Below are 113,801 nucleotides of genomic sequence, written 5' to 3' on the forward strand. Positions count from 1 at the left end.
GTCGTCGACGAATTTTCTCTTCCGGAACACCATGTACTGGCTGCGCTTTGGGCTCCTCTCGGCATGGAGGGTTTGACCGTCCAAATGATGCTTGGAAACGGCATGGGATATAATTGGAAAGGCTTGTACGACGTCGGCCTGATGGAGGCGCACAAAGACTGGCGTTCCCGCGCCGATGAATTGTCCACCACCCTGAGGATCGCCATGATCGTTGGGCGCTATGCCCAAAAGAACTACTTCGGGACTTATTACGCAAAGGGTCAGAACATCGTTCGTCGGTTGACGCGGAAATATGACGAAGCCTTTGCCAAGTACGATGTCATATTGACACCCACGGTGGTCATGAAAGCAACGCGCTTGCCCGGCCCGGACGCCGACGTTTCCGAAATTGCGGCAAGAGCCTGGGAAATGCTAGGGGCCACATCGCAGTATGATTTGACAGGGCATCCAGCGCTTTCCCTGCCATATGGATACTCTGACGGTTTGCCCATCGGTGTTTCAATAGCATCCGCCGCGTACCGAGAGGATCTGATCTATCAGGTTGCCGCGGTTCTGGAGGCCGACTGACAAGCCGCCACGACCTCAAACCTTCGCGCTGTGCCGTTCCGACCTTCGCGGCTGATTTTAAATCTTTGACATCGGTAGCTTGAAACAAGCTGCCTGTCCAAAAGGAGTGCCAACATGAAGGATAAACTGTGCGTTATCACCGGCGTAGGTGACGGGACCGGGGCATCCGTTGCCCGGCGGTTCGCATGGGACGGATACCGCGTCGTTTTGCTGGCCCGGAATACTCAGCGATTGTCAGAGTTGGAAAAAGAATTGCCAGATGCGCGGTCCTTTGCATTCGACCTCGAAGATCTCGACCAACTCGTCAGGGTGTGTCGCCAGATCAAGGATGAGATGGGCACACCCGACGTGATTGTCCACAACGCGGTACGGGCCACCTTTAAGTCGTTCATGGAGGCCGACCCAGAGGAGCTGGAGCGAAACTTTAGGGTCAACACGACAAGTCTGCTGTACTTAGCGCGTGAACTGACCCCGGCCATGGTAGAACGCGGCAGCGGCTCTATCATCGTAACGGGCAACACTGCCGCATTGCGTGGTGTTCCAAACTTCGCGCTTTTTGCGCCGACAAAAGCCGCGCAAAGAATATTCGCACAGTCGCTTGCGCGTGAGCTGGGCCCAAAGGGCATCCACGTGGCCTATGTTGTGATAGATGCAGCCATTGATACACCGTGGACGCGTATCCCCTTTAATCCCGATGAACCCGAAGAATTTTTCAGCAAGCCGGACGCTATCGCGGAAGAGGTGTTCCACACCGCTCATCAATACCGATCCACATGGTCATTCGATGTAGAACTGCGGCCATTTGGGGAGAAATGGTAGATCTGTCGCAAAGGGCGTAAACGAAGAACCAGTCGGAAGCAAAACCTGTCGGTTTTTGTGCCGAAATACTTCGCCCGTCGAAAGACGGGATTGCCAGGTTGATTTTGGAGTGCAGAAGGCTGATGTCGCAAGGTTCACTACATAACGCGCGCGCTCTTAACGGGAAACTCCGCAAGCTGCATTGTTGTGCGTCTCAAAGCCTTAGCCCATCTCGTCATCCGTCAGGTTGCCAATTATTAAATGATAGCCAACGCCTTTGGTTAACAACAAACGAGACCGGCCTGGGGCGGCCGACACGTGGCATTTGGACGAAGTGGTCATCCCGATCAACGGTCGGAAATGCTGGCTCTGGCGGGCCGTGGATGCGAACGGAGATACTCTTGATATCCTCGTCAAACCTCGGAGGAATACAAAGGCAGCCCGGCGCTTTCTGAAGCGGTTGATTTCACAATTCGGTAAACTCCGTGTTGTGATCACCCCCTCTCGGGGTATTGCTGCGCAATGCCTGCCGGGCAAGGAACCTTTGCGCTTTCTTTCGTCGCGTTTAGCGCTGGTGACGCGGACCTCGGGCAGTCTGTTCTTACGCGCACGGCGCATTCCGCACTTTCAGAACGTAACGCGGTGCAGCTTGTTAATACAGTCTATTCTTATATCGTATACAGGGCCGAGCAACCGTGAAAGCCGCATAAAACCAATAGGTTTAGGTAATCCGACGCCTCCGGTGTCCTTGTTGGCGTAGATGACCGATCTGTTGCGCTTCTTTCCTGTTCAGGCATCGCGCGGCGAACCCCACCGCGACTAAGCGGATTTGACTGTTCAAGTTACAGGTTGTAACCCGACAAGCGAGGTGAAAAGCAAGGACAAGACCCGAAGATGCAGGTTGCTATCCACGCAGGCGCGGCTTTTACCGACGAAGGGCGTGTGCTAAGCTCGCTGAAGAAAAACTCTGCTACCCTCTCTGCAACGGGGGTCAAGTTTTTCGGCTGGCGTCGTTATAACAGAATCTTCAAGCCCGCTTTCGACAAGATTGAGGCCGAGGCTGTCCATTTAACCTCATATCAAAACCTCAAAGCCATTCTTCCAACCGGACCAGACACCCGGCGCGCGATCTTTTGCAGCGGAAAGTTTGCGGGCGATCCGGCCGATGCTTTGAAGGACGGGCAGTTGTACCCGCAAGCTGGTCGTAGGATGGCACTGCTGGAACAGGTATATAGCGACCATCAGGTTGAGCTGCTGATGGGGCTCAGAAATCCAGGAAGCTTGGTTCCGAAACTTCTGATGTCCCTCACTGAAGAGGCGCGCGAAGACATCGTTCGGAACACCGACCTAAGCTGCCTTAGCTGGATTGGTATGATCGAGGATATCCGGGACCTTGCACCCAGCGTTCAGATTACCTTGTGGAGCGATGAAGACACCCCCTTTATTTGGGGGGATGTCATACGTGCGCTCAGCAATCTGGACGAAGACGTCGTTCTGGCAGACGAATATGAGCTTTTGACAAGCTTGCTGGATGATACTGGCCGCGAAAAGGTTCTGGAACTGACCGGTCGGGATACGCAATTGGGCAAGTCAGACCTTAATGACATGCTGGCACAGATCTTCGAAGATCACGCACAGCCTGAGAAGGTTGAGGAAGAACTGGACATGCCCGGCTGGAGTACCGAGATAGTCGAAGCATTTTCGGAACTCTACGAACAAGACCTTGAACGTCTGAGCACGATGCCCGGCGTACGTGTCTTGAGGCCCTGACGAACCCGGCGATGCCCGGCCAGACCGAATGTGTCAAGCGGACTGACCCTGGCTTGAACGCCAAACGATCCTTGCGCTTGCGGACACCGCCGCAAAGGGCTGTACTGGTCTGAAACCGGAACACTGGAAAGAAAGAGACCCTCTGTTTGCGCTCAAGCCCGAACCTTCCACCGCTCTTGTCCCTTCGCGCTTTTTCAGCGGTGGCGCGGCTGCTTAGTTTTCGAAAGGCAGCAGATGAGCTGCTGATTTCACAAAGTACAGTCAGCCATCACATCCGGCAGCTAGAAAACACGCTTGGGACACCGCTGTTCGTACGACATGCACGCAGCGTTTCTCTAACACCGGAAGGGGAACGCTATCTCAGTCATATTGACGCTGCCTTCCGGACCATCACAGATGCAACAGCAGAGCTTCGGGCCCAGGTTGGACTGCAAACGCTGCGCGTGACGGCGCTTCCGTCCTTTTGCTCATTGTGGCTCGTGTCGCGTCTTTCTTCTTTTTCAGAAGCGCATCCAGAGATCGAAATCGAGCTTGATCCATCACTTGAAAATGTCAGCTTTACGCGGGACGAGGCCGATCTGGGTATAAGATATGGAACCGGCCCGTGGACCGGAGTTGATGCCACGCTTCTGCATGTTGAAAAGATTGCACCCGTTGCGCATGCCGCAAGAACCACGTCGCTCGGAGATCTGTCCGACGAACAGCTTCTACTCAGCCTCAAAAAACACGAATGGCAAGTCTGGGCGAAATCGCAAGGCGTGACGCTGGCCGGTGCGAAACGCATGCCGCTGACTGATTACAACGTAGTCGTCCAGGCCGCGATTGACGGATCAGGTGTGGCAATCGGTCGTCAGTTGCTTGTTGATCCGCTTGTGCGCGCAGGTCGACTAAACTGGCTTGCAGACCCCAAGATTGTGGACCAACGCCTTGGCTATTGGCTGGTCAGCGCCAAGGGACGCGCCTTTACCCCAGCGATGTCGGTGTTTGCCGATTGGTTGACCGGGGCTTTTGCAGAGATCAAAACCTGAAGCGTCAGCACTCAGCCATCTAAAAAATAGATTACTCGCGCGCCTTTTTCGAATTGGTAAGGCATCAAGCGCCACATTACGTCCCCCATGTAGCGGAAAGGAGAACGCCCAACTGGCGTCTCGTGAAACTGCGCGCCCGTTGGAAAGGTTACACCGTTTTGCCTGCCGGGAGGCGGGCTTCCTCAACTCAGAACTCAAATTCTGTATGCACATTGGAAGGATGCCGGGATGAGCCCGTTCGAGCCACTCGCCTACAAGAGTAACTTCACACGCCGCAAAATGCTGCAGTTGACCGTCGTCGCAGGCGCGCTTGGCGCGGGCCTGCGGCCAATTCAAAGTTTTGGAGACTCCAATATGACCACAATAACCCCCGCCGTACCGTCTGACGCCACTTTTGACGGCACCTGGCCCTTTCCTGCAAACTACACGGACGCACCCGGCTATCCCGCCCACTATATTGACGTTGGTGAGGGACCCGAGACTTTGCTGTTACTGCATGGCGAACCCACGTGGAGCTATCTGTTCCGGCATCAAATCGCTGAATGGTCGCGCCATCATCGGGTCATTGCTGTCGACCATATGGGTTTTGGCAAAAGCGCCACGCCAAAGGACCGAACCTATTGGTTGCAGGATCATGTCGACAATCTGGAGGCGGTCGCCCTTGCCCTCGACCTCCGAGATGTGACGCTTGTGATGCATGACTTTGGCGGCCCGACCGGCATGGGGTTTGCGGTTCGCCATCCCGACAGGGTCAAGCAGATTGTTTCGGTCAACGGACCAACACCACTGGGTCAACCAGACCTGATTGACCGGCTCGTCGCGAATGCGGGTGATGCGCCGTGGTTTCAATGGATTCTCAAAGCACATGACAACGGGACTCTTGAGCCGCTGTTGGGCCAGTTGGATTACACCATCCTCTCAACTTTGAAACTGAACGGCTTTGAAGATCCCTCAATCGTGACGGACGCCTGGCTAGACGCCTACCGCGCACCTTTTCCGACACCGGCCGAGGCTGCCGGAGCTATCGGGTGGGCCAAGGGGTTTGCGGCCGGGGCGCACAAATTCGAAGAACCCGATGCGGCAACCCGGAACGCGATCAGCGCAAAACCCGCGCTTGCGCTTTGGGGTGAAAAAGACCAGACGCTTCATGCCAAGCATTTTCTTCCGCTGTTCGAGGCCGCATTCCCGAACGGCAAAATTCACCGCCTTCCCGAAGCAGGCCACTACAGCCCAGAGGACGCCCCGCAAGACGTGACCAACCACGTTCTGTCCTTCCTAGGGTAAACCTGATCCGCGGCTGCTCAGCCCAGCCTGAGCGGCCGCATAAAAAGGCTTTCGATGGGCAAAGCGGGCTTTGGGAAAAAATGCTCCCAGCCCGGCAAGACAAACCTTTTGGCATAGCTGTTGCTAATTCATGCCAAGGGCTTCTTTGTACATCTCGATAACGGCTTCTTGCTCTGCAATATCGTCTTTGTCTCGTTTTCTCAGAGAAATGATGCTGCGCAGGGCCTTCACGTCATAGCCCCGAGATTTACTTTCGGAATACACTTCCTTTATTTGATCGGCGATATCTTTTTTCTCTAGCTCCAAACGCTCAATGCGCTCAACAAATTGGCGAAGCTCACCAGCGGTGACTTTGTAGTTTGCTTCTGCGTCTTCGGTCATGCTCATCTTGCTGTTCCTGATTCTGGCCTGTTGTGGTGAAGGAATACCTGCTGCACGTCATGTATTCCGCTTGGTTCATGTTCCTTAAGAACAAAAGTCCTACTGGGTTTCAGTAGGGCTTCGGGCATCCCCTGGTTTCAATGCTGCAACAGCGGGTACCACGCCGGATACAATGCCACTGCCTAGGCCGCAAGCATCCAATCCTACCGCACTTGTGAATAAGTGGGCGATCCGCTAAGCGCAGACGGAAATGATACGCAAATGTGGGGAACCATGTTCGAAGTCATCACCTGGGGCGGTGCCGCCCTGTCACTCGCCGGGCTGCTGGGCCTCGTTTGGTGTATCCTGCGTGTGATGAAAGCGCGCAGATCCGGTTTGTCAGACGACGAACTGCGCGCAGTTGTTCAAGGTGTTCTGCCGTGGAACTTGGCGGCTCTTTTTCTTTCCGTGATCGGCCTGATGGTGGTGATCGTCGGAATATCCTTGGGCTAACAAGCTGTAATCAGACCGGCAGGTTGTCGAAACGCGCTTCCATTGCGTCTTCGCACAATGCCGCGTCCAGCCGACGCAAGCGCGACGGCACATGCACCCCTTGCTGGCGCATTCTTTCGATCACCTTTGTGACACTCGGCTGCAAAGCGATGCGCGTGTCGAGGCTTGCTCCGTTCAGCTTTTTCTCAAGCTGTTCGGCTTCGGAATACAAATTTACTGCTGACATAACATCCTCCCAATAACGTTATCGTACCCGGAAAGTGGTAACTGTTTTACGACTTGGTTACCGTAGGTCAATTGCGCGCGGAATCCCGCCGGTCACACGCGTAATCAAAGCACCCAGATACAGATTGTTCAAAATTTACTCGAAATGCGCGCGCCTTGCTTTGACCGGCATCAAACTGCGTAGTGTTGATCGCAACAGAATCTGCAACTAATACTTGATTAGATGGCGGCTGCTGAGGACCACATGACACCGAAAGTGAAGCCTTTTTTTGATCCAGACACGTTTACGGTTTCTTACATCGTGCAAGAACCCGAGGGGCTAGGTTGCGCAATTATCGACAGCGTTCTGGATTTCGACCACGCCTCTGGTCGCACCAGCACAGGATCAGCGGATCAGATAGTGGACTATGTTCAGGCGAATTGCCTGCGGGTGGAATGGATACTCGAAAGCCATGTCCACGCCGACCACCTGTCTGCAGCCCCTTATCTACAGCAGGAACTGGGTGGAAAAATCGGGATCGGTGATCAGATCGTGACTGTTCAGGAAACCTTTGGAAAAGTCTTTAACGAAGGCACCGAGTTCCAGCGCGATGGCAGCCAGTTCGACGCACTGTTTCGCGAGGGTGACAGCTTTCACGTTGGTCAGATGCGCGGCGACGTTCTGCACACCCCTGGCCATACACCCGCCTGTCTGACTTACGTCATCGGTGATGCCGCTTTTGTCGGTGACACCTTGTTCATGCCCGATTTTGGTACCGCGCGCTGTGACTTTCCGGGCGGGTCATCCGCAACGCTGTTCAACTCGATCCAGAAAATATTATCCTTACCGGATCAGACACGTATCTTTGTCGGCCACGACTACAAGGCACCGGGGCGCGATGAGTACGCGTGGGAAACTACGGTAGGAGAGCAGAAGGCCTTGAACGTTCATATCGGACAAGGTCGCTCGATCGAAGAATTCGTGGAAATGCGCGACGCGCGCGACGCCACATTGCCAATGCCACGCCTGATCCTGCCCTCGTTGCAGGTCAATATGCGTGCGGGCCAAATGCCGCCAGCGGATGAAAAAGGCAACGTGTTCCTCAAGGTGCCTTTGAACAAACTCTGAAACGCTGGCTGCGATCTTACAAAGGAAGAAGAATGCAAACTGAATGGATTTTAGGCCTTGGCGGAGGCCTTCTGATTGGGCTGGGCGCTGCAATCTACCTGCTGGGCAATGGGCGCATTATGGGGGCAAGCGGCATTCTGGGTGGTCTGATCGACGGCAGCGACCGCTCGCTTGAAAGGCTTGGTTTTTTGGCCGGTCTTATCGGCATGCCCTTGTTGCTGCGTCCTCTGATCTCGCCCGCGACTGAGACTCATCTGACCGGGAATATCACAATCGTGATCGTCGCGGGCCTGCTGGTGGGGCTGGGAACACGCATCGCCAATGGATGTACGTCGGGGCACGGTGTCTGTGGCATTTCCCGGCTCTCTTTCCGTGGGATTGCCGCCACTCTCGTCTATATCGCTGCCGGAGTCGTAACAGTCGCCCTGCTGCGCCATGTCTGGGGGCTGATCTGATGCGCATTTTGATTTCGATTCTGGCCGGGTCCCTGTTTGGCACAGGTTTGCTGATCTCAGGCATGACGGACACGACAAAAGTGTTGGGTTGGTTGGATGTTTTTGGCAACTGGGACCCAACGCTTGCCTTTGTAATGGGCGGCGCAATCATTCCAATGCTGTTTGCATGGCGATTGACGACAAACCGTCAACCTCTGACCGGCGGTCATTTTCCACCGAAAAGCGCGCCTGAGATGAATCGCCGCCTGATCCTGGGGTCAACCCTGTTTGGAATGGGCTGGGGTCTGGCAGGGTTGTGCCCCGGCCCGGCACTGGCATCGCTCAGCTATGGCGGAATCGGCGGTGTGATCTTTCTGATCTCTATGATTGCAGGAATGGTTGCGGCCCCATCGGTTGGCGCCCAACTGGACAGATCAGCGAACCCGGCCTAAGCAATACTCATGGAGATTCGCCCAATTACACCCCGCTATGCTGTCTCGCCGCAAATCACGGTCGAGGACGTTCCAGCAATCGCCGAAGCCGGCTTTGTAAAAGTAATCTGCAACCGCCCCAATATCGAGGTTCCGGCGAGTCTGCAGTCGGACGTAATCGGAGAAGCGGTACGCGCGGCTGGTATGGAGTACGAAGTTCTTGAGCTGACTCACCAGACGATGACACCCGAGAATGTAGCCCTGCAACGCGAAATGGCCGAAAACTGTGATGGACCAGTTTTGGCCTATTGTGCCTCGGGCACGCGGTGTTCCGTGGTGTGGGCGTTGGGTCAGCGCGACCAGATGAGCACGGATGACATCCTGCGCGCTACCACCAAGGCGGGTTATGCGCTTGAAAACCTGCGACCGATCCTTGATCAGAATCGCGCCGGTACGGATTGATTTAGCTGTGACTGCCCGGCTCGGTTTCTGATGTAGCCAGCTCTGCAAACTGCGCAGGATCAACAAGCAGTTCATCTGACTCGGCAAAGTTCAGGTCAGGTTCAATGTCTTTCATCACAGGTGGATCGAACAGGGCGGGCACCTGCGCAACCTCAGTCTGCATGGGTATCTCGGGTTCGTTGTGCGGCACCATAGACGAAGGTGAATCTGAAAACTCCTCATTCTCGGATTGCGACAGCGACGCTACGTTCACGTATTCGTTCAGGCGCACCGCACGCATTCCACTGCATTGTCCCAAACGTCCAATTGCAGTGCGCGTGCGGTCGATTGTCAGCACTTCGGCATGATCCAGCCTTGATCCTGTCAACGGCAGGACATCACCAACCACAAGGTCGGACAATGTCGCCAGTGGAAGTGACATACGGCAGATCACTGTATTGAGTTCAGCCCGTAATACTCCCGACGCCTGTTCAAGTTTGGGGCCGTTGTCCTCTGGCAGGTCTGGGTCGTTTTCCTCGTCAGGGCGCTCCGGCAATAAGATCGAGACACGCCCCTGCCGTAGTCCACCGCCCAGCTCAATGGTCAATTCAAACGCTCGATATACGTCTTCGACCATCGCCAAGGTCAACGTACGCAGATCAGAAAAGCGCGCAGCAAATTCATAACCGGTTAGAATGGATTGATCCGCCGATGCATCCACAAGTTCCACCGCCCGCGAAAAAACGTCTTCGATCAATGGGGCCACCATTGCCCCGTCCGTATGCGTAAACACGCGGGGCGCAGGATCGTCAGCCAACATCTCTCCAAAGGTTTGCACTTGTACAATGGCCGCAACGACACCAAGCTCCATGCAGACTGATGCTGCCTTACCGTTGCGATCCACAAATCGTAGCAACAGCCAGTCTTCCCCGATTCCATCCGTTAGCGCATCTGTTGATCGACTGGACTGCTTTGCCCCGATTACAGCCAACGGCAGTTGCAGCCGGTCGCTGGCCGCGCGGGCAAAGGCCAATCGCAGCGCGCGCAAGATTGAACGCGGCTTTTCTTCCTGCTCTTCCCGCCCTACCGAAAGCTTGCGCGCCAAAGCTGCGCTAACCGTTTGCATCATGCCCGAATCCGCTGTGTATTGCTGCGTCTGGCCTTCGGTCTAACCCAGCTCTGGTTAAGAATAACTTTACATCTGTGTCACTGAGCGGCCTGCTGATACGCCAATGGCAACCTCACACGGAATGCTGCACCGCCCTGCCCGGGTAGATACATGATCTCACCGCCCAGACGCTGCATGATCTCGCGGCAAATCGCCAGCCCCAGCCCGGCGCCGCCTGCCTTATCTCCTCCCACGCGGGCAAATTTCTCAAATACCACCGACCGCGCCCCGGGCGGGATACCGCTGCCGTTGTCAACAAAATCAATCACCACATGGCCGCCCACATCATGAGCTGAAATCGTAAGCTCTGGCTCATCTGCGTCACAGTATTTCAGGGCATTCGAGATCAGGTTGATGAACACCTGCCCCAGCCGGTCCAGATCGGTTTGCAGCGGGATACGCTCGGCTGCCTTTGTTCGACGAACTGTCAGGGTTTTACTAGTTCCAGCAAGCGTGCTGGAAACCGCCCGATCCAAGACAGAACGCAGCGTATCATCACCAACATTCAGACTGACGCGACCGCTTTCCAGAACGCTCAGGTCCAGCAGATCGTCCAGCAGCCGGGTCAGGCGCAAAGCCTCATCGTGGATGATCGCGGCATAGCGTGTCTGCTCTTCGTGGCTCAGCTCGTCAGTATCGCGCATAATCTCGGAAAAGGCTCGGATCGAGGTCATGGGTGTACGCAGCTCGTGGCTGACCTGACTTAGGAAACTGTCCTTTTGTTCCGAGATTTGCGTCAGTTTGGCATTGGCCTCGCGCAATTGGCGCGCGGTACGGGTAAGTTCGGCAGACTTTGCTTCAAGCTGACCGGAATACTCCAGCAACTGTGCGGACTCGTCAGCCACGGCCAACAAATCCTCGACCGACACGGACGAGCCGCCAACGATCTGACCAATCATCGCATGCGCGGTCGCAGCCCCGACGGACCCGCTAAGCTCGCGCTCCAAGCGTTCGAGAAAGGCCGGCGTAGGCTCGGGCAGACTAGCCCTGCCACCTTGCTTTTCGGCTTCGGCCTGAAAGAACTCGTGCGCGGGGCCTGCGCCCAGAATACGCTGAGTCATGATCATCAGATCCTCGCTCTGCGCCACCGAACCGGTCCAGCCACGCGGAGCGACGGAATGATCAAAGACGTTGACGAATTGTGCGGCCTGCAAACGCTCTAACGGGCTGGGGAAGCTCAACAAAGAGGCTACGCAAAACGCGATTGTATTCAGTGAAAGGGACCACATGACCGTGTGCACCATCGGATCCATCCCTTCGATGCCGAACAATGCCTGTGGACGCAACCAGCTCAAGCCAAATGGGCCGTTGTGGAGAACAGACTCGGGCATCAACACGCCGCCCATCCCCGGCAGCAGCAGAGTGTAGATCCAAAGCAAGAACCCGACCGTCAAACCCGCAAGCGCGCCGGTGCGTGTCGCCCCGCGCCAGAACAATCCACCAACCAAGGCTGGCAGTATCTGCGCGATGCCGGCGAACGCTATCAGTCCTATCGACGCCAACGCCGCGCCGCCACCGGACAAACGATAGTAGAAAAATCCCAGCGCCATGATCACGGCAATCGATATGCGCCGTGCAAGCAAAACGATATGTCGGACATCACCAGATACGGACCCCGACCCTCCCTGCGTGCTCAGCCATATGGGCATGACCACATGGTTCGAAACCATCGTCGACAGCGCCATCGCCGTCACAATGACCATCGACGTGGCCGAAGAGAATCCGCCAATGAATGACAGCATCGCCAGCCAGTCATTGCCTTGCGACAAAGGTACCGTCAGCACAAACAAATCCGGGTTCGAGCCTTCGGGCATAATGTCCAGACCGACAACGGCAATCGGCACCACGAAAAGACTGATAAGCAGCAGATACAGGGGAAAGGCCCAGGCAGCCGTCCTCAGGTGTCCTTCATCCGTGTTTTCGACCACCATTACCTGGAACATGCGAGGAAGGCAGACAAAGGCCGCTGCGGATAGAAAGATGAAGGTTGTCCAGCGTCCCGTGTCGACATTCCAGTGCCCGATCTCAGAGGCATCGATGCGGTCCATCATCGGACCAACGCCCCCCGCGACACCCCAGACAACAAAAGCGCCAACGGCAAGCAGGGCAAACAGCTTGACTACGGACTCTAGTGCGATAGCCGTCACGACCCCGTGGTGACGCTCATTCGCATCCAGGTTTCGGGTGCCAAAGAGGATCGCAAAAACGGCCAGCCCAGCCGCAACCCAGAATACACTTGAGCCTTCGCGGTATAGGCCCGAAGGGTCGGCGTCGGCGAATATTGAAAACGACAAAGTAATGGATTGAAGCTGCAGCGCGATATAGGGCGTTCCGCCCAGTACCGCCAGAATGGTCACGCAGATCGCCAGCGTGTTGGATTTGCCATAGCGCGAGGAAATCAGGTCAGCGATAGACGTCACCCGATGGCTGCGCCCGACCCGCACCAGTTTTCGAAGCCCCCACCACCAGCTTATCATCACCAGCGTTGGGCCGAGGTAGATCGTCACGAATTCCAGCCCTGACCGCGCGGCATTGCCCACGGCACCATAAAACGTCCACGCCGTGCAATAGATCGAAAGGGACAGCGTATAGATCAGCGAAGACCGAAGCCATGCCCCCTTACCGGCTGCTGCCAACCTGTCTGCGGCAAAGGCCACACCGAACAGCAGCACGACATACCCTAGGCAAACCAGGATCAGAACGTTCAGCGTGGCCATTGGTCCGACCCGGGTTTGGATTCGTCTTGCGCCGACATCCGACGAGCCGCAAACCCAAAAACAAGGCTGGCGACGATCAGACCAACCCAGCAGGCAAAGATGTAAAACATGGCAGAAGACAGCGGCACCGCTTGCTGGCGGCTCGGACCATCCGGCCAAAGCAAAGGAACAGCGAGTAGCGCCGCCCCCAGAAAGGGCAGGAGCCGCGCCGCATCCGTCAACCGGCGGCGGCGATAGCTTTGCCGCTCAAGAAACAGCGAAGGCCGCGCACCTGAGGGCGGTCGGTCTTCGTGCGTGCTCATGACTGTGTCGCCTGTGCATGCAGATCGCGTACAGCCGTCAGCATCTCGGTATTGGAAAAAGGTTTGGTCATAAAGCGGCTGACGCCCGCATTTTCGGCCATCTCGCGGTCGCGGGTCTGGCCACGCGCCGTCAGCATGAGAACTGGCAATCCCTGCATGTCCTCCAACTCACGCAGGTCGCGCAGAATCTCCATCCCGCTTTTTCCCGGCAGCATCACATCCAAAATAACAAGGTCCGGGCTTGCCACCCGGATAACCTGCAACGCATCCGCGCCTTCTGCATGGGTTTCCACCTGCCACCCTTCGCGTGTCAGCAGGAACCGAATAGCCTCGGCGATGTTGGGTTCATCCTCAATTAACAGAACCTTACGGCTCATGACTGTCTGTCCTCCCCGTGACAGGCCGTTGAATGGACGACCCATCCACGTCAGCTTACGCGCGATGTCGGGAAACTGTCAAAAACCTTCGCTCAGAATCGACGGCTCACGCCGGGACGAACAATTCTCGTGGGGGCAGACCCTGCAACTGGGACCTACGCGCGCGACGGCCTGCGCATCCTGCGCGACATCCTCAACCGAGCGCACTAGCATCACCGAACGATAAACCGGAGCCTGATCAAATTTGGATCCCGGTTGCGGCCAGGCGTAGGCGTAGCAATCGAAGACAGCCGCTGCCCGCCCAAGCTGAGCGACGCGTTGACGGATCGGAACCAATGGCCTGTTCAGCGCCTGAAACAACGGCCACAAGGGGCAGGCTTCGCCAAACCGCGGCATGGCGAATCCGGGAACCGATTTGCTGAACAGAATACTTCCGGATGCGTCACACACGACCAAACCGGTTGGGCGGCCCAGATACCCGTCCGGTAAGGTCGCAAGCCGACGCAGAACCGTTGCAACATCCACCGAAAACCGGGATGCCAGTTGCAGCGGATCAAGCGGAGCCTCCGCCAAAGCGGCCTGCACATCCTTCAATGGCATCGCCCTTGCGTCTGCGGCATAAATAGCAAGGAAGTCCTGCGTCAGAGATTTCGCCGCTGCCGAGTCCAGTTCGGACAGGTCGACGTCTGTCGCTGCTCCACCGTGCTCCATATCGTTGAAATGGTGGTTGTTGGCGTCAAAAAACGCCTCGACGTCTTCCTGCGGGACACCGCGGTGATCCCCATCAGAATCGCTGTTGTCCAGATAAGTGACCAGAGATTTCGAGCTGTCCGCCAGACGTTCTGCATCCTGATGCAGGTTTTTGTGAAATCTGTCCCGCCACTGCGGCTCGATCTCTTGTGTGTCAGCCAGAATCGCAGCGGTTGAGCGAATCGCAGCAGCGGTCGACAAAACCTCATGCATGGATGCGGCCAGATGCGGATCATGCGTCAGACGGTCAGACAGCGTTTCAACCGTACGCTCAAGGGACACGACCCGGCGGTGCATTTGCGCCAGAACGCCCGCCCATCCGGGAAAACGGCCGGCGAATTCCTCTAATCCGTCCAACTCTGCCTTCTGCCCGACGGAATCCGCCGCAGCCTCGCGCAGCGCCGAGATCAAAGTCGCCTCGATTCCCCGCGTCAGCACCGAAGGTTCCACCGTTAACGCCGATGCGATATCGACCAACAGTTTGCCACCAATCCGTCGGCGATTGTGTTCGATAAGGTTCAGGTATGAGGCTGAAATCCCAACCTGCCGCGCCAGCTCGGCCTGCCGCAGACCCGCGATCTGCCGCCTTTCCCGTATACGGCTGCCTGTCAGAGTATCGCGCATGCTCTCGCCCCTCCCTTAGCGAAACCATCCGTTAAGATCATCCCGTAATTTTCAGAACTCTTGTTGTATTTGTATTATTTAATTACTTATTTTCATAGTGCATTTACAGGCTTAACAAACCAAAACAGGACTCCGCACCACAACCCAGGCCAGAATCTGCGCACCACCCCTTCTATTTTCGATGAATTACTTGCACGATAGCACGATGAGCGATCCCGCCTTTGAATATGCCCCAATCGGATTGGTCGAACTGGAAAACCGGGTCATCCGGCGGTGCAATTTACAGTTCGCCCGCACCTTTGGCGGTGAAGCCGCAGACTATCGCAACATGCCGCTGCTGCACCTTTACCCATCTGTCGCTGATTGGGAGCGTATTGGTGCCCGTAGTCTGCAAGTGATGCGTGATACCGGATACTACACGGACGAAAGGGTCATGCGGCGGCGCAATGGTGGTTTGTTTTGGTGCCGCGCGCGTGGGCGCTCACTAACGCCCGATGATCCGTTCCGCCATGGAATCTGGAGCTTTTCCGACATTTCCGAGGAACGTCCGCTGGTTGAACTGACCGCCCGCGAACGCGAGGTCGCCATCCTGTCCTGCCGTGGACTGTCGGCAAAAGAAATCGGGGCAGAGTTAGAGTTGAGTTATCGCACGATCGAAGCTTACCGAGCGCGCCTGCTGGAGAAATTCGGCGCCCGCAAACTGCCCGAACTGGTGGCGAAACTTTCGGGTATGCCGCTTTAACCCCTTTTGCCTTGCGAGAACCTGAAAAAACCGGCTTCTCACAAGGCCAGACTGCGCTTTTCATGACCGGGCGCTTGGCTTATAACGCTGCGTAATCAGACCAAAGCCCGCAGGAACAGACGGGCCAAAGGGGAACCGTCGAGGACACTCATGACAGACACCAAACACGAAGCGGATGTGGCATTCATCAAGGCACTGGCGGAATTGCTGCGCGAAAACGACCTGACGGAATTGCAGGTCAAACGTGAATATGGCGAAGAAGACAGCCTGAACGTACGCGTCAGCCGATTGACCCAGGCCGCTGCTGCTCCGGTTCAGGTCGCCGTTCCGACCGCCGCACCTGCCGCACCCACTGGCGCCCCTGCTCCTGCCCCTGCCGACGCGCCCGCCGCCGTTGAAGACCCGGCAAACCATCCCGGCGCGGTGACGTCACCCATGGTTGGTACCGTTTACATGCAACCCGAACCGGGCGCGCCCGCGTTCATCTCGGTCGGCGCATCTGTGTCCGAAGGCGACACGCTGTTGATCGTCGAAGCGATGAAGACCATGAACCACATCCACGCGCCCAAGGCGGGCACAATCAAACGCATTCTGGTCGGAGACGGCGATGCAGTGGAGTTCGGCTCCCCTCTGGTCATCATCGAGTAAGGCGGGCCCATGTTCGACAAGATCCTGATTGCCAACCGAGGCGAGATCGCCCTGCGCGTCATCCGCGCCGCGCGCGAGATGGGGATTAAGACGGTCGCCGTCCACTCCACCGCCGACAGCGACGCAATGCATGTGCGCATGGCAGACGAATCGGTGTGTATCGGCCCGGCCCCCAGCCCGCAAAGCTATCTTTCCGTACCCGCGATCATCTCGGCCTGTGAAATCACCGGCGCGCAGGCGATCCATCCGGGCTATGGCTTCCTGTCAGAGAATGCCGAGTTCGTGCAGATCGTCGAAGATCACGACATCACCTTCATCGGCCCTACCGCGGAACACATCCGCGTCATGGGTGACAAGATCACCGCCAAGGACACGATGAAGGAACTGGGTGTTCCTTGCGTTCCCGGGTCTGACGGCGGCGTGCCTGATCTGGAAGCTGCAAAAAAGATCGGTGAAGAGTTCGGCTATCCCGTCATCATCAAGGCCACTGCCGGCGGTGGTGGACGTGGTATGAAAGTCGCCCGCAGCGCCAATGAGATGGAAAGCGCCTTCCTGACCGCACGCGCCGAAGGCAAAGCCGCCTTTGGCAATGACGAGGTTTACATCGAGAAATACCTGACCACGCCGCGCCATATCGAGATTCAGGTCTTTGGCGACGGGAAGGGCAACGCGGTGCATCTGGGTGAGCGCGACTGTTCGCTGCAACGCCGCCACCAAAAAGTATTCGAAGAAGCCCCCGGCCCCTGCATCACCCCCGAAGAACGCGCGAAGATCGGCAAGATTTGTGCCGATGCCGTAGCAAAAATCAACTATATCGGTGCGGGTACAATCGAGTTCCTGTATGAAAACGGCGAGTTTTATTTCATCGAAATGAACACGCGCCTGCAGGTGGAACACCCTGTAACCGAAGGCATTTTTGGCGTCGATCTGGTGCGCGAGCAAATCCTTGTCGCCGCCGGGGAAGAGATGTCGTTCAGCCAAGACGATCTGGAGATCAACGGCCACGCAATCGAGGTTCGGATCAACGCAGAGAAACTGCCGAACTTCTCCCCCTGTCCTGGCAAGATCACGGCTTACCATGCGCCCGGCGGCCTTGGGGTACGGATGGATTCGGCGCTGTATGACGGGTACTCGATCCCGCCCTACTACGATTCGCTGATCGCCAAGTTGATTGTTCAGGGCCGCGACAGGGCCGAGGCACTGGCACGGCTGGAACGCGCGCTGGGTGAACTGATCGTCGATGGCATTGACACCACAGTACCTCTGTTTCACGCCCTGTTGCAGGATCCCGACATTCACAGCGGTGACTACAACATTCACTGGTTGGAGCACTGGCTTGAGGAAAATATGGCCCAGTAACATACCGGGGGCGAAGGACACCAATCCTTCGCCCCTTGAGCATTCCAGATGAGCCTTTCCCCGGACCTTTTACTGCACGGCTATTCCATCGGTATCTTCCCGATGGCCGAGCACCGCAACGCGGCCGAGCTTTTCTGGGTTGACCCCAAGTTTCGCGGCGTCTTTCCCTTGGATGGCTTTCACGTTTCCCGCAGTCTGGCGCGTCGCATTCGAAAATGCGGGTTCTCGGTAACGATCAACCAGGACTTCGCCGGAGTGGTCGATGGCTGTGCCGACCGTTCTGATACCTGGATCAATGCTGAACTGCGTGACCTATACCTGAAAATCCATCACTCAGGTCAGGCGCACTCGCTAGAGATTTGGGAGGGCGACCAATTGGTTGGCGGCGTTTTCGGCGTCACGCTGGGGGCAGCCTTTTTCGGCGAGAGCATGTTTTCCCACCGGAAGGATGCGTCAAAGATCGCATTGGCTTATCTGGTGGATCGTCTGCGTCAAACCGGTTTTCGATTGTTCGATACTCAGTTCCTCACGGCGCACTTGGCGTCCCTTGGCGCGATCGAAATTCCGCGCTCGCAATACCGAAAGGAACTGGAAGAGGCGATTAACGCCAGCGCTGATTTCACGGTGCCACTGGCTCAATCAGCCGAGGGCGTTATACAACGTATGACCCAGACATCGTAACGGGCGTGATCCAGCGCGTTCAATGCCGGAGAGGTCGCGATCATCCACCCGTCAAACAGCTGATCCGACTTTCCTTTTTCCCATATCGTCAGATAGGCAAAGGCATCACCCGTCGGGTTTTCCGGCGGATAGCGACAGTCACCCAAAGCGACGTCCAGTCCAAAAACCTCTCCGCTTTGACCGCTTTGCATTTCGACATCCACGGTCTGGCCGCTGACCTTGTCCAGCCCTCGCAGAATCGCCCCGGGGCCGGACTGGACCTTTTGTTGTGCTGAAACAGTCGTCGCGGCCAACAGTGCAGCGCCAAAGGCAAAGTGTTTCATTCGCTGCTGTCCCCGGCCACGAATTTGACCAAGAGCGATATAAGGCTAACCGCGCCTTGTGTATCCGTAACCTGATCACCGGGTTCAAAGAAAAACGGCGAACCACCGGGCATTACTTCGACAAAATTGCCACCGAGCAACCCTTCGGACGAGATTACAATGGCGCTATCGTCAGGCACCAGTATGCCATCCCGGATCGTGAACGTCGTGTCCGCGCGGTAAGTGTCAGGGTTCAGGTCTACCCCTGTCACCGTACCGATCTTGACACCGGCAAGCCGTACATCCGTACCAACGCTCACCCCTTCGAGTGAGCGAAACGAAGCCTCCAACTGGTAGCCCGTGGCGCTCTGCGACAGTCCGGTGGACTGGCTGGCATACACGCCAAACGCAACGGCAGAGGCCAATACGGCCCCACCGACCAATACTTCGGTTAAATTGTAAGTCGACATTGCTCGCCTCGTTTATTCCGGGCTCCAGGCCTCATAGTCTGTGCGTTCGACCGGGTCTTTGCGGCGCAGAGATCCGGCAGGCGTATAGGCCATCGCAGTGCCTGTCAGGTTTTCCTGATGCGGCTTTTCCCAGGTCTTGTGCTTTAGCGGCTTATCGGTCGGCGGCTCATCCCACGTCCGGTGCAACCAGCCATGCCAATCAGGATCGATCCGGCTGGCCTCGGCCTCGCCGTTGAAAATCACCCAGCGTTTGCTGTCGTCGGCGTTGCGATAAAAGACGTTGCCCTCATTGTCCTCGCCGACTTTTTGGCCTTTACGCGCAGTGTAGATTTGCGTGCCCAGAGTGGCCCCATTCCACCAGGTCACGGCCCGCAATAATGTGTTCAAGATACCCATCGGCTGCCTCCGGCATTTCTATCACCGCAGATATGGACCAAAGGCACGCCAAGGTCCAGTGTCGCTAGGACCGCACTCACTATTATGGCAACGCAGCAGTCACTTCGATCTCAATACGGTCTTTAGGAGTAATTAAGTTGCATTCTGTCACAGTAGCGGCCGGGGGATTCGCGCCGAATGTTTTAACCAGTAGCGGCCAACACAGTTCAAACTCGCTCATGTCCGGAAGGTAATAGTTCACCCTGACAACGTCAGCGAAACTTGCGCCAGCCTCGGCCAACGCTTTACCAATCGCATCAAGCGCTGACTGGCACTGACCAACGATGTCTTCCGGAATATCGTCACCCTGCGCGCAAGTTCCGGCCACAAAAATGAACCCGTTTGCAACAACCGCACGGCAATAGCCGACTTTGGCCTCATACTCTCCGCCCGAAGATATGCGTTTGATCGTCATGTTGACCTCACATGAAAAAGGCGCGGTCTTTGCCGCGCCATCTCTGATTTACCGTTAAGGACTTATCCCGCCGAGGCCGACTCCGCTGCATCCGCGTAAATGATCAACGGCTGCTTGTCGGACGACACTGCCTCTTCGTTGACCACAACTTCGGTCACATTCTTCATGCCAGGCAGTTCGAACATCGTATCCAACAGGATGTCTTCGAGGATCGAGCGTAGGCCACGCGCTCCGGTTTTGCGTTCGATGGCCTTCTTGGCGATCGACTTCAACGCATCATCCGTGAAGGCCAGCTCAACATCTTCCAACTCAAACAACCGCTGGTATTGCTTGACCAAGGCGTTTTTGGGCTTAGTCAGGATCGTGACAAGCGCATCTTCGTCCAAATCTTCAAGCGTTGCCAACACCGGCAGACGACCGACGAATTCAGGGATCAATCCGAATTTCAACAGGTCTTCAGGCTCCAGATCCTGGAAGATCTCGCCTACGCCGCGTTCGTCATTGTCACGCACATCAGCACCAAATCCCATTGCCGAGCCTTTGCCACGCTGCGCGATAATTTTGTCAAGCCCAGCAAACGCTCCTCCACAGATGAACAGGATGTTCGTGGTGTCCACTTGCAGAAATTCTTGCTGCGGATGCTTACGCCCACCTTGCGGCGGTACGCTGGCCACGGTGCCCTCCATCAGCTTAAGCAGCGCCTGTTGCACACCCTCACCTGACACATCGCGCGTGATCGAAGGGTTTTCAGACTTGCGCGTGATCTTGTCGACCTCGTCGATATAGACGATACCGCGCTGCGCGCGCTCAACATTGTATTCGCTGGCCTGCAAAAGTTTGAGAATGATGTTCTCAACATCCTCACCCACATAGCCGGCTTCTGTCAGCGTCGTCGCGTCCGCCATGGTGAACGGAACATCCAAAATCCGCGCCAGCGTTTGTGCCAGCAGGGTCTTGCCGCACCCCGTCGGGCCGATCAGCAGGATGTTGGATTTTGCCAACTCGATATCGCTGCCCGCTTTCTGAGCATGATTGAGGCGCTTGTAATGGTTGTGAACCGCAACCGACAGAACGCGCTTGGCAGTGGCCTGACCGATTACGTAATCGTCCAAAACCTCGCATATGTCTTTTGGCGTCGGAACACCATCCGAGGATTTCAGTCCGCTGGCCTTGGTTTCCTCGCGGATGATATCCATGCAAAGTTCGACGCATTCATCGCAGATAAACACGGTCGGTCCGGCAATCAGCTTGCGCACCTCATGCTGGCTCTTGCCGCAGAAGCTACAGTAGAGCGTGTTCTTGCCGTCACCGCCTGAATTCGTCGCCATGTTCTACCTTTCGGGCTTCTTCCCTGCGGCCGTCATCCGGCCGCGCTTATTGTCTTATGGTGCAGCTTAGGCCAGCACCGAGACGGCTACAATCTCAAAATGTTACCCGCGCTACCGACGCGCGGGTGTGAGTTCAGGAGTCCTCGCCGTCCATTTTGGCGCGATTTTCGACAATCTCGTCGATATGACCCCAATCTTTCGCCTCTTCCGGGCTCATGAAATTGTCGCGATCCAGCGCCTTTTCAACCGCCTTTTTGGTCTGCCCCGTGTGACGTACATAAATGTCGTAAAGGCGATCTTTCAGTTTCTGCGTCTCGGCCGCATGGATCATGATATCGCTGGCCTGACCCTGATATCCGCCGCTGGGCTGATGAACCATGATCCGGCTGTTAGGCAGAGAAAACCGCATCCCCTTCTCGCCACCGGCCAGCAGAACGGACCCCATCGAAGCCGCCTGACCGATAACCAATGTCGAACATTTCGGCTTGATGTACTGCATTGTGTCGTAGATCGACAAACCGCTGGTTACAACACCACCGGGCGAGTTGATGTAGATCGAGATTTCCTTGCTGGGGTTTTCCGCCTCAAGATGCAAAAGCTGAGCGACCACCAGATGGCTCATCCCGTCGTGGATCGGACCATTGATGAAAATGATCCGCTCTTTCAAAAGGCGCGAGAAAATGTCGTATGCGCGTTCGCCCCGGCTGGTCTGTTCGACCACCATGGGGACGAGCGTATTCATGTAGGTGTCAACTGGATCGAACATTATGAACCTGCCTGTTTGCTATGGATTGGGACACTACCCAAAAAAACGTTACCCGAGTCTTAGTGTCGCCATCGGGGGGCTGCAAGGGGGCCACGATACTTCATCCACTACCGCGGCGATACGACAGCAAAACAGGCGTTGGCGAGGACCCGGGTGAAAAGAGTTAATCACATATTAACACCTTCACATCACACCATTTTGATCCGTGCATGTAGAAATGCACAGCCAGACTATATAGCTAGGGTTCTATTCAAAAGCTCCGAAACCACTCACAAACTACCCCGCTCCTGGGGCAAACAAGGAAATAACCAATGGCCCTTACCCAAGTATCGCAGGATGCAACGCCCGAAGCTTTCGACAAGATGGTCTCCCACGCCGCCCACGCGGCAAATTTCCTGAAGGCCATCAGCCACGAGGGCCGGTTGATGATCCTGTGCCATCTGGTGTCGGGTGAAAAATCCGTAACCGAATTGGAAGAGCTGTTGTCAGCCCGACAGGCCGCCGTGTCGCAGCAACTGTCACGTTTGCGGCTTGAGGGGCTTGTTGTACCGCGACGGGAGGGCAAGGCAATTTACTATCGCCTTGCAGATGACCGCCCGCGCCGCTTGCTTGCACTCGTCTATGACCTATTCAATGGCGAGGAATAGCGCGCCTGTCATCTCTTGCGGCGCATTCTACTCGTTTTCTGCCAAATAACAGTTCCGTACCCGGTGTTTGTGCGACTTGCCGGGTTCAACAGAGGCTGCGCCGTATGGTCTGGTTCCACGCTGGGAAACCTGTTACGCAGCATTCGACTGACACAAATGGAGACACCGATGATCCGTGCGATTCTGTTGGGGCTTGCCTTGTTTACCCTTACCGCCTGCGAAACGGCAAAAGGCGCTGGCAAAGATATTGAGAAAGCTGGCGACGCGATCCAGAATGCGGCCACGGACGTTCAGCAAAGCCTGTAGACCGCACCCTACAATCTGTGACTCTATGGGCCCCGCGCCCAAGATGTAGTTGAAATCGACACCGATACACTGTAAGTACAGTCGTACAGGTGCATAGACGCGGCATTGCATTTCTGACACGTCGACGGGGTTCTTGTGGCATCACAAGAACCCCGTTCCCTTGTATAACAAGGGATAGAGTGGTGCCCTGCTTGTTCTTCTAAGACGCGTAAAGGAAAAGGCGTCAGGTGCGCAGACGCGGTCCATGCATGTATCCTTGCGGACACTCCTGACGCCTTAGTGGATCGGTACGTCCGGGGGACGTTCCGAACCGGTTGCCTCAGCCCCGGAAAGGGCCGAAACCGCTGCTTAGCACCAAGCGGCGCTTCACAGCACGCGCCGGCCGTCTGAGAAGATGACCACCTGATCCGAAGGTAACTCCGACCCAGCCAATCACCCACCGGTAAGTCCCTGCTGTGAAAGGAAAAGTCCTAGAACTCTCTTTCACCGCTGCGACCCCCTGGCCTTTGCGCTCCGCTCAAGTTCCTGAGAACCGTTGCGATGGAATGACTGTTGCATTGGTCTGAGTGTCCGACAAGAAAATAGCACTGCAGCATGAAAATTTGACGGGGATAAGATGTTGATATCCGGCTGGAGAGCTTTGTGGATAACCCGGGAAATCTTGCTGCAGTGCAGCTTTACTGGTGGATAAGTCAATTTAGCCGAAAACTCCCAATTTTCGCGTGCTTTCTGCAGGTGCGAAGGTCATTGAGTGGCTAGAGCAGTAAAATCGGAGGCATTCTTAGAGCCTCAAGCCCCATTTCCCTCGAATCACATTGCCAGAGACCGTCATCAATGGCGCGTTGAGCAAGCGGGGCAAGATCGGACGGCGTTTCAGCAAGACAACACACAGCCGAGTTAAGGTGTCCGTTGATGAGAAGCGCTCCGACCCGGTCGGGATTACCTATTACGCGCCGCGACCTGCCGCAGCCAGTACCCCTACAGACCGGACGGGCCGGAAACGCTTCGGTTCACCTGTCGGACGGGCCGGTTCTGTAGGACAACCCGATCCGCAGGCTACGTGAAACCTGTGACTACGAGATTGGGGTGGCTTGGGGAGACTGCAAGTTACGTAAGGGAAACTTCATGAATGGCCCATTGGGTTGTTAGGTGGGTTGGTTGTTTTAGGGGAGGCAAACCTTTGGTTTGACGGAGGTGTTTCATGCCTGAGACATGCTTTCAGCATGACGCGGTCCGGGACTGCTGCTGAGAAGATTGAAATTCCTCAGTGTTTAAAAGGACATGGCAAACTGAAAAAAAATGCAGGGCTAGCCCTTAGCTATCTCCATTGGCTTTTCGTAAAATTTCTGCGCGAACTTTAAATCTGGACCCTTCAATCCCATGGCAACAGGTCCTTTGATGAACTTGATACCATGGTTAGCGATCTGACCTGTGCGTTCGCAACGACTAAACTTCGGCTTCAGCTCACGTAGGTATCGCTGTTCCGTCAATTTCAGTTTGTTATTCTCGGAACAAAAAGCTTTGTGAAGTGAATAAGCTATGCAATCCGCTATAGCCAAAAGAGGTTCGTCTTCCTTTGATCTTGCATCTATTACATTTGGCAATAAGTGCAAAAGCTTAGCTGCTCTCGGATCAATTGGCTTTTCACCAATTTTGTTCAGATATCGATACAACCGAGCATAATCATGGCCGCGTTTTTTCTCGAATACAATTGCGACGTCAGAAGCCGCCCAATTTTGTAACCCTATGTAGTGACCGACTAGCTCAAACAGATACTGAGCGCATTTATTGTAGAAGTCTTGAGCTTGATCCTCCCCAGCGATCAATGTCTTGTAGGAGCCCAAAGTAGATTTTTTCGAGACTACTCCAAAGTTCAAAACTCGCAGTTTAGAGATTTCGCGTGCAAAATAGCTCACTTGCGCGTGGTTCATGTTCGCGCAGTGAAGCTCTGAAACGTCCAGAAAATTTCGGATATTGAAAATGAGTCTACGATAGTCGTCCATGTATGAAGTTGGGACGAGCGCTGCACCCATAGTCAAATACGAAGACGCACCGAATGGCGTCTCGTGCGTCATTACTCGATCTAAGCCTTGATCGCCGCTTTCATCGATAAGCAGCGTATACTTTTTGGGCATTAGCGTATCCACCAAATCAATGGTGAATACCTTATCAATCAACTATCCATTTTCAACGCAGAGATGAAAGCTTCCTGCGGGATATCAACCTTTCCAAACTGACGCATCTTCTTTTTACCCGCCTTCTGCTTGTCCAGCAGTTTACGTTTCCGTGTGGCGTCGCCTCCGTAGCATTTGGCGGTCACGTCCTTGCGCAGGGCCGAGAGGGTTTCGCGGGCGATGACCTTGCCTCCGATGGCGGCCTGGATCGGGATTTTGAACATATGGCGCGGGATCAGGTCCTTGAGCTTTTCGCACATCGCCCGGCCCCGCATCTCGGCCCGGTCGCGGTGGACCATGGTGGATAGCGCGTCGACGGGTTCGTCGTTGACAAGGATCGACATCTTGACCAGCGCGTCCTCACGGTACCCGGTCATCTGATAGTCGAAGCTGGCATAGCCCTTGGTCACCGATTTGAGGCGGTCGTAGAAGTCGAAGACGACCTCGTTCAGGGGCAGGTCATAGACGACCATGGCGCGTTGACCCGCATAGGTCAGATCCATCTGGATGCCGCGGCGGTCCTGACAGAGTTTCAGCACGTCGCCGAGGTATTCATCCGGAACAAGAATGGTTGCCTTGATGCGCGGCTCCTCAAGGTGGTCGACCTTGCTGAGGTCCGGCATGTCGGCGGGGTTGTGTAGTTCGATCATCTCACCGTCTTTCATGAAGACGTGGTAGATCACCGACGGCGCTGTGGTGATAAGCTCGATATCATATTCGCGCTCGATACGGTCACGGATGACCTCAAGGTGCAGAAGGCCCAGGAATCCACAGCGGAAGCCAAAGCCCAGCGCGGCCGAGGTTTCCATTTCAAAGCTGAAGCTGGCGTCGTTCAGCGCCAGTTTGTCGATCGCGTCGCGCAGGTCTTCGAATTCGGCTGAATCGACGGGGAATAGACCGCAGAACACCACTGGCTGCGCAGGCTTGAAGCCGGGCAGAGCCTTATCGGTTCCGTTGCGGTCATTGGTGATGGTGTCACCGACGCGGGTGTCGCGGACCTGTTTGATGGAGGCCGTCAGGAAACCAATCTCACCAGGGCCAAGGCTGTCGACCATCTCCATTGCGGGGCGGAAAACGCCGACGCGGTCGACATGGTGCAGGGTGCCGTTCGACATGAACTTGACCCGCATACCCTTTTTCAGCGTGCCGTCCATGATGCGGACCAGAACGATGACGCCGAGATAGGCGTCGTACCACGAGTCGACCAGCATCGCCTTGAGCGGCGCGTCAAGATTGCCCTGCGGTGCAGGCAGTTGTTTCACGATAGCTTCGAGAGTTTCGTGGATGCCCTGCCCCGTCTTGGCGGAAACCTGAATGGCGTCGGTCGCGTCGATGCCGATCACATCCTCGATCTGTTCGGCGACACGGTCACAATCGGACGCGGGCAAGTCGATCTTGTTCAGCACCGGTACGATCTCATGATCCGCATCGATAGCTTGATAGACATTCGCCAGCGTCTGCGCCTCGACCCCTTGGGTCGAGTCCACAACCAGCAGGGAGCCTTCAACCGCGCGCATGGAGCGGCTGACCTCATAGGCAAAGTCCACGTGACCGGGGGTGTCGATCAGGTTCAGCACGTACTTCTCGCCGTTATCAGCGGTATAGTCGATACGGACCGTGTTGGCTTTGATGGTAATGCCACGCTCACGCTCGATATCCATGCTGTCGAGCAGCTGTTCCTTCATGTCACGATCCTGCACCGTCCCGGTCTCTTGGATGAGCCGGTCGGCAAGGGTGGATTTGCCATGGTCGATATGCGCGACGATGGAGAAATTACGGATATGAGCAAGGTCTGTCATGCAGTGGGATATGTCCGCAGAATGAGGCCCCGTCAAGCGGCGAAGCGCCACGTTCGTTTGCCATTTGCAACAGTTACACCTGTGCCGTTCACCTAAAATTGAGGTCAAGAGGTGATTTTGCTAGCAAGAGAGCAAAACACCAATTCAAGAGCAGTGTAGTTTATGGCGAGATATTCCATTTTCATACTGGGAGAAAGCCAACTCTCGGTCTCGGTTCCACAGGGGCTCGACGGTCTCAATCAGGGGACCGGGGTTCATCTGATTGGTGAAACAATCACGATCGACTCGCGGTCTGCGACCGAGGTTTTTATCAGAGATAACGGCAACGATAATAGATTTGCCGACAATGACGGGAACCAACGTCTGGACGGTGATCAGACGATCGACGGCGTTCTGTTCAACGATGGCACCCGGGTCGAGGCCGAATATGGCATCACGCTGACCGATGGTACCAACACATGGCAGGCCGTGGCGTTCAACGTAAACAACTCGAACCTGTCCTACGCAACCGTCGAAGGCATCGCATTTATCGGCGGCCCCGGCGATTTCCCGCCAGCCGGCGTGAAGCTGACTGTGGTCGATACGCAGGAAGGGCCAAGTTTCCAAGCAGCCGATTACGTCACACCGATCTGCTATGACCGCGGCACGTGGATTCGCACTGATCAAGGCCGGATCCGCATAGAAAAATTGAAACCGGGCGATAAGGTCTGGACGCAAGACAGTGGGTATGTCCCCGTGCGGTGGGTCGGAATGCAAAATGTGATCGCGACCGGGCGGTTCAAAATGGTCGAAATCCCCTGTGGCACGCTGTCAAATTTTGCACCGCTACTAGTGTCGCAGCAACATAGGTTGTTGATCACACACGCCATGGCCGAATTGCATTTCGGTTCGTCAGAGGTGTTTGCCCCGGCCATAAGTTTTGTCGACGCTGGCGCCGCATGGCTGTCCGACAAAAAAACCGCGTGCTATCATCACCTTTTGCTGGACCAGCACGCTGTGATCAAAGCAAATGGCGCGGCGTCTGAAAGCCTTTTGTCTTCTCCGGCGTCCTGCGCTGCGAATCCGGACAGTTTGTTCTTCAGCGACCTTGCAGGCTTTGCCTCGGCAGCCACAAAAACGGCAAGATTAGCGCTTACAAGACGCGAAGCGGTATTTTTGATACGGGAGATCTTGGCCATTGAACAGGCACCCCGTTTGATTCATACTTCCGCCTAAACCGAGAGGGGCGCAAGACCCGTCCGGGTAGGCAAAACAACGAGGCATGAGCATGACAAAGTTCCTTCTGATCGCACTTTGTGCCACGTCTATCTTGGCTGTGGCGCCAAAATCCCTTGAGGCGGCGAATATTAAACGCGCTTGCCTTGCATCCGACCGGGCAGAGGCAACGCGCGACCGGTGCAATTGCATTCAGCGAGTGGCAGATCAGGCGCTGACGCGCAGTGATCAGAAAACCATCTCGAAATGGTTTCAGGACCCTCATCAGGCGCAAGAGTTAAAGATGTCGCGGACGGCGCGTGACGATGCGTTGTGGGATCGGTATCAGAACTTTGGCCAGATGGCGCAGGCGATCTGTAGCTGACCTATTCTGAAACCTTGACCTGACCCGCGCTGCACCCCAGAAAAGGCGCAGCGAAAGGGATATCTGATGGTTATGAAAGGGCTGACCCTGCGCGGGCTCGAAGTGTTCGAGGCCTTGGCGCGGACAGGCTCGGTTGCACAGGCGGCCGAGATCACGGGGCTCAGCCAACCGTCGGTGTCGCAGCAACTGCGCAATCTGGAAAACGCTCTGGGCACCGACCTGGTGGATCACGGTCGGCGTCCGATGCGTTTGACCCAGGCCGGACGCAGCTTTCTTGCCCGGGCCGAGGCAGTTCTGGCCGAGCTTCAAATGGCCCAGAGCGAGCTGACCTTGATGGATCTGGGTCATCTCACCACGCTGTCCATCGGGCTGATTGATGACTTCGACAATGACCTGACCCCACGGCTGGCCACGCTGTTGGCCGACAGCCTGACCCGGTCAAAGTTCAAGCTGATCACCCTGCCCAGCCTCGACCTATTCGATGAGCTTGAGGCACAGCGCCTACATCTGGTGGTTTCGGCCCATTCCGGTGAGGTGCTCGAAGACGTGGTCGAATACCCGCTGGTGCAGGATCCGTTTATTCTGGTAACGCCGAAAGGTGCAACAGATGCGGTACAGGAATTGCCGTTTCTGCGCTATGCCCGCGAACAGCTTATCAGCCGGCAGATTGAGGCCCACTTGGCTCGGCACAAGCTCAACTACGAAGAACGTTTCGAGATCGGCTCGCATCTGGCCCTGATGGCGATGGTGGCGCGTGGGCTGGGTTGGGCAATCACCACGCCGCTTGGCTACATGCGGGCCACACGGTTTCACGACGCGCTTGAGGCACACCCCGCCCCGTTCGGTGATTTCGCACGCACCATTTCCTTGTTTACGCGAAACGACTGGTCTGATCAGGTGCCGCAGGATGTTGCCGGCATGATGCGCCGCTTGATGCGCAACCAGGTCGTTGATCCGGCGCTGGCACAACTGCCGTGGCTTGCGGATCGCCTCAGGGTAATGGGTTAGCGCCGAAGATACGCGTCAAGTCCCGCAACAGCGGCTTCGATCAAGTCCAAAGCGCCGTCAAAGTCCCGCGTGTAATAGGGGTCCGGTACATGATCCGTACCCAACTCTGGCGCAAAATCTGTAAGCAATCGCACAGGCGTTTCGTTTCCGGCAGGCCGCAGTTTCTCGATATTCCTGATGTTATCTGCGTCCATTCCTATGATCAGATCAAAACTGTCAAAATCCTCGGCCACAAATTGCCGTGCCCGTAGGTTGCTGAGGTCAATTTCGCGTGCACGCGCTGCAGCCTGCATCGGCCCATAAGGCGGATCACCAATATGCCATCCCGAGGTCCCGGCACTGTCGGTGATGCAATGCGGCGCACGTGCGCGGAACGCGCCCTCGGCAGCGGGGGAACGGCAGATATTGCCCAAGCAGACAAAGAGGATACGGTGGGTCATGGGCAAGGGTTATCGCATGAGGCTAAGATGGAAAAGATCGTCATTTTGACCGGGGCCGGGATTTCCGCCGAAAGCGGATTAGGAACCTTTCGCGACGAAGGCGGGTTGTGGTCACAGCACCGGATCGAGGACGTCGCCACGCCCGAAGGGTTCGCACGCAACCCTGCCCTTGTCCATGAGTTTTACAACGCTCGCCGCATACAAGCCGCAAAGGCGCGACCCAATGCGGCGCATGCGGCCCTGGCGCGCCTTCAAAAAGATTTCCACGGCAAGGTCACACTCGTCACCCAGAATGTCGACAGCCTGCACGAAGCCGCCGGTGCGCAAGGCGTGATCCATATGCATGGTACACTCGCCGGTGCGCTTTGTGCGTCCTGCGGTCACCGATGGCCTGCTCCACCCGAGATGATGGTAGGTGAGCCCTGCGTAGCCTGCACCGCGCCTGCAGCCCGCCCCGATGTGGTCTGGTTTGGCGAGATGCCGTATTTCATGGATGAAATCTATGACCACCTGGCCGAAGCGACCCTATTTGCAGCCATTGGTACCTCGGGTCAGGTCTACCCAGCCGCTGCCTTCGTACACGAAGCCCAACACTCCGGCGCCCGCACGGTGGAACTGAACCTTGACCCCTCGTCTGGCGCTTCCAGCTTTGACAATGTCATACTCGGTCCAGCAACGGAAACGGTCCCACGCTGGGTAGAGGGTCTGCTCAGCCGTAGATAACGGCAGACACGAAGTGAGATTTTAACCTATAGTGAAGCCCTGATACGTCAGGAGGGTACAATGACCGATCCCAATTCCCCTCGCGAAGAAATCCTTGAGGTGGGCAGCCTGGACAACCGTGATGCCCTTGGCGATCAACTTGCCGGGCTGTGGTGGACGTTCCTGCTGCGTGGCATTTTGGCCGGGCTTCTGGGCATTGCAGCACTGTTCTGGCCAACTGGCAGTATTTCCATGTTGTTGCGCCTTGTTGGCTTGGTGCTGATCGTGGATGGCAGCCTGACGCTGCTGGGCTTTGGGCGGCGCGGTCTGATCGGAGGGGTCGGTATCGGCGCGCTTCTGATTGGTTTGGTGCTGTTGATCTGGCCTGAGGGCGTGGCGCGCCTGACCTTCTTCCTATTGGGCGCTTGGGCACTCATTGTCGGGGTTGGTTCGCTGATGGCATGGCGACAAATGTCGGATCAGCACCCCGACGCGCCATCGGTCCGCAATTCGGGGATTATCGCGCTGCTGATCGGACTGGTTCTCATATTCTGGCCGGGCAGCGGCATGGTCGCGCTGGGTTGGGCCATCGCTTTCGGCGCACTGGCGTTTTCTGCAATAATGTTCTGGCTGACTGCACGATTCAAACGCGCCCATGACCGTGTTGCCATGCGGGTAGTCAATCGCTAACGGATCGGCGAAAACGACAGCAGGCCGGGTATGTCCCGGCCTGACGCATGGATGACGGCCGCGCAGCGGCCCGGAGACAGGCGTTGCCCTAGTTGGAATGAGACCCGTGACCGCCCTTGTCTTTACGATCAAGATCAACCGGAATCTCTATTTCGACTTCCCCGGCGTTTTCAAAAATCAGTGTAACGGGAACCTTAGCGCCCTGCTCAAAAGGTGCGGTCAGGCCCATAAACATCAAGTGGTCGCCACCGCGTTGCAGCATAAAAGTTTCGCCAGCCGGAATGACAAAGCCTTCTTCAACTTCGATCATCTTGGCAACGCCGGCGTCATCAATCTTGTGCGTGTGCAACTCGACACGCGCAGCCGCATCCGATTTCGCGCCTATTAGCCGGTCATCCGTTTCACCGCTGTTTTGGATCATCATAAAAGCCGCGCCGGCCTTAGCCGTTTTTCCCGAAGACCGGGCGTAGGCATCGTCAACTGCAATGGTACTTTCCGCAAATGCAGTTGTTGCAAGGGTAACCGCAGCCATCGTGGCCAACAGGTTGGATTTGAGGGACATCGCGTCTCTCCTAATTTGGATTCAGTTTTGAGATTACAAACGGTTTCCAAGGAGAACCGGGGGTGCTCGCGCTGGTTTTCTCGGGACTGGCAAGGCAATCAAGTTGTCTGCCTTCCGCGGCGGAGCAGGCTGGGTGACCTTCGACGCCAACGGTAAATCCAGCGCCGGAACGTCGATCGCGCCCAATAGAGCCAAGGCATAGTCCGGGCAAAAATGTGCAGGTCGCGTCGGTTGACCGCTGGCGTCCATATAGACCACCACCGGGCCTGTACTTGTACACAGAACCATCTGCCCCACGGGGCCATCCATTCCGCGCGACGCAGCCACGCCCTGCCCCGTCAAGATGACAAGCAGAGAAACCAACAATGGCAAGAGTCTGTTCAGAACGGGTTTCATCTTGCGCTAGGTATAGGCCCGACACAAAGCGAGCTTCAAGCACAATCGGATGCGCCCAAAGCCCGCAGAACTTGGTATCGTGTCAACTGTCCGCAGGTGGACGTTTGACAGACCCTTTGGTCAGGCTCGTATGCAACCTGTTCACCTGCCGTTGCATCCGAAAGCATGTCCCAACCGATTTGCCAAAAAAGGCAGCCAACAGGGAGAAATAATCAGAAGTTTTATATGACATGTGACTGAACTCCGTCAGATGAATATGAACAAACATAAGCCAAAAACAGCGCAATGTATGTGAACAATATCACCAAGCGGAGTTTTTTTGTTCCAATTGCGGAACAACGAGAAAAGAAAAACCCTGCACCAATCGGTACAGGGTTCGAATTCTTCGCGGTCTGAAAAGGAATTAGGCCGAGGCTTGCGCCTTCGCGATTTCCTTTTTCACCTTCAGCGCGTTTGCTGACAGGTCTTCATCCTTGGCTTTGGCCAGGAACGCGTCCAGACCACCGCGGTGATCGACCGAGCGCAGCGCAGCCGCCGAAATGCGCAGCTTGACGCCACGGTTCAGTGTTTCCGACTGCAAGGTAACATCGTTCAGGTTCGGCAGGAAACGACGTTTGGTTTTATTGTTGGCATGGCTGACATTGTTGCCAGTCATCGGGCCTTTTCCGGTCAGTTCGCAACGGCGCGACATGGTTTCTTCCTTTGTTTCTGGAGGCCGGGTAAAACACCTGCGGCCAAATCACAAGAGGCGCAACCCGAAGTCGCGCCCGAAAACTGGTTGGATGCGTGTAGTGGGAATCGCCAAGGGGGTCAAGATGGATCGCACGAAATCTTTGCGTGGACATCGCCAAGGGTTCGGCGTGGGGTTGGCAACAAGGGTTTTTTGTTTCTGCGGTGCCGCTGAAGCAAACGCTTCTGCTGCTGTGCACGCGGAATAAGGCGGGCGGGCTTCAGTATCAGCCTTTTGTCGCGCAGCTCGGGGAAAATCTCGAATATCTCTTGTATGGCGTCCGAGCCAAGCGTTTTCAGGGCTTCCTCACCAAGAAACAGGCTTTCGGTCGGTGCATCTTCGGCAAAGATAACTTGGTGGCAGTCAAAGAGCAGGTGAAAATATTCGACGCTTTGCACACTATCATCGATGAATATGCCTGGCAGGGCGGTCAGTTTGATCGCGGGAATCAGAACCTCGGTTGTCCCAAACATCCGCTCTGCGATCTTCGAGCGCACGAGCATCCGATGCTGACGCGATACCAAGAGGTCGCGCCGGGGCAACCCGCTGCCCAATGCCCCCGCCAGAATCCGAACCGGCCATAGGCGCGGATTGTCCAACAAGGCGGCACGGTCAAACCGGCGCCGTCCGATCCACCGGATCGGCTGAGCCCCATGCTCCAGAGTTAAAATCATTTCGCCAATCCGCAGGCTTTGAACTGGTCGCACCTCATTCTGTGTCAGGATACCGGTATCCCGGACAAGGCAGGGAACGCCCGCCCCGTTTTCAAAGGCCGAATAGTTAACCACAATGCCCGAGGGCAGAGTAAACGTGCCACTGGATACTGAATAACGAACGCCGTCCTCTACGCTGATCCTGCCGAAGGCGACGTCGTCGATAACTGTCCCGGCTGGCAGGTTCAGCGTGTCTGTGCCTCCGCCCCCGCGAATATCACCGTCAACCGTTGTGCTGCTGAAATTCAGCGTGTCATTTCCACCGCCTAGACGAATGGAGCCGACGGTTGATCCTGTGATATCGACCGTATCCGCATCCGAGCCGCTGGCAATTCGCCCGCCGACCGTACTGTTTGTAACGGTGATAGTATCATTCCCGGCATTTCCGAGGACATTATCGGCGATAGTACTGTTGGTGATGTCTATGTCGTCATCACCGCCGCGCGCCCGAATATTGTCGATTGGGCTGCCCTGCGGTACGCCGTTCAGCGTTCCGTTGTCATTCGTGACGTCGATATCATCGTCACCATTTGTCCCGTCAATTCTGGGCATCAAAACCGGTCCAGCACATTCAGACCGGTAAAATAGCACGGTTCCTTGCGATCTTAAGTCAATGACGAAACTTTTATCGGAACTGTGCAGCGTGGCGCTTCGCCTAACGCGGCAGCAAAGACGCCAGCATGGTTTTGGCCGCCGCCGAAGGACTTAATTCACCGGTGCGGACCTGAGCACCCAGATAGGCCATTTCGGTCCGCGCCTGCGGGGTCGCTAACCTTGCCAACAGAGCGGCACGGACTTCCTGCTCGAACCAGTACTGCGCTTGTGCGGCGCGATTGGCATCCCAATGGCCGCTTTCCCGACGCGATTGGGCCAGGGACTGCATCTCGGCCCAAGCCTTCTCTAACCCGTGTTCCTCGACCGCCGATACGGTCATGGCCTTGGGAAAACCCTCTGGGTCCTGCGGACGCTTGCGCAACAGGCGCAAGGCACCGGCATAATCGGCGCAGGTCCGGGTCGCGGTGGCTTTCAAATCCCCGTCTGCCTTGTTGACCAGGATCATATCCGCCATTTCCATGATACCGCGCTTGACGCCCTGCAACTCATCCCCGCCTGCGGGAGCCAGAAGCAACAGGAATAAATCAGACATTTCGGACACCACGGTCTCGGACTGGCCAACACCGACGGTTTCAATCAGGACCACATCGAAAGCAGCCGCCTCGCACAAGGCAATCGCCTCACGCGTGCGCCTTGCGACACCACCCAAATGAGATTGGCTGGGGGACGGTCGGATAAAGGCGTTTTTCTCACGGCTCAAGCGTTCCATCCGGGTTTTGTCACCCAAAATGGAACCACCTGAGCGGGTCGAACTGGGATCAACCGCCAGCACTGCCACTCGCAAGCCCTGTTCGATTAGCATCATGCCAAAGCTCTCGATAAAGGTGGATTTACCAACGCCCGGAGTGCCCGACAGTCCGATACGCAGCGATTGCCGATTGGATTTCGCCAAATGGGTCAGCAATTCCGTCGCCTGCGCCCTGTGATCCTCTCGGCCACTTTCGACCAGAGTGATTGCGCGGGCCAGCGCACGACGCTCGCCTTTCAAAATCCTGTCACCCAGGCTGCTTATGTCCATTTCAACCCCGATCTTTTGCGGCATGACTACTTGCCGCGGGAATATCGTGTTTGTCCAGACCGTTTGGGAAATGCGCCAGATGTCCCCATTCGCCCACAAGACTCGCTTCTTATTCCTTATTGTCCCATCTTGGCATTGCGCTTGTTCGCAAACCGTGCGTGAGCTTGGCGCTGCGCCGATTGCGGAACTGGACCTTGCCGGACGGTTGGCAGATAAAGCCCGCATGACACGCCTGCCGATCGACGACGCAATCCCAGAGTTACTTGCCGCCCTAAAGGCTTCGGGCCGCGCTGTGCTTCAGGCGCCTCCGGGCGCGGGCAAAACGACACGCGTACCTCTGGCAATGCTTGAAGCGGGTTTGTGCGATGGCAAGATCGTGATGCTGGAGCCGCGCAGGCTGGCCGCGCGCGCCGCCGCCGAGCGTATGGCCGAAACTCTGGGTCAACGTGCAGGCGAAACAGTCGGCTATCGCGTGCGCGGCGACGCGAAACTGTCCAAAGCAACCCGGATCGAGGTTGTGACCGAGGGCATTTTGACCCGGATGCTCCAATCGGAGCCTGACCTGCCCGGTGTTGGCGCGGTGATCTTCGATGAATTCCACGAACGCTCTTTGAACGCGGATCTGGGGCTGGCCCTGTGTTTGGAAGTCACAGGTGCGCTGCGCGATGATTTGATGCTGTTGGCGATGTCCGCGACGCTGGATGCGGAGCCCGTCGGTCGGTTGATGGACGCGCCGCTGATCACGTCCGAGGGCCGCAGTTTCCCGGTTGAAACGCGTTGGTTAGACCGGCCCTTAGGCGTTCAAGCGCGGCGTCTGGACGCGCTGGTCGATCTGGTCGTTCGCGCCGAGCGGGAAACGCGCGACACGGGTGGCAGCATGCTGGTGTTCCTACCCGGTGAGGGCGAAATCCGCCGGGCCGAAGGTGCTTTGTCCGGACTGTTGCCAGCGGAGTGCACGGTGCACCCCCTGTTCGGAGCGATGCCTTTTGCTGCCCAGCGCGCCGCGATTGCGCCGGTGGAACGCGGTCGCAAACTGGTGCTGGCCACATCGATTGCGGAAACCTCACTTACCATTCCCGACATCCGGGTCGTGGTCGACATGGGGCAAGCCCGGCGCGCGCGGTTCGATCCGGGATCTGGCATGTCGCGCCTTGTGACCGAACGGGTGACACGGGCCGAGGCGACGCAGCGCGCAGGCCGCGCCGGTCGTGTTGCAGAAGGGGTGGGTTACCGCTTGTGGTCCAAAGGAGAGGAAGGCGCGCTTGCCGCCTACCCGCCCGCCGAAATTGAGGCAGCAGACCTGACCGGGCTGGCCTTGGAACTTGCGCTATGGGGTGCGGAACCCTGCGATCTGGCGTTCCTGACATCCCCACCCGAAGCCACAATGGCCGAAGCCAAGGCGCTGCTTGCCATGCTGGGCGCGCTGGACGCCAAAGGGCGGATCACCAACCACGGGCGCGCTCTTGCGGCGCTGCCTTTGCATCCGCGACTGGCACACATGCTTGAACACGCAGGACCTAATGCTGCGCCTTTAGCCGCGCTCATGGCTGAACGCGACCCGTTGAAAGCAGCACCAGCGGATATATTGCTGCGGCTCGAGGCCCTTCGCAACCCGCAAGCGTTTCAACGCAACCGCGTCTGGCAGCTGAACACCGGCGTCGCGGACCGCATAAAGGCCGAAGCCAAGCGTTTGCGCACCAAAGGGGACGCGAGCGATCTAGGCCCCGCCGCGATGGCCGCACTGGCCTATCCCGACCGCATCGGACAACGGCGCAAGGGCGACACGCCCCGTTACGTTCTGTCTGGCGGAAAAGGTGTGGTACTGGACAGCGGCGATACCCTCGCCGCCGCGCCCTATCTGGTGGTCACGGATACAGACGGCAACCCACGCGAAGCCCGTGTGCGCATGGCCGCACAAATATCGGAAGGCGAAATCCGAGACTTGTTCGCGGATCAGATCAACTGGGTAGACAGTTGTGAGTGGTCGAAACGCGACCGTCGCGTGGTGGCGCGCAAACAGGAAAGGCTGGGCGCGATCACTCTGAGTGACCGCATCTGGAAAGACGTACCCGACGAGATGGTCGCGCAGGCCATGCTGGATGGCGTTCGCGATCTGGGATTGCGGCTGGACGGGGCAGCGGCACGGCTGGCGGCTCGGGTAGAACTGATACGGGCCGAAGGGGCGGACCTGCCTGAATTTACGACCGAAGGGTTGATGGAAACACTCGAGGATTGGCTGCTACCCATGCTGTCCGGTGTGCGCAATGCCGAGGACTGGAAACGCTTTGATCTGCTACCCGCCTTGCGCGCGCGGCTGGACTGGACCCAGATGCAAGAGTTGGACCGCCGCGCACCGGGGTCGTTTGAAACGCCCTTGGGGCGCAAAGTGGCGATCGACTATAGCGGCGCGGTGCCTGAGATCTCGGTGCGTCTGCAAGAGTTGTTCGGTGTCACACAGCATCCGATTGTGGGGGGCGAGGCACTGAAGATCACCCTGCTGTCTCCGGCACAGCGCCCGATCCAAATCACCCGCGACCTGCCCGGGTTCTGGGCGGGAACCTATGCTGACGTCCGAAAGGATATGCGCGCGCAATACCCCAAACACCCCTGGCCCGAAGACCCGACACAGGCCGATCCGACATTGCGGGCAAAAAGGCGGGGATAGTCTCGCAACTCATTGCAAAACGGTCTGTTTTTAAGGGGTGGTTGAAATACCCCTTTTCAACTGTAAGTTCACCATCACGTGCACTCGGTGGCAAAAGTTCAAACTCATCAATGTCGACATGGTATCAAAAAATCTGGCAAGAGGTGGCGCGGCCTGTTCTCCGACGCCCCCCTCGGGTGCAGTTCGCAGCCATATGCACGCGCGACACGCCGAACGGGCCCGAGGTGCTGTTGATCACCAGCCGCGACACGGGGCGTTGGGTCATTCCCAAGGGCTGGCCAATTAACGGAAAAGACGGAGCCGAAACCGCGCAACACGAAGCCTGGGAAGAGGCTGGGGTGCAGCCGGATCACTTGGATCGTACCTCAATCGGTCATTTCAGCTATGACAAGGTTATGGACGACGGCTCGTCCATTCCGGTGCACACCAACGTGTATCGCATACGTGTCAAAGGGCTGGCTGAGAACTACCCCGAGGCAGGACAGCGAGACCGGCGCTGGTTTCCCCCGCAACAGGCGGCTGAACTGGTCCGCGAACCGGAACTGAGCGCGCTTCTTCAGCAATTGTAACGCTTTGGCAACAACTCTTTGTGAGTCAGCTTGCCCCGTGTTTTGAAACCGGATACGCGCGCCACTTGATCCACGCCACCTAAAGAAATCTGATGTCGGACACACTTTCCAAAAAACGCTGGCAAGCTCTGGACAGCGATCTAAACCGCATTTCGCGGGTTGAAACTGCGAATTCACACATCGTGCGCCCGATTCTGGCCCCAGGTATTGCGCTGGCTTTCATCGCCTTGGCCGGATTGTCGGCTGCGGTCTTTTTCGGGCAGGCAAATGGCGGTTTGATCGTCGTCGCTGCGGCGGTCTTTGGGGCCTACATGGCGATCAATATCGGCGCCAACGATGTTGCCAACAACATGGGGCCAGCCGTTGGCGCCAATGCCCTGACCATGGGCGGCGCGATCGTCATCGCCGCAATCGCAGAAAGCGCAGGGGCCTTGCTTGCCGGTGGGGACGTGGTCTCGACCATTTCTAAAGGAATTATCGACCCGGCCTCTGTTCAGGACAGCTCTGTGTTCATCTGGGCCATGATGTCCGCACTGATTTCCTCGGCCATGTGGGTCAATATCGCGACGTGGTTTGGCGCACCGGTATCGACCACCCATTCTGTTGTGGGCGGCGTGGTCGGTGCAGGTATCGCCGCTGCGGGGCTGAGCGCGGTAAGTTGGGGAACCATGAGCGCGATTGCCGCCAGCTGGGTGATCTCGCCCGTCTTGGGCGGTGTTATTGCAGCGATGTTTCTGGCGTTGATCAATGCAAAAATCCAGTATCAGGACGACAAGATTGCCGCGGCCCGGCGGTGGGTTCCGATCCTTGTGGCCGTTATGGCAGGTGCATTTGCAACCTATCTGTCCGTCAAAGGACTGAAACGTATCGTGAAGATCGATCTTGAGGTGGCGCTGATGATCGGGCTGGCGTTTGGAGTGTTGGCGTGGTCAGTGACGGTGCCATGGGTGCGGCGCAAGTCCGAAGGGCTGGAAAACCGCACCAAGTCATTGAAAACGCTGTTCGGCTTGCCCTTGATCATTTCGGCGACGTTCCTCAGTTTCGCACATGGCGCGAATGATGTCGCCAACGCCGTTGGCCCGTTGGCCGCAATCGTACACGCGGCCGAGTTTGGCGACTTCGCTTCGAAAGTGTCGATCCCTACATGGGTCATGGTTATCGGAGCGTTTGGTATTTCATTTGGTCTGTTTCTTTTTGGCCCGAAGCTCATAAAAATGGTGGGCAGCCAGATCACCAAGCTGAACCCGATGCGCGCATTTTGCGTGGCCCTTTCGGCAGCAATCACCGTGATCGTGGCCAGCTGGCTGGGCCTGCCCGTCAGTTCAACCCACATCGCCGTTGGTGCCGTGTTCGGCGTTGGGTTCTATCGCGAATGGCATTCGGACCAGCGTTGGAAACAGTCAAACCGTCAACGCCCGCCTGAACAGCGTCTGGCGCGCGAAGAACATCAACGTCGCAAGCTGGTGCGTCGCTCGCATTTCATGACTATCGTCGCGGCCTGGGTCGTCACGGTTCCTGCTGCGGCGGCGATGTCGGCGGCAATTTTCGTGTTTCTTACGGCTTTTGTCTGACACCCCTAGGGTGCTATTTGGTCCGGTGACAGCGCAGCCTCTGGTGCCTGCTTGATCAGGGCGCTGACCTTGGCACAGATCGGTGTCGCGACGCCAAACTGTTGGCCCAGACGCATGATTTCTCCTTGCAGGCTGTCGATTTCGGTCGGACGGCCTGCCAATAAATCATACGACATTGAGGTGCGTGCGCTTGGGTCGATAGTCAACATGCGCGCCGCTATGCGGGAAAAGACAGGCGTCGGCAGGCGCAGGATGTATGGCGTCATCCACGCTGGCAGCGGCGTGGTCGACGCGACAGGATGGCCAGCTGCCTTGAGAACGGACAAAGCTTCGGACATTTGATCTGCCATAAGCCGACGCCAATTCCGGTCCAGCAGTTGCTTCTTCAAGGTCAATCCCGACAGCGCGTTCAGCGCGTTGTTGAGGTTTATCAGCAGCTTACCCCACTGGACGGCGTCAATCGTGTCGCTCTCTACGATTGGTAGGTCAGTGCAGCCCAGCTTTTGAGCTAACGCTCCGGGGCCGCTTTGGATGACGATTTCACCAGAGGTGGCACGGTGAAAACAAGCCGGTTCAGCCGGTACAACATTGAACGGCACCATCCCGGCACGGACATCATGATCCGGCAATATCGACCGTAGACAGCGCGCGTTGTCCATCCCGTTTTGCCAGGACAGGACCGGCGTGGAAAGCGGGGTGTGTTGAGCAATCAATGTGGCCATGTCTGGCGTCGCACCGGCCTTGACGGTCACGATAACCACATCTGCATGTCCAAAGCATCTGGCGTCTTCAGTCAGGGTAAGGTCCTGCGCGGCCACGTTTCGCAACAGGCCAGAGAAATCCGTCACCGTCAGCCCCTTGTCGCGGATGGGATCCAGAATGCGGCTGCGGCCTAACAGCGTGACCCTGTGCCCTGAAGACGCCAACAGAGCACCGCAATAGCATCCTATGCTGCCCGCCCCCGCGATCACAATCCTCATGGCAACCCTCCGCACCTAAAAGGATCGCTGTCTAAGGGGTCAGGGGCAAGCCCCCCTGACGCGTGGTCAGCGCGCCAACCTCGGGCTGGTCCGCTCCAGCTCTTTCGAAATCGGGATGTATTCCTCATCATCGCCCGGTGGCAAATGAAAAGCGCCATTCGCCCAATCCGCAGTTTTCCATTCGCGCGTGGCCGCCTCGATCTTTTCTTTAGAGGATGACACGAAATTCCACCAGATGTAGCGATCTTCGTTCATGGTCGCGCCGCCCAGCAACATCAGGCGCGCCCCCGCTGGTCCGGCTTTTACCGAAAGGGGATCACCGGGGCGGAACACCATCATCCTTCCCTCGTCAAATGTATCACCTGCAATTTCGACCGAGCCCTGCGTGACATAAACCCCGCGGTCTTCGTGGTCGTCTGGCAGGGGAAAGGACGCGCCCGGGTCAAGCTGTACGTCCAGATAAAAGGTTTCCGACAGCATCGTTACCGGGCTGGATTCACCATAGGCCGACCCCAAGATCAGCCGGGCGCTGACACCGGAGTCCTCAATGTGCGGCAACGCAGCCTGTTTGTGATGCTCGAAGTCCGGCGCCATATCCTCATGCGCTTCGGGCAGCGCGATCCAGGTCTGGATGCCAAACAGGCTGTGCTTTGTGCTGCGGGTTTCTGCACTTGTGCGCTCGGAATGGGTCACGCCGCGCCCGGCAACCATCCAGTTAACCTCGCCGGGGTAAATCATCTGATGCGTGCCCAGACTGTCGCGGTGCTCAAACTCACCTTGGTAAAGATAAGTGACCGTCCCGAGTCCGATATGCGGATGCGGGCGTACATCAATCCCGCCATCGGTGATAAATTCAGCCGGACCCATCTGGTCGAAGAAAATGAATGGTCCGACAAGCTGACGTTTGACCGAAGGCAATGCCCGGCGCACCTCGAACCCGCCCAGATCACGGGCGCGGGGAATGATCAAAGTATCCAACGCCGCATTTTCAGACAGGCATTCGGGGCTGTGGGTCGGATTCCAACTCATGACGTCACTCCTGCGATCAAATAGATGACTTACTGGTTTCGAAGTATAGAGCGTTTCGTTCGCAATGGCAGACGCAGCGGCGCACAATCGGAGTGCGGAGGTTTGGCGTTTGTGTGTATAGGCTCACCTGTTGCGGACATCCTGCCCGCGATAGGTCAAAGAAATTCAGCCAGGACGAGAATGATCACAGAACCGTGATCGTCAACTCGGAACTGATCTGAACCGTGCTATCGTTATACCCAAGCATGAATCCCTTCAGGAGGTTCCGTTATGACGCATCCACATTTTTCCCGCCGCTCGGTGATGGCCTTGGGCGGGGCAGTATTGGCCACCGGCAGCACGGGCCTGCTGCTGCCCGCGCGCGCAGCCGGATTGGCACCGACGCCATCCATGCGCGGGGGGGCAAACAACTACCGCCCTGGCGCACCAATCGTTGACCGGATCGGGGGCGGTGGGTTCTGGATGACGGGCACAGTCCGCCGCGCGGGTGACGGTGCCCCCCTGCCCGGCCAACGCATTCAGATATGGGCGCACACCACCGAAGGCCACGAACGTGACCCGCAAAGCCACGGCGCGACCCTGACTGATGCAAATGGTGAATTCCGGCTTGAGATGCCGCAAATCGTACCCGCCTTTGGGCAGCCACATGGTCACTTAGCCTATGACAGCGGAGATTTCGAAACCGTATTCCTGCGCCCGGTTATGGCCAGTTCCAAGGACCAGACCCTGGCGGCGCATTTTGTCCTGACACCTGCCTGACCTTCGTGATCCGGACCCTTGTGATCTGGGCGGTTGTGACCGCCGCCTTGGCGGTGCCGCTTGTTGCGGCGGCCTACAGCCCACTTTTGGCTTGGCGCGATCCGATCTACATCTTGGCCGGTTTCGCCGGAGTGCTGAGCATGGGGCTTTTGGTCCTGCAGCCCTTGCTGGCAGGGCGAGACCTGCCCGGGTTGACCCCCTTGGAAAGTCGTCACTGGCACAGATGGGTCGGCGTCACGCTGGTCATCACCATTTTGACCCATGTGGCTGGGCTTTGGGTCACCAGCCCACCAGACGTGGTTGACGCGTTGCTTTTCGTCTCTCCCACACCGTTTTCAGCTTGGGGCGTTGTCGCAATGTGGGCGGCATTTGCGGCCGCCACGCTGGGAATATACCGACAACGTCTGGCCCTGCGGTTTCGGGTCTGGAGGTTGAGTCACACCGGGCTGGCCACCGTCACCATCATCGGCAGCGTTGTACATGCCATCTTGATCGAAGGCACGATGGAGGTCATGACCAAGACAGCTTTGTGCGCCTTGGCCGTGTTGGCAGCCGCCCGAACGCTGATCAGATTGCGCGTGTGGGATATCCGCCGTCGCAGTTAGACACCCAGACACCAGCGCATCACCGCCTTTTGCGCGTGCAAACGGTTTTCTGCCTCGTCAAAGATCACAGAGTTCGGTCCGTCCATGACCTCGGATGTCGCTTCCTCCTCGCGGTGCGCAGGCAAGCAGTGCATGAACAATGCGTCGGGTTTGGCATGTGACATCAGCTCGGAATTGACCTGATAGGGGCGCAGGAGGTTATGGCGGCGTTCCTTGGCAGATTGGGAATCGTGCATCGAGACCCAAGTGTCAGCGACCACAAGATCGGCGCCCTCAACGGCCTTGAACGGATCACGCTCAACCACGATCTTCGACCCTTTTTGACGGGCAAATCCCATGAATTCTTCCTCGGGGTCGAACTGCGCCGGGCCTGTGAAGGTCAGGTCAAAGCCGAACTGACCAGCCGCATGCAGGAATGAGGCGCAGACATTGTTCCCGTCGCCGGTCCAGACCACCTTCTTGCCTTTGATCGGCCCGCGATGTTCTTCGAATGTCAGAACATCCGCCATGATCTGGCACGGATGCGTACGATCCGTCAGGCCGTTGATGACCGGAACGTCAGAGTATTCCGCCATCTCTGTCAGGATGGTTTCGTCAAAGGTCCGGATCATGATCATGTCGACATAGCGCGACATCACGCGGGCCGTATCTGCAATCGTTTCACCGTGCCCCAGTTGCATATCCTTGCCGGACAGCACCATGGTCTGCCCACCCATCTGACGTACACCCACATCGAAGGACACGCGCGTCCGGGTCGAGGGCTTTTCAAAGATCAGCGCAACCATGCGGCCTTTTAGCGGCTGATCATCATCCGGTGCGGCCTTGGGGCGACCATGGCGGGCCATTTTCATTTCTCCGGCCGTGTTGATCATCGTGCGCAGATCGCCCGCGTCCGTTTTGTGGATATCAAGGAAATGGTTCATTTCGTTTCACTTCTGGCTATTGGTTGCCCGGGGACAAGGCCCCGGAACATCAAAAAATCAGGCGTCAGCAAGCTGGGCTTCGATCTGCTTGGCGGCTCTATCAAGGCGGATCATCGCCTGTGCGATGTCATCCTCGGTCAGTATCAACGGCGGCAGCAGCCGGATCACATTGTCCGCCGCAGGAACGGTGATGACTTCGTTGTCATAGCCTGCATTAACCACGTCAAGATTTGAGGCCTTGCACTTCAATCCCAGCATCAGACCCACGCCGCGAACCTCCTCAAAAACCTCGGGGTGATCAGCAACCAGACCTTCCAGTTTTTGACGCAGCAATCCCGCCTTGCGGCTCACGCCTTCAAGAAAAGCAGGGGTTGCGACCTGATCCAGAACCGCACAGCCCACGGCGCAGCCAAGAGGGTTTCCACCATAGGTCGACCCGTGCGTCCCAGCGGTCATACCGCTTGCGGCGATTTCGGTCGCAAGTACCGCGCCCAGCGGAAAGCCTCCGCCAATGCCCTTGGCGACCAGCATAATGTCCGGAGTGATCCCGGCCCATTCATGCGCAAACAGCTTGCCGGTCCGGCCCATGCCGCATTGTACCTCGTCAAGGATCAGTAGCAGCCCATTGTCATCGCAGATCTGGCGCAAAGCCTTCAATTCGGCATCTGGCACAGGGCGAATGCCGCCTTCGCCCTGAACCGGTTCGATCATGATCGCCGCGGTCTTTTCGGTGATGGCATTGGTGACGCCATCAAGATCGCCGAACGCGACATGCACGAAACCGGGCAGAAGCGGGCCAAAACCCTTGGTCATCTTCTCGGACCCGGCTGCGGCGATACCTGCCGAAGACCGCCCATGGAACGATCCGTCGAAGGTAATGACCTCGACCCGCTCGGGCTGGCCTCTGTCATAGAAACACTTGCGGGCCATCTTCACCGCCAATTCGCAGGATTCAGTGCCGGAATTGGTGAAAAAGACAGTGTCGGCAAAGGTATGCTCGACCAGCTTGTCAGCCAGCGCTTGCTGCTGCGGGATATTATACAGGTTCGATACGTGCCACAGCGCGTGCGCCTGTTCCGTCAACGCATTCACCAGCGCCGGATGCGCATGGCCCAGCGCGTTCACCGCGATCCCGGCACCTAAGTCCAGAAAACGTCGGCCATCCGCCTCGGTCAGCCAAGCGCCTTCACCCTTTACGAATGTCAATGGCGCGCGGTTATAGGTCGGCAGAACGGACGGGATCATCGGATCATCCTTTTCAGATAAGTTAAGCCTTGTGAGTGATACACGAGGCCCATGTTCGTCAACAGATTTGGTGGGGTCTGCGCGGATTTACAGCGCGCAAGTGATCAAACAGGCCGGTTAAGCGGTCAGGCGTCGGCGCCGGAGGCGCAGGATATTTGCACGTTTGATCATGCGACGTTGTATAGCGGGGCACGCGCTCAGTGGAAACCCTGAAATTCACGTCAAGGAAGTTTCACGTGATATGCGGCATTTCCTGCTTGCCATTCCTTGCACAGTGACGCACCGCTGAGCCATGACTCCGGCACGACATAATCCCCCCCTCGCAGCTCTGCTGATCGTTTCCGCCAGCGCTTTTATCGCGGGCACAACTTTGCTGGCCAAAGCCTTGGGGACAGACACTCTGGGTCCGGCTTTGCATCCGATGCAAATCAGCCACGGGCGGTTTCTGTTCGCGTTTCTGGCGATCCTCGGCGCAGTCGGCGTACTACGCCCGCGTTTGAGCCGCCCGCATTGGGGTCTGCATATCGGACGGACCAGCTTTGGCTGGGCGGGGATCACGCTGATGTTTGCTTCGGTTGCGTTCATACCAATCGCGGACGCCACCGCGCTGTCGTTTCTGAATCCTGTCTTCGCCATGGTTTTGGCAATTCCGTTGCTCAAAGAGGGTGTGGGACCATGGCGCTGGCTGGCCGCTGCCGTGGCCCTGACCGGAGCGTTAATCCTGCTGCGACCAACGCCTGCCAGCTTCCAACCCGCGGCCTTGCTGGCTCTGACCGCAGCCGGGATGATCGGGATGGAGTTGATTTTCATCAAAAAGCTGTCCGGGCGTGAGAGGCCGATACAGATACTGCTGATCAACAACGCGATGGGGCTGACCATTGCCTCGATCGCGGTCAGCTTCGTGTTCCAGATGCCAACACCCCAACAATGGGCCGCTTTGGTGGGGATCGGCCTATTGATGGCCTGCGCGCAGGCTTGCTTTGTCAACGGGATGGCGCGGGCTGATGCATCTTTTGTGGCCCCAATCAGCTATGCCACGCTGATTTTTGCGGCCCTCTACGATTTTGCCGTGTTTGGCGTCATCCCGGACGCAATCAGCCAGCTTGGGTCAGCCGTCATTCTTGCTGGCGGCTTTATTCTTGTCTGGCGCGAAGCGCGTGTCAGAACCGCGTGAGCCGCGAGTTCCTCTGGCTCTCGGCCTAAAACCTCTCAGACCAAAACTTTGCGCCCTATGCCTTCAGCCGGTACCCCTTGCGCAACATCTGCCAGGTTACGGCGCAAATAGCCAAGGTCGCGCCACTGCATACTGCAATCCCCAAGCCCGGAGCGCTGTCGGACACTCCGATCATGCCATGACGCAATCCATCGATCAGGTAGAAAACCGGGTTCACATGGCTCAGGCGGTTCAGAATAGGCGGCAGCGCTTCGACCGAGTAAAACGTTCCAGACAAGAAGGCGAGCGGCGTGACGATAAAGTTGGTGATGGCCGCCATTTGATCGAACTTGTTGGCGAAAATCCCGGCAAAAAGACCCAGCGCGCCCATAAAGGCACCTCCGAGAATGACAAAAATTAATGCAATCAATGGGTTCTGCGGCACCAAGCCCAGCACCAGAGCAAGCGCAAGCGCGATAACAAAAGCGATCAGAACACCACGCGCGATCCCCCCGGCCAGATACCCTAGCAGGATTTCCAATGGCGAAAGCGGCGGCATCAGCGTGTCGACGATGTTTCCCTGCACCTTGGCGATCACCATCGAAGACGACGTGTTGGCAAACGCGTTCTGGATCACGGTCATCATCATGATGCCGGGCGCAAGGAAAGTCAGAAACGGCACGCCCATTACGTCAGCGCGGCTGGGGCCGATGGCGATGTTGAAAATCAGCAGAAATAACCCGGCAGCCACCAAAGGTGCCAACAGGGTTTGCGTCCATACCACCAAAAAGCGCTGGGTCTCGCGCTTGACCAGGGTGAACAGACCCATCCAGTTGACCGTTCCGAAACGGCGTTCGTTCTGCTCAAAGGGAATTTGCATCCTTGATCCTCAAACTGATTCGAAGACTGCTTGTAACTCGGTGCGCAGTGATTAGAATAGGGGGCTGATACGAATTCCCAAGGCGGTCCGAATCTGGGGCCGCTTTCCGCTTTTGAAAGGCAAATGATGTCCTGGACTGACGAGCGCGTAGAACTTTTGAAAAAGATGTGGGGCGAAGGCCAGTCGGCCAGCCAGATCGCCAAGGAACTGGGTGGCGTGACCCGCAACGCCGTGATCGGCAAGGTTCACCGTCTGGGCCTGTCGAACCGCGCCACAGGCGCGACCCCGGCCAAGTCGGAACCCAAGGAAAAACCGGCTCCTGCACCAAAGGCTGAGGCGAAGCCCAAACCCGCGCCAAAAACCGAACCGGCCCGCCCTGCCCCAACGGCTGAGGCGAAGCCCGCCGTACCCGCACGCCGCCAGATCATCCCGGCTGGTCAGCCGCTGCCGCCGCAGCCCTCGGCCAATGAGATCAGCCCCGAAGCGCTTGCCAAGGTCAACGAGATCGAGAAAAAGGCCAAAAAGCTGACGCTTATGGAACTGACGGAAAAGACATGCAAATGGCCCGTAGGCGACCCCGCAACCGAGGATTTCTGGTTCTGTGGACTGCCTGTTGAGCCCGGCAAACCCTATTGCGAGGCTCATGTTGGCGTTGCCTTCCAACCGATGAGTTCACGCCGCGACCGGCGTCGGTGATACCGGCGCCGAAGGTCAAAGCCGCAAACAAAAACATTGGTTCGATCACGTGAATCGCGACATGGCGCTGGCCTAACATCGGCCAGCACTTCATCGGTAGTTCCTGTGATGTTTAGTGCCATTCCGACGCATTCGGACAAAAGCCTATAGTTTCCGAGGTCCACAGGTCTTGGACGAATTGCACTTAAAGACAAGTGTTTCCATTCGGTGGACTAGGACCAAGGCCTTTTGGCGTGATCTATTGCGCGGGATGCGAAGGCACATCCGGCATCGGAACCCATCCCGGCAGTTCCTCTGGCGAAACCGAGTCGTGCAACCGCTCAGACCGGTCGCGGCCTATTGTGCGATGTTTACGCAGCAGAAAAATCTTACCCCAACCTCGCCACGTTCCAACTGACGGTCCAGCAGTCGAGGCGGGAAACCTGTGACGCCAATCTTCAGGCAGCGGCAGCCCGTGCCGCTCGGCCTTCTCTAACATCCAGATAAGTGAGATGTTGCTAAGCTGGCGCGCCTCTTCAAAACCGTTCAATTGCCCGCCGACATCGCCGTGCGTTCCCCGGAACCAGACCTGTTCAACGTGACCCTTGAAGTCAGGCGTGCATTTCCAAAGCACCGGCTCAAAAACTTCGCGCGTTTCGTCCAGCGCAATCGCGTGGTATCCGTGCCGGACGGCGGGGCCAAGCTCGTGATTGTGGAACGCATGCTTGTCCTCGGCCCAACGCCACAGCAGAGGCAGGCGCAGACCGAGCGCCTTGACCGTATCCCATACCCCAATCATCTCGATAGCAACCTCCGGGTGGCAGAACCGCTGGCGGAAAACCTGCGCTGCCATTCCGTCGGGATTGCATTCGTAGTGGCGATACGCCTGTTTGATGTTGCGCTCAGTCGCATGTTCCGCCTTGAGCAAGCCGATCATGTCAATCACGCCCGCAAGGCTGCGCACACCATAAGCACCGCGTGAATACCCGATAAAGAACACCCGATCGCCGGGTTTGTAGCGCGATGCGAGATACCCATAAGCTCGACGGATCTGTCGGTTGACACCGCGCCCCATCATTACATCAAGCGAGGATTTCCAGCTTTCCCATTGCACCCCTGCTTCGTAGAAAACCGAGACCTTGCTGCCCATCTCTTGACACAAGCGGAATGTCTGGCCGGCATGGGTTTCAAAACCCGGCTCAAGTGTCGACATTGTGCCGTCGAGGATAATGACATGACTAATAGGCTCGCGGTGCAGCGCCTCGGCCGAGTGTTCGGACCGCAGAGGCCGTCCGAGCCATCCCAGTACCTTTCTACTCAGCCGCGACAGATTCATGCGTCAGCATTTCCCAAACTCTGAGGGGTGTGAAGGGCATATCTGCCTGCCGCACCCCGTGTTCCCACAGCGCGTCCTGAACCGCGTTTGCCACGGCGGCCAGCGCGCCCACGGTGCCGGCCTCTCCACATCCCTTCATCCCCATCGGGTTGGACGTTGACGGAACCGGCGCCGAGGTAAACTTAATCATGGGTATCTCGGTGGCGCGAGGCAAGGCATAGTCCATCAACGAAGCCGTGAGCAGTTGCCCCTGAGCATCATGAACCACATGCTCGCTCAGCGCCTGACCGATACCCTGCGCAACACCGCCATGTACCTGACCTTTGGCCAGCATCGGGTTGATAAGGTTTCCGAAATCATCAACCACGGTATACCGGTCAACCCAAGTCTCACCCGTTTGAGGGTCAACAACCACCTCTGCAACATGGGCGCCATTGGGATAGCTGCGCGCGTCCAGCGTGATGCGCGCCTCATGCTTCATCAGGTCGGTGCGTCCATCGGCGCGCGCCATCTCGGCCGCCTCAGTCAATGTCGGTGTCAGGTTCGAACCCGGTGCGCGGAATGTTTCGTGATCAAAGCTCACCTCAGCCTCCTCCACCCCCATCTTATCGGCGAGATAAGGCGTGAATGCGGCGATCATGACGTCAACTGTGGCCAGCGTAGCTGTGCTCTGAACCGTGACCGAGCGCGAGCCCCCTGTCCCGCCGCCTTGGGGCAACTGATCGCTGTCCCCCTGAACGACAGTGATCTGATCCATCGGAATGCCCGTCTGATCCGACAGGAATTGGGCATAAACCGTTTCATGCCCTTGCCCATTCGACTGCGTCCCGACGTAAAGCTTCACGGTTCCATCCTCGCAGAACTCCACTTTTGCGTTCTCGGAGGGATCACCCAGAATACTTTCGATATAGTAACACAGACCTTGCCCCCGGGTCAGACCCCGCGCGGCATCAGCGGCCTTGCGGTCGGCAAAGCCCCGGGTTTGCTCGCCCGCGCGCGACAGGACCATATTGAAATCGCCAACGTCATAGGTCTCGCCGGTTGCGCTTTTGTACGGGAAGGCCTCGGGCCGGATGAAATTCTTGCGGCGCAGCTCCCATGGGTCGACGCCAAGCTCACGCGCGGCGCGGTCCATTGCCCGCTCAAGTACATATATCGCCTCGGGCCGACCCGCCCCACGATACGCGTCAACCTGCGTGGTGTTGGTATAAAAGCCCTCGACCCGCAGGAAAGTTGTCTGCACGTCGTAGACGCCCATCAAGACTTTGCTGAACAGACTGGTTTGGATCGCCTGCCCGAAATGGCTGTTATAGGCCCCTAGATTGACCTTGCTATGCACGCGATACGCAGTGACTTTGTGATCTGCGTCAAAAGCCAGTTCCGCCAGAGAGGTCAGATCACGACCGTGATGGTCTGACAGCATCGCCTCGGACCGGTCGGACATCCAATAAACGGGCCGGCCAAGTTTCATCGCGGCTGCGGCAACACAGAAATACTCGGGGTAAGGCATGGCTTTCATGCCAAACCCGCCGCCAACATCCGGGGTCGTGACACGGATGGAGTCAGGTTCCAGCTTCAGCTTCTGCGCCAATTGTCCACGCATGGCCCAGACACCCTGCCCGCCGTAAGCAAAGTGCAGCCGTCCGCCAGCCCAATGCGCCTGACACCCGCGCGGTTCAATAGACGTGACAATGACCCGGTTGTCGGCCACATCCAGCCGGACAGTATGGGCTGCATTCTGAAAGGCCGCCTCGGTGGCCGCCTCATCCCCCAAGCCCCAGTCAAACGCACGGTTGTCGGGCGCTTCGTCATGCAGCGGTTCACCACCACTAGCCAGATCTAGCTTGGCGGGCAGGTCTTCGGTTTCGATCCAGATCAGTTCAGCCGCATCGCGGGCCTGTGTTTGTGTTTCTGCGATCACCACGGCGACCGGCTCGCCAACAAAACGCACGCGGTCCTTGGCCAGCATATGCCGTTCCGGTGCTGCCGCCTTCGAGCCATCGCGGTTCGACAACCTCGTCGCGCTGAGAACAGTATCAATCCCGGCCTCTGCCAAATCGTCCAGCGCCATGACCAGCCGCACACCGTCCGCCTCACGCGCTGCGTCCAGATCCAGCGCCTTGATCCGTCCATGCGCGACCGGACTGCGAAAGAAGGCAGCATATAGCGCATCAGCGGGCACCGAGTCGTCGATATATTGCCCCTGCCCGGTCAGAAACCGCTGATCCTCGGTCCGTTTCATCGGCTGACTTTTTCCGAATTTTTCCATGGGTTGCTCCTGCGGCGGCCTGTAGGGGCGACATTAGGTTCCACCGGTTCAATGTCCAGAGGGTCCGCAAACCCTTCCCCTTCCTTTAAGCATTCGTTATTGCAGGCGCTGACCCAAGATTGATGACGCAGGACGCACCCCATGGCGATGGAAAAGACATTCAACGCGGCCGAGGCCGAGGCCCGCATCTACGAGGCCTGGGAACAGGCCGGAGCCTTCAAGGCAGGCGCGAACAAATCGCGCGACGAAAGCTTTACCGTCATGATCCCGCCGCCCAACGTGACGGGTGCCTTGCATGTGGGCCACGCGTTCAACAACACGTTGCAGGACATTCTGATCCGCTGGCACCGGATGCGCGGCTTTGACACGCTGTGGCAACCCGGTCAGGACCACGCGGGCATTGCCACGCAGATGCAGGTCGAAAAGATGCTGGCCGCCACGCAGCAGCCCGGTCGAACCGAGTTGGGTCGCGAAAAGTTCCTAGAAAAAGTCTGGGAGTGGAAGGGTGAATACGGCGGCACGATCATTGAGCAGCTAAAGCGTCTGGGTGCCTCTTGTGACTGGTCCCGCAATGCTTTCACCATGGCCGGTGCTGCGGGTGATCCGCGCACGGGGCATGAGAACTCGGCCAATTTCCACGATGCGGTGATCAAGGTCTTTGTCGATATGTACGAAAAGGGTTTGATCTATCGCGGCAAGCGACTGGTCAACTGGGACCCGCATTTCGAAACAGCAATCTCGGATCTGGAAGTCGAGAACATCGAAGTCTCGGGCCATATGTGGCACTTCAAATACCCGCTGGCCGGCGGTCAGACCTATACCTATGTCGAGAAGGATGAGGATGGGAATGTCATTCTTGAGGAAGAGCGCGACTATATCTCGATCGCCACGACGCGACCGGAAACCATGCTGGGTGACGGCGCGGTTGCGGTTCACCCGTCAGATGAACGTTACGCGCCAATTGTTGGTAAACTCTGCGAAATCCCGGTTGGCCCAAAAGAACATCGCCGTCAGATTCCGATCATCACCGATGAGTATCCCGATCCCGATTTCGGCTCGGGCGCGGTGAAGATCACCGGCGCGCATGACTTCAACGACAACATGGTCGCCAAGCGTGGCGGTATTCCGATGTACCGCCTGATGGACACCAAAGGCGCGATGCGGGCGGATGGCGCGCCCTATGCCGAAGCGGCAGGTTTGGCGCAGGACTATGCACGTGGGCGTGAATTTACCGAGAACGAAATCGACGCGATCAATTTGGTTCCCGATCACCTGCGTGGGCTCGATCGGTTCGAGGCGCGCGCGAAGGTGGTGGAAGAAATCACTGCGGACGGTCTGGCCGTGATGACCCGCGCGGATGACCCGCGACTGGGGTCGACCGCCTTGAAGCCGGATCACGAAGGCGCGGAGAAACTGGTGCCTCTGGTCGAGAGCAAACCGATTATGCAGCCCTTCGGCGACCGCTCGAAAGTTGTTATCGAGCCGATGTTCACCGACCAGTGGTTCGTCGACGCCGAAAAGGTTGTCGGACCCGCGCTGGATGCGGTCAAGGACGGCACGGTCAAGATCATCCCTGAATCGGGCGAGAAAACCTATTATCACTGGCTGGAAAACATCGAGCCTTGGTGCATCTCGCGCCAGCTGTGGTGGGGGCATCAGATTCCGGTTTGGTATGGGCCGAAGAAAGAAGAATTAGCTTCATGTCCAAAGGACACAGGTCGAACAGTAAACAACATTTCGGCTGGTAAACTATTCGTAGGGCCGACCGAGACTTCGATCTATCTTCAAGCGCAGAAGTACTACGGCTCCGATGTAGACATTGGGTTCTATTTTGATGGTTTGGACGAAAAGCGCGAGCCATCAGACAGGCTACCTGCGTATAGGTTTGGCGACAAAGCGGGCTTTCCACTTTTTAATGAGAAGAGAGAGAAGTTTGTTGCGACTGGAAAGTTTGCTCAGCTGACCCGCGACCCCGACGTTCTCGACACGTGGTTCTCGTCCGGCCTGTGGCCCATCGGCACGCTGGGCTGGCCCGAGGACACTGAGGAGATGCGCCGCTACTTCCCCACGGACGTTCTGATCACCGGCTTCGACATCCTGTTCTTCTGGGTCGCCCGGATGATGATGATGCAACTGGCCGTGGTCGATCAGATTCCGTTCCACACCGTCTACCTGCACCAGCTCGTCCGCGACGAGAAGGGCAAGAAGATGTCCAAGACCACGGGCAACGTCATTGACCCGCTTGAGATCGTGGACGAATTCGGTGCCGACGCGCTGAGGTTCACCAACGCCTCGATGGCCGCGATTGGCGGCGTGTTGAAACTGTCGCGCGAGCGCATCACCGGCTATCGGAATTTCGGCACCAAACTGTGGAATGCCGTCCGCTTTGCCGAGATGAACGAGGTCTTCACCGACGCCGTTCCTCAACTAGACGTGGCCGATCTGAAGCCTAAAGCCGCCGTGAATCGCTGGATCATCGGTGAAACCGCCCGCGTGCGCGAAGAGGTTGACGCGGCGCTGGAGAGCTATCGTTTCAACGATGCGGCCAACGGGCTGTATGCCTTTGTCTGGGGCAAGGTTTGCGATTGGTATGTGGAGCTGTCCAAGCCCCTGCTGCAAGGCGACGATACTGAGGCTCAGGCCGAGACACGCGCCACAATGCGCTGGGTTCTGGATCAGTGCATGGTCCTTCTGCACCCGATCATGCCCTTCATCACCGAGGAACTCTGGGGGCTGACCGGCAACCGCGCCAAAATGGTTGTCCACGCCGACTGGCCCACCTATGCCGCTGCCGACCTGATCGACGCCGATGCGGATCGCGAAATGAACTGGGTGATCTCGGTAATCGAAAACACCCGCTCGGCCCGTGCGCAAATGCGGGTTCCGGCTGGCCTCTATGTGCCGATGCTGGTTACCGAAATCGACGCCAACGGCCAAGCCGCATGGGACCGGAACGAAGCGCTGATCAAACGTCTCGCGAGGATCGACAGCCTGACCAAGGCCGACGAGCTGCCAAAAGGCACGATCTCAATCGCCGCGCCCGGTGCATCCTTCGGCCTGCCTTTGGCGGATATCATCGATATCGGCGCGGAAAAAGAGCGGCTGGAGAAAGCCAAGGGCAAGCTGGCCAAAGAACTTGGCGGGTTGCGCGGACGTCTGAACAACCCCAAATTCGTGGCTTCGGCCCCGGAGGAGGTGGTTGAGGAGGCCAAAGCCAACCTCGCCGCCCGAGAAGAGGAAGAGGCCAAGCTGAACGAGGCGCTGGCCCGTCTGGCCGAAATCGCCTGACCTTCTTTCATTCCACAGCAAAACACCCCCACCGCGCAGCCCCGCGGTGGGGGTTTTCTATTGTTTTCAACGCGTTCAGGAGCGTGCTATGCCCAGCCGTGCCGACGAAACTTAATGCGATCCCGGCATTGCCGCTGGGTATCGGATCATCGCACGGGCTGCTGTGCTTCCTCAGAAGGCGTAGAATCGCCAAAAGCTTGATGCTGCCGGAGGGGTTCAGGCTGCACTCACCAAATCCAACACATACAAGCGCCGTGGCGCGCGGCGAGACTTCCTGCGCTGACTACTTAAACTCAGGCTTTCGGCCCTGCATCTGCGCCATCACAACCTCCATCTGATCGGGTTGGCCGATCAACTCCACCTGTTCGCCAGATTCCGCCATAAGCACGTCTGCGCGCGAACTGGTTTCGGCCACCTCGATCAGGCGTTTCGCGGCACGAATTGCTGATGGGCTTTTGCCAGCAATGTCTTCGGCCAGCGCCTGCGCCTCGGTCAATGGGTCGTCCGAGAGTTTGGTGACCAATCCCCACTCGGCCGCCTGCTGCGCCCCGATTGGACGCGCAGTGTAGGTCAACAGGCGCAGCACGTCAGAGCGCACCAATTGCGGCAACAACACCATCCCACCCATGTCGGGGATGATGCCCCATTTCATCTCCATCACCGCCAGCTTGGCCTCGGGATGGGCAATGCGGATATCTGCCCCCAACGCAATTTGCAGACCACCGCCATAGGCCACGCCTTGAATGGCACAAATCACCGGCACTGGGATGCGACGCCAGATCAGGGCAAGCTCCTGCATCTCATTGGCGCCATTATGGCTGCGTTCCATCAGCCATTCGGTCGGGTCCATATGAGCCATTTTTGCGAAGCTCGCCATATCAAGCCCAGCGCAAAAACTTTTGCCTTCACCGGATAGTATGACGGCACGCGCGTCCGAAGCCTCAACCTCTTGTCCTGCTGACAGCAGGGCTTTGATCATCGCGTCATCCAGCGCGTTCATCTTGTCGCCGCGCGTCAAGGTGACATGTGCGATGTGATCTTTGTATTCGACGGATACGCGTGTCATGCGGCCCTCCAAGCTCCGGTTAGGCCAACTTTGCCCGGAAGCATTGGCAAGTTCCACCACAACGTCGGGGCAGCACATGGTTGCGTGTCCTGCGGCCATGCGTTTATTTCAGCGTATGACCAATCCACGCTACACCCCACTTGCCCTGTCGCTGCCCGCCACCGTGCCATTTGTCGGCCCCGAAACGCAGGAGCGGCAGCGTGGCGCGCCGTTCGTGGCACGTTTGGGCGCTAATGAGAGCGTTTTTGGCCCCTCACCCGGTGCAATCGAGGCGATGGCGGCAACGGGTATCTGGATGTACGGCGACCCCGAGAACCACGATCTGCGTCATGCGCTGGCGGATCATCACGGCGTTTCACCAGAAAATATCGTCGTCGGCGAAGGGATCGATGGCCTGTTGGGGTATCTTGTTCGGCTGCTCGTCGGGCCGGGCGATGCGGTTGTGACCTCGGACGGGGCGTACCCGACCTTCAACTACCATGTCGTCGGGTTTGGCGGCGTGTTGCACAAGGTGCCTTATCTGAATGATCACGAGGACCCCGTGGCGCTGTTTGCTAAGGCAGCTGAGGTGAACGCGAAGCTGATCTATCTCGCCAATCCCGACAACCCGATGGGCAGTTGGCATAGTGGCGCAGATATCGTCAAGGCGATGGAGGCATTACCCGAGGGCTGCCTTTTAGTGCTGGACGAGGCCTACGTGGAATGCGCGCCTGATGGTACGGCAGCACCGGTTTCACCGGATGACCGGCGTGTGATCCGGATGCGTACGTTTTCCAAGGTTTACGGCATGGCCGGTGCGCGGGTTGGTTATGCGATTGGCGCGCCGGGATTGATCGCAGCCTTCAACAAGGTGCGCAACCATTTCGGCATGAACCGGGCCGCGCAGGCAGGAGCTTTGGCAGCCCTACAAGATGCTGCATGGCTATCGCAGGTTCAGACTCAGATCAGTGCGGCACGAGAGCGGATCGCCGATATAGCTCGCGAAAACGGGCTGGTCCCTTTACCGTCAGCTACCAATTTTGTGGCAATTGATTGTGGGCGGGACGGTGCTTTTGCCAAGGCTGTTCTTGAGTCTCTGGTCGACCAGGGTGTCTTTGTACGCATGCCATTTGCCCCACCGCAGAACCGTTGCATCCGCGTGAGCTGTGGCAAAGCAGCGGATCTGGATGCTTTCGCCGCTGCACTGCCGAAAGCTTTGGAGGCTGCGAAAGCGTAGACTGACAGGTCTAGCCTTGGATCTGGTCGGCAAGAACGGCGGCGGCGGCCTCTAACGCACCAGTACCGCGCGGAATGCCCAACGCGGCCATGGCGGTTTCCATACCACCAAGCATCGCCATCACCATTTGTGCGTTCACGTGGCCCATATGGCCCAGGCGGAAGCAACCATCCTGATCCTCCATCCCCAATCCTATTCCAAGGGTCAGGCCCAACTGGGTTTCGGTAAAGCGACGCAGCGGTGTTCCTCTCCCATCCGTCAGCCGCAATGCAGTCACAGCGTGGCTACGATGCGCACGATCTGCAACGTTCAGTTGCAGCGCGTCACCTTGCGCCCAGATTTCACATGCGGTCCAGATTGCCTTGGCAAGGCGCGCATGGCGGGCCCAAATAGCCTCGACCCCTTCAGCATGAATCAAATCGAGCGCCGCGCGCAGGCCATATAGGTGATGCGTCGGGGCTGTGCCGTTGAAATACTGGTAAAACATCTCGGGCGTGACGCGCGGCTGCCAGTCCCAGTATTGCGAAACACGGGGCATTTCCGCCCGTTTGGCCTGCGCTTTTTCATTGAAGAAGACAAAGCCAACACCTGCCGGGGTCATAAGGCCTTTCTGGGACGCCGTGACCATGACATCGACGCCCCACGCGTCCATTTCGAAGCGGTCGCACCCCAGAGAAGCGATACAGTCCGCCATCAGCAATGCCGGATGATTCAAATCGTCCAGCACCGCCCGCAATGCCGGGATATCGTTTCGGATTGAGCTGGACGTATCCACATGCACCGCCAGCACCGCCTTGATCTGATGGGTCGTGTCTGCGCGCAACGCCTCTGCAATGCGATCCAGATCCCACGTTGAGGACATTCCGAAATCAAGCAGCGAAACCTTGGCACCGATCCCTTCGGCCATTTCGGCCCAGCCGTGGGTGAACCGTCCGGACGCCGGTGCCAGCACCGTTTCACCCGGCGCGATAACGTTGGACAGCGCGGCCTCCCACGTGCCGTGACCGTTGGCAATGTAGATCGCGACGTGATGTTCGGTACGCGCCACGCGTTTCAGATCGCGCGTCAGATCGGGCATCATCTCGACCAACGCGCCGTCATAGATATTGGGCGACGGGCGGTGCATCGCCTGCAAAACCGCGTCAGGCATGACAGAAGGGCCGGGAATCGCCAGATATTCACGCCCCTGCGCGAGAGAGTTTTGCTGTGTCATGAGGTCAACCTGTCTGAATTGTGGCCACCCTATCGCAGCAAAATCCTGCGTCAATCCATCAACTTTGAAGCCTCACGTGCTAGTGTTTCGATCCCGGCCCAATCTCCGTTCACAACCATCTGCTTGGGTGCGACCCAGCTGCCGCCAGCACAGATGACATTTGAAAGCGACAGGTAGTCCCGTGCGTTTGCCGGTGATACGCCGCCGGTGGGGCAGAAAGTGATCTGCGGCAGCGGTGCGCCGATGGCTTTCAGGGCCGGTGAACCACCCGAGGCCTCGGCCGGGAAGAATTTCAGCATGTCATAGCCCTTTTCCAGCAGGCGCATTGCCTCGCTTGCCGTGGCCGCGCCGGGTAGAAGAGGCAGCCCCTCAGCTTCGCAGGCCGCAATCAGGGCATCCGTTGCACCGGGTGAAACTCCGAACTGCGCGCCCGCCTCTTTCGCGGCACGGACATCTTCGGGCGTGACCAGCGTGCCCGCACCCACAACGCCGCCAGGGACCTGCGCCATCGCGCGAATAGCATCCAAAGCCGCAGGTGTCCGTAACGTGACTTCGAGGGCGGGCAGACCACCAGCGACCAAGGCTTCGGCCAACGGACGGGCCTGCGCGGCATCATCGACAACCAGAACCGGAACGATTGGGGCAAGACCGCAGATTTCGCGGGTACGTTGAGTTTTGGACATCTTTAAGCTCCGAAAATGCTGGCACCGGTGTCGGCTGAACCGACGGTATTGCGGAAGGTAGCAAACAGATCGCGGCCAGTGCCATGTTGGTTGGCCGAAAGATCAGCCTTGGCTGGCACGCGGTCCAGAACGCCTTGGGTCAGGATTTCCAACTCACCCTTGACCGCATCAACGCGCAGCATGTCACCATCCTGCAGATAGGCGATCGCCCCACCGTCCAGCGCTTCGGGGCTGACATGGATCGCGGCAGGCACCTTGCCCGATGCTCCGGACATGCGGCCATCCGTCACCAGCGCAACCTTTTGCCCCCTGCCCTGAAGGATCGACAGGATCGGTGTCAGTGAGTGAAGTTCCGGCATGCCATTCGCCTTGGGTCCCTGAAAGCGGACGACAACAATGACGTCTCCGGTAAATTCCTTGGCCTTGAAGGCGGCCTTCACCTCTTCCTGATCGTGGAATACACGCACCGGCGCTTCGACCACCTGATGTTCGGGAGCAACGGCCGAGACCTTCATGACGCCGGTGCCCAGATTGCCAGTCAGGCGCGACAGGCCACCGGTGGGCTGGAACGGGTCTTTGGCCGAACGGACAATCTTTTCGTTCAGGCTGCGACCTGCGCCATCTTCCCAAACCAGTTCGCCGTTTTTTAGCTTAGGTTCTTTGGTATAGTTATGCAGCCCCTGCCCCGCCACGGTCAGCGTATCGGGGTGCAGAAGCCCGTTTTCCAGCAACGTACCGATGCTGTAGCCCAAGCCACCCGCCGCGTGGAAATGATTCACGTCTGCCAACCCATTGGGATAGACACGTGCAACCAAAGGCACGACGGCAGAGATATCGGAAAAATCTTGCCAATCCAGCACGATACCGCCAGCACGCGCCATCGCGATCAGGTGGATCAGCAGGTTCGTCGACCCACCCGTAGCCATCAGACCGACAATACCATTCACAAAGGCGCGTTCGTCCAGAATATAGCATACCGGCGTATAATGGTTCCCCAGCGCGCTGAGCGACAGGGCACGGCGGGCACCTTCCTCGGTCAGGGCGTCGCGTAACGGCGTATTGGGGTTGATGAAGCTTGAACCCGGCAGGTGCAGACCCATGAACTCCATCAGCATTTGGTTGGTGTTGGCAGTGCCATAAAAGGTGCAGGTGCCGGGGCCGTGATAGGCGGCCATTTCGGCGGCCATAAGTGCCTCGCGACCTACCTCTCCGGCGGCGAATTTCTGGCGCACCTTGGCTTTTTCGTCGTTGGGCAGACCACTGGTCATGGGTCCGGCAGGTAGGAACACGGCAGGTAAATGGCCGAACGCTTGCGCGCCAATCACCAAACCGGGTACGATCTTGTCGCACACCCCAAGAAATACGGCGGCGTCAAACGTGTTGTGGCTCAGCGCGACACCTGTCGCCAAGGCGATCACGTCGCGGGAAAACAGCGACAGTTCCATCCCAGCCTCGCCCTGTGTTACGCCGTCACACATAGCGGGAACGCCACCGGCAACCTGCGCAGTACCGCCCGCGGCGCGGATCGCCTGGCGGATCAACTCGGGGTAACGCTCGAACGGCTGGTGGGCCGAGAGCATATCATTATAGGCCGTTACAATGCCCAGATTGCCTGCGGTGCCAGTTGCCATGGCCTGTTGATCCGGCCCTGCACCTGCATAGGCGTGGGCCTGACCGCTGCAGGACAGATGAGCGCGCGCGGGGCCCTTCGACCGGGCCTGTTCCATGCGCTCCAGATACGGACCACGCAGATTGGCGCTGCGGTCGATGATCCGTTGGGTTACGTCGGTGATGACGGTGTGAGTCATATTAACCTCCGATTTGGCGCCAGCGGCGTCCATCGCGATGCAATAGCATCAGTGCTTCTTCGGGCCCTGAACTTCCCTGATCATATCGCGCCGGGCGGTCGCCACGTTCTTCCCAGCCCTGAATGATGGGATCGACCCAGGCCCAGGCGGCCTCGGCCTCGTCGCCCCGCATGAACAAGGTCTGGTCACCGCGAATGACGTCCATCACCAATCGCTCATACGCGTCCGGAGCGCGGGTGTCGGCGTCCAACGCATCGGCAAAGCTCATGTCCAAGGCCACATCGGACAAACGGAATCCGCCGGGACCGGGATCCTTGATGGTGGTGCGCAGGGTGATGCCTTCGTCGGGTTGCAGGCGGATCACCAGAACATTGCCGCGCAGCGGGCCTACGTTTGGGAAAATCGTGTGTGGCGGATCGCGGAAATACACGGCTATCTCGGATTCCCGTGCTCTCAGCCGTTTGCCGGTGCGCAAATAAAACGGAACCCCGGCCCAACGCCAGTTGCCCAGATGTACCTTGAGGGCAATAAAGCTTTCGGTCCGGCTGGACGGGTTTCCGACGTGATCAACATAGCCATCATCGCCATGTTCAGCGCGGTATTGACCCCGCGCGATATCTTTCGGTTCAACCGGTTCCAGCGCTTCGATCACCTTGACCTTTTCGTCGCGAACGGAGTTCGGTGCAAATTTGGAAGGCGGTTCCATCGCTGTAAGGCACAGAAGCTGAACAAGATGGTTCTGGATCATGTCGCGCATGGCCCCGGACTGATCGTAATACGCTCCACGCCCCTCAACCCCAACGGTTTCGGCCACGGTGATTTGAACATGATCGATGTGGTTGGAATTCCACAGCGGCTCGAAAAGAGAGTTGGCAAAGCGCAGCGCCATCAGGTTCTGCACCGTTTCTTTGCCAAGATAGTGGTCGATGCGATAGATCTGATGCTCTTTGAAACAGGCACGCAGACCCTCGTTCAAAGATTTTGCCGAGGCCAGATCGTGACCAAATGGCTTTTCGACCACGATGCGGCTGTCAGGCGTCGCCAGCCCGTTTTCATCCAACCGTTGCGCGATGTTCGAGAAAAGATTAGGCCCCACCGACAAGTAAAATGCCCGCACGACATCGGGCCGCAGAGATTTGGCAAGCTCGGACCAGCCCTTATCCCCCATGACATCCACTGAGACATACGAGACCCGTTTAAGAAAACGATCCAGCACATCCTTTTTGAATTGCGGCGCGAATTCCTTCATCGAGGCGCGGATCTGGTCGCGAAATGCATCACTGTCCATATCAGAGCGCGCCGTTCCGATGATGCAGGCATCTTCGGGCATCTGCCCCACTTCGAAACGATGATAAAGACCTGGCAGGATCTTGCGCTGCGCCAGATCGCCGGTTGCACCAAACAGCACCAGATCGAACGGGTTGACCGGAATAACGCGTGAGACCATCGATGGGCTCCTTCAATTCTCGCCTGCGTCACCATAGCACTACAATTGCCTGGTACTCGTGACATCGGATATGTTATCGCTAACATTTGTGGCTTGAATATGCAATGCAGATGCAGAAAGCAACCCCGGATTTGCGGAATCAGACCTGATCCCGCAGCCATTCCATGACAGAGGGGCGCACGGACTGCTCACCACGATGCCGCGCGTCCGCGATGATCTTGCGTAGCGCTTGTAGGTCTGCACGCAGCAGAACGCTTTTGACTGGCCCAATCGAAGCCGGGCGCATTGACAGCGTTCGGATTCCCATCGCGGCCAGACACAACGCCTCGACCGGGCGGCCGGCATCCTCACCGCAGAAGGACAGCGGTGTGTTCGAAATGCTGCATCGCTCGACAATCCGCTCAATGAAGGTCAGGAAACTGACATTCAGCGTGTCATAGCGGCGGCGCACCAGCTCATTCTCACGGTCAGCGGCAAAAAAGAACTGTTTCAGGTCATTCCCGCCGATCGAAACGAAATCGACCTCGTCAAAAAACTTCTGCGGCGCGAAGGCCAGCGACGGCGTCTCAAGCATCGCCCCGACCTCAAGCGTTTCGGGCAGGACATGACCCAGCCGTTTTTCACGCTCAATGGTTTTGTTGACCTCCCACCGGGCCTCGCGGAATTCATCGGCCTGCGCCACGAACGGGAACATGATCGACAGCGGGCGTCCGTTGGCAGCACGCAGCAGCGCCTGCAACTGCATCCGCATAACACCGCGCTTATCCAGACCAACTCGAATCGCGCGCCAGCCCAGCGCCGGGTTCGGTTCGGCCACATGCTTCATGTAGGGCAGAACCTTATCGGACCCGATATCCAGCGTGCGGAACACCACGCGCTTGTCACCTGCCGCGTCCAGAACCCGCTTATACTGCGCCACAAGCTCTGACCGTTTGGGCATCTTGCTGCGGATCAGGAATTGCAGTTCGGTTCGGAACAGCCCGACACCTTCGGCACCGGAATGTCCCAGAGACGGCAAATCGGCCATCAACCCGGCATTCATCAGCAGATTGATCCTTTCGCCGTCACGCGTCACCGTCGGCGTTTCGCGGATCGACGCGTAACGTTCCTGCGCCTTGGCCTGCATCGCAATCTTATCGCGGAAAGCGCCCACTACCGAATCTTCGGGGCGCAAATGCACCACGCCCTCATCCCCATCGACAAGAATGTGGTCGCCATTCAGCGCCTCGGTCGTAATGCGACCCACATGGACAACAAGCGGAATCGCCAGCGCCCGCGCCACGATTGTTGCATGGCTTCCGACCGAGCCTTCCTCTAGCACGATCCCCTTGAGAGACCGGCCATATTCCAGCAAATCGCCCGGACCTATATTTCGCGCAATAAGGATCGGGTCAGGTGGCAAATTGGCACTGTCGGTTTTTCCCTGTCCGGTCAGGATGCGCAGCAAACGGTTGCTGAGATCATCCAGATCCGCAAGACGGTCGCGCAGGTACGGGTCCGTAACCTGCCCCATTCGCGCGCGCGCCTGCGACTGTTCTTTTTCCACCGCAGCTTCGGCGCTGAGGCCAAGGGCGATATCCTCTTCCATGCGTCGCATCCAACCCTTGGAATTGGCGAACATCCTGTACGCTTCGAGCACCTTGAGCTGCTCGGAATCACCGCCCTGCGAAATTTCAAGCATCTTGTCGACACCAACGCGCAGCTCTTCGACCGCCTCGGACAGACGTTCGCGTTCTCGGTGGGGATCTTCGGCAATTGGGTTTGTGACGACGACGCGCGGCTCGTGCAGCCAGACATGACCTTCTGCCGATCCCTCTTGCGCCGGTCCGCCACGTAGCAACACGGATTGCTGGTGCAGGGGCGACAGGGCAGCACCTTCGCCGACAAAGGCACCTAGTTCGGCCATTTCGGCCAGAACCATGGCAACCACCTCCAGCGCATAGACCTCATCAGCGGTAAACTCCCGCGCCTCGCGCGATTGAACCACCAAAACACCCAGTTTCTGCCCAAGCCGCTGAATCGGTACGCCGAGGAAAGATGAATATTTCTCCTCACCCGTTTCCGGCATGAACCGAAACCCCTTGGCAGATGGGGCATCCGCGGTGTTCACGACTTTGCCGGATTTCGCGACCCGGCCCACGAGACCTTCGCCCAGACGCATGCGGGTTTTGTGCACCGCCGCTGGAGATAAACCTTCGGTGGCGCAAAGTTCCAGTGTTTCCTCGTCCCGGAACAGATAGATCGAGCAGACCTCGCGCCGCGTGCTGTCCGCGATCAGGTTTGTAATCCGGTCAAGACGTTCCTGACCGGCGGCCTCGCTCGCCATCTCTTCGCGCAACCGCCCAAGCAGCTTACGGGATTCTGTTTCGGTGCCGTCCACCATAGCCCAACCAAATTAGTGCGTCAGGCGAGATCCTTGGCTGAAATGCTCAGGCCGCCTTGTCCAATTCAAACGCATCATGCAGCGCCTGAACAGCAAGTTCCATGTATTTCCTGTCCACAAGCACGGAAATTTTTATCTCAGAGGTTGTAATGACCTTGATGTTGATCCCCTCATCCGAGAGTACCTTGAACATTTTAGCCGCCACACCGGATTGGGAGCGCATACCGATGCCCACAACCGAAACCTTGCAAACATCGGTATCGGCAACCAGTTCGGCATAGTTCAGCCCACCCGCATCCTTGATCGCCAGCAGCGCTTTTTCAGCACGGGCAACCTGATCGGTCGGGCACGAGAACGTCATATCCGTGCGTCCCTCGTCCGAAATGTTCTGAACGATCATGTCCACGTTCACGCCCTCATCACTCAGCGCCGTGAAAATGATCGAAGCGATACCCGGACGGTCCGCCACCGATACGACGGTCATCTTGGCCTCGTCGCGGGAATAGGCCACACCGGCCACAATATTGGATTCCATGATATCCTCCTCGTCAACGACCAGCGTACCGGCCTCATCGGACTGTTCCTCGAAACTCGAAAGAACGCGCAGTTTCACCTTGTACCGCATCGCCAGCTCGACCGAACGGGTTTGCAGCACCTTCGCCCCCAGTGAGGCAAGTTCGAGCATCTCTTCGAATGAAATCTTGTCCAGCTTGCGCGCTTTTTCGCAAATACGCGGGTCGGTGGTATAGACGCCATCCACATCCGTGTAGATATCGCAGCGCTCGGCCCCGAAGGCAGCAGCAAATGCCACGGCCGTGGTGTCCGACCCGCCCCGTCCCAGCGTTGTAATGCGGCCTTCGGGGCTGATGCCCTGAAACCCGGCGACAACTGCGACCTTCATACCCTCACTGAATTTCTGGTTCAGGTTCCGGGTCGGGATATCCTCGATCCGGGCCTGACTGTGGGCGCTTGTGGTCAACAGCGGCACCTGCCAACCTTGCCAACTGCGGGCGGGAACATCCATTTCCTGCAAGGTCAACGCCATAAGACCCGCGGTCACATTCTCGCCCGAGGACACCACGGCGTCGTATTCGCGCGCATCGAACAGCGGTGACGTCTCGTTTACCCAGCCCACCAACTCATTCGTCTTTCCAGACATGGCCGAGACGATGACGATCACGTCGTACCCTTTGGCCACCTCAACACCGATACGTTTGGCCGCGCGGCGGATGCGGTCAAGATTGGCAACCGATGTGCCACCGAATTTCATAACGAGTAGGGGCATGGGGGTGGTTTCTCCGCGCCTTGGAATTCAGATCCCGTGCGTCTTATGCGAGGGGGACCACAAGGGCAAGGGTTCAAAACTGCCCGGCAGGCCGTCTGCGTTCGCTTTACATCCGGTTGCATGGGTGTCAGCCTTGAGCCGTTATTGTCCACGAGGTATTCCATGCTCCGCTTTGTTATCGCCGCAGTTATCCTGTCGTCCTCTTCTGCGATTGCGCAGGAGTCCACCTTGGCCGCCACAGACGGCAAAAATGCTTTGGGAACTGTACCCTGCGCCTCGGGCGGGGCACCGTTGGCCAGTTGCCACGCTGAATTGCGCCACCACGACGATGGCACAACAACTCTGGCCGTAGCATTGGGGGCTGGCGAGGTGCGCAGCATCTATTTCAGCGATGGCGTGCCGACCTCCAGCAGTTCGCCTTCGAATCTCAGCCATGAAACACGCGGGGACATGACGGTGATCTTCATCGACCCCGACGAGGTGTACGAAGTACCAACGGCTGCTTTGAAACGCCAATAAGCGCGGTGGCGGCCATTTCGGATGCGGTGCAAATGATCAGACGCCGAAAGGGTAAATAAGAACCTTCGCCGCGCTAGCCGAGTATCCTGTCGGATCGATTGCCCTCAGATCCCAGTGCGCGCTCGTGTTCGGTCGTTTTAAGACCGGTGCCCTTAACCTTGAAAATGCTGATCAGTTGCTTTTGCGACTGGGAATAAATGGCAGCGGTGCCACGGGCACCCCATCTTCAATAAGAGCTTTCGCCTCTTCCGGCTTGGCCTCACCATAGATTGCGCGCTCGGGCGCGTCACCCAAGTGAATCTTGCGCGCTTCGTTCGCGAAGTCCTTGCCGACGTAGTCCGAGTTCTCTTCGACCTTACGGCGCAATTCGGCAATTACCTTTTCCACGTCCGGTGAAGGTGCGGCCATATCGATGGTGTTTGCCTCAGGCTTTTGCGCGGGCATCTGCGCCTCGGCCTTGCGGGCCGGGCGAACACGCGGCGTCATGATCGCCTTTTCAACCTTGTCACAACCGCACACGGCGCATGTCACCATGCCCGATGATGCCAGTTTGTCGTAAGCGGCCGCCGATTGAAACCAACTGTCAAAAGTGTGGCCATTGCTGCATTTCAACGCGTATTGAATCATGATCCGTCCAATTGTCGGTTGATAGATAGATACCTACGGTTAATGCAATATCAAGCCCCAGAAGAAGCACATCAGTGATGAACGCGTTCGACCCCGCGTAACAATCCTGCCAGTTCAGACGAATTGACCTGCAAGGCGGCTTTCCTGGGCGAAAACCATTTTCTTTGCCGTTGCTTGCACTCGGGAAAGCGCGCCGCAACAGATGTCGTAAACAATGGAAAAACGTCCACGACGCACATCACCTCACCCTTTTTCGGGTGACGTTTCTGGTAGAGGAACTGCCCTACCGCCTGAACGTCGCATTTTCCGCGTATCCCTGCCTCTTCCCAGGCTTCCTGCTGCGCAGTTTCAGAAGGCGTCAGGCCGTTGATCAGCCACCCTTTTGGTATAATCCAACGCCGCGACTTCCGAGTGGTGATCAGCAACACCTCGGGCCGCTCATGGATGATGCGATAGCAAAGCGCAGCAGATTGCTGGATAACCGGCAACTGCCGGGCCTTCCGCGAAACATGGGGGGCAAGCTTTGCATCGATCACGCTTTGCTGCCTTTCTACGGTACTCTTGCCTGTTTCCCGCGAATTATTCGCTTATTTAGCGAGGTTACGGAACCAATATACCATATAAGCATGCCCCGTTCCAACTGTTTGTCAGGGGCTTACATGCGTGCCGATAGTCTGCGCACTAATTCCTCATGCGGGATATCGGCATCTATCGCCAATCGGCGCAGCCCAAAATGGACGCGAGCGATCTGCTGGTAATAGCGTGTATAGACGTAGTTGGTGCCACCACCCGCTATCGCGCCCAACACGGGAACGGATTGCGCCGCGAGTTTCTGCCCCAGTACAACAGACAACCGTGGCGCAACAGCTGAAATCAACCGTTGCATGGCGGGTCCGGTCAGGGTCAGACGAACCGAAAAGAACCCAAGATCTGCGCCATCATCGTCAGACAGCGGTCCGGCAGCGGACAAAACCCCTACGCAATCGAATTTCACACCCTCTTCCGAGGGATCGAACCCCTCGCGCGCGGCTGCGCCTTGTATCGCGCGCAACAGCATCGCTGTGGTCGCTGGCAGTTCCATCAAAGCGGTGGACATACCACCCAGTCCGCCAGCAGCCCCCATCGCCGTGGTCAGCGCGGTGTTGACCCAGGGGTGTTGATCCGGCACCGCCCGGCGCGATGTTTCGGCGGCGTGCATCGCCAGCCACAGCGCGTGTTCTGTGGCACCGGTCAGGCCTTGCCTGATTGGCTCCGGCAATTGATCCAAAAGGGACTCGGCCGAACCGCCCAGGCTATTCAGCAGCTTGACGCCCGGCCCTCCGGCAGACCGGTAGTACCCGGCCAAACGTTCAAGTTCAGCCTCGGCATCCAGTTCTTCGACGAGCGCAACGTCCTGCATAGCGATCCTCCTGCCCGTGAGACATCGGGATTCACGGCTCGGGTTTCAATAGTTCAGCGGCTCCAACGGGTCACTGGGCCATGCACACCCTCCCAAACGCCGGGAGTCAGTTCCAATCCCAAAACGCGATCCGGATTTGTGGGCGGTGGCATCTCAACCCCGCTGAGGCGTGAGAACCCGAACCGCTTGTAATAAGGCGCGTCACCAACCAGCAGAACGCGGGTCCAACCCAGCGCGCGCCCAGCCCGTAGGCCTTCGTGGATCAGGTATCCGCCCAGCCCTTCGCCCTGATGAGTGGGGTGTACGGCAACCGGCCCCAACAGCAGCGCATCGTGATCCCCGACATGAACCGGCCAGAACCGGATCGCGCCGGCCAGAATGCCCTGCCCATCCCGCGCCACCAGGGACAAGCCGTCGACGGGTGGCACATCATCGCGCAGGCGGTACGACGACAGCGCTTCGCGCCCGGGCGCGAAACACAGGTCATAGAGCGCCTCGACCTCCCACCAATCGTCCGGCTCTTCCGGACGTATCCCCAACTGCTGCACCCCGACCTCTTTTACTTGCTGGCCTTCGCCCTAACACTTCGGTAGGCCTTGGGCAAACGCTTGGAGATGTGAATGTTCTACCGCCCCGAAGACGGCCACGGCCTGCCGCACAACCCGTTCAACGCCATCGTCACCCCACGCCCGATCGGCTGGATATCGACGCGCAGCCCGGACGGGGTCAACAATCTGGCCCCGTACTCGTTTTTCAACGCGGTCGCCTACACACCCCCACAGGTGATGTTCGCGTCGACAGGGGCCAAGCAGGATCAGGATGGCGGAAAAGACAGCGTCGCCAACATCGAAGCAACCGGCGTATTCTGCGTGAACGTGGTTGCCCATGCGCACCGCGATGCGATGAATGCCACCTCGGCGGCGCTGCCCAAACATAGCGATGAATTCGAACACGCGGGCCTGACGCCTATCGAATGCGAAACGATTCCCTGTGCCCGCGTCCAAGGTGCCCCGGCGGCGCTTGAATGCAAGCTGACCAAGATCGTCACCCTTCCCGGCGAAGCCAACCGAGTCGTGTTCGGCGAAGTCACAGGCGTGCATTTGCATGACGATCACCTGCGCGACGGTAAGTTTGACGTCACAACTTATAATCCGCTGGCTCGGATGGGATACCGGGATTACTCGGTTGTCACGGACGTGTTCAGCCTTGCGCGCCCGGACGACTGATGCCTCTGCCAGACCCTTGCCGCAGATATCCGATCACGCTTCCCGATGGGTCTGACCATGAGGGTACGGTGTTTTTGTCACAGGCCATCGACCATCCGCGGTTTCAGGCCGGTGCGTTCACCTATGCCTCGGACTTTGATGCACCCCAGGACTGGGCCTCGCGGTTGGCACCATATTTGTTCCCGTTTTCGCGGGAAAAACTTGTGCTGGGCAAGTTCTGCCAAATCGCGCACGGGGTACGCTTTATCACGGCATCGGCCAATCACGCGATGGACGGGCTGACATCCTTTCCGTTTCCGGTGTTTGAACCTGAGAATATGGCAGGATATCAGCCAGATACGCGCAACACGATTGTCGGAAACGACGTTTGGATCGGATATGGTGCATTGATCCTGCCGGGCGCAAGGATCGGGAATGGCGCAATAATCGGTGCAGGCGCCGTTGTTCGGGGCGACATTCCGCCATACGCTATGGTGACAGGCAATCCTGCAGAGGTTCGCCGCCTGCGCTTTGATGCCAACACCATACAAAGGTTGGAGGCCCTGCGCTGGTGGGATTGGCCCGCAGCGGCGATTGCACAAGCAGAGAGCGCACTGCTGTCCGGCCATATCGACGAGTTAGAAAGGCTTGCACCAAACTAAAAAGCGGCCGAATTGGCCGCTTTTTCGGTTAGTGCCCGCCCAGGATTCCGGTGCGAACAGAATAGTCCACGGCCAATTCATAGTCCGGGTCATCGTCACTATCGACCATCAGATGCCCTGCCTTATTCAGCAGTTTATGGCAATCCCGGCTGAGGTGGCGCAACATGACGCGCTTGCCGGCTTCTTCGTATTTGGCAGCGACATTTTCGATGGCTTGCAAAGCGGACTGGTCCACGACCCGGCTTTCTGCAAAGTCCACGATCACGGTTTCAGGGTCATTGGGCACGTCGAAAAGCTCAACAAACCCGTCGGATGAGCCAAAGAACAAAGGCCCCTGAATTTCGTAGACCTTTGCGCCTTTCTCGGTCTGGGAGCTGCGCGTAATCGCGTGAATGCGCTTGGCATTGTTCCACGCATAAGCAAGTGCCGATACGATCACGCCCACGACCACAGCAACTGCAAGGTCTTCCATGACCGTCACCACGGTGACCAGCACAATGACGAACGCATCCATCAACGGCACTTTGCGCATGATTTTGAACGAGTTCCACGCAAAGGTGCCGATCACGACCATGAACATTACCCCAACCAAGGCGGCCAGCGGGATCTGCTCAATCAGCGGCGACGCAAACAGGATAAAAATCAGCAGGAACAGCGCCGCCGCAATCCCGGCGATACGGGTGCGGCCACCGGATTTCACGTTGATCATCGACTGACCGATCATCGCGCACCCGCCCATGCCGCCAAAGAATCCGGTGGCAACATTGGCAACACCCTGCGCGATACATTCCTGCGAAGCCCCGCCACGCTTTCCGGTGATTTCACCCACAAGGTTGAGGGTCAGCAGAGATTCAATCAGGCCAATCGCGGCTAGGATGACGGCGTAGGGCAGAATGATCTCAAAAGTTTCCCAGTTCAGCGGCACCATCGGAATGTGGAACGGCGGCAGACCACCTTCGATCGAGGCCAGATCGCCCACACGCGGCACATCCAGACCAAAGCCGATCACCAGCGCAGCAACAACAAGAATCCCGGCCAAAGGGGCGGGAATGATACGGGTGAAGCGCGGCATGATCCAGATGACAGCCATGGTCAGCGCCACCAGCCCCAGCATGGTGTAAAGCTGCATTCCGGACAGCCATTCGCCGCCCCCAACGCCATGCCCGGTGTTTTCCATTGTTCCGGGGACTTTGAACTGGCCCATCTGCGCCAGAAAGATCACAATGGCCAACCCATTGACAAAGCCCAGCATCACCGGATGCGGTACCAGTCGGATAAAGCGCCCCCAATGCATCGCCCCTGCGATCAACTGAAGAATACCCATCAGCACAACGGTCGCGAACAGGTATTCAACCCCGTGCTCTGCCACCAGCGCCACCATCACCACGGCCAACGCTCCGGTCGCACCCGAAATCATGCCTGGGCGGCCCCCGATCAGGGCGGTGATCAACCCGACCATGAAGGCCGCGTAGAGACCAACAAGCGGGTGCACCCCGGCAACAAAGGCGAAGGCCACCGCTTCGGGCACCAGAGCCAGCGCAACGGTCAGGCCCGACAGCAGCTCAATCCGCAGCCGCGACACGGTCAGCCCTTCGTCCGGCACCCAACGAAAGTCGGGTTTGGCAATACGGTTGGCAAAACTGGCCAGCATGGCTCGGGGCATAGATCGGTCCTGTCGGTCTGTTGGGTGCGCGCGAAAGGGGTCTTTTAACGGCCAAGACACGGCTGCGATACCGCGTTTGGCGGGACCCTGCTATGCGTCAAATGCATACCGGGCGGACAATCAACACAAACCGTTGAACCCACTTGCCAAATCCCCTACCGCCCCGCAGACAGGTCCAACAAGATTTTTCAAGCGGAGCATAACCATGACGCAGACCAAGATCGCAATCATCGGTGGATCAGGCATTTATGACATCGACGGGTTAGAGAATGCGGACTGGGTCACAGTGGAAACGCCTTGGGGTGATCCTTCGGATCAGATCCTGACTGGTACGCTGGACGGTGTGGAAATGGTGTTCCTGCCGCGCCATGGCCGTGGCCACGTGCATTCGCCGACCGAAATCCCCTATCGCGCCAATATCGACGCATTGAAACGCCTGGGGGCAACGGATGTGATTTCCGTGTCCGCCTGTGGATCGTTCCGCGAACAGATGGCACCGGGTGATTTCGTGATAGTGGATCAGTTTATCGACCGGACATTTGCGCGCGAGAAAAGCTTTTTCGGCACCGGTTGCGTTGCGCATGTCAGCGTTGCACATCCGACCTGCCCGCGCCTGTCCGATGCGTGTGAAACAGCGGGCAAGGCCGCGGGGATCACAATCCATCGCGGTGGCACGTACCTGGCGATGGAAGGGCCGCAATTCTCATCACTGGCGGAATCCAAAATGTACCGGGAACAATGGGGGTGCGACGTTATCGGTATGACCAATATGCCCGAAGCCAAACTGGCCCGCGAGGCCGAGCTTTGTTTTGCCTCAATCGCCATGGTCACAGACTATGACAGTTGGCACCCCGATCATGGTGAGGTTGACGTAACCTCGATCATTGCGACCCTGACCGGCAACGCCGAAAAAGGCCGGGCGCTGGTCGAAGGTCTGCCTAAGCTTTTGGGGCAAGACCGCGCGCCCTGCCCCCATGGTTGCGACCGGGCACTTGAATACGCGATCCTCACAGCACCCGAAAAACGCGATCCTGCGTTGCTAGCCAAGCTTGACGCCGTCGCAGGGCGGGTTCTTTGACGCGGTTATCGGTCCAGAAATCCCTGCACTTCTCCATGTGTGCAACTAAACCGTGCTAACTGACTTTTCCGCCGCACCACGTAGTAATGCGCCGGAACTGTCTGATCGCGTGGGATGTGAAACAACGCCCCGAGACGCGCAAGATCTGGGCAACAGCCAAAGCCGCGCTCTGGAGTTCCCGCATCTGATCAGCTCAGTTCGCAAGAATTGCTTGACCTGCGCGCGCAGCCGGGGCTTGGTAAGCGCCTGAGCTATACAGGAAATCAAATGTCTCTTGACCTCTGGCTGGCCTTTATGGCCGCATCCACCGCCTTGTTGTTGATACCGGGACCGACCGTTCTGCTGGTGCTCAGCTATGCCTTGTCCAAGGGGCGCAGTGTTGCGGTGGCGTCGGCCACGGGGGTCGCGCTGGGGGATCTTGTGGCTATGACCGCCTCGTTGCTGGGATTGGGAGCATTGGTTCTGGCATCGGCCACCCTGTTTTCGGTGCTGAAATGGGTGGGCGCGGCCTATTTGGTTTGGCTTGGCATCAAACTGCTGCGCAGCGCACCCTCAAGCGGTTTAAGGACACTAGAGACAGGGCAGGATGTGACTGCACAAAGTGTATTTGGACACGCTGCAGCCGTGACTGCGCTGAACCCCAAATCCATCGCGTTCTTCATCGCATTCGTACCGCAATTTCTGCGCCCGGCGGAGCCTCTGGGTGCGCAATTCGCCATCCTGATCGCGTCTTTTGTTGCTCTGGCATGGTTGAATGCGCTGGCTTACGCTTTGCTCGCTGACAAGCTGCGCAAAATGATCGGGCGCGCCGGCGTCATTTCCGCACTCACCCGGTTCGGAGGGCTGACCTTGATCGGAATGGGTATCGCCACCGCAGTTTTGCGACGCCCGGCGTAAGGTCTTACTCCTCGGCGTTTTCCTTCATGAAGCTGCGGATAAACCGCCGGATTTCCCGCGCGGCCGACGTGTCCAGCTCTTTGCACAGTTCAACAAACGCGTCGCGCTCATCTTTGTCCAGACGCAAGACCAACTGACTGTTTTTCTTGGTAGACCCCTTGCCGTCTTTCTTTCCCACGTGCCTTTTCCCCGCCGAACACTTGAATCAAATGCCGATGCAATGTATATACACAGCATAGAAATTGTAGATATCGAGCAACTAACAACAAAAATAGGATTATGGCAATGAACCTTCATGCTGCTCAGGCATTTCTTTTGCGAGATCAACGCAATTGGCGTAAACCGCATCTTTCGTGGCTCCCTGCCGCGTTGTATCGCTATCACGGATTGCCAAAGGCTTCTCCGCAACGCCGCAAGTAAAGCGGCACGAAACTCCGCTTGCATGACCGACCCCGATAGGCCAAACACGCCCGCGTGTTTTGACGTCAAAGGGGTTGGCCATGTCCAGAAGCAAGTCGGTCAAGGACTACATCCGTACCATCGTCGATTTCCCGCACGAAGGGATCATGTTCCGGGATGTCACAACCCTGTTCGCCGACCCGCGCGGATTTCGCATGGCGATTGACCAGATGCTGCACCCCTACGCTGGTGAGCAGATCGACAAAGTTGTCGGCCTTGAGGCGCGCGGCTTCATTCTGGGCGGGGCCATTGCGCACCAGTTGAGCGTCGGCTTCGTTCCCATCCGCAAAAAGGGCAAGCTGCCGGGAACCACGATCAGTCAAGACTACAAGCTGGAATATGGCGAGGCCATTGTTGAAATCCACGATGACGCCATTCAGCCAGGCGAGAAAATCCTTGTAGTCGACGATTTGTTGGCAACAGGGGGCACCGCGGCAGCCGGCATCAAGCTGATCGAAAGACTGGGTGGTGAGATCGTATCCTGCGCGTTCATCATAGACCTGCCAGAGCTGGGGGGGCGCAAAGTGCTCGAAGAAATGGGTATGGACGTGCATATCCTGTGTGAATTCGAAGGTCTTTGACGGTCGAATATTCACAAAAACGTGAATGGAAATTCCACACGGCGCAGGCTTAGCGCGGCCGTAGCTTTCGTCAATATGTAATTATCCTAATATTCAGTGATCTTATTTCAACATCGGGACGTAGAAGGTTCGATGCCACTTTTGGCATTCCAAAAAGGGAACCTGTTATCATGTTTCGCAAACTCGCAATTGCCGGCGTGGCCGGCGCACTGATCGCAACTACCGCATTCGCAGGTGGCAAGAAAGACATAGTTGACACCGCAGTTGGCGCGGGCAGCTTTGAAACGCTCGTTGCCGCCGTTCAAGCTGCTGAGCTGGTCGATACCCTCAAGGGCGAAGGCCCGTTCACCGTTTTCGCGCCTACCGACGAAGCCTTTGCAGCGCTGCCTGAAGGCACAGTTGAATCGCTGTTGATGCCCGAAAACAAAGATCAGCTGATCGCTGTTCTGACCTACCACGTCGTGCCGGGCAAAGTCATGTCCACCGACCTGTCCGATGACATGACCGCAGCTACCGTCCAAGGTGGCAATGTCACGATTGATCTGGATAACGGTGTAATGGTCAACGATGCATCGGTCGTACAGGCCGATATCGAGACCTCGAACGGCGTGATCCACGTGATCGACAAGGTAATCTTGCCAGAGTCGTAAAATCTTTGGTGCGGCTCGTGCTTTGCCGGGCCGCGCTTAAGACCTCAAAACCGCGCCCGGATTCATTATCCCCAACGGATCCAGCGCGGTTTTGATGGCGCGCATCGCGGACATTCTTGCCGGATCGCCGTATCTCTCAAGGTCGGCAGCTTTTAAACGGCCGACACCATGCTCTGCGCTGACTGACCCCCCAAACGCATTGACCAGATCGTGCACGCTGCGCTTTATCTCTTGTCTTTGGCTATCGAATTCTGACCGATCATGGCCCTTGGGCGGGAAAACATTGTAGTGCAGATTGCCATCGCCAACATGCCCAAAACAATTGACCCGGAACGGACCCAACGCGGTCACCATCTCATTCGCACGTTCGATGAACTTCGGTATCAACGAAATCGGCACTGAGATATCATGACTGGAGACTGACCCGATCAATCGGTTTGCCTCAGGGATGCGTTCACGAACGGCCCACAGATCAGCGCGTTGAGCCTCACTCTGCGCAATGACCGCATCGCCAACAAGCTCTGCTTTCTCTGCCGCAACATAGAGTTTTTCCAACGCGTCCATGGGCGCCTGCCCCGCAAACAACCCCAGTTCGATCAATACGCACCACTCGGGCTGCGTGGCGAAAGGTTGGCGTACATCCGGCAGCGCCTCGGTCAGGAATTGCAAACCCTGCCTGTGGATCAATTCAAACGTGCTGACAGCATCGCCAAGTTGTTCATGCGCCAACGCAAGCAGCGCGATTGCCGCTTCGGGTGAGCGGACCTTTATCATCGCTGTCCCCACATTTTCAGGCCGTGGAAACAGCTTGAGAGAGGCCGCCGTGATGATCCCAAGCGTGCCTTCTGCCCCGATCAAAAGGTTACGCAGATCATAGCCGGTGTTGTCCTTGCGCAAACGGCTTAGCCCATGCCAAATCTCACCGCTCGGCAGAACTGCTTCCAACCCCAAACAAAGATCTCGCGCATTGCCGTAGCGCAGCACATTCACCCCGCCGGCATTGGTCGCAAGGTTCCCGCCAATCCGGCATGAGCCTTGCGCAGCCAGCGCCAGAGGGAACAATCGGTTGACCTGTTCTGCTGCGGCCTGCACATCGGCCAGAATAGCACCGGCTTCGACGATCAAAATGTTCTCAGACGGGTAGACGGCGCGGATCGCTGTCATGCGCTCCAGCGATATCACCAGAGGTGCAGGGCCATCTGACATCACCTGCCCGCCAACAAGGCCAGTTCCACCACCATAAGGCACCACCGCTACCTGCGCACGTGACGCCAACCGGACCAGCGCGGCCACTTCGTCGACCGTTCGCGGCAAAGCCAAAACAGCCGCTTGACCGGAAAAACGGCGGCGCGGCTCTTCCAGATAACGTTCAGTCACGGGGCGTAGAATGTCGTCGCCCAACTCGGCTCGGATCAGCTGGGCAAAGCTCTCATCAGCAGGATTCAGTGTCATGACCTTTCCTTGCCCAAGTCGGATCGCCCCGGCAAGCCCTATTCCAGGTCAATCAGATAGCGCGGCTCTAGAACAACTACCGTAGGCCGGTCTGGAAGCGTGCGCAGAGAAACGATGATCTCTGAGCCTCCGCTGCGTTCGACGGGGAAGTCATTTCGGATATCGACCAGAAACCGGTCGAGCGAAAACTGCGAGAACCAGTGCATCGGAATGATGACAGAGCTTTTCAGCCGCTTGAGCACCGAGATCATGTCTGGCAGGGGCATGGTTGTCCCTCCGTCCACCGCCGCCATTACAACGTCCAAGCGGCCAAGGGCTGCGAATTGTTCATCGGTCGGAACATGGTGCAGGTGCCCCAAATGACCAATGCACATTCCCTCAATCTCGAACACAAAGATCGAATTGCCGCGCTCTTCCACCCCGCCATAGGGCGACCGGATATCGGTTGAGACATTGCGCACAAGCATTTCACCCAAATCAAGGTGATGCTCGACCCCCTGCCCGAATTCGCCCCAGCCCGGCAACACATGTGGAATGGCCGGATCGGGATTGGCAGTCCAATGGGTGCTGTGGGCATGGTTCATCGTGACCACATCCGGGATCATGTCAGCACTGCCGATAAAGCCGGTAAAATCGGTGACCGCGTTCAGCCCACCCTGCGTCTGGATCAGAAACGAGGCATGGGCAATGTAGCTGATCCGGACTGAGAAATCCGGGATTGGATCGGTCCACGCCGCCTTGTGGATATACTCGACGCCGGGCGCGGCATCGGCGATAGCGATACAATGGCTTGGCCGCCGCTCCTGTGCTGCGGCACCGCCCGAAATCACCAAAAGTACCGCTAGAAACCAACGCATGACAGGAGTGTAGCGCAGAACATCACTAAGTCATGTGTATTGTGCAGACGAAAGCGCACCTTGCGCCCAAAAGAGTTCAGCATCGCGGAAAGATCCGCTAAACCGGCTTACCCCGCGTCCGTCTTACCGCGCCGGTCTGACCGCAGGCATGCGTATAGAACATGTGTCCGCCACCGGCCATTGATCTGTAAATAAGACTGCGCAACGCCTTCGTATTTAAAGCTCGACCGTTCCAGCAGGCCCCGAGACGGTTTGTTTTCGGGCAGGCAGGCGGCCTCGATCCGGCTCAGGTCTAGACGAGTGAACGCGTGATGCACAACCGCACCAATGGCCTCGCGCATATAACCATTGCGGGCGTAGGCCTCGCCGGTCCAATAGCCCAGTGTACCGGCCTGCGCCGGACCACGGCGGATATTATCCAGGGTGATGGCTCCTACCAGCACGTCGTCCTCGCGGCGGAACAAAAACAAAGGTATCGCAGTGCCGCTGGCCACTGACCTTTGCGCCCAGTAAACACGGTTGGTAAAGGACTTACGGCTAAGATGGTCCTTGGCCCAGACAGGCTCCCACGGGGTCAGAAACTCTTTCGAGGCGCGTCGAAGCGCCGCCCACTCATTGAAATCGGAATGGACCGGCGGACGCAAGCTTAGGCGTGCGGTTTCGATTTTCAGCTTGCGTCTGCCCAGAAGCATCACGCCGCGCGCCTCTCCTGCAGTTTTTCCAGAGTAGGCGCGCCCGAGACCGGACCGTACAGGGCCAACGCTGCCGGAGCCTGAACGGCCATTGCCTGCGCAAAGTTGCGCACGTCTTCGGTGCTGACGGCGTCGATCTTGGCAACGGTGTCCTCAAGTGTCGGCACTCGCCCCCAGATCTGCACCAGCCGCGCCAGACGTTCGGCCCGGTTGGATGGGCTTTCAAGCCCCATCAACATCCCTGCCTTCATCTGCGCGCGGGCGCGTGCAACCTCTTCAGCGCTCATGTCATCGGCTGCGCGCTTCATTTCATCTATGGTGATTGTGGCCAGTTCTTCGACCTGCTCGGCCGACGTGCCCGCATAGATGGTCGTCGTGCCAGTATCGGCATAAGCACCGGTTTGTGCAAAGATCGTATAGCACAGCCCGCGCGTTTCACGCACCTCTTGGAATAGACGCGAGGACATCCCGCCACCCAGGGCCGTGGAATAAATCTGCGCGGTATAAATCGCGTCATCCCGATATCCCGGGCTTTCGAAGGCAAGTGCGAAATGGGCTTGTTCCAGCTCTTTCTCTTGCCGGGCTTCACCGCCGGTAAACCGGGCTGCTTCGGGGATCAGGCCCTTACGCGGCTGCAGATGGCCAAACATCTCTTCGGCCAGTTTCATGAGGTCATCGTGATCCACGGCACCAGCCGCCGACAGGATCATCTGCTCGGGCCCATAATGTTCGGCCACAAAAGCTGAAAGGTCCTCGCGCGAGAACGCACTGACCCGTTCAGATGGGCCAAGGATCGTGCGGCCCAATGGCTGATCGTGATAGCTCTGCTCTTGCAGCCAGTCAAAGATCACATCGTCTGGCGTATCATAGGCCTGACCAATCTCCTGCAGGATCACGCCGCGCTCAACCTCAATCTCGCGCGGGTCAAAGATCGGGTTCAGAACGATGTCCCCAATGACATCCATGGCCAGCGCAACATCGTCCTTCAATACCCGCGCGTAATAGGCCGTAACCTCACGCGACGTGTAGGCATTGATATACCCGCCGACATCCTCGATTGCCTCGGCGATCTGCAGCGACGTCCGGCGCGCTGTGCCCTTGAAGGCCATGTGCTCTAAGAAATGCGCGATGCCGTTCTGTTCGATCCGCTCATGCCGCCCACCGGCGGTCACCCATATGCCGATGGCCGCTGATTGCAGCCCCGGCATGTGTTCACTGACGATACGAAACCCGTTTTTTAGTTGGTCTTGTCTGACAGTCACTCGGCGATATGCCCTTTGATATGATCCTCAATGGTGCCCAGATCATTGGCGATGCGGGTCACCCGTTCCGGACGTTCATACAGATCAGACATGCGAGAGGGAAGAGGCGGATGCACACCGCTCGCCTTCTCGACCGCGGCGGGGAACTTGGCGGGATGCGCCGTGGCCAGCGTGATCATGGGTGTATCGGCGGCACGCTGGTCTTCGGCTACCTTGATCCCAACTGCCGTATGCGGGCACACAAGCTCGGCGCTATGGGCCAGCGTATGCTTGATCGTTTCCAGCGTTTCATCCTCAGATACGCGGCCCGAGTCGAAATTCTCGCGCAGGGATTCCATCGCGCCCTGGCTGACAGTGAAACCGCCAGTTTCCAGTTCATCCATCAACTGCGCCACGGCGCGGCCATCCTCGCCATAGGCATAGTAAAGCGCGCGCTCAAAGTTCGAGCTGACTTGAATATCCATCGACGGGCTTATTGACGGGATGGTGTTGCCCTTGAAATACCCCTGCCCCGACAAGCAGCGATGCAGAATGTCATTCTGGTTGGTGGCCACGACAAGACGGTCTATGGGCAGGCCCATACGCTTGGCAATGTAGCCTGCAAAGATGTCACCAAAGTTTCCGGTCGGCACGGTAAAGCTGACCTTGCGGTGCGGCGCACCAAGGGCAACGGCGGACGAGAAGTAATAGACCACCTGCGCCAGCACGCGAGCGAAGTTGATCGAGTTCACGCCCGCCAGTTTCACACCATCGCGGAAGTCGAAATCGTTGAACATATCCTTCACGGCGGCTTGGCAATCGTCGAAATCACCATCCACGGCCAACGCGTGCACGTTGCTGTCCGCTGGCGTCGTCATCTGACGGCGCTGCACTTCAGAGACACGGCCATGCGGGAACAGGATGAACACATCCACCGCGTCCAGTCCCCGGAATGCCTCAATCGCGGCTGACCCGGTATCGCCGCTGGTGGCACCCACGATCGTGACGCGCTCGCCGCGCCGCTTGAGGGCCACCTGAAACAGTTGGCCGATCAGTTGCATCGCAAAGTCTTTGAAGGCCAGAGTGGGGCCATGGAACAGTTCGAGCAAGAAGTGGTTTTCGTTCAACTGCTTCAAGGGCGCGCGGGCATCGTGACCAAAGCCTTCGTAGGCGCGCGCAATGATCGCCTTGAACTCATCTTCGCCGAAAGACCCGCTGACATAGGGCCACATGACGCGAAAAGCGACCTCTTCATACGGCAGACCTGCCATAGCGGCGATGTCACCCTTGCTCATCACCGGGATCTCGGCGGGCAGATACAGGCCACCGTCGCGGGCAAGCCCGGTCAGCATCGCCTCTTCAAATGTCAGTTCTGGCGCTTGGCCACGGGTCGAGATGTATTTCATTGCGCTTCACTCTTTGAAGGGGCGCGGCTGCGCCACAGGAAGTAAACGGTCATCGCGGCCCAGACCAGAGCAAGGCCAAACCAGGTCACTGCATATTGCAGATGGTCATTCGGTATACCTGCGGTATCAACAGGCAGCGGGGTAATACCCGGATCGGTCCGGGACCGCGCGATCAGCAGCACCGGCTCTGCGCCCAACGCGTTGGCCAATGCGGGAACATCGCGGGCGAACCAGATATTGTCGTCAAGATCGGCCTCAGGTGTGTAGCCGTCAATCTCGTCGGGCCAGTGCAGGTTACCAACCACATCCATCTCACCGAGTTCGCGGTTTGCAGCCTTCGCAGTTGTCGGAATGAATCCCCGATCGATCAGAATGGTGCGATTATCCGTCAGGAAAGGTGCAATAATGCGATATCCGGGCCCGACCTGCTTAACCGAGACCAGCACATGCACCTCGCCCGGTAGCATCTGCCCCGAAACAGCGACGGGCAAATAGCGGTCGTTTTCGGCATCCGGGGCAACGGGCAAAGGCACCGGATCACCTGCGATGCGCGCGTCGATATCTTTCAGCAGCCCCTCTTTCCACGCCAACCGCTGCACTTGCCACACACCCAGCGACAGCAAAATTGCCAGACCGGCAATTCCAAAGATCAATAGGAAAAGGATACGACGCATGATAGGGCTCGGGCTTGGTTGCAGGTGGGCACTAGAACCGGCGCCTTGTTAAGGTCAGCGAAGGCGCAATTGCAACCTTGCAATTGTATGGGGCGCAATCTTGCATCCCTTATAGCGAAAAAGCCGCCCCCTGGGCGGCTTTTACAATTTGGTAGCCTGACCGGCGTTACATCAGCGGCGCCTGGCCCCAGATGTAGACGGCAAAGAACAGGAACAGCCAGACGACGTCAACGAAGTGCCAGTACCAAGCGGCGGCTTCGAAACCAACGTGTTTTTCAGGAGTAAAATCGCCGCGCAGCGCCCGTATCAGGCAGACGGTCAGGAAGATCGTCCCGATGATGACGTGGGCGCCATGGAACCCCGTTGCCATAAAGAAGTTCGAATAGAACTGATCGCCACCAAACACCCAACCTTCGTGCGCCAGCAACTCGTAATACTCGTACGCTTGCAAGAAGGTAAACAGCAGGCCCAGTACGATGCCGATAGCCAAACCATTCACCAACGCCTTCCGGTCATTGTCATGTATCAGCGCGTGGTGCGCCCAGGTGATTGCACAGCCCGAAAGCAGAAGCACGAGCGTGTTGATCAGCGGCAGGTGGAACGGGTCAACGGCATGGATATCCGGCTGGATGTATTCGGTACCGGCATAGTCATACATCGGGTACATGCGATGCTTGAAGAAGGACCAGAACCAGGCAAAGAAGAACATCACCTCGGACATCACGAACAGGATGAACCCGTAGCGCAGACCGATACGGACAACCGGTGTGTGATCCCCAGCGCGGCTTTCTGCCACCACATCCGACCACCATGCAAACATGCAGTAGAGCACAGCAACAAACCCGCCCCAGAACAGGAACGAGGTATTTCCGTGCATCCACAGGACGGCACCGAACAGCATCGCGAAGGCTGCGACCGCGCTCAACAGGGGCCAGACCGACGGGGCCAGAATGTGGTAATCATGGTTTTTTGCGTGTGCCATCAGCGTCCCTCACCTACAGGCGTTAGTTCGTGTTTTTCTCTGCCTGCGTTTCGAGGGCAGCATAGCCCTCGGGCAGGTCAATTTCATAGAATGTATACGACAGAGTAATCGTATGCACATACTTGGCTTCCAAGTCTTCGACCATTTCCGGATCAACGAAGAATGTTACCGGCATTTGCACCCGCTCACCGGGTTGCAGCACCTGCTCTTCAAAGCAGAAGCAGGCGATTTTCTGAAAATAGCCACCCGCTGAATACGGCGCGACGTTATATGACGCCTGCCCCGCGATCGGATGGTCGGTCGGGTTGTACGCCTCATAAAAGGCCAGCCCAGTTTCCCCGATGCGGACTTCCATTTCGCGCTCGACCGGTTTGAACTCCCACGCCATGCCTTTGGCTTTCGAGGCATCAAAGCGCACAGTAACCTTGCGGTCCAGGATATCCTCGGGCGCGGCTGCTGCCACCCCAGTGGTGCCTCCAAACCCGGTAACACGGCAGAACCAATCGTAGAACGGCACCGCCGCCCAGGCAAGGCTACCCATCAACAGAACCACACCAACGGTCTGCGCCACTGTTTTTTGCGGGCCGGACAATGCCATTAGTTCTGCACCTCCTGCGTTGGAAGACCCAGGCTTGTGCCCGAGACCTTTACGATGGTTAGGCCAAAAATGATCACGATGAAGGCCGCCAGCGTCAGGCCGACCCCCAAATTGCGGCTGAACCGGCGCTGGTGGAGTTCATGACTTTTGCGCAAACTCATGACCAGCCTCCCAAACCATAAGGTTTCATCAGCGCCTCTAGCAAAATCGCACCAAAATGCAGGAACAGATACAGTAGCGACAACTTGAAGAATACGCGTTCGGCCTTGAAGTTATCGGCTTCCGAGTCGTCCTCGGTCCGGCGCGCGATCTGCCATGCGCCGCGCAAGAACAGGGCATTCATCACAATCGCAACGGTCAGATAAATGGGCCCACCGATGCCCGAGAACGCCGTCCCAACCGCCAACAAAGCAAGCAGGCCGGTGTAAACCAGAATGTGCCAGCGCGTCGCGCGGCGACCATGCGTCACTGTCAGCATCGGAACGCCGGCATCGTCGTAATCAGACCGCATGAACAGGGCCAGTGCCCAGAAATGTGGCGGAGTCCACATGAAGGTCAGCGCGAACATCAGCCATGGCTCGAGCGTCATTGAACCCGTAGCTGCAACCCAACCGATCACAGGAGGAAAAGCGCCTGCCGCTCCGCCGATCACAATATTTTGCGGCGTCAAACGCTTGAGCCACATGGTGTATACGACAACGTAGAAAAAGATAGTAAACGCAAGAAAGGCGCCCGCGAGCCAATTTGTCGCCAGCCCAAGCATGATCACCGAAAGGCCCGACAACGCCAGGCCAATCGCCAATGCCTCGCCCGCGTCAACCTTGCCCGACGGGATTGAACGGCGTCTGGTGCGCTTCATAATCCTGTCGATATCCGCGTCCCACCACATGTTCAGTGCTCCGGAGGCGCCGCCACCAATGGCGATGAACAGGATCGCGCAAAACCCAACGAAAGGATGCACAGGCACCGGGGCTGCCAACAGGCCAACCAAAGCCGTGAAAACGACCAGTGACATGACCCGAGGCTTTAGCAGGGCGAAGTAATCGCCAAAGCTTGCCTCGTCCGCGCGGGGCTGCGCGGAAACGGTGCTGGCATTGATGCTTGCGTCGGTCATCTCGGGTCCTTTTGGGGCGAAGGCTGCGCGGATTCCGTGCAACCTGCGTCATGTTTGAAACGGGCTTTGGCCCGTATCAGTTCGCAGCAACCTGGTAGGATTGCGGCAGTCCTGCGTATTCGTCGATCGCACCTTGCAACCACTGCTCATATGCGTCTTGGCTGACCACTTTAACCGTGATCGGCATGTACGCATGGTCTTTGCCGCACAATTCGGAGCACTGGCCGAAATAGATGCCCTCTTTATCGGCTTCGAACCACAACTCAGCCAGACGACCCGGGACACCGTCCTGTTTCACGCCGAAGGACGGGATCGTCCACGAGTGGATAACGTCCGAAGCCGTGACCTGCATGACGATGACCTTGCCGACCGGGACAACGACAGCTGTGTCGGTGGCCAGCAACCATTCATCATCACTGTAACCGGCATCGGAAAGCTTTGCGCGCATCGCGTCATCCAGAACAAAAGGCGTGACGTCAGCATCCGCCGGGCGAGCGGACTCGTCCAATGTCGCCGGATGCCCCAACAGGTAGCTGTCGAATGCAAAATCGTGGTCAACATATTCGTAGGTCCAGTACCATTGGTTGCCGACCACCTTGATGACCACGTCGCCTTCGGGAATTTCTTGCTGCTTGAACAGAACCGGCAACGAGAAGGCGCCGATAAAAACGAGAACAAGGATCGGGCCCAACGTCCATGCGATTTCAACCGGTGTGTAGTGCGAGAATCGCGCCGGTGTCGGATTTACTCTCTGATTATAGCGCACAATGCAGTAAACCAGCAGAGCGGCAACCAACAAACAGATTGCTGTGATGATCACCAGAATCATGCCGTCCAGCCGCTGAATACCCTCTGCCAGGCTTGTGGCGGCGGGTTGGAACCCCAGGCCGCCATCGACCGGCTTGCCAATAATCTCAAGCTCCTGCGCCATGGAAGGCAGGCCGGAGAGGGCTGTCAGCAGCCCCGAAAGCATCAAAGCATTCTTCATGTTCTGTCCTGATCGTTTGATCTTTGCTTCTTTTGCGAGAAGGTGTGAATCAGTCGCACCTCTCCCGTTGTCTTTGGCCGCGTTAAAAACCATATTCTGGCGGGTAGATAAAGCAAAATGCTTGCGTCAAACAGACGCTATTTTTGATCTGGATCAAACCCGAAAGGCCCCAAATGATGCCCGACACCCCGTTTCGACCGTTTGAAAGCGTTCTTCCGAAGGACGAAGCGCTTGCGGTTTTGCAATCCGCCACCGCCGGGGCCCAGGACGGAGAGCTGTTTGTAGAACGGCGCAAATCCGAGTCTCTGGTCTTTGATGACGGGCGGCTGAAAACCGCATCGTACGACGCGTCCGAAGGGTTCGGCCTGCGGGCGGTTCAGGGTGAGGTTGCGGGATATGCCCATTCCACCGATGTATCGATTCCCGCCCTGAAACGCGCGGCCGAAACGGCGCGGCTTGCTGTGGGGGACGGTGGCGGTACGCTCGCCGAAGCGCCACGCGCGACCAACACCCGGCTGTATACAGACGAAGACCCAATCGAATCCGCCAGCTTCCCGGTGAAAATCGAGACCCTGCGCGAGATCGACGCCTTTGCCCGCGATCTCGACCCGCGTGTGGTACAGGTCAGCGCGACCATCGCAGCCGCCGTGCAAGAGGTCGAGATTCTGCGCCCGGATGGCGTTATGGTTCGCGATGTGCGACCGATGACCCGCCTGAACATCTCGGTCATCGTGGAACAGAACGGTCGCAGGGAAAGCGGTTCGGCTGGCGGGGGTGGGCGCATCGGCCTTGATGGGCTGATCGACCCGTCTGACTGGCAAGACAAAGCGCGTGAGGCGCTGAGGATCGCTCTGGTCAACCTAGACGCTGTCCCTGCGCCAGCTGGCGTGATGGAGGTAGCACTTGGCCCCGGCTGGCCTGGCATCCTGCTGCACGAAGCCATCGGCCATGGGCTGGAAGGCGATTTCAACCGCAAGGGCAGTTCAGCCTTCGCGGGTCTGATGGGTCAACGGATTGCGTCGAAAGGCGTGACCGTCGTGGATGACGGCACCATCGCGGATCGTCGCGGTTCGATCACGGTGGATGATGAGGGCACCCCCAGTTCGCGGACTGTTTTGATCGAGGATGGTATCCTGACCGGCTATATGCAGGATCGCCAGAACGCCCGCCTAATGGGGGTGGCCCCAACCGGAAACGGGCGACGTCAAAGCTATGCGCATAAACCTATGCCGCGTATGACAAATACGGTCATGCTGGGCGGAAATGCAGATCCGGCATCGCTGGTCGCGGACATAAAAGATGGTATCTGGGCCGTGGGCTTTGGTGGCGGGCAAGTGGACATCACAAACGGCAAGTTCGTTTTTTCCTGCACCGAGGCGTATCGCGTCGAAAACGGCAAAATCGGCGCCCCAGTCAAAGGGGCTACCCTGATTGGAGACGGTCCGTCCGCACTGAACCGCATCCGCGGGCTGGGCAATGACATGGCGCTTGATCCGGGCATGGGAACATGCGGCAAGGACGGTCAATGGGTTCCGGTGGGTGTCGGCCAGCCAACTGTATTGCTGGACGGCCTGACCGTTGGCGGATCGGCGGCTTAAGCAGAATCGGCCCGATACTTAGGTTAACCCCTTACAGCAGTTTGTAGCGGATTATGGCGTCCACCTTGGGAAACACCCAGAGTGGGCGCCACTTTTTTTCTTTATTTCTTAGCTGCTTAAGTGAAAGTAACGATGAAGTTCGAGAAAATTTCCGAATAATTTGAGAGGATTCACAAGCTGTTAACCTCCTAAGTCGTAAACCAGTTCTGCAATCAGGCGGAGCAACGGATGACCGAAGAGCAGCTTTCTTCCTATCACCCCACACTCCCACCCACCACGGAAGAGGATCGGTTTTCCTGGCTTCGTCTGTTGCGCTCGCGCAAGGTAGGTCCGGCGACGTTTCGCCGGCTATTGCGAGAACATGGCTCAGCGCAGAACGCGCTGGCTGCGCTGCCTGAAATGGCTCGCGCCGCCGGAATTGAAGGGTATGAAATTTGCCCGCCCGGCGTGATTGAGGCGGAACTCAAGGCTGCAAGGGCTGCAAATGCGCGGCTGTTGTGCCTTGGGTCCGCTGATTTTCCCAATCAACTGAGCGACCTGTCCGACGCCCCCCCTATGCTATGGGCCATCGGTGATGTGTCTATTCTGCGCAAGCCGTCTATCGCGATGGTTGGGGCGCGAAACTGTTCCTCGTTGGGTGCCCGAATGGCGCGCGGTCTGGCGACCGATCTTGGGAAACAGGGGTTTGTTGTAGTTTCGGGGTTGGCCCGCGGAATTGACACATCGGCGCATTTGGCCGCGCTGAGTACAGGCACAGTGGCGGTCATGGCTGGCGGTGTTGATGTCATTTACCCGGCTGAGAACACCGATCTGGCGAGAGATATCGCGCAATCGGGGCTGCGTCTGTCGGAACAACCAATGGGGATCAACCCGCAGGCCCGGCACTTTCCACGTCGCAACCGCATCATCTCGGGTCTGGCTCAGGCGGTTGTGGTGGTCGAAGCAGCGGCTAAGTCCGGCAGTCTGATCACCGCCCGCGATGCCTTGGACCAGGGCCGAGAGGTCTTGGCCGTGCCCGGGCACCCCTTCGACGCCCGCGCAGCAGGGTGTAACCTTTTGATACGCGATGGGGCAACACTGGTGCGATCCGCTGACGACGTGGTCGAGGCGTTGCCGCAGCAGCCAGCAGACCTGTTAGATACCACCGAGCCGGTAGAGCCGTCCAAACCTGCTTTGTCAGGCGCTGCGTTACATAGGGAAATTCTATCCCGACTGGGTCCGTCACCCATTGCCGAAGATCAACTGATCCGCGATATCGCAGCTACGGCGGGTGATGTCGGCCCGGCTCTGGTCGATCTTGAACTGGACGGGCAAATCCAGCGCCAACCCGGCGGCTTGTTGTCCCTCACAGCCTGACAGGACCTGCTGCTAGTTACGGCACAAACCGCTACGTCTACACCGCTGAATTCCCCTCGAATTCTGCGCGTTCAAAGGAACGCATTGACAATCCGCACTTGCCCCACACATTTTGCACCATCACATGAGGCGCCCATTGAATTAAGCGAGGTTTCCCCTTAAATGCCTGTAGTTGTTGTAGAATCCCCGGCTAAAGCTAAAACAATCAACAAATATCTTGGCCCCGACTACACGGTTTTGGCATCGTATGGCCATGTGCGCGACCTGCCACCAAAGGACGGATCCGTCGATCCCGAGCACGAATTTTCGATGAAGTGGGAGGTCGGAAATGACAGCCGCAAGCATGTCAAGGCCATCGCGGACGCACTAAAGGAAGACAACGCGCTGATCCTCGCCACCGACCCCGATCGTGAGGGTGAGGCCATCAGTTGGCACCTGCAGGAAGCACTGACGAAACGGCGCTCGATCAAGAAAGATACCCCGGTTAGTCGGGTGACCTTCAACGCAATCACAAAAGACGCAGTGACCGAGGCAATGCAAAACCCGCGTCAGGTCGATATGCCCTTGGTTGAGGCTTATCTGGCCCGCCGAGCGTTGGATTATCTTGTGGGGTTCAACCTGTCTCCAGTCTTGTGGCGCAAGCTGCCGGGCGCAAAGTCAGCCGGGCGCGTGCAATCTGTATGTCTGCGTTTGATTGTCGAGCGCGAGATGGAGATTGAGGCGTTCAAACCGGTTGAATACTGGTCGGTCCGGGCGTTGTTTGAAACACCACGCGGGCAGACCTACGAAGCTCGGCTTGTTACCTATGCTGGCAAAAAGCTGGACAAGCACGACCTGAAGGATGCCACCCAGGCTGAGCTGGCGGTGCAGGCCATAACCAGCCGAGCGCTCAGCGTTACGTCGGTCGAGGCCAAGCCCGCCGCCCGCAACCCCAGCGCGCCGTTCATGACCTCGACCCTGCAGCAAGAGGCCAGCCGCAAGTTCGGCATGGGCGCGCGACACGCAATGCAGGTGGCGCAACGCCTCTACGAGGCTGGTTACATCACCTATATGCGAACCGATGGCATCGACATGGCGCCTGAGGCCGTGGCCTCGGCGCGGGATGCAATCAAAGACCGCTATGGTCCGGAATATGTGCCCGACAGCCCGCGCATGTATAAGAATAAGGCCAAGAACGCGCAGGAAGCCCACGAATGTATCCGGCCTACGGATATGTCGCGCGATGCAAAGGCGCTGAAGGTTACAGATGAAGATCAGCGTAAACTGTATGACCTGATCTGGAAGCGTACCATCGCCTGCCAGATGGCCGCCGCGCGGCTTGAGAGGACCACGGTTGAAATCGGCAGCGATGACGGTCAGGTTGGCCTGCGCGCGACGGGTCAGGTGGTCTTGTTCGACGGTTTCATGCGTGTCTATGAAGAGGGTCGCGACGACGTTGTCGATGATGACGAAAAGCGCCTTCCGCAGATCATGCAAGGTGATCCGGCACCCTTCGCCAAAGCCTCATTGCGGGATCAATTCGCCAAAGCGACCGCGGACGACAAATCTGCTGTTCTGTCTGATAATGAGGCCGTTCTGGCCCTGCAACACCACACGCAACCACCGCCACGCTATACCGAGGCGACCCTGGTCAAACGAATGGAAGAGCTGGGGATCGGACGCCCCTCGACCTATGCGTCAATCGTAACCACGATCCAGGACCGGGAATATGTGCGCAAGGACAAGAACCGCCTGATTCCCGAAGAAAAAGGACGGATCGTCACTATCTTCCTGCTCAATTTCTTCCGGCAATATGTTGGATATGAATTTACCGCCAACCTTGAAGAACAGTTGGACGATGTCAGCGCCGGAGACCGCGATTACAAAGACCTTCTGGGCAAATTCTGGCGCGACTTCTCGGCCGCGATTGGAGAAACGTCCGAGCTGCGCATCTCAGAAGTTCTCAGCAAGCTGGACGAGGTTTTGGCCCCACAGCTATATCCCCCACGGGAGGATGGGTCTGACCCGCGTATTTGCCCGAAATGCGGTGTCGGTCAGCTGCACCTGAAAACCTCACGAACCGGTGGTTTCGTGGGTTGTGGCAACTATCCGGAATGTACCTACACACGTCCCATTGCAGGGGAAGGCGCCGAGGGGGACGAGCGACTGCTGGGCGAAGACGCAGGTGATGAGATCTGGCTGAAGTCAGGCCGCTTTGGCCCTTACGTGCAGCGTGGCGAGCCCACGCCAGAAAACAAGAAGCCCCCGCGCGCGTCTTTGCCGCGTGGATGGAACAAGGATGACATGGATCTGGACAAGGCGCTGACATTGCTGTCCCTGCCCCGCCAGATCGGTGAGCATCCCGATGGGGGCATGATCACTTCGAACTTTGGACGGTTCGGCCCGTATCTGATGCATCAACTGCCCGATGAGGCCAAGCCGGTCTATGCCAACCTCAAGGACCCTAACGACGTGTTCGAGATTGGCATGAACCGCGCCGTTGAGTTGCTGGCCGAAAAACGAGCCAACCCGGGGCGGCGTGGACAGGCTGCCAAGCCATTGAAAGATCTGGGCGAACACCCCGATGGCGGCGCTATGCAGGTTTTTGAAGGGCGATATGGACCCTACGTGAAATGGGAAAAGGTCAATGCGACGATCCCCAAGGATATCAAGCCCGAGGACGTAACGCAGGAAATGGCCATCGAATTGGTGAATGAACGGGCCTCGAAGAAGGGAACCAAGAAAAAGGCTGCGCCCAAGAAAAAAGCCACCACCAAGAAGACAACCAAGAAGGCGGCCACCTAAGGGCCGTTAGGTAGAAATACCACCACCGGCCTGGATTCGTTGACTTCCCCGAGACGTGGCGGCACAACCTGCCCATCACCACGTCATTGGGGGAGTTTCCATGAAGAAAATCTATGCCAATGCCACCGAAGCACTTGATGGGGTGCTGTCGGATGGCATGCTGATTGCCGCAGGCGGGTTCGGCCTGTGCGGTATACCCGAACTGCTGTTAGAGGCGATCAAGGAATCAGGCGCTCAGGATCTGACATTTGCGTCGAACAATGCGGGGGTCGATGATTTTGGCATCGGCATTCTACTGCAGACAAAGCAGGTCAAGAAAATGATCAGCTCATATGTCGGCGAGAACGCGGAATTCATGCGTCAGTACCTGTCCGGTGAGCTAGAGTTGGAGTTCAATCCGCAAGGGACTTTGGCCGAACGCATGCGCGCGGGCGGTGCGGGCATCCCCGGGTTCTATACCAAGACCGGTGTGGGTACGGTGATCGCCGACGGGAAAGAGCACAAGGATTTCAACGGCGAAACCTACATCATGGAAGAAGGTATCTTTGCCGATCTGGCCATCGTCAAAGCGTGGAAAGCCGACGACACCGGCAACCTGATCTTCCGCAAGACGGCGCGCAACTTCAATGTTCCGGCTGCGACCTGCGGCAAGATCTGCATCGCCGAGGTTGAAGAGATCGTACCGCGCGGCTCACTAGACCCCGACGCCATCCACCTGCCCGGCATCTACGTACATCGCATCATTCAGGGCGATCACGAAAAGCGCATCGAACAGCGCACCACCCGCAAGAAGGAGGACGCATAATGCCTTGGGACCGCAATCAGATGGCCGCGCGCGCGGCGCAAGAGCTGGAAGACGGCATGTATGTGAACCTCGGCATCGGCATCCCGACGCTGGTGGCGAACTATGTGGGTGACAAGGACATCACCCTGCAATCCGAGAACGGCATGCTGGGCATGGGCCCCTTCCCGTTCGAGGGCGAGGAAGACCCGGACCTGATCAATGCGGGCAAGCAAACGATCACCGAACTGGCCCGCACGGCCTATTTCGACAGCGCGACCTCATTTGCCATGATTCGCGGCGGCAAGATCGCAGCCGCGATTCTGGGCGCCATGGAAGTGGATGAGAAGGGTGATCTTGCCAACTGGATGATCCCCGGAAAGCTGGTCAAAGGCATGGGCGGCGCGATGGACCTTGTGGCTGGTGTCGGCCGCGTGATCGTCGTTATGGATCACACGAACAAGCACGGCGACTCGAAGGTGCTGAAGGAATGCACTCTGCCGCTGACAGGCAAAGGTGTTGTGGATCGCATCATCACCAACCTGGGCGTACTGGACGTGGTCGAGGGTGGCCTCAAGATCGTTGAACTGGCCGATGGCGTCAGTGAGGACGAGATGCGCGCGGCGACCGAAGCCACAATCGTCAACTGACCATACCAATTGAAGAAGGCCCGCTGTTTTTTAGCGGGTCTTTTTAATTTGTGGTCTGGAAAACGCAGCCGTCCGAGATCAGCTCGGGCGGGGTTGAACACAAGGCTTTGGCGATCTGAAAAGCCGCCAGCACTTTGGGCACATAGTCTCGTGTTTCGGCATAAGGCGGAACACCGCTATGCTTGCGCACTGCGCCCTCCCCGGCATTGTATCCCGCGAGAACGAGGATCGGGTCATTTCCGAACTCGCCCATCAGCCAGTTGAGGTATTTTACCCCGCCCGAGATATTCTGCGCGGGCTGGAAACTGTCGCGCACGCCAAAACGTTTGGCCGTCGCTGGCATCAACTGCATCAAGCCTTGCGCACCTGCATGACTTACTGCGTCCGCCCGCCCTGCCGATTCCACGGCGATCACCGCCAGAACCAAGGCAGGTGAGACGTTTGTCCCCACGGTCGAGCGTAGAATCTCGACCCCCTGCTGCTGCGCGATGTTCTGAAGGGTTTGTAGCCGCGGTGAGGCTACGTTCGTAGCAGCCAGGGCATTTATGGCTTCATTCAACCTCCAAGCGCCTGCCTCGGCCAATGCGGGTGAGATTTTGTCCCAAAAGGCTTTGTAAGACCCAACCGGTTTGGCCCCTGTTCCTGCGTCTGGCGCAGATGGGGGTACGACCTTGGTGCGCGCGATAATTTCGGGAATGACGATCTCTGTTCCCGTGCTGGGCGCGAAGGGGGCTGCGGCGTGTTCCTCGGGTGAAATCTGGATGGTGATCCTAGGCGTTGTTCCTGGCTTGGGCGCCTTTACTCTTTTATAAACGCCTCTGGGCTCAATCTCGTTTGCGACGGCAGGCAGAGGTCCTGTCATCGTAAACGCCAAAATGCCGGCGCAGCTTATTGCGTCCCGGAGTTTCATTTGCCTGCCTCGTGCTTTTCTTTTTTGCCATTTCAAGCGCGAATCCCTTTGTAAAGCCAGAGAAACACGCCGAATTGGGGCAATTTCGCCTCATTTGGCGCAATTTTGCATCGGCAACAGAGGATGACCCCAACACTTTCGAATTTTTATTTGTTTATTTTCAGCCGGTTAGAAAAATTCCTACCAAAAAGTTAAGCCTGAAAGGAAAAAAACGGTGTTTGGCCCAATTCCTGCCATGCCTGACAGGCAAACATAATGCCATACCGAGTGGGTCGGGAGCGGACTGAGAGAGAAAGCTCTGTAAAGACGCCGAGGTTTATTAGACTTTTGATCCTTTAGGAGGGACGTAACATGATCAAGTTCATCAAGAACTTCCGCAAAGACGAAGACGGCGCCGTAACAGTTGACTGGGTCGTTCTGACCGCAGCTATCGTTGGTCTGGCCGCAGTTGCTTACAACGCAATCGGTACCGGCACGGGTACACTGTCGACCAATGTTGGCACCGAAATCTCGGGCACCACAGTCCAAGACATCGACACCAATTTCGCTGACTAAGCATCGGCTAATCTAGTCGTTGAAGCGAATCTATATGGTGGGGTCATGCTTGTTCAGGCTTGGCCCCCTTTTTTTTGGGCTGAGTAAATTTGGTGCTCCTATGTTGAAAAGAGTTAAACTTTTTCTGGAACATGAATCTGGAGCTGTCACGGTTGATTGGGTTGTGCTGACCGCCGCAATCGTTGGATTCGGTTTTTTCATTGGTCTTTACATTGCAGAGCCTGTGAAGAGTTTGGATGCCAAGAACGGCGCGGCCGTTTCCTCGGTTGTAGTTTACGACATCAACACTGACTTTTCCGGCACCACCGATCCTTGATTGGGGATCGTTGCAGCGTTACAATCACGAAATTAATCAAGATTGTCCCCCTTTTCGACACAATTTACGATTACGAAGACCTAAGCTTCATCGTAGTGTTGCGATGAACTGACTGGAATAGAGAGTAATACGAGGGGACGTAAATGCGTGCAGTATTTGGACTTGTCCTGATTATCGGGGTGGCTTTGGCCGGGGGTGCCGTCTATTTGGCGCGCGATTACATCACACAGCATCAGGCTCAACTCGCCGCCGAACGGCAGGCCGCGCAAGAGGCGCTGGAAAACGCTGCTTTGGCCGGCACTACCGGCGTTATTGTTTCCAACCGGACTATGAAATACGGCGAACGCCTTTCAGAAGAAGACGTGCGCGTTGTGAATTGGCCTGACGAGGCAATCCCCGAAGGTAGCTTCGTGGACATGGCGGTATTGTTCCCTGAAAACGCCAACGGAGACCGATTCGTCCTGAGAACCATGGAAAAGGACGAGGCCCTGATGGAGGTCAAAGTCACCAAACCCGGAGAGTCGGCGGGTCTGACCTCGCAACTTGAAAAAGGTATGCGCGCTTTCGCCATCAGTGTCGATGTCGCATCCGGTGTGTCCGGCTTTTTGCGCCCTGGCGACAGTGTTGATGTCTATTGGACAGGAACCGTCAGCAGCAACTACGACGGCGGCGGCACCGAAATCACGCGTCTGATTCAGACCAATATCGAACTGATCGCAGTCGACCAGACCGCCGGTACAGATCTCACTGGCGCAACGATCGCACGTACAGTGACAGTTGCTGCAACCCCGGAACAAATCGCGGCTCTTGCACAGGCGCAGAATACCGGTCGGCTATCGCTGGCCTTGGTTGGCGTGCAGGATGACACGGTGTCTGCTGCAGTTGAGGTGGACCAACGTAAACTACTGAATATCCAAGAGGCTGCCCCTGCTCCGGTCGAGGCGGAGGAGAGAAAATGCTTCACCAATATTCGACGCGGCGCAGAGATCGTACAAACTCCGATTCCCTGCACAAACTGACGTTAAATCAGCGTTTTACGGATGCAAGCCGCGCCACATGCGCGGCTTGTGTCATTTTGCATGTTGCGGAATACCCACATAAGGAAAATTCCAGAAACCCTTGATTATTGCAATAAATTCGGAATTCGCGCAGTGTTGTCGCACATAGGGCTTTAGACCCAAAAACGAGGCGTGATCGGAGAGGCAGGTCACATGAAAATAAGTTCCTGGATCAGCGCAACCCTGCTTGGGTTGGCGCTTATAGTTGGTCCGGTCGGTCACACGGCCTGGGCTGAAACTCTACGCGTGGTTAAGAATGGCACGGCTGAAACGCTGGACGTGCCGATGAACCGCGCAATCGTAGTAGAAAGCGAAACACCGTTTGCGGAACTCAGCATCGCCAACGCAGGCATTGCTGATATTTCGTCGCTTTCGGATCGGACAATCTATGTTTTGGGTAAGGCCCCCGGCCTGACCACGTTGACCTTGTTTGACGGTGCGGGAAACCTGCTGGCGAATGTCCGGGTCCGCGTCTCTCCGGATGTATCGGAATTTAAAGAGCGGTTGCGGCAAATCCTGCCGGGTGAGCCGATCGAGGTTCGGACCGCCAATGATGGCATCGTGCTGTCTGGCACGATTTCAAGCGGCGCAAAACTGGCCCGCGCGCTTGAACTGGCCGAGCGTTACGCGCCCGAGCGTGTTTCGAACCTTATGTCGGTCGGAGGCGTTCAGCAGGTCATGCTGAAAGTGCGCTTTGCCGAGATGAACCGTTCAGTAGCCAAAAGCCTGACCGCATCGCTGGGCTTTGGTGGCAGCGACGTGACCGGCGGCTTTAACACGCTGAACAACCAAGGCGCGTTAACCAATGCCCTGAACAACAACATTCCTTTTGTGCAAACAAACACTGGCGCGGTTCTGTTCGGCTTTGGATCCGGATCAACGCAAGTGCGATTGTTGCTGGAGGCGCTTGAGGCCAAGGGGCTTGCGCGCAGCTTGGCAGAGCCCAACCTGTCGGCATTGTCAGGACAAGAAGCAACCTTCCTGGCAGGGGGTGAAGTACCCATCCCGGTTCCGCAGGACGACGGCGTTATTGCCATTGAGTACAAAACGTTTGGTGTCGAAATCGACTTTATTCCGCGTGTCGTGGACGGCGACTTGATCAACCTTGAACTGGCGGCAGCCGTTTCGGCAATCGACAACAGCTCGAACTTCACCATCCAGGGCGATACCGTGCCCAGTTTTGTGACCCGTCAAACCAGTACAACCATTGAACTGCGCGACGGTGAAAGCTTTGCGATTGCTGGCCTGATTCAAGATGATTTCAGCGATCTGAACAGCCAGGTGCCGTGGCTCGGTGACGTTCCGGTGCTGGGTGCCCTGTTCCGCAGTGCAGAATATCAGCGTCAGCAGAGCGAGCTCGTGATCATCATCACTGCGCACCTTGTTTCGCCGACGCGTGGCGAGGCGCTGGCATTGCCCACCGATCGGGTCAAACCGCCAAGCGAATTTGATCTGTTCGTGAATGGCAGGGTCGGTCGTACAACGCGTCCGGGTTCTGGCGCAGCCTCAGAAGTGGCCAAACAGGACTTTGGCAGTTCTTACGGCTACGTTCTGGATTGATAGGAGGATAGGACCAATGCAGAAGTGGATCATCACACTGGGTCTTTCGGTCGCTGTCGCCGCATGTACGCGTGAGGCCGGGTACGAAGTTGACCAAGGCGCTTTCGGAAACGCAACGCTGAACAACGTTCAGGTCATGAACGGCGAACTGAGCTATGCCCAGATTCTGGGTCAGCGGTTCGCAGCCGAGGTTCCAACGCAAATCAACTTTGCCTTCGACAGCGCTCAGCTGGATGCGACGGCTCAGCGGATCTTGTTGCGGCAGGCCGCATGGATCAAGCAGTTCCCCGAAGCACGGTTCCGGGTTTACGGGCACACCGACGCTGTTGGCACATCGGCTTATAACAAGGCTCTGGGCCAGAGACGGGCCAATGCAGCGGTTGCCTTCCTGACTCAGCAGGGCATCTCGCGGTCGCGCCTTGAAGGCGTTGTGTCCTTCGGTAAGTACCGTCCGTTGATTGACACGCCGAACCGCGACCGGCGCAACCGCCGTACCGTGACTGAAGTGTCCGGCTTTGTAGATGGCAACCCGCTGGTTCTCGACGGCAAATATGCCGCGATTGTGTACCGTGAGTATGTGGAAAGCGCGACCTACGAGTCGCAGCTGCGTACCCAGACCGCAGTTGGCACTACATCTGAACAATAATCCAGAATTGGGCGACATCGTCGCCCAATTCCCTACAATTGGTTCTTTTGCGCCCAATTCTTGCCCAAGTTCCAAGCCACATTTTCTACAATTAGATGACTTGTGGCCTGAAAAGGCCGCAACGGGGCAAAGGCGAACCAGACAGAATCTGCGGGTTCACTGGCTTGGTCTGCTCTCGCAACAAGGAATATGTTAATGACGAGCGCATCGCCACAAGATGACAAGAACGCCATTCTGGCTTGCACAATAAGCCGTGACGTCCAGAATTTCGACCTTCTGATCGAGGATATGGAGGTCGCGCTGGGAGAGCGATGGGGCGACCTGGGCTTTGCCGAAGCCCTTGCGTTTTTTAGTCAGCCCGACGCCGATTCCCTGGAGTTTGTCGCCTTGGCGATCGATGGTGAAGACGAAGACAACCTGTCCCTGATGGGCGAAATCATCACCCGCGCCAAGGAAAAGGGTATCAAGATCGTTCTGATCGCCGAGGATGTCACGCCCGCCTCTTTACACCAGTTGCTGCGCAAGGGCGCAGATGAGTTTGTCCCCTACCCTCTGCCCGAGGGCGAGTTGCAGGAAGCCATTGACCGAATGAACCGGCCTGATCCGGTCGCCGTTCAACCGGCAGCGGCACCGCTGGCACAGGGCGCGTCCAAAGAGGGTGCTCTGTTTGTGGTACATGGGCTGGCCGGAGGGGTGGGTTCAACCACAATGGCGGTCAATCTGGCTTGGGAACTGGCCACGGTCTCGGACAAGGATGCGCCGTCCGTATGTCTGTTGGATCTGGATCTGCAATTCGGCACGATTTCGACCTATCTGGACCTGCCGCGACGAGAAACGGTTTTTGAAATGCTGTCAGACACTTCGTCCATGGATGACGATGTGTTCTCGCAAGCGCTCCAGACATACGAAGACAAGCTACACGTTTTGACGGCGCCGTCGGACATCGTGCCGCTGGACCTGATTACGCCCGAAGATATCCAGCGTGTGATCGACATTGCACGCAAGAATTTTGATTATGTCATCGTTGATATGCCTTCGACCCTGGTTCTTTGGTCCGAAACGGTTCTTCAGGCCGCGCATGTGTACTTTGCCATGATCGAGTTGGACATGCGTTCGGCTCAGAACGCGCTGCGTCTGAAACGCGCGCTTCAGGCTGAGGAACTGCCGTTCAATAAATTGCGCTTTGCTTTGAACCGAGCCCCGAAATTCACCGATCTGAACGGCAAGGGCCGGGTTAAGCGGATGGGCGAAAGCCTGGGTATTTCAATCGACCTGCAACTGCCCGATGGCGGCAAGCCGGTTTTGCAAAGTGGCGACCACGGACAGCCTTTGGCCAACGCGGTCGCCAAGAATCCGCTGCGCCGCGAAATCCAAAAACTTGCGAAGTCACTTCACAGTTTGGGCAGCAGCGACGCTGAGGCCGCGTAACCAGTATTAAAGGGAGAGAGCCGCCGTGTTTTCACGTTACAAGAAGCAGCCCGAAGCGCAGCCGGTTCAAACCCCGGCCGCAGCACCCGCACCTGCTGTTGAGACAAAGCCCACGACCACCGCCGTTGCCCGCAGACCGACACAGAAGAAACCGGCCGAACCCGCCGGTGCAGATCGTGATCGCAAGCGCAAAGAGCGTCTTGGCGAAATCAAGATAGAACTGCACCGCGAATTGCTGGAAAACCTGAACCTTGCAGCCCTTGAAAATGCAGGCGAGGCCGAGTTGCGCGCTGAAATCAGTGCGATTGCCAGCGAAGTTCTGGAATCGCGCAGTATCGTCCTGAACCGCGAGGATCGCACGCAGCTGAACAAAGAGCTGTACGACGAGGTGACGGGCCTGGGCCCGCTTGAAACCTTACTGCAGGACGACACGGTCAACGATATTCTGGTCAACGGCCCTCAGCAGATCTTTGTAGAACGCAACGGCAAGCTGGAAATCAGCGACATCACTTTCAAGGATGAAAAGCACCTGATGCGGATCATCGACAAGATCGTGTCCGCCGTGGGTCGCCGTGTCGATGAATCCAACCCTTACGTTGACGCCCGTCTGGCCGACGGTTCACGTTTCAACGCGATGGTGCCACCAATTGCGGTGGATGGGTCTCTGGTCTCGATTCGTAAGTTCAAGAAGGACAAGCTGGGCATTGATGACCTGGTAAATTTTGGTGCCTTCACCGAAGAAATGGCCGCCTATCTTCAGGCTGCCGTGTCCACCCGACTGAACATCATCGTTTCCGGTGGTACGGGTTCGGGAAAAACGACCACGCTGAACGCCCTGTCGAGCTTTATCGACGACGCCGAGCGTATTCTGACCATCGAGGACACGGCGGAACTGCAGCTACAACAGACCCATGTGGGACGGATGGAAAGCCGTCCGCCCAACGTGGAAGGCAAAGGCGAAGTCAGCCCGCGCGACTGTCTGAAAAACGCCCTGCGTATGCGCCCCGACCGTATCATCGTGGGTGAGACACGTGGCGCCGAGGTGATTGACATGCTGCAGGCCATGAACACTGGCCACGATGGTTCGATGACCACCATTCACGCCAACTCGGCACGAGACGGTATTTCACGTCTTGAGAACATGATCGCAATGGCCGGGATCGAAATGCCGATCAAGGCGGTTCGCAGTCAGATTTCAAGCGCTGTGAACCTGATTGTTCAAGCCAGCCGTCTGCAAGACGGTTCGCGCCGCATGACCTCGATCACCGAGATTACGGGCATGGAAGGCGACGTGATCTCAATGCAGGAAATCTTTAAATTTCAACGCGTTGGATTGACACCTGACAACAAGATCATTGGGCACTTCACCGCCACCGGCGTGCGCAGCCACTTTTCCGAGCGCTTCCGCCTGTGGGGCTTTGATCTGCCCGCTTCGGTCTATGAACCAACGACTATGTAGGAGATCTGACAATGCAACTGCCTGTTGAGGCGCTCATTTATGTCGTGATCTTCGCTGCGGTTTTCGCGTTGGTCGAAGGTATCTATCTGGTGGCGTTCGGCAAATCCATAAGCCTGAACAGCCGCGTGAACCGACGTCTGGATATGCTCGAAAAAGGCGTCGGACGAGAGCAGGTCCTGGAACAGCTGCGCAAAGAAATGCAGCAGCATATGAAGACGCAGAGCATCCCACTTTATTCGCTGCTTGCTGACAAGGCGCAAAAGGCGGCGATCGCTTTCACCCCCCGGCAATTGATCTTGGTCATGGTCCTACTGTCAGGCTTTGCCTTTGTGGGGCTAAGCATCGGCACAGCAACCGAGATGCTTCTACGGGTGGCGCTGTCCGTCTTTATCGGCGTCGGCGGCGTCTACGTATGGGTTAATCGCAAAGCCAACAAGCGCATGAGCATGATGGAAGAGCAACTGCCAGACGCGGTTGAGCTTATGGTGCGGTCCCTGCGCGTGGGTAACCCGTTTGTGTCGTCCATTCAGATTGTTGCGAACGAGGTCCAGGATCCGCTGGGTACCGAATTTGGCGTAATCGCAGATGAATGCGCCTATGGCCGTGACGTGGGTGAGGCATTGAAGGATTTGGCCGAACGTCTGGACATGCAGGATCTTCGCTTTTTGGCCGTTGCCGTTGGTATTCAGCAGCAATCGGGCGGTAACCTGGCCGAAATTCTGGCCGGTCTGGCCAAAGTGATCCGGGCGCGCTTTCGCCTGTTCCGCAGGGTTAAGGCGATCACGGCCGAGGCGCAGTGGTCCGGCAAGTTTCTGTCCGGCTTCCCGCTATTCTGTCTGGTGTTCATTCTGGTGACGGACCCGGGCTACTATGACGACGTGATCGATCACCCGTATTTCATCCCGGCCTGTTTCTTTGTTGGCATCATGCTGACAGTGAACCTGATCGTGATGCGCGTTCTTACAAACATCAAGGTCTGAGGGGATTACGATGGAAATTCTGGGCCCATTCAACGACCTGATCAAACAGTATCTTGGTGAATTCGGACCGCTTATCCTGGTTGGAGTTTTGGGGCTGATCATGATCCTGATCGCCCTCACACTGATCATGAAGCAACCGGAAGACCCGCTGAAAAAGCTTCAAAGATCGACCGCAGCGCCAAAGCAGGACAAGAAAACCAAGAAAGACAAGCTGCGCACCGCCAGCCGCAACGAGCAGCTTGAAAAATTCGCCACATTCCTTGAACCGCAAAACGAGGATGAACTGTCGGCGATGCAGCTCAAGCTGCGGCAAGCCGGGTATCACTCGAAAGACGCGGTCCGGTTTTTCCATTTTGCGCAGTTCGCACTGGGCATCACCGGTATCCTGATAGGCGTTTTGTTGGTGACTGTTCTGTCCGGCGGTCAGGAATTCACGGCGCAACAAATGGCGATCCGTGTTCTGGTACCTGCCGCTGCGGGGTATTTTCTGCCGCGCTACTGGATCACGCGGCGCGTTGATGAGCGTAAAGAAGCAATTACGTCAGGCTTTCCCGACACGCTGGACCTGATGCTGGTCTGTGTCGAGGCCGGTCAATCGCTGGATCAGGCTATCGTCCGCGTTGCGGGCGAAATGAAGGCGTCATACCCTGACATTGCACAAGAATTCGAAGTTGTGGCCTACGAGCTTAAGGCCGGTAAGGACAAAGACACCGTTCTGCGCGATTTCGGAACCCGCTGCGGTGTGCAGGATGTCAGCTCATTTGTGACGGTGATGATCCAGTCGGCCACGTTCGGTACTTCGATTGCCGAAGCACTAAGGGTATACGCGGGTGAAATGCGCGACAAACGCGTCATGCGCGCCGAGGAAGCCGCGAACAAGTTGCCAACCAAGATGACGCTTGCCACAATGATCCTAACGGTGCCGCCCTTGCTGGTCATTCTGGTCGGGCCGTCGGCGAAAGGGATCGCTGATTTTGCAGCGGGTAATTGATAACCCATTACTGTCAGGCTTCAGGCGCATTCAGTCGTGGATACGCCGTCCTTTAAAGGCCGCCATGGTGATCGCCATGGTGGCCTCTTGCACAGAAACGGGGCTGCCCGATGATCTGAACGCCCCAGGGATCGACCCGAAAGGTGAAAGCGTAGATGAGATCACCGTCGGAAATCGGCTAATGGCATCCGGTGAGTACGAACTGGCGTTGGATGCATTTACACGCGCCGCGCTGGACCAGGGGATGACAACACAGATTTTGACGTCGATGGGAACGGCCAATCTGGGCCTCAGGCGTCTAGGCCAAGCCGAGACACTGCTGCGTCGGGCCGTCAAAGATGACTCCGAATGGCCCGTTGCCTGGAACAATCTGGGCGTTTTACTGATGGAAAAGGGTGAATACCCCGAAGCGGCACAGGTCTTTAAACGCGCCTATGCGTTGGACAATGGCGAAAGTGACGCAATCCGCGACAATTTACGCTTGGCACTCGTAAAAATGGAAAATCCTGTTAATAATACCGCAGAACAACAAGAATTTACGCTGGAGCAGCAAGGCGACGGGCAATTCAAGCTGCGCAGGCTCCCGCAAAATGGGCAAGAGCAGTAAGGGACGCAAAAATGCGCCAACAATTCTTGATAGCACCGATGCTGGTGTGCGGGCTGGTTTTGTCTGCCTGCGAAAAAGAAACCGAGGAAGAAAAAGTCGAACGCACCTATCAGGAGGTCAACGTCATTGACGAGACCAACCTGAGCGAGGTGTTGCTGACAGCCGCCGATCCGAATGAGGCGGTTGCTTATTTCCAAGGTGCCGCTTCCAAAAACCCGGACCGGATCGACTTGCAACGCGGGTTGGCAATCTCGTTAACCCGCGCGAAACGTACGACCGAAGCCGCGTCTGCCTGGAAAAAGGTGACGTCGATGAAGGGGGCCGGGAATGTCGACAAGGTTGAATATGCCGATGCTCTGGTGCGTTCGGGCAATTGGAGCCAGGCCAAAACGGTGCTGGATTCCGTCCCCCCCACATACGAAACCTTTAAACGTTACAGGCTTGAAGCCCTGGTCGCCGACTCCAGAGAAGATTGGAAGCGTGCAGATCACTTCTATGAAACTGCGGTCGGCCTGACCACGCGTCCTGGTGGTGTCATGAACAACTGGGGATATTCCAAGCTGACCCGCGGTCAATACGCCGAAGCCGAGCGTCTGTTTACCGACGCAATTCGGCAGGACAAGTCTTTGTTCACCGCCAAGAACAACCTCGTGCTGGCACGGACCGCGCAAGGAAATTACAGCTTGCCGGTCGTTCCAATGACGCAAGTAGAACGCGCCATGCTGTTGAACACAATGGGTATTTCCGCGGTCAAGCAAGGGGACGTGGCGACAGCCAAAAACTTGTTCCGAGAGGCCATTTCCACCCATCCACAGCACTATGATGAGGCTGTCCGCTCGCTCCGCGCGCTTGAGGGCACCTGATTTATGAGCATTCCTGCGGCTGCATCTCTGTTGTTCCTGCCGTTCGTTCTGCCGATTTGCTTGTACGTGGCGTTCACGGATATGCGGTATATGCTTATCAAGAACCACGCCGTTGTTGCGTTGGCGATTGTTTTCGTCGTAATCGGCTTGTTCGTGTTGCCCCCGTGGTCGACCGAATGGACGACGTTAAGCGTTGGATCGTTTAGCGTCGCCCTTCCCCCATATGTTTGGCACTTGCTGCATATCGTTTTTGTCTTGATGCTTGGTATCTTGCTTAATTCGGCTGGCGTCATTGGGGCAGGCGATGCCAAGTTCCTCGCCGCCGCCTCACCCTTTGTTTGGGTTGGGGACTTGAACCTGATCCTGTTCATTCTGGCGACGACCACAGTTGCAGCATTTGCTGCACACCGACTAGCCATGCACACACCATTGCGTAAAATGGCACCGGATTGGGAAAGCTGGAACAGAACCAAGCACTTTCCGATGGGTCTTGCCTTGGGTGGCAGTCTGGCCATTTACCTGATCCTTGGTACTGTCAACGGTTCGTAAACTATCATTAACCCGCCTTTTCACTGCCTTGGTCCTGACACAAAGCGGGGCCAAATTTTTCGCAAGCAGCCCATTGTGGGATTTTTTGCGTGAATAGTAGATAGACGGGCAACGCTCATGAATATGCAGACAACCGCGGTTATGGCCCCCCCTGCCCCCAAGGGTCTGGGCGAAATGAAGCTACCGATCGTTATGATGCGCGACATCATGTTGAAAACGATCTTCCGAAAGAACGCTGATACCGTGTCCGAAATCGCCGCGGCGATCTGTTTGCCGGGGTCCGTCACGCAAGAATTGATCGACATGGCCCGCGAGCAAAAATTGATCGAGGCCACAGGAACGTTGAACGCCAACAGCGGCAATGAAATGGGGTATCAACTCACCGATGCCGGTAAGGCCCGCGCCTTGGACGCGCTGAGCCAGTCCGAATATTTCGGCGCTATGCCGGTACCGCTGGATGTCTACCGCGAACAGGTTGAACGGCAGTCGATCCGAAACATACAGGTCACGCGCGATCAGCTGACGGGTGCGATGGGCCATCTGGTTCTGCCTGACAGCTTGCTGGACCAACTTGGTCCGGCAGTCAGTGCAGGCCGCTCTGTTCTGATGTACGGCCCCCCGGGCAACGGGAAGTCGTCGATTTCCAACGGGATCAGGGACGCCTTGGGCGATAACGTATACGTGCCCTTTGCCATCGAATATGCCGGTCAGGTGATCACGGTTTATGACCCCATCGTTCACACGGCGATTGAGCAGGAAGCCGACGACCCCAACAGCCTGCGCCGCCGCAAACGGTTCGACTCACGCTATGTTCAGTGTGAACGCCCGACTGTAGTGACCGGTGGTGAATTGTCGCTCAGCATGCTGGACCTCGTCTATAATCCCACCGCGCGGACTTATCAGGCGCCGCTACAGCTCAAGTCCACCGGCGGCATTTTCATCGTGGACGACCTTGGGCGTCAGCAAGAACCTCCTCAGGCGCTGATCAACCGCTGGATTGTTCCGCTGGAAGAGAACAAGGATATTCTGGGCCTGCAATCAGGTGAAAAGTTCGAGGTGCCCTTTGACACGCTGGTCATCTTCTCGACCAACTTCCACCCGAATGAGATCTTTGACCAAGCGGCCCTGCGCCGGATCTTCTTCAAGATCAAGATCGACGGTCCGAACCAGGAAAACTTCCTGAAAATCTTTGCGATGGTCGCCCGCAAGCGCGGCATGCCGTTGGACGAGGCCGCTCTGGTGCATCTGTTGAAGGTCAAATACCCAACCATCAATAACATCTATGCGAACTATCAGCCGATCTTCCTGATCGACCAGATGATCTCGATCTGCGAGTTTGAGGGTATTCCCTATCAGATGAGCCCTGACCTGATCGACCGCGCGTGGTCCAACATGTTCGTCAAAGACGAAGCAATCGTTAAATAACCCCGTGCCAATTCCGTAAAGGGTTGGGTAATCTGCGCGTATGACGCAGATTCCCGCCCGGATCACTGATTGGTTTGCCACCAAGGGCTGGTCCATCCACCCTCATCAGCAGGAAATGTATGACCGGGCCTCGGACCCGGCAACGTTACTGATTGCGCCCACCGGGGGCGGCAAGACTATGGCCGGGTTCCTGCCAACTCTGGCTGATTTGGCTCAGCACGAACACGCAGGTCTGCACACGATCTATGTTTCGCCCCTCAAGGCACTGGCGGCCGATATTCGCCGCAACCTGCGCGGGCCAGCGGATGAGATCGGCCTGCCTATTCGGATCGAAGACCGTACCGGCGACACTTCGGCCACGCAAAAGAAACGGCAGCGGGTGGACCCGCCGCATATTCTGCTGACCACGCCAGAAAGCCTTGCACTGCTGACCTCTTATGAAGACGCACACCGAATGTTCGCAGGTGTCCAGCGCGTGATTGTAGATGAAATTCATGCCTTGGCGGAAAGTAAGCGCGGGGATCAGTTGATGCTGACCTTGGCCCGGCTGCAGTCCTTGTGTCCCGGCCTGCGCCGGGTCGGCTTATCAGCCACGGTCGAGAACCCTGACGCCATCGCGCGGTTTCTGGCCCGCCACCCTGACCCGTGTCAGATCGTTCAAGCTGACCCCGGTCCTGACCCGGACATACAGATGCTGGAAACCGCCGAGATGCCGCCTTGGTCGGGCGGAGGTGCGGCTTATTCGATCCCGGCTGTGCTGGAGCAGATCAAGCAACACAAGACCACGCTGATCTTCCACAACACCCGCGCACAGGCCGAGATTTTCTTTCACAACCTCTGGCTTGCCAATGACGACGGCCTGCCCATCGGTATCCACCACGGCAGTCTGGACCGGCAACAGCGCGAAAGGGTCGAGGCCGCCATGGTACGCGGTGATCTGCGCGCGATCGTCTGCACCGGCAGTCTCGATCTGGGCATTGATTGGGGCGATGTTGATCTGGTGATCCAGATCGGCGCGCCCAAGAACGTCAAGCGGTTGGTTCAACGGATCGGACGCGCCAACCACCGCTACAATGCACCGTCCAAGGCCTTGCTCGTGCCTGCTAACCGGTTTGAGGTGGTGGAGTGCATTGCCGCGCTCGAAGCGGCCAAGGCACATGACCTGGATGGCGAACCGCGCGGATCTGGCCCCCGCGACGTATTGTGCCAACATATCCTCATCGCTGCCGCGGCGGGGCCGTTTAACGCAGACACGCTGTTTGGCGAAATGACTACGGCTGGACCGTACGCGGCGTTAGGCCGCGCCGAATTTGATGACTGTCTGGAATTCTGCGCGACCGGAGGTTACGCCCTGCGTGCCTATGACCGCTGGCAACGGCTGCAGCAGCGCCCGGACGGGCTGTGGCAGCTACGCGACCCCCGTGCGGCGCAGCGTATCCGAATGAATCTTGGCACCATTCAGGATACCGATACGCTGAAAGTGCGTCTGAAACGCAATCGCGGTGGAAAACCGCTGGGCGAGGTCGAAGAGGCCTTTGCCGCATCGCTCACCCCCGGAGATACCTTTCTGATCGGCGGGCAGATCGTGCGATACGAAGGCCTGCGCGAAATGGTGGTCGAGGTCACACAACGCGCCGACAAGAAGCCCAAAGTCGCGACCTTCATGGGCACCAAGTTTGCCACCTCCACGCAGCTGAGCGACCGTATCCTGAGGATGTTCGCCCAACCCAATTGGCCGCAGCTTCCCAAACATACTGCCGAATGGCTTTCCCTGCAGCGGGATATGTCCCGCCTGCCCCAACGCGACCGGCTTTTGATTGAAAGTTTCCCCAATGACGGCCGCGAGCATCTGTGTGTTTATGGCTTCGCCGGACGGAACGCGCAGCAAACGCTGGGCCTGCTGCTGACCAAGCGAATGGAAGAGACCGGGTTTGCGCCACTTGGATTCGTAGCCACCGACTATGCAACGCTGATCTGGGGGTTGGATGCAGTGACCGACCCTCGCCCCTTGTTCCAGATGGACGCTTTGCGCGACGGGCTTGAAAACTGGCTGGCCGGAAATGCCGTGATGAAGCGCACCTTTCGCGCCTCGGCCACGATCGCCGGTTTGATCGAGCGGAACACGGGCGGGCAACGTAAAAGCGGGCGTCAGGCAACGTTTTCCTCGGATATCCTGTACGACACACTTCAGAAATACGATCCAAACCACTTGCTTATGCAAATCACCCGGGAAGAGGCCATGCGTGGATTGGTGGATTTTGGCCGGATTGAATCGATGATGGCACGTATAGGAGACCGCATTGACTTACTGCGCCTCAAACACGTGTCGCCTCTGGCTGCGCCGTTGTTTCTTGAAGCTGGCAAGGTTCCCGTCAAAGGCGCGGCCGAGGAACGCCTTTTGGCCGAAGAAAGCGCACGTCTTTTGCAGGCGGCTGGGTTGGAGCTCGGCTGATACCACTTGCGTCCATCGACGAAACAGGCAAAGAACGGATCATGAACGAAGTGACGTTTTCCTTTGTCGGGCAAAACCTCAGCGCCTTGGGCTCCGGTGCCTTATGGTGGCCAGATCAAAGCCTGCTCTGCGTGTCCGATCTGCATTTGGGCAAGTCCGAGCGTATCGCGCGCCGGGGTGGACCAACTCTGCCACCATATGACAGCAGGGAAACACTGACCCGGCTGGCTGCCGATATCACCCGAACCAATCCCGGCACCGTCATTTGCCTTGGCGACAGTTTCGATGACCTGTATGCCTCGACTGAATTGGAATTTTCTGAAAAGCAGGACATCACGGCCTTGCAAGCCGGTCGCCGTTGGATCTGGATCGAAGGCAACCACGACCCCGGCCCTATTGATCTGGGCGGTACGCATCTTGTGGAATATGAAGTCGGCCACCTGACTTTTCGACATATCGCGCATCCTGGGGCGCAGGCCGAGGTCTCAGGCCACTATCACCCCAAGGCGCAGCTGAGAGCACGGGGGCGTTCTATCACCCGGCCGGCCTTTCTGATAGATCAGTCGCGGCTGATCCTGCCAGCCTATGGCACTTATACCGGCGGTTTACACAGCTCAGATCACGCTTTGAGCACACTGATGAACGATCCGGCGATGGCCATCCTGACGGGTCCGCAGCCTCGGATCATTCCGATGCCACGATAAGGGCGGCTACAGAAGACCATCCTGTTCAAGCTGAGGTTTATACTTTCGGCTGACAGGCACCAAGTCATTGTTTTTCAAACGCAGAAACGTTTTTCCGCCCCTCTTTTCCACCCGGTCAATAGCGGTGTCCGTCACCCAGTGGGATCGATGGGTGCAGTGCCCCGACACGGGCTCCATCTCGGCAATGGCATCACTGAAACGGGACCGGATCGTGAATGTTCCTTCTGTCGTTACCACATCTACAAAGTGATCCCGAACCGTCAGCCGAAAAATCTGCCCACCGAAGGACCCCGGCAACCGCTTTACCAGTCGCGGCGAAACGGCGGCGGTCTCAGGTCGTGCTGCAGATGGTTGGTCATAACCGCGGATCAGAACCAACCCGGTTGCAAGCAACGCACCGTATGGTGCCACCGAAAGCATGTCCGGGGCCGGCTGTCCGCCATAGGAAAAAAGCAGATAGGACAAAAACCACATCGACGGCACAAACAATCCAAGGATCAACGCAACCAAGGCAACGTCACGCCATGAAAAATACGCGCCTGTGAAATAGGTCTTGGTCACGTATTTCGATCCCCAGATGACCGCCAATGCCAACCCGACAACCCCAAACCAAAAGATCAGCCGTTCAGAAAACGGCAAGTAGAGCTTAGGAAAAGGTTGGAACGTGTATGCCAGCAAAGCGGGAAACACGAGACCCGCAACCACTCTGCGCACTTTAAGCTCGGCCAGAAATCGGCTTGGCACGACTGTCAAACTCACTCAAAATTTGCCGCCGACTGAAGCCAGCCTGCATCTCCGTCGGCGCGTGATTCAATTCGTAACAGACTGGAATTGTGTCTTTATCATCGAAAACACAGACATTCAGATCCGGTTCAATAAGCTCCGGCGATCTTTAAATACCAATGGGTCAAAGGGCGAATAGCCCTTTGACCCATACAAGCTTTAAAAACGAAAATTGTTAGGCGGTCAGGCCTTCCGGTTCGGTCAGGCCGTTGGCGCGACAACACGCGGTCAGCGTATTGGCCAGAAGGCAGGCGATCGTCATCGGGCCAACTCCACCGGGAACTGGGGTAATTGCACCTGCACGTTCCGCTGCACTGGCGTAATCCACATCGCCGACCAGCTTGTTCTTGCCGTCGCGCTCAATCCTGTTGATGCCGACGTCGATGACCGTCGCACCCTCTTTGATCCAGTCGCCGGGCACCATCTCGGGGCGGCCAACGGCGGCTATAACAATATCTGCGCGGCGCACAACGTCGGGCAAATCCTTGGTCCGTGAATGCGCGATCGTCACGGTGCAGCTATCGCCCAGCAGCAGTTGCGCCATCGGCTTGCCGACGATGTTCGAGCGGCCAATCACAACCGCGTCCATACCCGAAAGCGAGCCGTGATAATCGCGCAGCATCATCAGGCAACCCAGCGGGGTGCAGGGCACCATCGACTTCTGACCGGTGCCCAACAAACCTACGTTCGAGATGTGGAAACCGTCGACATCCTTGGCCGGGTCGATTGAGTTGATCACAAGGTCTTCGTTCAGGTGCTTAGGCAGAGGTAGCTGAACCAAGATACCGTGCACGTCCGGGTCATTGTTCAGCTTGGCGATCAGCGCCAGCAGGTCTTCTTCGGTGGTCTCGGCATCCAGCTTGTGTTCGTACGAGTTCATGCCGACCTCAACAGTCTGCTTGCCTTTGGACCGTACATAGACTTGGCTGGCCGGGTCTTCGCCCACCAGAACCACGGCAAGCCCCGGTGTGATGCCGTTTTCCTCTTTCAGTTTGCCCACCTGATCGGCCACTTGGGCACGCACCTTGGCCGCAAAAGCCTTGCCGTCGATTACCTGCGCTACCATCCTTTGATCCCTTCTTTCAAAAAACGGATCGGGCGCCATATGCGCCCGGTTTTTCATTCGGGGCCGAGCACACGTTCTTCGCGGGCAATCGACCAGTCAATCAAGATACGCCAGAGTTTCTCGGCAAGATCAGGGTCCATGCCCAGCTCATCGGAACTCTGGCGTACGCGCTGCACCACGTCTTCGACACGATCCGGAATGCGGGCTGGTAGCCCCTCGCCGGGTTTCAGCTCGGACGCGCGATCAATATAGCTTGCGCGCGTTACCAACAACTCGATCAATTGGCGGTCCAGCTTGTCGATCTGAGGCCGCAATTCCCGCATTGAGTTGCAGTCTTGTGGCGGTATCAGAGTGGGCATTTCAATCTCCTCACGGCCCGGGGATATCCCCGGACCACGAGATGTATCATTCGGGCGCTTAGAACAAGCCCTCGATCTGACCTTCATCGTTGAGGCGAATCGTCTCAGCCGCAGGTTTGCGGGGCAGGCCGGGCATGGTCATGATCTCACCGCAGACAACCACGATGAAACCGGCGCCAGCAGACAGGCGAACCTCGCGCACGGGAACCGAGTGGCCAGTGGGCGCACCGCGCAGGGTCGGGTCAGTCGAGAATGAGTACTGGGTTTTCGCCATGCAGACCGGCAGATTGCCGTAGCCCGCAGCCTCCCACTCGCGCAATTGGTTGCGAATCTTGTTGTCGGCCAGAACCTCGTCGGCGCGGTAAATCCGCTTGGCGATGGTTTCGATCTTTTCGAACAGCGGCATTTCATCGGGGTAGATCGGCGCAAAGTTGGCTGAACCACCTTCGACGATCTCAACCACTTTCTCGGCCAACGGTGCTGAGCCTTCTGAACCCAGTTCCCAGTGGCGCGACAGGATGGCCTCGACACCATGTTCGGCACAATAGGCCTTAACCGCCTCAACTTCGGCATCCGTGTCAGTGACAAAGTGGTTGATGGCGACAACAACCGGAACACCGAAGGATTTCACGTTCTCGATATGACGGCCAAGGTTGGCGCAACCGGACTTTACCGCATCGACGTTTTCTGCACCCAAATCGGCCTTGGCCACACCTCCGTTCATCTTCATCGCACGTACGGTGGCAACCAGAACGACAGCCGACGGAGCAATCCCTGCCTTGCGGCACTTGATGTTCATGAATTTCTCGGCACCCAGATCGGCACCGAAACCAGCTTCGGTTACGACATAGTCGGCCACTTTCAACGCCGTCTTGGTGGCAATGACCGAGTTGCAGCCATGCGCGATATTCGCGAACGGGCCACCGTGAACAAAGGCAGGGTTGTTTTCCAGCGTCTGCACAAGGTTAGGCTGCATCGCGTCTTTCAGCAGGACGGTCATTGCGCCTTCGGCCTTGATGTCGCGGCAGTAGACCGGGGTTTTGTCGCGGCGATAGGCTACGATGATATCGCCCAGACGCTTTTCCAGGTCTTGCAGGTCGGTTGCCAAGCAGAGGATCGCCATGACCTCAGACGCGACAGTGATGTCAAAGCCTGTCTCACGTGGGAAACCATTCGATACGCCGCCCAACGAGGCGGTGATTTGACGCAAGGCACGGTCATTCATGTCAACCACGCGGCGCCATGCCACGCGGCGGATATCGATTTCACATTCGTTACCCCAATAGATGTGGTTGTCGATCATCGCAGACAAAAGCGAGTGCGCCGACGTGATCGCGTGAAAGTCACCTGTGAAGTGCAGGTTCATTTCCTCCATCGGAACAACCTGCGCGTACCCGCCGCCCGCAGCACCGCCTTTCATGCCAAAGTTCGGGCCAAGCGAGGCTTCGCGGATGCAGATCATCGCGTTCTTGCCGATGCGGTTGAGACCGTCGCCCAGCCCAACGGTTGTGGTGGTCTTACCCTCACCCGCGGGGGTCGGGTTGATTGCGGTGACAAGGATCAACTTGCCGTCTTCGCGGTCCTGAACCGAGTTGATGAAGTCCTGACTGACCTTTGCCTTGTCATGGCCGTAAGGCAGCAGATCAGCAGACTCGATGCCAATTTTCGCGCCAATTTCCTGAATCGGCTTCTTGTTTGCCTCGCGGG

114 protein-coding genes and 1 pseudogene (2 of these 115 only partly in view) are annotated in these 113,801 nt (G+C 57.4%); 59 read left to right on the top strand and 56 right to left on the bottom strand.

Annotation, left to right across the window (positions count from 1 at the left end; all coding sequences use genetic code 11):
- The 6 genes and pseudogenes from LCM21_RS04440 to LCM21_RS04465 form a co-directional block, all read left to right on the top strand.
- Positions 1-567, top strand: partial view of an amidase gene (locus LCM21_RS04440; protein ID WP_224889493.1) — the final stretch only. 927 nt of this gene lie to the left of the window's left edge; only the last 567 of its 1,494 coding nucleotides appear in the window; its start codon lies beyond the left edge, outside the window; it ends in the stop codon at positions 565-567.
- A gap of 114 nt (positions 568-681) precedes the next feature.
- Complete coding sequence (locus LCM21_RS04445) at positions 682-1,386, top strand: SDR family NAD(P)-dependent oxidoreductase (RefSeq protein WP_224889494.1); 705 nt, start codon at positions 682-684, stop codon at positions 1,384-1,386.
- A 268-nt stretch (positions 1,387-1,654) separates the two neighbouring features.
- Positions 1,655-1,864: pseudogene (locus tag LCM21_RS04450) on the top strand (DDE-type integrase/transposase/recombinase); the annotation flags it as partial.
- A gap of 395 nt (positions 1,865-2,259) precedes the next feature.
- Positions 2,260-3,135: a hypothetical protein gene (locus LCM21_RS04455; protein WP_224889495.1), complete on the top strand. Its 876-nt coding sequence runs from the start codon at positions 2,260-2,262 to the stop codon at positions 3,133-3,135.
- Positions 3,136-3,281: 146 nt separating this feature from the next.
- Positions 3,282-4,163 carry a LysR substrate-binding domain-containing protein gene (locus LCM21_RS04460; RefSeq protein ID WP_224889496.1) on the top strand — a complete coding sequence of 294 codons (882 nt, stop codon included), beginning with the start codon at positions 3,282-3,284 and terminating at the stop codon, positions 4,161-4,163.
- A 228-nt stretch (positions 4,164-4,391) separates the two neighbouring features.
- Positions 4,392-5,447, top strand: a complete 1,056-nt coding sequence (locus LCM21_RS04465) for an alpha/beta fold hydrolase (RefSeq protein ID WP_224889497.1) — start codon at positions 4,392-4,394, stop codon at positions 5,445-5,447.
- Between the two features lie 123 nt (positions 5,448-5,570).
- On the opposite strand, the gene LCM21_RS04470 is transcribed toward LCM21_RS04465, so the two are convergent.
- Positions 5,571-5,834, bottom strand: coding sequence for a DUF2312 domain-containing protein (locus LCM21_RS04470; protein WP_224889498.1), 264 nt, complete (start codon positions 5,832-5,834; stop codon positions 5,571-5,573).
- Between the two features lie 267 nt (positions 5,835-6,101).
- Here LCM21_RS04470 and LCM21_RS04475 point away from each other — a divergent pair, with 267 nt between their 5' ends.
- Positions 6,102-6,320 carry a hypothetical protein gene (locus LCM21_RS04475; protein ID WP_224889720.1) on the top strand — a complete coding sequence of 73 codons (219 nt, stop codon included), beginning with the start codon at positions 6,102-6,104 and terminating at the stop codon, positions 6,318-6,320.
- Between the two features lie 10 nt (positions 6,321-6,330).
- Here the strand turns inward: LCM21_RS04475 and LCM21_RS04480 are convergent, their stop codons facing one another.
- Positions 6,331-6,546, bottom strand: a complete 216-nt coding sequence (locus LCM21_RS04480) for a hypothetical protein (RefSeq protein WP_224889499.1) — start codon at positions 6,544-6,546, stop codon at positions 6,331-6,333.
- A 243-nt stretch (positions 6,547-6,789) separates the two neighbouring features.
- Between LCM21_RS04480 and LCM21_RS04485 the strand changes: the two genes are divergently transcribed.
- From LCM21_RS04485 to LCM21_RS04500, 4 genes are read left to right on the top strand one after another with little or no spacing between them, the layout of a single operon-like run.
- Complete coding sequence (locus tag LCM21_RS04485) at positions 6,790-7,653, top strand: MBL fold metallo-hydrolase (protein ID WP_224889500.1); 864 nt, start codon at positions 6,790-6,792, stop codon at positions 7,651-7,653.
- 32 nt (positions 7,654-7,685) lie between these two features.
- The gene (locus LCM21_RS04490) at positions 7,686-8,108 is read left to right on the top strand and encodes a YeeE/YedE family protein (protein ID WP_224889501.1); all 423 of its coding nucleotides are present in this window, start codon (positions 7,686-7,688) and stop codon (positions 8,106-8,108) included.
- Complete coding sequence (locus LCM21_RS04495) at positions 8,108-8,539, top strand: DUF6691 family protein (protein WP_224889502.1); 432 nt, start codon at positions 8,108-8,110, stop codon at positions 8,537-8,539. The genes LCM21_RS04490 and LCM21_RS04495 overlap by 1 nt, the downstream gene beginning before the upstream one ends.
- 9 nt (positions 8,540-8,548) lie before the next feature.
- Complete coding sequence (locus tag LCM21_RS04500) at positions 8,549-8,980, top strand: protein tyrosine phosphatase family protein (RefSeq protein WP_224889503.1); 432 nt, start codon at positions 8,549-8,551, stop codon at positions 8,978-8,980.
- Position 8,981: 1 nt separating this feature from the next.
- On the opposite strand, the gene LCM21_RS04505 is transcribed toward LCM21_RS04500, so the two are convergent.
- The 5 genes from LCM21_RS04505 to LCM21_RS04525 form a co-directional block, all read right to left on the bottom strand.
- Entirely contained in the window at positions 8,982-10,088 is a 1,107-nt protein-coding gene (locus LCM21_RS04505) for a FliM/FliN family flagellar motor C-terminal domain-containing protein (protein ID WP_224889504.1), read from the bottom strand.
- Between the two features lie 77 nt (positions 10,089-10,165).
- Positions 10,166-12,844: a sensor histidine kinase gene (locus tag LCM21_RS04510; protein ID WP_224889505.1), complete on the bottom strand. Its 2,679-nt coding sequence runs from the start codon at positions 12,842-12,844 to the stop codon at positions 10,166-10,168.
- Positions 12,832-13,146, bottom strand: coding sequence for a hypothetical protein (locus LCM21_RS04515; protein ID WP_224889506.1), 315 nt, complete (start codon positions 13,144-13,146; stop codon positions 12,832-12,834). Before LCM21_RS04515 ends, LCM21_RS04510 begins: the two co-directional genes overlap by 13 nt.
- Positions 13,143-13,523: a response regulator transcription factor gene (locus tag LCM21_RS04520; protein WP_224889507.1), complete on the bottom strand. Its 381-nt coding sequence runs from the start codon at positions 13,521-13,523 to the stop codon at positions 13,143-13,145. Before LCM21_RS04520 ends, LCM21_RS04515 begins: the two co-directional genes overlap by 4 nt.
- A gap of 78 nt (positions 13,524-13,601) precedes the next feature.
- A complete protein-coding gene (locus LCM21_RS04525) occupies positions 13,602-14,897 on the bottom strand; it encodes a helix-turn-helix transcriptional regulator (RefSeq protein ID WP_224889508.1) in 1,296 nt (431 codons plus the stop codon).
- Between the two features lie 205 nt (positions 14,898-15,102).
- Between LCM21_RS04525 and LCM21_RS04530 the strand changes: the two genes are divergently transcribed.
- The 4 genes from LCM21_RS04530 to aat all read left to right on the top strand — a co-directional run bounded on the left by LCM21_RS04530 (position 15,103) and on the right by aat (position 18,327).
- Positions 15,103-15,639 (top strand): LuxR C-terminal-related transcriptional regulator, encoded by a 537-nt coding sequence (locus LCM21_RS04530; protein ID WP_068337480.1) that lies wholly within the window; start codon positions 15,103-15,105, stop codon positions 15,637-15,639.
- Positions 15,640-15,789: 150 nt separating this feature from the next.
- Complete coding sequence (accB, locus tag LCM21_RS04535) at positions 15,790-16,287, top strand: acetyl-CoA carboxylase biotin carboxyl carrier protein (protein WP_224889509.1); 498 nt, start codon at positions 15,790-15,792, stop codon at positions 16,285-16,287.
- A gap of 9 nt (positions 16,288-16,296) precedes the next feature.
- Positions 16,297-17,646, top strand: coding sequence for an acetyl-CoA carboxylase biotin carboxylase subunit (accC, locus tag LCM21_RS04540; RefSeq protein WP_224889510.1), 1,350 nt, complete (start codon positions 16,297-16,299; stop codon positions 17,644-17,646).
- 48 nt (positions 17,647-17,694) lie between these two features.
- Positions 17,695-18,327, top strand: a complete 633-nt coding sequence (aat, locus tag LCM21_RS04545) for a leucyl/phenylalanyl-tRNA--protein transferase (protein WP_224889511.1) — start codon at positions 17,695-17,697, stop codon at positions 18,325-18,327.
- Here aat and LCM21_RS04550 read toward each other — a convergent pair.
- The 6 genes from LCM21_RS04550 to LCM21_RS04575 all read right to left on the bottom strand — a co-directional run bounded on the left by LCM21_RS04550 (position 18,282) and on the right by LCM21_RS04575 (position 22,043).
- Complete coding sequence (locus LCM21_RS04550) at positions 18,282-18,650, bottom strand: DUF2155 domain-containing protein (RefSeq protein WP_224889512.1); 369 nt, start codon at positions 18,648-18,650, stop codon at positions 18,282-18,284. The genes aat and LCM21_RS04550 overlap by 46 nt on opposite strands.
- Positions 18,647-19,099 carry an outer membrane lipid asymmetry maintenance protein MlaD gene (mlaD, locus tag LCM21_RS04555; RefSeq protein WP_224889513.1) on the bottom strand — a complete coding sequence of 151 codons (453 nt, stop codon included), beginning with the start codon at positions 19,097-19,099 and terminating at the stop codon, positions 18,647-18,649. Before mlaD ends, LCM21_RS04550 begins: the two co-directional genes overlap by 4 nt.
- Before the next feature lie 12 nt (positions 19,100-19,111).
- Positions 19,112-19,495, bottom strand: a complete 384-nt coding sequence (locus LCM21_RS04560) for an NADH:ubiquinone oxidoreductase subunit NDUFA12 (protein ID WP_068337490.1) — start codon at positions 19,493-19,495, stop codon at positions 19,112-19,114.
- 82 nt (positions 19,496-19,577) lie between these two features.
- A complete protein-coding gene (locus LCM21_RS04565) occupies positions 19,578-19,949 on the bottom strand; it encodes a Rid family hydrolase (RefSeq protein ID WP_224889514.1) in 372 nt (123 codons plus the stop codon).
- 62 nt (positions 19,950-20,011) lie between these two features.
- A complete protein-coding gene (gene clpX, locus LCM21_RS04570; protein WP_068337494.1) occupies positions 20,012-21,277 on the bottom strand; it encodes an ATP-dependent Clp protease ATP-binding subunit ClpX in 1,266 nt (421 codons plus the stop codon).
- Between the two features lie 133 nt (positions 21,278-21,410).
- Positions 21,411-22,043, bottom strand: a complete 633-nt coding sequence (locus LCM21_RS04575; RefSeq protein ID WP_068337496.1) for an ATP-dependent Clp protease proteolytic subunit — start codon at positions 22,041-22,043, stop codon at positions 21,411-21,413.
- 311 nt (positions 22,044-22,354) lie between these two features.
- On the opposite strand from LCM21_RS04575, the gene LCM21_RS04580 reads away from it, so the two are divergent.
- From LCM21_RS04580 to LCM21_RS20695, 3 genes are all read left to right on the top strand, one after another.
- Positions 22,355-22,690 carry an ArsR/SmtB family transcription factor gene (locus tag LCM21_RS04580; RefSeq protein ID WP_224889515.1) on the top strand — a complete coding sequence of 112 codons (336 nt, stop codon included), beginning with the start codon at positions 22,355-22,357 and terminating at the stop codon, positions 22,688-22,690.
- Between the two features lie 168 nt (positions 22,691-22,858).
- Entirely contained in the window at positions 22,859-22,996 is a 138-nt protein-coding gene (locus tag LCM21_RS04585) for an entericidin A/B family lipoprotein (RefSeq protein WP_082677497.1), read from the top strand.
- A gap of 912 nt (positions 22,997-23,908) precedes the next feature.
- Positions 23,909-24,034, top strand: coding sequence for a hypothetical protein (locus LCM21_RS20695; protein WP_263618877.1), 126 nt, complete (start codon positions 23,909-23,911; stop codon positions 24,032-24,034).
- 269 nt (positions 24,035-24,303) lie between these two features.
- Here the strand turns inward: LCM21_RS20695 and LCM21_RS04590 are convergent, their stop codons facing one another.
- Both LCM21_RS04590 and lepA read right to left on the bottom strand, forming a co-directional pair.
- A complete protein-coding gene (locus tag LCM21_RS04590; RefSeq protein ID WP_224889516.1) occupies positions 24,304-25,131 on the bottom strand; it encodes a DUF3800 domain-containing protein in 828 nt (275 codons plus the stop codon).
- 38 nt (positions 25,132-25,169) lie between these two features.
- On the bottom strand, positions 25,170-26,969 hold the full coding sequence (gene lepA / locus LCM21_RS04595) for a translation elongation factor 4 (protein WP_224889517.1): 1,800 nt from the start codon (positions 26,967-26,969) through the stop codon (positions 25,170-25,172).
- A 162-nt stretch (positions 26,970-27,131) separates the two neighbouring features.
- Here lepA and LCM21_RS04600 point away from each other — a divergent pair, with 162 nt between their 5' ends.
- The 3 genes from LCM21_RS04600 (at position 27,132) to LCM21_RS04610 (ending at position 29,556) form a co-directional block, all read left to right on the top strand.
- Positions 27,132-28,184 (top strand): Hint domain-containing protein, encoded by a 1,053-nt coding sequence (locus tag LCM21_RS04600; protein ID WP_224889518.1) that lies wholly within the window; start codon positions 27,132-27,134, stop codon positions 28,182-28,184.
- 52 nt (positions 28,185-28,236) lie between these two features.
- Positions 28,237-28,548 (top strand): hypothetical protein, encoded by a 312-nt coding sequence (locus LCM21_RS04605; RefSeq protein ID WP_068337868.1) that lies wholly within the window; start codon positions 28,237-28,239, stop codon positions 28,546-28,548.
- Between the two features lie 66 nt (positions 28,549-28,614).
- A complete protein-coding gene (locus tag LCM21_RS04610; RefSeq protein ID WP_224889519.1) occupies positions 28,615-29,556 on the top strand; it encodes a LysR family transcriptional regulator in 942 nt (313 codons plus the stop codon).
- On the opposite strand, the gene LCM21_RS04615 is transcribed toward LCM21_RS04610, so the two are convergent.
- On the bottom strand, positions 29,553-29,996 hold the full coding sequence (locus LCM21_RS04615) for a low molecular weight protein-tyrosine-phosphatase (protein ID WP_224889520.1): 444 nt from the start codon (positions 29,994-29,996) through the stop codon (positions 29,553-29,555). The two genes, LCM21_RS04610 and LCM21_RS04615, sit on opposite strands and share 4 nt — an antisense overlap.
- Positions 29,997-30,023: 27 nt before the next feature.
- Here LCM21_RS04615 and LCM21_RS04620 point away from each other — a divergent pair, with 27 nt between their 5' ends.
- Both LCM21_RS04620 and LCM21_RS04625 read left to right on the top strand, forming a co-directional pair.
- On the top strand, positions 30,024-30,719 hold the full coding sequence (locus LCM21_RS04620) for an NAD-dependent deacylase (RefSeq protein WP_224889521.1): 696 nt from the start codon (positions 30,024-30,026) through the stop codon (positions 30,717-30,719).
- Positions 30,720-30,779: 60 nt separating this feature from the next.
- On the top strand, positions 30,780-31,388 hold the full coding sequence (locus LCM21_RS04625) for an HdeD family acid-resistance protein (protein WP_224889522.1): 609 nt from the start codon (positions 30,780-30,782) through the stop codon (positions 31,386-31,388).
- Positions 31,389-31,476: 88 nt separating this feature from the next.
- On the opposite strand, the gene LCM21_RS04630 is transcribed toward LCM21_RS04625, so the two are convergent.
- The 4 genes from LCM21_RS04630 to meaB all read right to left on the bottom strand — a co-directional run bounded on the left by LCM21_RS04630 (position 31,477) and on the right by meaB (position 35,422).
- Positions 31,477-31,950 carry a copper chaperone PCu(A)C gene (locus tag LCM21_RS04630; protein ID WP_224889523.1) on the bottom strand — a complete coding sequence of 158 codons (474 nt, stop codon included), beginning with the start codon at positions 31,948-31,950 and terminating at the stop codon, positions 31,477-31,479.
- Between the two features lie 799 nt (positions 31,951-32,749).
- Positions 32,750-33,037, bottom strand: a complete 288-nt coding sequence (gene rpmB / locus LCM21_RS04635; RefSeq protein ID WP_068337516.1) for a 50S ribosomal protein L28 — start codon at positions 33,035-33,037, stop codon at positions 32,750-32,752.
- 119 nt (positions 33,038-33,156) lie between these two features.
- Positions 33,157-34,341: a Hint domain-containing protein gene (locus LCM21_RS04640; protein ID WP_224889524.1), complete on the bottom strand. Its 1,185-nt coding sequence runs from the start codon at positions 34,339-34,341 to the stop codon at positions 33,157-33,159.
- Positions 34,342-34,444: 103 nt separating this feature from the next.
- The gene (meaB, locus tag LCM21_RS04645; RefSeq protein WP_224889525.1) at positions 34,445-35,422 is read right to left on the bottom strand and encodes a methylmalonyl Co-A mutase-associated GTPase MeaB; all 978 of its coding nucleotides are present in this window, start codon (positions 35,420-35,422) and stop codon (positions 34,445-34,447) included.
- Positions 35,423-35,645: 223 nt separating this feature from the next.
- Here meaB and hrpB point away from each other — a divergent pair, with 223 nt between their 5' ends.
- The 3 genes from hrpB to LCM21_RS04660 all read left to right on the top strand — a co-directional run bounded on the left by hrpB (position 35,646) and on the right by LCM21_RS04660 (position 40,227).
- Positions 35,646-38,087 carry an ATP-dependent helicase HrpB gene (gene hrpB / locus LCM21_RS04650; RefSeq protein ID WP_224889721.1) on the top strand — a complete coding sequence of 814 codons (2,442 nt, stop codon included), beginning with the start codon at positions 35,646-35,648 and terminating at the stop codon, positions 38,085-38,087.
- A 110-nt stretch (positions 38,088-38,197) separates the two neighbouring features.
- Positions 38,198-38,656: an NUDIX hydrolase gene (locus LCM21_RS04655; protein ID WP_224889526.1), complete on the top strand. Its 459-nt coding sequence runs from the start codon at positions 38,198-38,200 to the stop codon at positions 38,654-38,656.
- Between the two features lie 92 nt (positions 38,657-38,748).
- On the top strand, positions 38,749-40,227 hold the full coding sequence (locus tag LCM21_RS04660; RefSeq protein WP_068337521.1) for an inorganic phosphate transporter: 1,479 nt from the start codon (positions 38,749-38,751) through the stop codon (positions 40,225-40,227).
- A gap of 5 nt (positions 40,228-40,232) precedes the next feature.
- Here LCM21_RS04660 and LCM21_RS04665 read toward each other — a convergent pair whose 3' ends face one another.
- Both LCM21_RS04665 and LCM21_RS04670 read right to left on the bottom strand, forming a co-directional pair.
- The gene (locus LCM21_RS04665) at positions 40,233-41,207 is read right to left on the bottom strand and encodes a 2-dehydropantoate 2-reductase (protein WP_224889527.1); all 975 of its coding nucleotides are present in this window, start codon (positions 41,205-41,207) and stop codon (positions 40,233-40,235) included.
- Between the two features lie 66 nt (positions 41,208-41,273).
- Entirely contained in the window at positions 41,274-42,236 is a 963-nt protein-coding gene (locus tag LCM21_RS04670) for a pirin family protein (protein WP_224889528.1), read from the bottom strand.
- Positions 42,237-42,539: 303 nt separating this feature from the next.
- Between LCM21_RS04670 and LCM21_RS04675 the strand changes: the two genes are divergently transcribed.
- Together LCM21_RS04675 and LCM21_RS04680 are read left to right on the top strand one after the other, a co-directional pair.
- On the top strand, positions 42,540-42,995 hold the full coding sequence (locus tag LCM21_RS04675; RefSeq protein ID WP_404818115.1) for a peptidase associated/transthyretin-like domain-containing protein: 456 nt from the start codon (positions 42,540-42,542) through the stop codon (positions 42,993-42,995).
- Positions 42,996-43,000: 5 nt separating this feature from the next.
- The gene (locus tag LCM21_RS04680) at positions 43,001-43,600 is read left to right on the top strand and encodes a ferric reductase-like transmembrane domain-containing protein (RefSeq protein WP_224889530.1); all 600 of its coding nucleotides are present in this window, start codon (positions 43,001-43,003) and stop codon (positions 43,598-43,600) included.
- Here the strand turns inward: LCM21_RS04680 and argF are convergent.
- A complete protein-coding gene (argF, locus tag LCM21_RS04685) occupies positions 43,597-44,523 on the bottom strand; it encodes an ornithine carbamoyltransferase (protein ID WP_068337529.1) in 927 nt (308 codons plus the stop codon). The genes LCM21_RS04680 and argF overlap by 4 nt on opposite strands.
- A gap of 57 nt (positions 44,524-44,580) precedes the next feature.
- A complete protein-coding gene (locus tag LCM21_RS04690) occupies positions 44,581-45,768 on the bottom strand; it encodes an aspartate aminotransferase family protein (RefSeq protein WP_224889531.1) in 1,188 nt (395 codons plus the stop codon).
- A 292-nt stretch (positions 45,769-46,060) separates the two neighbouring features.
- Between LCM21_RS04690 and LCM21_RS04695 the strand changes: the two genes are divergently transcribed.
- On the top strand, positions 46,061-46,942 hold the full coding sequence (locus tag LCM21_RS04695; RefSeq protein WP_224889532.1) for a DMT family transporter: 882 nt from the start codon (positions 46,061-46,063) through the stop codon (positions 46,940-46,942).
- Between the two features lie 55 nt (positions 46,943-46,997).
- Here the strand turns inward: LCM21_RS04695 and LCM21_RS04700 are convergent, their stop codons facing one another.
- Positions 46,998-47,801, bottom strand: a complete 804-nt coding sequence (locus tag LCM21_RS04700; protein WP_224889533.1) for an ABC transporter permease — start codon at positions 47,799-47,801, stop codon at positions 46,998-47,000.
- Between the two features lie 126 nt (positions 47,802-47,927).
- Between LCM21_RS04700 and LCM21_RS04705 the strand changes: the two genes are divergently transcribed.
- Positions 47,928-48,497: a GcrA family cell cycle regulator gene (locus LCM21_RS04705; RefSeq protein WP_224889722.1), complete on the top strand. Its 570-nt coding sequence runs from the start codon at positions 47,928-47,930 to the stop codon at positions 48,495-48,497.
- 238 nt (positions 48,498-48,735) lie between these two features.
- On the opposite strand, the gene LCM21_RS04710 is transcribed toward LCM21_RS04705, so the two are convergent.
- Positions 48,736-49,812 (bottom strand): DUF2235 domain-containing protein, encoded by a 1,077-nt coding sequence (locus LCM21_RS04710; RefSeq protein WP_224889534.1) that lies wholly within the window; start codon positions 49,810-49,812, stop codon positions 48,736-48,738.
- Positions 49,790-52,081 carry a xanthine dehydrogenase family protein molybdopterin-binding subunit gene (locus LCM21_RS04715; RefSeq protein WP_224889535.1) on the bottom strand — a complete coding sequence of 764 codons (2,292 nt, stop codon included), beginning with the start codon at positions 52,079-52,081 and terminating at the stop codon, positions 49,790-49,792. The genes LCM21_RS04710 and LCM21_RS04715 overlap by 23 nt, the downstream gene beginning before the upstream one ends.
- 141 nt (positions 52,082-52,222) lie before the next feature.
- On the opposite strand from LCM21_RS04715, the gene LCM21_RS04720 reads away from it, so the two are divergent.
- Positions 52,223-55,369, top strand: a complete 3,147-nt coding sequence (locus tag LCM21_RS04720; RefSeq protein ID WP_224889536.1) for a valine--tRNA ligase — start codon at positions 52,223-52,225, stop codon at positions 55,367-55,369.
- Between the two features lie 283 nt (positions 55,370-55,652).
- On the opposite strand, the gene LCM21_RS04725 is transcribed toward LCM21_RS04720, so the two are convergent.
- Complete coding sequence (locus LCM21_RS04725) at positions 55,653-56,435, bottom strand: crotonase/enoyl-CoA hydratase family protein (protein ID WP_224889537.1); 783 nt, start codon at positions 56,433-56,435, stop codon at positions 55,653-55,655.
- A 115-nt stretch (positions 56,436-56,550) separates the two neighbouring features.
- Between LCM21_RS04725 and LCM21_RS04730 the strand changes: the two genes are divergently transcribed.
- Positions 56,551-57,651 (top strand): pyridoxal phosphate-dependent aminotransferase, encoded by a 1,101-nt coding sequence (locus LCM21_RS04730; RefSeq protein WP_224889723.1) that lies wholly within the window; start codon positions 56,551-56,553, stop codon positions 57,649-57,651.
- 10 nt (positions 57,652-57,661) lie between these two features.
- Here the strand turns inward: LCM21_RS04730 and LCM21_RS04735 are convergent, their stop codons facing one another.
- The 6 genes from LCM21_RS04735 to LCM21_RS04760 all read right to left on the bottom strand — a co-directional run bounded on the left by LCM21_RS04735 (position 57,662) and on the right by LCM21_RS04760 (position 66,470).
- On the bottom strand, positions 57,662-58,864 hold the full coding sequence (locus LCM21_RS04735) for a pyridoxal-phosphate-dependent aminotransferase family protein (RefSeq protein WP_224889538.1): 1,203 nt from the start codon (positions 58,862-58,864) through the stop codon (positions 57,662-57,664).
- A 50-nt stretch (positions 58,865-58,914) separates the two neighbouring features.
- Positions 58,915-59,547: a bifunctional 4-hydroxy-2-oxoglutarate aldolase/2-dehydro-3-deoxy-phosphogluconate aldolase gene (locus LCM21_RS04740; protein WP_224889539.1), complete on the bottom strand. Its 633-nt coding sequence runs from the start codon at positions 59,545-59,547 to the stop codon at positions 58,915-58,917.
- 2 nt (positions 59,548-59,549) lie between these two features.
- Complete coding sequence (edd, locus tag LCM21_RS04745; protein ID WP_224889540.1) at positions 59,550-61,355, bottom strand: phosphogluconate dehydratase; 1,806 nt, start codon at positions 61,353-61,355, stop codon at positions 59,550-59,552.
- A gap of 1 nt (position 61,356) precedes the next feature.
- The gene (gene zwf, locus LCM21_RS04750; protein WP_224889541.1) at positions 61,357-62,802 is read right to left on the bottom strand and encodes a glucose-6-phosphate dehydrogenase; all 1,446 of its coding nucleotides are present in this window, start codon (positions 62,800-62,802) and stop codon (positions 61,357-61,359) included.
- A gap of 139 nt (positions 62,803-62,941) precedes the next feature.
- Positions 62,942-65,185, bottom strand: coding sequence for a phosphoenolpyruvate--protein phosphotransferase (ptsP, locus tag LCM21_RS04755; protein ID WP_224889542.1), 2,244 nt, complete (start codon positions 65,183-65,185; stop codon positions 62,942-62,944).
- 46 nt (positions 65,186-65,231) lie between these two features.
- On the bottom strand, positions 65,232-66,470 hold the full coding sequence (locus LCM21_RS04760; RefSeq protein WP_224889543.1) for an aspartate kinase: 1,239 nt from the start codon (positions 66,468-66,470) through the stop codon (positions 65,232-65,234).
- A 162-nt stretch (positions 66,471-66,632) separates the two neighbouring features.
- Here LCM21_RS04760 and LCM21_RS04765 point away from each other — a divergent pair, with 162 nt between their 5' ends.
- Complete coding sequence (locus LCM21_RS04765) at positions 66,633-66,989, top strand: hypothetical protein (RefSeq protein WP_224889544.1); 357 nt, start codon at positions 66,633-66,635, stop codon at positions 66,987-66,989.
- A gap of 171 nt (positions 66,990-67,160) precedes the next feature.
- On the opposite strand, the gene LCM21_RS04770 is transcribed toward LCM21_RS04765, so the two are convergent.
- The 4 genes from LCM21_RS04770 to LCM21_RS04785 form a co-directional block, all read right to left on the bottom strand.
- Positions 67,161-67,616, bottom strand: a complete 456-nt coding sequence (locus LCM21_RS04770) for a DUF1178 family protein (protein WP_068337561.1) — start codon at positions 67,614-67,616, stop codon at positions 67,161-67,163.
- Positions 67,617-67,687: 71 nt separating this feature from the next.
- A complete protein-coding gene (locus tag LCM21_RS04775) occupies positions 67,688-68,152 on the bottom strand; it encodes an NUDIX hydrolase (protein WP_224889545.1) in 465 nt (154 codons plus the stop codon).
- A 119-nt stretch (positions 68,153-68,271) separates the two neighbouring features.
- Positions 68,272-69,015 carry an EcsC family protein gene (locus tag LCM21_RS04780; RefSeq protein ID WP_224889546.1) on the bottom strand — a complete coding sequence of 248 codons (744 nt, stop codon included), beginning with the start codon at positions 69,013-69,015 and terminating at the stop codon, positions 68,272-68,274.
- 53 nt (positions 69,016-69,068) lie between these two features.
- Positions 69,069-69,563 carry a GNAT family N-acetyltransferase gene (locus LCM21_RS04785; RefSeq protein ID WP_224889547.1) on the bottom strand — a complete coding sequence of 165 codons (495 nt, stop codon included), beginning with the start codon at positions 69,561-69,563 and terminating at the stop codon, positions 69,069-69,071.
- Between the two features lie 72 nt (positions 69,564-69,635).
- On the opposite strand from LCM21_RS04785, the gene LCM21_RS04790 reads away from it, so the two are divergent.
- Both LCM21_RS04790 and LCM21_RS04795 read left to right on the top strand, forming a co-directional pair.
- Positions 69,636-70,241, top strand: a complete 606-nt coding sequence (locus LCM21_RS04790; protein ID WP_224889548.1) for a flavin reductase family protein — start codon at positions 69,636-69,638, stop codon at positions 70,239-70,241.
- Positions 70,241-70,882, top strand: a complete 642-nt coding sequence (locus LCM21_RS04795) for a CatB-related O-acetyltransferase (RefSeq protein ID WP_224889549.1) — start codon at positions 70,241-70,243, stop codon at positions 70,880-70,882. The genes LCM21_RS04790 and LCM21_RS04795 overlap by 1 nt, the downstream gene beginning before the upstream one ends.
- A 28-nt stretch (positions 70,883-70,910) precedes the next feature.
- Here the strand turns inward: LCM21_RS04795 and LCM21_RS04800 are convergent, their stop codons facing one another.
- The gene (locus LCM21_RS04800; RefSeq protein ID WP_224889550.1) at positions 70,911-72,545 is read right to left on the bottom strand and encodes a SulP family inorganic anion transporter; all 1,635 of its coding nucleotides are present in this window, start codon (positions 72,543-72,545) and stop codon (positions 70,911-70,913) included.
- 205 nt (positions 72,546-72,750) lie between these two features.
- On the opposite strand from LCM21_RS04800, the gene LCM21_RS04805 reads away from it, so the two are divergent.
- Positions 72,751-73,623, top strand: coding sequence for an S-methyl-5'-thioadenosine phosphorylase (locus tag LCM21_RS04805; RefSeq protein WP_224889551.1), 873 nt, complete (start codon positions 72,751-72,753; stop codon positions 73,621-73,623).
- A gap of 267 nt (positions 73,624-73,890) precedes the next feature.
- The gene (locus tag LCM21_RS04810; protein ID WP_224889552.1) at positions 73,891-74,520 is read left to right on the top strand and encodes a LysE family translocator; all 630 of its coding nucleotides are present in this window, start codon (positions 73,891-73,893) and stop codon (positions 74,518-74,520) included.
- A gap of 4 nt (positions 74,521-74,524) precedes the next feature.
- Here LCM21_RS04810 and LCM21_RS04815 read toward each other — a convergent pair whose 3' ends face one another.
- On the bottom strand, positions 74,525-74,698 hold the full coding sequence (locus LCM21_RS04815; RefSeq protein WP_169794856.1) for a hypothetical protein: 174 nt from the start codon (positions 74,696-74,698) through the stop codon (positions 74,525-74,527).
- Between the two features lie 322 nt (positions 74,699-75,020).
- Between LCM21_RS04815 and LCM21_RS04820 the strand changes: the two genes are divergently transcribed.
- A complete protein-coding gene (locus tag LCM21_RS04820; protein WP_224889553.1) occupies positions 75,021-75,560 on the top strand; it encodes an adenine phosphoribosyltransferase in 540 nt (179 codons plus the stop codon).
- Positions 75,561-75,730: 170 nt separating this feature from the next.
- The gene (locus tag LCM21_RS04825) at positions 75,731-76,210 is read left to right on the top strand and encodes a fasciclin domain-containing protein (protein ID WP_068337581.1); all 480 of its coding nucleotides are present in this window, start codon (positions 75,731-75,733) and stop codon (positions 76,208-76,210) included.
- A gap of 36 nt (positions 76,211-76,246) precedes the next feature.
- Here LCM21_RS04825 and LCM21_RS04830 read toward each other — a convergent pair whose 3' ends face one another.
- The 11 genes from LCM21_RS04830 to coxB all read right to left on the bottom strand — a co-directional run bounded on the left by LCM21_RS04830 (position 76,247) and on the right by coxB (position 86,214).
- Positions 76,247-77,662 carry an FAD-binding oxidoreductase gene (locus tag LCM21_RS04830; protein WP_224889554.1) on the bottom strand — a complete coding sequence of 472 codons (1,416 nt, stop codon included), beginning with the start codon at positions 77,660-77,662 and terminating at the stop codon, positions 76,247-76,249.
- 38 nt (positions 77,663-77,700) lie between these two features.
- Positions 77,701-78,519: an MBL fold metallo-hydrolase gene (locus tag LCM21_RS04835; RefSeq protein ID WP_224889555.1), complete on the bottom strand. Its 819-nt coding sequence runs from the start codon at positions 78,517-78,519 to the stop codon at positions 77,701-77,703.
- Between the two features lie 107 nt (positions 78,520-78,626).
- Positions 78,627-79,211, bottom strand: coding sequence for a GNAT family N-acetyltransferase (locus LCM21_RS04840; protein ID WP_224889724.1), 585 nt, complete (start codon positions 79,209-79,211; stop codon positions 78,627-78,629).
- Positions 79,211-80,473, bottom strand: a complete 1,263-nt coding sequence (locus tag LCM21_RS04845) for a M16 family metallopeptidase (RefSeq protein WP_224889556.1) — start codon at positions 80,471-80,473, stop codon at positions 79,211-79,213. Before LCM21_RS04845 ends, LCM21_RS04840 begins: the two co-directional genes overlap by 1 nt.
- Positions 80,470-81,858, bottom strand: a complete 1,389-nt coding sequence (gene thrC, locus LCM21_RS04850; protein ID WP_224889557.1) for a threonine synthase — start codon at positions 81,856-81,858, stop codon at positions 80,470-80,472. Before thrC ends, LCM21_RS04845 begins: the two co-directional genes overlap by 4 nt.
- Positions 81,855-82,532 carry an SURF1 family protein gene (locus LCM21_RS04855; protein WP_224889558.1) on the bottom strand — a complete coding sequence of 226 codons (678 nt, stop codon included), beginning with the start codon at positions 82,530-82,532 and terminating at the stop codon, positions 81,855-81,857. The genes thrC and LCM21_RS04855 overlap by 4 nt, the downstream gene beginning before the upstream one ends.
- 166 nt (positions 82,533-82,698) lie before the next feature.
- On the bottom strand, positions 82,699-83,514 hold the full coding sequence (locus LCM21_RS04860; RefSeq protein WP_068337593.1) for a cytochrome c oxidase subunit 3: 816 nt from the start codon (positions 83,512-83,514) through the stop codon (positions 82,699-82,701).
- Positions 83,515-83,536: 22 nt separating this feature from the next.
- Positions 83,537-84,112 (bottom strand): cytochrome c oxidase assembly protein, encoded by a 576-nt coding sequence (locus LCM21_RS04865; RefSeq protein ID WP_224889559.1) that lies wholly within the window; start codon positions 84,110-84,112, stop codon positions 83,537-83,539.
- Complete coding sequence (locus LCM21_RS04870; RefSeq protein ID WP_169794857.1) at positions 84,112-84,273, bottom strand: hypothetical protein; 162 nt, start codon at positions 84,271-84,273, stop codon at positions 84,112-84,114. The genes LCM21_RS04865 and LCM21_RS04870 overlap by 1 nt, the downstream gene beginning before the upstream one ends.
- Positions 84,270-85,226 (bottom strand): heme o synthase, encoded by a 957-nt coding sequence (gene cyoE, locus LCM21_RS04875; protein ID WP_224889560.1) that lies wholly within the window; start codon positions 85,224-85,226, stop codon positions 84,270-84,272. The genes LCM21_RS04870 and cyoE overlap by 4 nt, the downstream gene beginning before the upstream one ends.
- A 76-nt stretch (positions 85,227-85,302) precedes the next feature.
- Positions 85,303-86,214 carry a cytochrome c oxidase subunit II gene (gene coxB, locus LCM21_RS04880; RefSeq protein WP_224889561.1) on the bottom strand — a complete coding sequence of 304 codons (912 nt, stop codon included), beginning with the start codon at positions 86,212-86,214 and terminating at the stop codon, positions 85,303-85,305.
- Positions 86,215-86,390: 176 nt separating this feature from the next.
- On the opposite strand from coxB, the gene tldD reads away from it, so the two are divergent.
- From tldD to LCM21_RS04905, 5 genes are all read left to right on the top strand, one after another.
- Positions 86,391-87,812: a metalloprotease TldD gene (gene tldD, locus LCM21_RS04885; RefSeq protein WP_224889725.1), complete on the top strand. Its 1,422-nt coding sequence runs from the start codon at positions 86,391-86,393 to the stop codon at positions 87,810-87,812.
- Between the two features lie 228 nt (positions 87,813-88,040).
- Positions 88,041-89,168 (top strand): DNA-processing protein DprA, encoded by a 1,128-nt coding sequence (gene dprA, locus LCM21_RS04890; RefSeq protein WP_224889562.1) that lies wholly within the window; start codon positions 88,041-88,043, stop codon positions 89,166-89,168.
- A 162-nt stretch (positions 89,169-89,330) separates the two neighbouring features.
- Positions 89,331-91,952 (top strand): type I DNA topoisomerase, encoded by a 2,622-nt coding sequence (gene topA / locus LCM21_RS04895; protein ID WP_224889563.1) that lies wholly within the window; start codon positions 89,331-89,333, stop codon positions 91,950-91,952.
- Positions 91,953-92,052: 100 nt separating this feature from the next.
- Positions 92,053-92,757: a CoA transferase subunit A gene (locus LCM21_RS04900; protein ID WP_224889564.1), complete on the top strand. Its 705-nt coding sequence runs from the start codon at positions 92,053-92,055 to the stop codon at positions 92,755-92,757.
- A complete protein-coding gene (locus tag LCM21_RS04905; protein ID WP_068337606.1) occupies positions 92,757-93,383 on the top strand; it encodes a CoA transferase subunit B in 627 nt (208 codons plus the stop codon). The genes LCM21_RS04900 and LCM21_RS04905 overlap by 1 nt, the downstream gene beginning before the upstream one ends.
- A gap of 43 nt (positions 93,384-93,426) precedes the next feature.
- Here the strand turns inward: LCM21_RS04905 and LCM21_RS04910 are convergent, their stop codons facing one another.
- Positions 93,427-94,245, bottom strand: coding sequence for a lytic transglycosylase domain-containing protein (locus LCM21_RS04910; RefSeq protein WP_224889565.1), 819 nt, complete (start codon positions 94,243-94,245; stop codon positions 93,427-93,429).
- 399 nt (positions 94,246-94,644) lie between these two features.
- On the opposite strand from LCM21_RS04910, the gene LCM21_RS04915 reads away from it, so the two are divergent.
- From LCM21_RS04915 to pdeM, 15 genes are all read left to right on the top strand, one after another.
- Complete coding sequence (locus LCM21_RS04915; RefSeq protein WP_068337609.1) at positions 94,645-94,848, top strand: Flp family type IVb pilin; 204 nt, start codon at positions 94,645-94,647, stop codon at positions 94,846-94,848.
- A gap of 49 nt (positions 94,849-94,897) precedes the next feature.
- Complete coding sequence (locus tag LCM21_RS04920; protein WP_224889566.1) at positions 94,898-95,164, top strand: hypothetical protein; 267 nt, start codon at positions 94,898-94,900, stop codon at positions 95,162-95,164.
- Positions 95,165-95,307: 143 nt separating this feature from the next.
- Positions 95,308-96,183, top strand: a complete 876-nt coding sequence (gene cpaB, locus LCM21_RS04925) for a Flp pilus assembly protein CpaB (RefSeq protein ID WP_224889567.1) — start codon at positions 95,308-95,310, stop codon at positions 96,181-96,183.
- 192 nt (positions 96,184-96,375) lie between these two features.
- Positions 96,376-97,782, top strand: coding sequence for a type II and III secretion system protein family protein (locus LCM21_RS04930; RefSeq protein ID WP_224889568.1), 1,407 nt, complete (start codon positions 96,376-96,378; stop codon positions 97,780-97,782).
- 16 nt (positions 97,783-97,798) lie between these two features.
- Positions 97,799-98,428, top strand: coding sequence for an OmpA family protein (locus LCM21_RS04935; RefSeq protein ID WP_224889569.1), 630 nt, complete (start codon positions 97,799-97,801; stop codon positions 98,426-98,428).
- Between the two features lie 195 nt (positions 98,429-98,623).
- Positions 98,624-99,856: a CpaE/TadZ family protein gene (locus LCM21_RS04940; protein ID WP_224889570.1), complete on the top strand. Its 1,233-nt coding sequence runs from the start codon at positions 98,624-98,626 to the stop codon at positions 99,854-99,856.
- A 25-nt stretch (positions 99,857-99,881) separates the two neighbouring features.
- Positions 99,882-101,315 (top strand): TadA family conjugal transfer-associated ATPase, encoded by a 1,434-nt coding sequence (locus tag LCM21_RS04945; protein WP_224889571.1) that lies wholly within the window; start codon positions 99,882-99,884, stop codon positions 101,313-101,315.
- A gap of 11 nt (positions 101,316-101,326) precedes the next feature.
- Positions 101,327-102,295 carry a type II secretion system F family protein gene (locus LCM21_RS04950; RefSeq protein WP_068337621.1) on the top strand — a complete coding sequence of 323 codons (969 nt, stop codon included), beginning with the start codon at positions 101,327-101,329 and terminating at the stop codon, positions 102,293-102,295.
- Positions 102,296-102,305: 10 nt separating this feature from the next.
- On the top strand, positions 102,306-103,286 hold the full coding sequence (locus LCM21_RS04955; RefSeq protein ID WP_224889572.1) for a type II secretion system F family protein: 981 nt from the start codon (positions 102,306-102,308) through the stop codon (positions 103,284-103,286).
- Between the two features lie 64 nt (positions 103,287-103,350).
- Entirely contained in the window at positions 103,351-103,893 is a 543-nt protein-coding gene (locus LCM21_RS04960) for a tetratricopeptide repeat protein (RefSeq protein ID WP_224889573.1), read from the top strand.
- 11 nt (positions 103,894-103,904) lie between these two features.
- Positions 103,905-104,756 carry a tetratricopeptide repeat protein gene (locus tag LCM21_RS04965; protein ID WP_224889574.1) on the top strand — a complete coding sequence of 284 codons (852 nt, stop codon included), beginning with the start codon at positions 103,905-103,907 and terminating at the stop codon, positions 104,754-104,756.
- Between the two features lie 3 nt (positions 104,757-104,759).
- Positions 104,760-105,305, top strand: coding sequence for a prepilin peptidase (locus LCM21_RS04970; RefSeq protein WP_224889575.1), 546 nt, complete (start codon positions 104,760-104,762; stop codon positions 105,303-105,305).
- 117 nt (positions 105,306-105,422) lie between these two features.
- A complete protein-coding gene (locus LCM21_RS04975) occupies positions 105,423-106,730 on the top strand; it encodes a P-loop NTPase family protein (protein WP_224889576.1) in 1,308 nt (435 codons plus the stop codon).
- Positions 106,731-106,770: 40 nt separating this feature from the next.
- Complete coding sequence (locus LCM21_RS04980; RefSeq protein ID WP_224889577.1) at positions 106,771-109,182, top strand: ligase-associated DNA damage response DEXH box helicase; 2,412 nt, start codon at positions 106,771-106,773, stop codon at positions 109,180-109,182.
- A gap of 41 nt (positions 109,183-109,223) precedes the next feature.
- A complete protein-coding gene (gene pdeM, locus LCM21_RS04985) occupies positions 109,224-109,886 on the top strand; it encodes a ligase-associated DNA damage response endonuclease PdeM (RefSeq protein WP_224889578.1) in 663 nt (220 codons plus the stop codon).
- Positions 109,887-109,892: 6 nt separating this feature from the next.
- Here pdeM and LCM21_RS04990 read toward each other — a convergent pair whose 3' ends face one another.
- The 4 genes from LCM21_RS04990 to LCM21_RS05005 all read right to left on the bottom strand — a co-directional run.
- Positions 109,893-110,645: a LytTR family DNA-binding domain-containing protein gene (locus LCM21_RS04990; protein WP_224889579.1), complete on the bottom strand. Its 753-nt coding sequence runs from the start codon at positions 110,643-110,645 to the stop codon at positions 109,893-109,895.
- Positions 110,646-110,844: 199 nt separating this feature from the next.
- Positions 110,845-111,735 (bottom strand): bifunctional methylenetetrahydrofolate dehydrogenase/methenyltetrahydrofolate cyclohydrolase FolD, encoded by an 891-nt coding sequence (gene folD / locus LCM21_RS04995; protein ID WP_224889580.1) that lies wholly within the window; start codon positions 111,733-111,735, stop codon positions 110,845-110,847.
- A gap of 53 nt (positions 111,736-111,788) precedes the next feature.
- Positions 111,789-112,094, bottom strand: coding sequence for a chorismate mutase (locus tag LCM21_RS05000; RefSeq protein ID WP_224889581.1), 306 nt, complete (start codon positions 112,092-112,094; stop codon positions 111,789-111,791).
- 58 nt (positions 112,095-112,152) lie between these two features.
- On the bottom strand, positions 112,153-113,801 hold the 3' portion of the coding sequence (locus LCM21_RS05005; RefSeq protein WP_224889582.1) for a formate--tetrahydrofolate ligase. It continues 28 nt past the right edge of the window; 1,649 of the gene's 1,677 nt are visible here — the last part of the coding sequence; the start codon falls outside the window, past its right edge; its stop codon occupies positions 112,153-112,155.

It is taken from the genome of Ruegeria profundi, from assembly GCF_020171505.1.
GTDB classification, from domain to species: Bacteria; Pseudomonadota; Alphaproteobacteria; order Rhodobacterales; family Rhodobacteraceae; genus Ruegeria; species Ruegeria profundi.

Bases quoted from the DNA above. Each gene is read 5' to 3' on its own strand.
- edd (WP_224889540.1), bottom strand. From the start codon at position 61,355: ATGACTCACACCGTCATCACCGACGTAACCCAACGGATCATCGACCGC.
- LCM21_RS04675 (WP_404818115.1), top strand. From the start codon at position 42,540: ATGGCCTTGGGCGGGGCAGTATTGGCCACCGGCAGCACGGGCCTGCTG.
- pdeM (WP_224889578.1), top strand. From the start codon at position 109,224: ATGAACGAAGTGACGTTTTCCTTTGTCGGGCAAAACCTCAGCGCCTTG.
- LCM21_RS04765 (WP_224889544.1), top strand. From the start codon at position 66,633: ATGCTCCGCTTTGTTATCGCCGCAGTTATCCTGTCGTCCTCTTCTGCG.
- LCM21_RS04800 (WP_224889550.1), bottom strand. From the start codon at position 72,545: ATGCCCCGAGCCATGCTGGCCAGTTTTGCCAACCGTATTGCCAAACCC.
- LCM21_RS04610 (WP_224889519.1), top strand. From the start codon at position 28,615: ATGGTTATGAAAGGGCTGACCCTGCGCGGGCTCGAAGTGTTCGAGGCC.
- meaB (WP_224889525.1), bottom strand. From the start codon at position 35,422: ATGGACATAAGCAGCCTGGGTGACAGGATTTTGAAAGGCGAGCGTCGT.
- LCM21_RS04825 (WP_068337581.1), top strand. From the start codon at position 75,731: ATGTTTCGCAAACTCGCAATTGCCGGCGTGGCCGGCGCACTGATCGCA.
- LCM21_RS04670 (WP_224889528.1), bottom strand. From the start codon at position 42,236: ATGAGTTGGAATCCGACCCACAGCCCCGAATGCCTGTCTGAAAATGCG.
- LCM21_RS04705 (WP_224889722.1), top strand. From the start codon at position 47,928: ATGTCCTGGACTGACGAGCGCGTAGAACTTTTGAAAAAGATGTGGGGC.
- LCM21_RS04940 (WP_224889570.1), top strand. From the start codon at position 98,624: ATGACGAGCGCATCGCCACAAGATGACAAGAACGCCATTCTGGCTTGC.
- LCM21_RS04950 (WP_068337621.1), top strand. From the start codon at position 101,327: ATGCAACTGCCTGTTGAGGCGCTCATTTATGTCGTGATCTTCGCTGCG.
- LCM21_RS04525 (WP_224889508.1), bottom strand. From the start codon at position 14,897: ATGCGCGATACTCTGACAGGCAGCCGTATACGGGAAAGGCGGCAGATC.
- LCM21_RS04735 (WP_224889538.1), bottom strand. From the start codon at position 58,864: ATGACACAGCAAAACTCTCTCGCGCAGGGGCGTGAATATCTGGCGATT.
- LCM21_RS04905 (WP_068337606.1), top strand. From the start codon at position 92,757: ATGCCTTGGGACCGCAATCAGATGGCCGCGCGCGCGGCGCAAGAGCTG.
- LCM21_RS04710 (WP_224889534.1), bottom strand. From the start codon at position 49,812: ATGAATCTGTCGCGGCTGAGTAGAAAGGTACTGGGATGGCTCGGACGG.
- LCM21_RS04480 (WP_224889499.1), bottom strand. From the start codon at position 6,546: ATGTCAGCAGTAAATTTGTATTCCGAAGCCGAACAGCTTGAGAAAAAG.
- dprA (WP_224889562.1), top strand. From the start codon at position 88,041: ATGACCGAAGAGCAGCTTTCTTCCTATCACCCCACACTCCCACCCACC.
- folD (WP_224889580.1), bottom strand. From the start codon at position 111,735: ATGGTAGCGCAGGTAATCGACGGCAAGGCTTTTGCGGCCAAGGTGCGT.
- LCM21_RS04580 (WP_224889515.1), top strand. From the start codon at position 22,355: ATGGCCCTTACCCAAGTATCGCAGGATGCAACGCCCGAAGCTTTCGAC.
- thrC (WP_224889557.1), bottom strand. From the start codon at position 81,858: ATGAAATACATCTCGACCCGTGGCCAAGCGCCAGAACTGACATTTGAA.
- LCM21_RS04955 (WP_224889572.1), top strand. From the start codon at position 102,306: ATGGAAATTCTGGGCCCATTCAACGACCTGATCAAACAGTATCTTGGT.
- cyoE (WP_224889560.1), bottom strand. From the start codon at position 85,226: ATGACCGACGCAAGCATCAATGCCAGCACCGTTTCCGCGCAGCCCCGC.
- LCM21_RS04620 (WP_224889521.1), top strand. From the start codon at position 30,024: ATGGAAAAGATCGTCATTTTGACCGGGGCCGGGATTTCCGCCGAAAGC.
- LCM21_RS04770 (WP_068337561.1), bottom strand. From the start codon at position 67,616: ATGATTCAATACGCGTTGAAATGCAGCAATGGCCACACTTTTGACAGT.
- LCM21_RS04615 (WP_224889520.1), bottom strand. From the start codon at position 29,996: ATGACCCACCGTATCCTCTTTGTCTGCTTGGGCAATATCTGCCGTTCC.
- LCM21_RS04865 (WP_224889559.1), bottom strand. From the start codon at position 84,112: ATGGCATTGTCCGGCCCGCAAAAAACAGTGGCGCAGACCGTTGGTGTG.
- LCM21_RS04550 (WP_224889512.1), bottom strand. From the start codon at position 18,650: ATGAAACACTTTGCCTTTGGCGCTGCACTGTTGGCCGCGACGACTGTT.
- LCM21_RS04585 (WP_082677497.1), top strand. From the start codon at position 22,859: ATGATCCGTGCGATTCTGTTGGGGCTTGCCTTGTTTACCCTTACCGCC.
- LCM21_RS04600 (WP_224889518.1), top strand. From the start codon at position 27,132: ATGGCGAGATATTCCATTTTCATACTGGGAGAAAGCCAACTCTCGGTC.
- LCM21_RS04505 (WP_224889504.1), bottom strand. From the start codon at position 10,088: ATGATGCAAACGGTTAGCGCAGCTTTGGCGCGCAAGCTTTCGGTAGGG.
- LCM21_RS04565 (WP_224889514.1), bottom strand. From the start codon at position 19,949: ATGACGATCAAACGCATATCTTCGGGCGGAGAGTATGAGGCCAAAGTC.
- LCM21_RS04445 (WP_224889494.1), top strand. From the start codon at position 682: ATGAAGGATAAACTGTGCGTTATCACCGGCGTAGGTGACGGGACCGGG.
- aat (WP_224889511.1), top strand. From the start codon at position 17,695: ATGAGCCTTTCCCCGGACCTTTTACTGCACGGCTATTCCATCGGTATC.
- LCM21_RS04515 (WP_224889506.1), bottom strand. From the start codon at position 13,146: ATGAGCACGCACGAAGACCGACCGCCCTCAGGTGCGCGGCCTTCGCTG.
- LCM21_RS04960 (WP_224889573.1), top strand. From the start codon at position 103,351: ATGGTGATCGCCATGGTGGCCTCTTGCACAGAAACGGGGCTGCCCGAT.
- LCM21_RS04510 (WP_224889505.1), bottom strand. From the start codon at position 12,844: ATGGCCACGCTGAACGTTCTGATCCTGGTTTGCCTAGGGTATGTCGTG.
- LCM21_RS04665 (WP_224889527.1), bottom strand. From the start codon at position 41,207: ATGAGGATTGTGATCGCGGGGGCGGGCAGCATAGGATGCTATTGCGGT.
- LCM21_RS04970 (WP_224889575.1), top strand. From the start codon at position 104,760: ATGAGCATTCCTGCGGCTGCATCTCTGTTGTTCCTGCCGTTCGTTCTG.
- LCM21_RS04840 (WP_224889724.1), bottom strand. From the start codon at position 79,211: ATGCTTCTGGGCAGACGCAAGCTGAAAATCGAAACCGCACGCCTAAGC.
- cpaB (WP_224889567.1), top strand. From the start codon at position 95,308: ATGCGTGCAGTATTTGGACTTGTCCTGATTATCGGGGTGGCTTTGGCC.
- LCM21_RS04870 (WP_169794857.1), bottom strand. From the start codon at position 84,273: ATGAGTTTGCGCAAAAGTCATGAACTCCACCAGCGCCGGTTCAGCCGC.
- clpX (WP_068337494.1), bottom strand. From the start codon at position 21,277: ATGGCGACGAATTCAGGCGGTGACGGCAAGAACACGCTCTACTGTAGC.
- LCM21_RS20695 (WP_263618877.1), top strand. From the start codon at position 23,909: ATGAGAAGCGCTCCGACCCGGTCGGGATTACCTATTACGCGCCGCGAC.
- LCM21_RS04630 (WP_224889523.1), bottom strand. From the start codon at position 31,950: ATGTCCCTCAAATCCAACCTGTTGGCCACGATGGCTGCGGTTACCCTT.
- LCM21_RS04965 (WP_224889574.1), top strand. From the start codon at position 103,905: ATGCGCCAACAATTCTTGATAGCACCGATGCTGGTGTGCGGGCTGGTT.
- zwf (WP_224889541.1), bottom strand. From the start codon at position 62,802: ATGGTCTCACGCGTTATTCCGGTCAACCCGTTCGATCTGGTGCTGTTT.
- LCM21_RS04935 (WP_224889569.1), top strand. From the start codon at position 97,799: ATGCAGAAGTGGATCATCACACTGGGTCTTTCGGTCGCTGTCGCCGCA.
- LCM21_RS04520 (WP_224889507.1), bottom strand. From the start codon at position 13,523: ATGAGCCGTAAGGTTCTGTTAATTGAGGATGAACCCAACATCGCCGAG.
- LCM21_RS04835 (WP_224889555.1), bottom strand. From the start codon at position 78,519: ATGCGTTGGTTTCTAGCGGTACTTTTGGTGATTTCGGGCGGTGCCGCA.
- hrpB (WP_224889721.1), top strand. From the start codon at position 35,646: ATGACACGCCTGCCGATCGACGACGCAATCCCAGAGTTACTTGCCGCC.
- LCM21_RS04655 (WP_224889526.1), top strand. From the start codon at position 38,198: ATGTCGACATGGTATCAAAAAATCTGGCAAGAGGTGGCGCGGCCTGTT.
- argF (WP_068337529.1), bottom strand. From the start codon at position 44,523: ATGAACCATTTCCTTGATATCCACAAAACGGACGCGGGCGATCTGCGC.
- LCM21_RS04485 (WP_224889500.1), top strand. From the start codon at position 6,790: ATGACACCGAAAGTGAAGCCTTTTTTTGATCCAGACACGTTTACGGTT.
- LCM21_RS04855 (WP_224889558.1), bottom strand. From the start codon at position 82,532: ATGCGTCGTATCCTTTTCCTATTGATCTTTGGAATTGCCGGTCTGGCA.
- LCM21_RS04860 (WP_068337593.1), bottom strand. From the start codon at position 83,514: ATGGCACACGCAAAAAACCATGATTACCACATTCTGGCCCCGTCGGTC.
- ptsP (WP_224889542.1), bottom strand. From the start codon at position 65,185: ATGGTGGACGGCACCGAAACAGAATCCCGTAAGCTGCTTGGGCGGTTG.
- LCM21_RS04695 (WP_224889532.1), top strand. From the start codon at position 46,061: ATGACTCCGGCACGACATAATCCCCCCCTCGCAGCTCTGCTGATCGTT.
- LCM21_RS04730 (WP_224889723.1), top strand. From the start codon at position 56,551: ATGACCAATCCACGCTACACCCCACTTGCCCTGTCGCTGCCCGCCACC.
- LCM21_RS04715 (WP_224889535.1), bottom strand. From the start codon at position 52,081: ATGGAAAAATTCGGAAAAAGTCAGCCGATGAAACGGACCGAGGATCAG.
- LCM21_RS04975 (WP_224889576.1), top strand. From the start codon at position 105,423: ATGAATATGCAGACAACCGCGGTTATGGCCCCCCCTGCCCCCAAGGGT.
- tldD (WP_224889725.1), top strand. From the start codon at position 86,391: ATGCCCGACACCCCGTTTCGACCGTTTGAAAGCGTTCTTCCGAAGGAC.
- LCM21_RS04930 (WP_224889568.1), top strand. From the start codon at position 96,376: ATGAAAATAAGTTCCTGGATCAGCGCAACCCTGCTTGGGTTGGCGCTT.
- accB (WP_224889509.1), top strand. From the start codon at position 15,790: ATGACAGACACCAAACACGAAGCGGATGTGGCATTCATCAAGGCACTG.
- LCM21_RS04910 (WP_224889565.1), bottom strand. From the start codon at position 94,245: ATGACAGGACCTCTGCCTGCCGTCGCAAACGAGATTGAGCCCAGAGGC.
- accC (WP_224889510.1), top strand. From the start codon at position 16,297: ATGTTCGACAAGATCCTGATTGCCAACCGAGGCGAGATCGCCCTGCGC.
- LCM21_RS04640 (WP_224889524.1), bottom strand. From the start codon at position 34,341: ATGCCCAGAATTGACGGGACAAATGGTGACGATGATATCGACGTCACG.
- LCM21_RS04720 (WP_224889536.1), top strand. From the start codon at position 52,223: ATGGCGATGGAAAAGACATTCAACGCGGCCGAGGCCGAGGCCCGCATC.
- LCM21_RS04805 (WP_224889551.1), top strand. From the start codon at position 72,751: ATGACGCAGACCAAGATCGCAATCATCGGTGGATCAGGCATTTATGAC.
- LCM21_RS04625 (WP_224889522.1), top strand. From the start codon at position 30,780: ATGACCGATCCCAATTCCCCTCGCGAAGAAATCCTTGAGGTGGGCAGC.
- LCM21_RS04760 (WP_224889543.1), bottom strand. From the start codon at position 66,470: ATGCCCCTACTCGTTATGAAATTCGGTGGCACATCGGTTGCCAATCTT.
- coxB (WP_224889561.1), bottom strand. From the start codon at position 86,214: ATGAAGAATGCTTTGATGCTTTCGGGGCTGCTGACAGCCCTCTCCGGC.
- LCM21_RS04475 (WP_224889720.1), top strand. From the start codon at position 6,102: ATGTTCGAAGTCATCACCTGGGGCGGTGCCGCCCTGTCACTCGCCGGG.
- LCM21_RS04470 (WP_224889498.1), bottom strand. From the start codon at position 5,834: ATGAGCATGACCGAAGACGCAGAAGCAAACTACAAAGTCACCGCTGGT.
- LCM21_RS04725 (WP_224889537.1), bottom strand. From the start codon at position 56,435: ATGACACGCGTATCCGTCGAATACAAAGATCACATCGCACATGTCACC.
- LCM21_RS04830 (WP_224889554.1), bottom strand. From the start codon at position 77,662: ATGACACTGAATCCTGCTGATGAGAGCTTTGCCCAGCTGATCCGAGCC.
- LCM21_RS04980 (WP_224889577.1), top strand. From the start codon at position 106,771: ATGACGCAGATTCCCGCCCGGATCACTGATTGGTTTGCCACCAAGGGC.
- LCM21_RS04690 (WP_224889531.1), bottom strand. From the start codon at position 45,768: ATGATCCCGTCCGTTCTGCCGACCTATAACCGCGCGCCATTGACATTC.
- LCM21_RS04560 (WP_068337490.1), bottom strand. From the start codon at position 19,495: ATGGGTATCTTGAACACATTATTGCGGGCCGTGACCTGGTGGAATGGG.
- rpmB (WP_068337516.1), bottom strand. From the start codon at position 33,037: ATGTCGCGCCGTTGCGAACTGACCGGAAAAGGCCCGATGACTGGCAAC.
- LCM21_RS04900 (WP_224889564.1), top strand. From the start codon at position 92,053: ATGAAGAAAATCTATGCCAATGCCACCGAAGCACTTGATGGGGTGCTG.
- LCM21_RS04780 (WP_224889546.1), bottom strand. From the start codon at position 69,015: ATGCAGGACGTTGCGCTCGTCGAAGAACTGGATGCCGAGGCTGAACTT.
- LCM21_RS04790 (WP_224889548.1), top strand. From the start codon at position 69,636: ATGTTCTACCGCCCCGAAGACGGCCACGGCCTGCCGCACAACCCGTTC.
- LCM21_RS04660 (WP_068337521.1), top strand. From the start codon at position 38,749: ATGTCGGACACACTTTCCAAAAAACGCTGGCAAGCTCTGGACAGCGAT.
- LCM21_RS04530 (WP_068337480.1), top strand. From the start codon at position 15,103: ATGAGCGATCCCGCCTTTGAATATGCCCCAATCGGATTGGTCGAACTG.
- LCM21_RS04820 (WP_224889553.1), top strand. From the start codon at position 75,021: ATGTCCAGAAGCAAGTCGGTCAAGGACTACATCCGTACCATCGTCGAT.
- LCM21_RS04795 (WP_224889549.1), top strand. From the start codon at position 70,241: ATGCCTCTGCCAGACCCTTGCCGCAGATATCCGATCACGCTTCCCGAT.
- LCM21_RS04740 (WP_224889539.1), bottom strand. From the start codon at position 59,547: ATGTCCAAAACTCAACGTACCCGCGAAATCTGCGGTCTTGCCCCAATC.
- LCM21_RS04700 (WP_224889533.1), bottom strand. From the start codon at position 47,801: ATGCAAATTCCCTTTGAGCAGAACGAACGCCGTTTCGGAACGGTCAAC.
- LCM21_RS04575 (WP_068337496.1), bottom strand. From the start codon at position 22,043: ATGTTCGATCCAGTTGACACCTACATGAATACGCTCGTCCCCATGGTG.
- topA (WP_224889563.1), top strand. From the start codon at position 89,331: ATGCCTGTAGTTGTTGTAGAATCCCCGGCTAAAGCTAAAACAATCAAC.
- LCM21_RS04455 (WP_224889495.1), top strand. From the start codon at position 2,260: ATGCAGGTTGCTATCCACGCAGGCGCGGCTTTTACCGACGAAGGGCGT.
- LCM21_RS04490 (WP_224889501.1), top strand. From the start codon at position 7,686: ATGCAAACTGAATGGATTTTAGGCCTTGGCGGAGGCCTTCTGATTGGG.
- LCM21_RS05000 (WP_224889581.1), bottom strand. From the start codon at position 112,094: ATGCCCACTCTGATACCGCCACAAGACTGCAACTCAATGCGGGAATTG.
- LCM21_RS04495 (WP_224889502.1), top strand. From the start codon at position 8,108: ATGCGCATTTTGATTTCGATTCTGGCCGGGTCCCTGTTTGGCACAGGT.
- LCM21_RS04810 (WP_224889552.1), top strand. From the start codon at position 73,891: ATGTCTCTTGACCTCTGGCTGGCCTTTATGGCCGCATCCACCGCCTTG.
- LCM21_RS04590 (WP_224889516.1), bottom strand. From the start codon at position 25,131: ATGCCCAAAAAGTATACGCTGCTTATCGATGAAAGCGGCGATCAAGGC.
- LCM21_RS04465 (WP_224889497.1), top strand. From the start codon at position 4,392: ATGAGCCCGTTCGAGCCACTCGCCTACAAGAGTAACTTCACACGCCGC.
- lepA (WP_224889517.1), bottom strand. From the start codon at position 26,969: ATGACAGACCTTGCTCATATCCGTAATTTCTCCATCGTCGCGCATATC.
- mlaD (WP_224889513.1), bottom strand. From the start codon at position 19,099: ATGTCGACTTACAATTTAACCGAAGTATTGGTCGGTGGGGCCGTATTG.
- LCM21_RS04605 (WP_068337868.1), top strand. From the start codon at position 28,237: ATGACAAAGTTCCTTCTGATCGCACTTTGTGCCACGTCTATCTTGGCT.
- LCM21_RS04500 (WP_224889503.1), top strand. From the start codon at position 8,549: ATGGAGATTCGCCCAATTACACCCCGCTATGCTGTCTCGCCGCAAATC.
- LCM21_RS04915 (WP_068337609.1), top strand. From the start codon at position 94,645: ATGATCAAGTTCATCAAGAACTTCCGCAAAGACGAAGACGGCGCCGTA.